Source organism: Pseudomonas sp. Gutcm_11s, assembly GCF_028649395.1.
Taxonomy (GTDB): Bacteria; Pseudomonadota; Gammaproteobacteria; order Pseudomonadales; family Pseudomonadaceae; genus Aquipseudomonas.
Window position 1 is genome coordinate 362,904 of the sequence record NZ_JAQSUW010000017.1, and the last position, 96,765, is coordinate 459,668.

The 96,765-nt window shown below is 66.6% G+C and carries 86 protein-coding genes, 1 other RNA gene and 1 pseudogene; 41 read left to right on the plus strand and 47 right to left on the minus strand.

Features of this window, described 5'->3' with window-relative positions:
* Positions 1-9: 9 nt before the first annotated feature.
* Entirely contained in the window at positions 10-990 is a 981-nt protein-coding gene (locus PTT45_RS20165; RefSeq protein WP_273815766.1) for an NADPH:quinone oxidoreductase family protein, read from the minus strand.
* A gap of 158 nt (positions 991-1,148) precedes the next feature.
* On the opposite strand from PTT45_RS20165, the gene PTT45_RS20170 reads away from it, so the two are divergent.
* Positions 1,149-1,565 (plus strand): flagellar basal body-associated protein FliL, encoded by a 417-nt coding sequence (locus PTT45_RS20170; protein ID WP_273815767.1) that lies wholly within the window; start codon positions 1,149-1,151, stop codon positions 1,563-1,565.
* A 1-nt stretch (position 1,566) separates the two neighbouring features.
* Here the strand turns inward: PTT45_RS20170 and PTT45_RS20175 are convergent, their stop codons facing one another.
* A complete protein-coding gene (locus PTT45_RS20175) occupies positions 1,567-3,441 on the minus strand; it encodes a sensor domain-containing diguanylate cyclase (protein WP_273815768.1) in 1,875 nt (624 codons plus the stop codon).
* A 50-nt stretch (positions 3,442-3,491) separates the two neighbouring features.
* The gene (locus tag PTT45_RS20180; RefSeq protein ID WP_273815769.1) at positions 3,492-3,941 is read right to left on the minus strand and encodes an EVE domain-containing protein; all 450 of its coding nucleotides are present in this window, start codon (positions 3,939-3,941) and stop codon (positions 3,492-3,494) included.
* Between the two features lie 198 nt (positions 3,942-4,139).
* On the opposite strand from PTT45_RS20180, the gene PTT45_RS20185 reads away from it, so the two are divergent.
* Positions 4,140-4,271, plus strand: a complete 132-nt coding sequence (locus PTT45_RS20185; RefSeq protein WP_273815770.1) for a hypothetical protein — start codon at positions 4,140-4,142, stop codon at positions 4,269-4,271.
* Positions 4,272-4,307: 36 nt separating this feature from the next.
* Here PTT45_RS20185 and PTT45_RS20190 read toward each other — a convergent pair whose 3' ends face one another.
* The 4 genes from PTT45_RS20190 to PTT45_RS20205 form a co-directional block, all read right to left on the minus strand.
* Positions 4,308-4,907 (minus strand): 5-formyltetrahydrofolate cyclo-ligase, encoded by a 600-nt coding sequence (locus PTT45_RS20190; protein ID WP_273815771.1) that lies wholly within the window; start codon positions 4,905-4,907, stop codon positions 4,308-4,310.
* An 8-nt stretch (positions 4,908-4,915) separates the two neighbouring features.
* A non-coding RNA gene (gene ssrS, locus PTT45_RS20195) (6S RNA) lies at positions 4,916-5,094 on the minus strand.
* A 33-nt stretch (positions 5,095-5,127) separates the two neighbouring features.
* Positions 5,128-5,442: a cell division protein ZapA gene (locus tag PTT45_RS20200; RefSeq protein WP_273815772.1), complete on the minus strand. Its 315-nt coding sequence runs from the start codon at positions 5,440-5,442 to the stop codon at positions 5,128-5,130.
* Positions 5,439-5,648 (minus strand): TIGR02449 family protein, encoded by a 210-nt coding sequence (locus tag PTT45_RS20205; protein ID WP_043310898.1) that lies wholly within the window; start codon positions 5,646-5,648, stop codon positions 5,439-5,441. Before PTT45_RS20205 ends, PTT45_RS20200 begins: the two co-directional genes overlap by 4 nt.
* Positions 5,649-5,793: 145 nt before the next feature.
* On the opposite strand from PTT45_RS20205, the gene PTT45_RS20210 reads away from it, so the two are divergent.
* From PTT45_RS20210 to gcvP, 10 genes are all read left to right on the plus strand, one after another.
* Positions 5,794-6,354: a YecA/YgfB family protein gene (locus PTT45_RS20210; protein WP_043310899.1), complete on the plus strand. Its 561-nt coding sequence runs from the start codon at positions 5,794-5,796 to the stop codon at positions 6,352-6,354.
* A gap of 10 nt (positions 6,355-6,364) precedes the next feature.
* A complete protein-coding gene (gene pepP, locus PTT45_RS20215) occupies positions 6,365-7,699 on the plus strand; it encodes a Xaa-Pro aminopeptidase (protein WP_273815774.1) in 1,335 nt (444 codons plus the stop codon).
* Positions 7,700-7,786: 87 nt separating this feature from the next.
* A complete protein-coding gene (gene ubiH / locus PTT45_RS20220; protein ID WP_273815775.1) occupies positions 7,787-8,971 on the plus strand; it encodes a 2-octaprenyl-6-methoxyphenyl hydroxylase in 1,185 nt (394 codons plus the stop codon).
* A gap of 9 nt (positions 8,972-8,980) precedes the next feature.
* Positions 8,981-9,466: a DUF4442 domain-containing protein gene (locus PTT45_RS20225; RefSeq protein ID WP_273815776.1), complete on the plus strand. Its 486-nt coding sequence runs from the start codon at positions 8,981-8,983 to the stop codon at positions 9,464-9,466.
* 9 nt (positions 9,467-9,475) lie between these two features.
* Positions 9,476-10,693 (plus strand): 2-octaprenyl-3-methyl-6-methoxy-1,4-benzoquinol hydroxylase, encoded by a 1,218-nt coding sequence (locus tag PTT45_RS20230; protein WP_273815777.1) that lies wholly within the window; start codon positions 9,476-9,478, stop codon positions 10,691-10,693.
* 96 nt (positions 10,694-10,789) lie between these two features.
* Positions 10,790-11,788 carry an extracellular solute-binding protein gene (locus PTT45_RS20235; protein ID WP_273815778.1) on the plus strand — a complete coding sequence of 333 codons (999 nt, stop codon included), beginning with the start codon at positions 10,790-10,792 and terminating at the stop codon, positions 11,786-11,788.
* Positions 11,789-11,852: 64 nt separating this feature from the next.
* On the plus strand, positions 11,853-13,472 hold the full coding sequence (locus PTT45_RS20240) for an ABC transporter permease (protein WP_273815780.1): 1,620 nt from the start codon (positions 11,853-11,855) through the stop codon (positions 13,470-13,472).
* A 165-nt stretch (positions 13,473-13,637) separates the two neighbouring features.
* On the plus strand, positions 13,638-14,720 hold the full coding sequence (gene gcvT, locus PTT45_RS20245; RefSeq protein ID WP_273815782.1) for a glycine cleavage system aminomethyltransferase GcvT: 1,083 nt from the start codon (positions 13,638-13,640) through the stop codon (positions 14,718-14,720).
* An 83-nt stretch (positions 14,721-14,803) separates the two neighbouring features.
* Positions 14,804-15,193: a glycine cleavage system protein GcvH gene (gcvH, locus tag PTT45_RS20250; protein ID WP_273815783.1), complete on the plus strand. Its 390-nt coding sequence runs from the start codon at positions 14,804-14,806 to the stop codon at positions 15,191-15,193.
* Positions 15,194-15,295: 102 nt separating this feature from the next.
* Positions 15,296-18,169 (plus strand): aminomethyl-transferring glycine dehydrogenase, encoded by a 2,874-nt coding sequence (gene gcvP / locus PTT45_RS20255; RefSeq protein WP_273815784.1) that lies wholly within the window; start codon positions 15,296-15,298, stop codon positions 18,167-18,169.
* A 58-nt stretch (positions 18,170-18,227) separates the two neighbouring features.
* Here gcvP and PTT45_RS20260 read toward each other — a convergent pair whose 3' ends face one another.
* Together PTT45_RS20260 and PTT45_RS20265 are read right to left on the minus strand one after the other, a co-directional pair.
* Positions 18,228-19,499 carry an esterase/lipase family protein gene (locus PTT45_RS20260; protein ID WP_273815785.1) on the minus strand — a complete coding sequence of 424 codons (1,272 nt, stop codon included), beginning with the start codon at positions 19,497-19,499 and terminating at the stop codon, positions 18,228-18,230.
* A 45-nt stretch (positions 19,500-19,544) separates the two neighbouring features.
* On the minus strand, positions 19,545-19,859 hold the full coding sequence (locus PTT45_RS20265) for a DUF2388 domain-containing protein (RefSeq protein ID WP_273815786.1): 315 nt from the start codon (positions 19,857-19,859) through the stop codon (positions 19,545-19,547).
* A 170-nt stretch (positions 19,860-20,029) separates the two neighbouring features.
* On the opposite strand from PTT45_RS20265, the gene PTT45_RS20270 reads away from it, so the two are divergent.
* The 6 genes and pseudogenes from PTT45_RS20270 (at position 20,030) to PTT45_RS20295 (ending at position 27,844) form a co-directional block, all read left to right on the plus strand.
* Positions 20,030-20,773, plus strand: a complete 744-nt coding sequence (locus tag PTT45_RS20270; RefSeq protein WP_273815787.1) for a FadR/GntR family transcriptional regulator — start codon at positions 20,030-20,032, stop codon at positions 20,771-20,773.
* A gap of 403 nt (positions 20,774-21,176) precedes the next feature.
* Positions 21,177-22,088 (plus strand): 5-dehydro-4-deoxyglucarate dehydratase, encoded by a 912-nt coding sequence (kdgD, locus tag PTT45_RS20275; RefSeq protein ID WP_273815788.1) that lies wholly within the window; start codon positions 21,177-21,179, stop codon positions 22,086-22,088.
* 25 nt (positions 22,089-22,113) lie between these two features.
* Positions 22,114-23,544: an aldehyde dehydrogenase family protein gene (locus tag PTT45_RS20280; protein WP_273815789.1), complete on the plus strand. Its 1,431-nt coding sequence runs from the start codon at positions 22,114-22,116 to the stop codon at positions 23,542-23,544.
* A 405-nt stretch (positions 23,545-23,949) separates the two neighbouring features.
* Complete coding sequence (locus PTT45_RS20285; RefSeq protein WP_273815790.1) at positions 23,950-25,323, plus strand: MFS transporter; 1,374 nt, start codon at positions 23,950-23,952, stop codon at positions 25,321-25,323.
* Between the two features lie 20 nt (positions 25,324-25,343).
* Entirely contained in the window at positions 25,344-26,900 is a 1,557-nt protein-coding gene (garD, locus tag PTT45_RS20290; RefSeq protein WP_273815792.1) for a galactarate dehydratase, read from the plus strand.
* An 18-nt stretch (positions 26,901-26,918) separates the two neighbouring features.
* Positions 26,919-27,844 (plus strand): annotated as a pseudogene (locus PTT45_RS20295) (2-hydroxyacid dehydrogenase).
* Positions 27,845-27,981: 137 nt separating this feature from the next.
* Here PTT45_RS20295 and PTT45_RS20300 read toward each other — a convergent pair.
* The 6 genes from PTT45_RS20300 to PTT45_RS20325 all read right to left on the minus strand — a co-directional run bounded on the left by PTT45_RS20300 (position 27,982) and on the right by PTT45_RS20325 (position 35,333).
* Complete coding sequence (locus PTT45_RS20300) at positions 27,982-29,049, minus strand: GGDEF domain-containing protein (RefSeq protein ID WP_337961744.1); 1,068 nt, start codon at positions 29,047-29,049, stop codon at positions 27,982-27,984.
* A 128-nt stretch (positions 29,050-29,177) separates the two neighbouring features.
* Positions 29,178-29,624, minus strand: a complete 447-nt coding sequence (locus tag PTT45_RS20305) for an NfeD family protein (RefSeq protein ID WP_273815794.1) — start codon at positions 29,622-29,624, stop codon at positions 29,178-29,180.
* Positions 29,621-30,544, minus strand: a complete 924-nt coding sequence (locus tag PTT45_RS20310) for an SPFH domain-containing protein (RefSeq protein ID WP_273815795.1) — start codon at positions 30,542-30,544, stop codon at positions 29,621-29,623. Before PTT45_RS20310 ends, PTT45_RS20305 begins: the two co-directional genes overlap by 4 nt.
* A gap of 57 nt (positions 30,545-30,601) precedes the next feature.
* Positions 30,602-32,386, minus strand: a complete 1,785-nt coding sequence (locus tag PTT45_RS20315; protein ID WP_273815796.1) for a GspE/PulE family protein — start codon at positions 32,384-32,386, stop codon at positions 30,602-30,604.
* A 36-nt stretch (positions 32,387-32,422) separates the two neighbouring features.
* Entirely contained in the window at positions 32,423-33,787 is a 1,365-nt protein-coding gene (locus PTT45_RS20320; protein WP_273815797.1) for a CYTH domain-containing protein, read from the minus strand.
* A gap of 73 nt (positions 33,788-33,860) precedes the next feature.
* Positions 33,861-35,333 (minus strand): inorganic phosphate transporter, encoded by a 1,473-nt coding sequence (locus tag PTT45_RS20325; protein WP_273815798.1) that lies wholly within the window; start codon positions 35,331-35,333, stop codon positions 33,861-33,863.
* Positions 35,334-35,501: 168 nt separating this feature from the next.
* Here PTT45_RS20325 and argE point away from each other — a divergent pair, with 168 nt between their 5' ends.
* Both argE and argA read left to right on the plus strand, forming a co-directional pair.
* A complete protein-coding gene (gene argE, locus PTT45_RS20330) occupies positions 35,502-36,641 on the plus strand; it encodes an acetylornithine deacetylase (RefSeq protein WP_273815799.1) in 1,140 nt (379 codons plus the stop codon).
* A gap of 112 nt (positions 36,642-36,753) precedes the next feature.
* Positions 36,754-38,052: an amino-acid N-acetyltransferase gene (gene argA, locus PTT45_RS20335; protein WP_273815800.1), complete on the plus strand. Its 1,299-nt coding sequence runs from the start codon at positions 36,754-36,756 to the stop codon at positions 38,050-38,052.
* Between the two features lie 59 nt (positions 38,053-38,111).
* On the opposite strand, the gene rmf is transcribed toward argA, so the two are convergent.
* The 4 genes from rmf to PTT45_RS20355 all read right to left on the minus strand — a co-directional run bounded on the left by rmf (position 38,112) and on the right by PTT45_RS20355 (position 42,901).
* A complete protein-coding gene (gene rmf / locus PTT45_RS20340) occupies positions 38,112-38,309 on the minus strand; it encodes a ribosome modulation factor (protein WP_273815801.1) in 198 nt (65 codons plus the stop codon).
* 131 nt (positions 38,310-38,440) lie between these two features.
* Positions 38,441-40,027, minus strand: a complete 1,587-nt coding sequence (gene gshA, locus PTT45_RS20345; RefSeq protein ID WP_273815802.1) for a glutamate--cysteine ligase — start codon at positions 40,025-40,027, stop codon at positions 38,441-38,443.
* 150 nt (positions 40,028-40,177) lie between these two features.
* Positions 40,178-40,564, minus strand: a complete 387-nt coding sequence (locus PTT45_RS20350) for a PaaI family thioesterase (RefSeq protein WP_052081126.1) — start codon at positions 40,562-40,564, stop codon at positions 40,178-40,180.
* 3 nt (positions 40,565-40,567) lie between these two features.
* On the minus strand, positions 40,568-42,901 hold the full coding sequence (locus tag PTT45_RS20355; RefSeq protein WP_273815803.1) for a Tex family protein: 2,334 nt from the start codon (positions 42,899-42,901) through the stop codon (positions 40,568-40,570).
* 170 nt (positions 42,902-43,071) lie between these two features.
* On the opposite strand from PTT45_RS20355, the gene ompR reads away from it, so the two are divergent.
* The 3 genes from ompR (at position 43,072) to PTT45_RS20370 (ending at position 49,198) form a co-directional block, all read left to right on the plus strand.
* Positions 43,072-43,803, plus strand: coding sequence for an osmolarity response regulator transcription factor OmpR (gene ompR, locus PTT45_RS20360; RefSeq protein WP_273815804.1), 732 nt, complete (start codon positions 43,072-43,074; stop codon positions 43,801-43,803).
* A gap of 109 nt (positions 43,804-43,912) precedes the next feature.
* On the plus strand, positions 43,913-45,226 hold the full coding sequence (locus PTT45_RS20365; RefSeq protein ID WP_273815805.1) for an ATP-binding protein: 1,314 nt from the start codon (positions 43,913-43,915) through the stop codon (positions 45,224-45,226).
* A gap of 213 nt (positions 45,227-45,439) precedes the next feature.
* The gene (locus PTT45_RS20370; RefSeq protein WP_273815807.1) at positions 45,440-49,198 is read left to right on the plus strand and encodes a bifunctional diguanylate cyclase/phosphodiesterase; all 3,759 of its coding nucleotides are present in this window, start codon (positions 45,440-45,442) and stop codon (positions 49,196-49,198) included.
* A gap of 4 nt (positions 49,199-49,202) precedes the next feature.
* Here PTT45_RS20370 and rimK read toward each other — a convergent pair whose 3' ends face one another.
* On the minus strand, positions 49,203-50,108 hold the full coding sequence (gene rimK, locus PTT45_RS20375; protein WP_273815808.1) for a 30S ribosomal protein S6--L-glutamate ligase: 906 nt from the start codon (positions 50,106-50,108) through the stop codon (positions 49,203-49,205).
* On the minus strand, positions 50,105-50,572 hold the full coding sequence (gene rimB, locus PTT45_RS20380; RefSeq protein ID WP_443218217.1) for a retropepsin-like aspartic endopeptidase RimB: 468 nt from the start codon (positions 50,570-50,572) through the stop codon (positions 50,105-50,107). The genes rimK and rimB overlap by 4 nt, the downstream gene beginning before the upstream one ends.
* A gap of 98 nt (positions 50,573-50,670) precedes the next feature.
* On the opposite strand from rimB, the gene PTT45_RS20385 reads away from it, so the two are divergent.
* The 3 genes from PTT45_RS20385 to PTT45_RS20395 all read left to right on the plus strand — a co-directional run bounded on the left by PTT45_RS20385 (position 50,671) and on the right by PTT45_RS20395 (position 53,794).
* Positions 50,671-51,057: an RNA-binding S4 domain-containing protein gene (locus PTT45_RS20385; RefSeq protein WP_273815809.1), complete on the plus strand. Its 387-nt coding sequence runs from the start codon at positions 50,671-50,673 to the stop codon at positions 51,055-51,057.
* Positions 51,058-51,201: 144 nt separating this feature from the next.
* Positions 51,202-52,095: an Hsp33 family molecular chaperone HslO gene (gene hslO / locus PTT45_RS20390; RefSeq protein WP_273815810.1), complete on the plus strand. Its 894-nt coding sequence runs from the start codon at positions 51,202-51,204 to the stop codon at positions 52,093-52,095.
* 157 nt (positions 52,096-52,252) lie between these two features.
* Positions 52,253-53,794, plus strand: coding sequence for a phosphoenolpyruvate carboxykinase (locus PTT45_RS20395; RefSeq protein WP_273815811.1), 1,542 nt, complete (start codon positions 52,253-52,255; stop codon positions 53,792-53,794).
* A 62-nt stretch (positions 53,795-53,856) separates the two neighbouring features.
* On the opposite strand, the gene PTT45_RS20400 is transcribed toward PTT45_RS20395, so the two are convergent.
* From PTT45_RS20400 to PTT45_RS20460, 13 genes are all read right to left on the minus strand, one after another.
* The gene (locus PTT45_RS20400) at positions 53,857-54,258 is read right to left on the minus strand and encodes a hypothetical protein (protein ID WP_273815812.1); all 402 of its coding nucleotides are present in this window, start codon (positions 54,256-54,258) and stop codon (positions 53,857-53,859) included.
* Between the two features lie 126 nt (positions 54,259-54,384).
* On the minus strand, positions 54,385-54,639 hold the full coding sequence (locus tag PTT45_RS20405) for a hypothetical protein (RefSeq protein ID WP_273815813.1): 255 nt from the start codon (positions 54,637-54,639) through the stop codon (positions 54,385-54,387).
* Between the two features lie 31 nt (positions 54,640-54,670).
* Positions 54,671-54,994, minus strand: a complete 324-nt coding sequence (locus tag PTT45_RS20410) for a DUF3392 domain-containing protein (protein ID WP_273815814.1) — start codon at positions 54,992-54,994, stop codon at positions 54,671-54,673.
* 82 nt (positions 54,995-55,076) lie between these two features.
* On the minus strand, positions 55,077-56,237 hold the full coding sequence (gene hemW / locus PTT45_RS20415) for a radical SAM family heme chaperone HemW (protein WP_273815815.1): 1,161 nt from the start codon (positions 56,235-56,237) through the stop codon (positions 55,077-55,079).
* Entirely contained in the window at positions 56,234-56,827 is a 594-nt protein-coding gene (rdgB, locus tag PTT45_RS20420; RefSeq protein ID WP_273815816.1) for an RdgB/HAM1 family non-canonical purine NTP pyrophosphatase, read from the minus strand. Before rdgB ends, hemW begins: the two co-directional genes overlap by 4 nt.
* A 2-nt stretch (positions 56,828-56,829) precedes the next feature.
* Positions 56,830-57,249, minus strand: a complete 420-nt coding sequence (locus tag PTT45_RS20425) for a DUF4426 domain-containing protein (RefSeq protein WP_273815817.1) — start codon at positions 57,247-57,249, stop codon at positions 56,830-56,832.
* A gap of 25 nt (positions 57,250-57,274) precedes the next feature.
* On the minus strand, positions 57,275-57,895 hold the full coding sequence (gene metW, locus PTT45_RS20430) for a methionine biosynthesis protein MetW (protein WP_273815818.1): 621 nt from the start codon (positions 57,893-57,895) through the stop codon (positions 57,275-57,277).
* 3 nt (positions 57,896-57,898) lie between these two features.
* On the minus strand, positions 57,899-59,038 hold the full coding sequence (gene metX / locus PTT45_RS20435) for a homoserine O-succinyltransferase MetX (RefSeq protein WP_273815819.1): 1,140 nt from the start codon (positions 59,036-59,038) through the stop codon (positions 57,899-57,901).
* Between the two features lie 98 nt (positions 59,039-59,136).
* A complete protein-coding gene (locus PTT45_RS20440; RefSeq protein ID WP_273815820.1) occupies positions 59,137-61,125 on the minus strand; it encodes a dynamin-like GTPase family protein in 1,989 nt (662 codons plus the stop codon).
* Positions 61,126-61,264: 139 nt separating this feature from the next.
* Positions 61,265-61,561, minus strand: a complete 297-nt coding sequence (locus PTT45_RS20445) for a DUF167 domain-containing protein (protein WP_273815821.1) — start codon at positions 61,559-61,561, stop codon at positions 61,265-61,267.
* Position 61,562: 1 nt separating this feature from the next.
* The gene (locus PTT45_RS20450) at positions 61,563-62,156 is read right to left on the minus strand and encodes a YggT family protein (protein WP_273815822.1); all 594 of its coding nucleotides are present in this window, start codon (positions 62,154-62,156) and stop codon (positions 61,563-61,565) included.
* A gap of 9 nt (positions 62,157-62,165) precedes the next feature.
* Positions 62,166-62,984: a pyrroline-5-carboxylate reductase gene (proC, locus tag PTT45_RS20455; protein ID WP_273815823.1), complete on the minus strand. Its 819-nt coding sequence runs from the start codon at positions 62,982-62,984 to the stop codon at positions 62,166-62,168.
* A gap of 33 nt (positions 62,985-63,017) precedes the next feature.
* Positions 63,018-63,707, minus strand: a complete 690-nt coding sequence (locus PTT45_RS20460; RefSeq protein WP_273815824.1) for a YggS family pyridoxal phosphate-dependent enzyme — start codon at positions 63,705-63,707, stop codon at positions 63,018-63,020.
* A 72-nt stretch (positions 63,708-63,779) separates the two neighbouring features.
* Here PTT45_RS20460 and PTT45_RS20465 point away from each other — a divergent pair, with 72 nt between their 5' ends.
* The 3 genes from PTT45_RS20465 (at position 63,780) to PTT45_RS20475 (ending at position 66,525) form a co-directional block, all read left to right on the plus strand.
* Positions 63,780-64,814 carry a type IV pilus twitching motility protein PilT gene (locus tag PTT45_RS20465; protein WP_273815825.1) on the plus strand — a complete coding sequence of 345 codons (1,035 nt, stop codon included), beginning with the start codon at positions 63,780-63,782 and terminating at the stop codon, positions 64,812-64,814.
* 57 nt (positions 64,815-64,871) lie between these two features.
* Positions 64,872-66,017 carry a PilT/PilU family type 4a pilus ATPase gene (locus PTT45_RS20470; protein WP_273815826.1) on the plus strand — a complete coding sequence of 382 codons (1,146 nt, stop codon included), beginning with the start codon at positions 64,872-64,874 and terminating at the stop codon, positions 66,015-66,017.
* A 106-nt stretch (positions 66,018-66,123) separates the two neighbouring features.
* Complete coding sequence (locus PTT45_RS20475) at positions 66,124-66,525, plus strand: NINE protein (protein WP_273815827.1); 402 nt, start codon at positions 66,124-66,126, stop codon at positions 66,523-66,525.
* Between the two features lie 56 nt (positions 66,526-66,581).
* Here PTT45_RS20475 and PTT45_RS20480 read toward each other — a convergent pair whose 3' ends face one another.
* The 7 genes from PTT45_RS20480 to gshB all read right to left on the minus strand — a co-directional run bounded on the left by PTT45_RS20480 (position 66,582) and on the right by gshB (position 72,393).
* Entirely contained in the window at positions 66,582-67,853 is a 1,272-nt protein-coding gene (locus PTT45_RS20480; protein WP_273815828.1) for a dihydroorotase, read from the minus strand.
* Entirely contained in the window at positions 67,853-68,854 is a 1,002-nt protein-coding gene (locus PTT45_RS20485; protein WP_273815829.1) for an aspartate carbamoyltransferase catalytic subunit, read from the minus strand. The genes PTT45_RS20480 and PTT45_RS20485 overlap by 1 nt, the downstream gene beginning before the upstream one ends.
* A gap of 9 nt (positions 68,855-68,863) precedes the next feature.
* On the minus strand, positions 68,864-69,370 hold the full coding sequence (gene pyrR, locus PTT45_RS20490) for a bifunctional pyr operon transcriptional regulator/uracil phosphoribosyltransferase PyrR (RefSeq protein ID WP_273815830.1): 507 nt from the start codon (positions 69,368-69,370) through the stop codon (positions 68,864-68,866).
* A gap of 15 nt (positions 69,371-69,385) precedes the next feature.
* Entirely contained in the window at positions 69,386-69,817 is a 432-nt protein-coding gene (gene ruvX, locus PTT45_RS20495; RefSeq protein ID WP_273815831.1) for a Holliday junction resolvase RuvX, read from the minus strand.
* Positions 69,814-70,380 (minus strand): YqgE/AlgH family protein, encoded by a 567-nt coding sequence (locus PTT45_RS20500; protein ID WP_273815832.1) that lies wholly within the window; start codon positions 70,378-70,380, stop codon positions 69,814-69,816. Before PTT45_RS20500 ends, ruvX begins: the two co-directional genes overlap by 4 nt.
* Positions 70,381-70,444: 64 nt before the next feature.
* Positions 70,445-71,347 carry an energy transducer TonB gene (locus PTT45_RS20505; protein ID WP_273815833.1) on the minus strand — a complete coding sequence of 301 codons (903 nt, stop codon included), beginning with the start codon at positions 71,345-71,347 and terminating at the stop codon, positions 70,445-70,447.
* An 86-nt stretch (positions 71,348-71,433) separates the two neighbouring features.
* Positions 71,434-72,393, minus strand: coding sequence for a glutathione synthase (gene gshB, locus PTT45_RS20510; protein ID WP_273815835.1), 960 nt, complete (start codon positions 72,391-72,393; stop codon positions 71,434-71,436).
* 224 nt (positions 72,394-72,617) lie between these two features.
* Between gshB and pilG the strand changes: the two genes are divergently transcribed.
* The 10 genes from pilG (at position 72,618) to PTT45_RS20560 (ending at position 87,799) form a co-directional block, all read left to right on the plus strand.
* Complete coding sequence (gene pilG, locus PTT45_RS20515; protein ID WP_043310982.1) at positions 72,618-73,025, plus strand: twitching motility response regulator PilG; 408 nt, start codon at positions 72,618-72,620, stop codon at positions 73,023-73,025.
* Positions 73,026-73,072: 47 nt separating this feature from the next.
* Positions 73,073-73,438 carry a twitching motility response regulator PilH gene (gene pilH / locus PTT45_RS20520; RefSeq protein ID WP_043310983.1) on the plus strand — a complete coding sequence of 122 codons (366 nt, stop codon included), beginning with the start codon at positions 73,073-73,075 and terminating at the stop codon, positions 73,436-73,438.
* 47 nt (positions 73,439-73,485) lie between these two features.
* Positions 73,486-74,022 carry a chemotaxis protein CheW gene (locus PTT45_RS20525; RefSeq protein WP_273815836.1) on the plus strand — a complete coding sequence of 179 codons (537 nt, stop codon included), beginning with the start codon at positions 73,486-73,488 and terminating at the stop codon, positions 74,020-74,022.
* A gap of 84 nt (positions 74,023-74,106) precedes the next feature.
* Complete coding sequence (locus PTT45_RS20530) at positions 74,107-76,149, plus strand: methyl-accepting chemotaxis protein (RefSeq protein ID WP_273815837.1); 2,043 nt, start codon at positions 74,107-74,109, stop codon at positions 76,147-76,149.
* A 68-nt stretch (positions 76,150-76,217) separates the two neighbouring features.
* Entirely contained in the window at positions 76,218-77,081 is an 864-nt protein-coding gene (locus tag PTT45_RS20535) for a CheR family methyltransferase (protein WP_273816044.1), read from the plus strand.
* 22 nt (positions 77,082-77,103) lie between these two features.
* Positions 77,104-84,810, plus strand: coding sequence for an Hpt domain-containing protein (locus tag PTT45_RS20540; protein ID WP_273815838.1), 7,707 nt, complete (start codon positions 77,104-77,106; stop codon positions 84,808-84,810).
* Positions 84,803-85,822, plus strand: coding sequence for a chemotaxis protein CheB (locus PTT45_RS20545; RefSeq protein ID WP_273815839.1), 1,020 nt, complete (start codon positions 84,803-84,805; stop codon positions 85,820-85,822). Before PTT45_RS20540 ends, PTT45_RS20545 begins: the two co-directional genes overlap by 8 nt.
* Before the next feature lie 29 nt (positions 85,823-85,851).
* Positions 85,852-86,322, plus strand: coding sequence for a chemotaxis protein CheW (locus PTT45_RS20550; protein ID WP_273815840.1), 471 nt, complete (start codon positions 85,852-85,854; stop codon positions 86,320-86,322).
* A 1-nt stretch (position 86,323) separates the two neighbouring features.
* Entirely contained in the window at positions 86,324-87,115 is a 792-nt protein-coding gene (locus PTT45_RS20555) for an AraC family transcriptional regulator (RefSeq protein WP_273815841.1), read from the plus strand.
* Between the two features lie 75 nt (positions 87,116-87,190).
* The gene (locus PTT45_RS20560; protein ID WP_273815842.1) at positions 87,191-87,799 is read left to right on the plus strand and encodes a LysE family translocator; all 609 of its coding nucleotides are present in this window, start codon (positions 87,191-87,193) and stop codon (positions 87,797-87,799) included.
* A gap of 3 nt (positions 87,800-87,802) precedes the next feature.
* Here PTT45_RS20560 and PTT45_RS20565 read toward each other — a convergent pair whose 3' ends face one another.
* Positions 87,803-88,522, minus strand: a complete 720-nt coding sequence (locus PTT45_RS20565; protein ID WP_273815844.1) for a 16S rRNA (uracil(1498)-N(3))-methyltransferase — start codon at positions 88,520-88,522, stop codon at positions 87,803-87,805.
* A 44-nt stretch (positions 88,523-88,566) separates the two neighbouring features.
* Positions 88,567-89,973 carry an adenosylmethionine--8-amino-7-oxononanoate transaminase gene (locus PTT45_RS20570; RefSeq protein ID WP_273815845.1) on the minus strand — a complete coding sequence of 469 codons (1,407 nt, stop codon included), beginning with the start codon at positions 89,971-89,973 and terminating at the stop codon, positions 88,567-88,569.
* Positions 89,974-90,213: 240 nt separating this feature from the next.
* On the opposite strand from PTT45_RS20570, the gene PTT45_RS20575 reads away from it, so the two are divergent.
* Both PTT45_RS20575 and PTT45_RS20580 read left to right on the plus strand, forming a co-directional pair.
* A complete protein-coding gene (locus tag PTT45_RS20575) occupies positions 90,214-90,768 on the plus strand; it encodes a cytochrome b (protein WP_273815846.1) in 555 nt (184 codons plus the stop codon).
* Between the two features lie 18 nt (positions 90,769-90,786).
* A complete protein-coding gene (locus PTT45_RS20580; RefSeq protein ID WP_273815847.1) occupies positions 90,787-91,362 on the plus strand; it encodes a YceI family protein in 576 nt (191 codons plus the stop codon).
* Positions 91,363-91,482: 120 nt separating this feature from the next.
* On the opposite strand, the gene PTT45_RS20585 is transcribed toward PTT45_RS20580, so the two are convergent.
* The 4 genes from PTT45_RS20585 to metF all read right to left on the minus strand — a co-directional run bounded on the left by PTT45_RS20585 (position 91,483) and on the right by metF (position 96,736).
* Positions 91,483-93,372 (minus strand): DEAD/DEAH box helicase, encoded by a 1,890-nt coding sequence (locus tag PTT45_RS20585; RefSeq protein WP_273815848.1) that lies wholly within the window; start codon positions 93,370-93,372, stop codon positions 91,483-91,485.
* A 199-nt stretch (positions 93,373-93,571) separates the two neighbouring features.
* Positions 93,572-94,342 carry a substrate-binding periplasmic protein gene (locus PTT45_RS20590; RefSeq protein ID WP_273815850.1) on the minus strand — a complete coding sequence of 257 codons (771 nt, stop codon included), beginning with the start codon at positions 94,340-94,342 and terminating at the stop codon, positions 93,572-93,574.
* A 63-nt stretch (positions 94,343-94,405) separates the two neighbouring features.
* A complete protein-coding gene (gene ppnN, locus PTT45_RS20595; RefSeq protein ID WP_273815852.1) occupies positions 94,406-95,782 on the minus strand; it encodes a nucleotide 5'-monophosphate nucleosidase PpnN in 1,377 nt (458 codons plus the stop codon).
* A gap of 108 nt (positions 95,783-95,890) precedes the next feature.
* Positions 95,891-96,736: a methylenetetrahydrofolate reductase [NAD(P)H] gene (gene metF, locus PTT45_RS20600; protein ID WP_273815853.1), complete on the minus strand. Its 846-nt coding sequence runs from the start codon at positions 96,734-96,736 to the stop codon at positions 95,891-95,893.
* Between the last annotated feature and the right edge of the window lie 29 nt (positions 96,737-96,765).

The window sequence follows — 96,765 nt, forward strand, 5'->3', positions numbered from 1 at the left end:
CCGGCTCCGTCAGCGTACGGTGACTACGACCTTGCCCACCGCCTTGCGCTGGCCCAGGGCGTCGATCGCCTCGCCGCCGCGTGCCAGCGGGAAGGTCTGCGACACCAGCGGCTTGAGCTTGCCCTCGGCGTGCCAGGCGAACAGCTGCTGGAAGTTGGCGGCGTTGTCCTGCGGCTGGCGCTGGGCGAACGAGCCCCAGAACACGCCGACCAGGGCTGCGCCCTTGAGCAGTGGCAGGTTTGCCGGCAGGGCCGGGATGCCGCCGCCGGCGGCGAAGCCGACGACCAGGAAGCGGCCGTTCCAGGCGATGGAGCGGAAGGCCTCCTCGAACAGCTCGCCACCGACCGGATCGTAGATCACGTCCACGCCCTGGCCGCCGGTGAGCTTCTTCACTTCTTCCTTCAGGCTCTGCTCGCTGTAGTTGATCAGATGGTCGGCGCCGGCATTGCGCGCCACTTCCAGCTTCTCGGCGGTGCTCGCTGCGGCGATCACCTTGGCGCCCATGGCCTTGCCGATCTCCACGGCCGCCAGGCCGACGCCGCCGGAAGCGCCGAGCACCAGCAGGGTCTCGCCCGGCTGCAGGTTGGCGCGCTGTTTCAGCGCGTGCATCGAGGTGCCGTAGGTCATGCCGAAGGCGGCAGCGGTGGTCAGCTCCATGGTCTTGGGCACGGGCAGCACGTTGTAGCCCGGTACCGCGACTTCCTCGGCGAAGCCGCCCCAGCCGGTCAGCGCCATGACCCGGTCACCGGCACGCAGGTGGCTGATCTTCTCGCCGACTGCCTTGACCACTCCTGCCGCCTCGCCACCCGGGGCGAAGGGGAAGGGCGGCTTGAACTGGTACTTGCCCTCGATGATCAGGGTGTCGGGGAAGTTGACCCCGGCGGCATGCACCTCGATCAGCACCTCGTTCTTCTTCGGCTCGGGGCTGGGCAGGTCTTCCAGGACCAGGCTGGACGCCGGGCCGAAGGCTTTGCAGAGCAGGGCTTTCATCGCACATTCCTCGGGTTCGTGACTGTCCGGCAGTGTAGGAGGCACGCCCGCAGGGTCAACGAGCATGCCCGCATCTGATGGCGCACCATAAGCGTCGGGCTTGGGCGCGCGGGCCGCTATGGCTATGCTAGGCGGCATCCGTCGCCGAGGAATTCCCCGTGAAGAACTGCATTGCACTGCTGCTGACCCTGATCCTGCCTCTCACCGCGCTGGCCAACAGCAGCGAGGGCGAAGGCGAGGGCGAGAACGCCGCGCCCAAGGTCGCCTACGTCAGCCTGGTGCCGGCGCTGGTGGGTAACTTCGGGGCCGGGCCCAAGCTGAAGTTCTACAAGGCCGATATCGCCCTGCGGGTCACGGGCAGCGAAGCGGAAGAGAAGGTCGAGCACCACGAGCCGCTGATCCGCAATCAGCTGGTGATGCTGTTCTCCCAGCAGACCGACGCCAGCATGGCCGACGAGGCCGCCAAGGAGAAGCTGCGCCAGGACGCGCTCAAGCAGGTGCAGGACGTGCTGACCCAGGAAGAGGGCAAGCCGATCGTCGAAGACCTGCTGTTCAACAACCTGATCGTCCAGTGACTCAGGCGGGCGGGCGCTGCTGCTCCTGCCCGGCACCAGCCAGCGCCTCGCTCCACACGCAGGTGCGATTGCGCCCCTCGTGCTTGGCCCGGTACAGCGCCTGGTCGCTGCGCGCCACCAGGCCACCGGGACTCTCCTCGCTCACCGGCTCGACCACGGCTAGGCCGATGCTCAGGGTCAGGCGCCCGTGTGGGCTGCCGGGGTGGGCGATGGCCAGCGCGGTGATCAGGTCGTGCACTCGCGCCGCCACGTGCTCGCCGCCCTCCAGCCCGGTGTTGGCCAGGATGATGGCGAACTCCTCGCCACCATAGCGGCAGGCCACATCGCCCTCGCGTTGCAGGCTGTCCTGCAGCGCCTTGCCGACCTGGCGCAGGGCATCGTCGCCGGCCAGGTGGCCGAGTCCGTCGTTGAATGCTTTGAAGTGGTCGATATCCAGCATCAGCAGGGCCAGCGGTGCGCCGATGCGGCGCAGGCGGCGCCATTCGCTGTGCAGCTGCTGGTCGAAGAAGCGTCGGTTGTACAGGCCGGTCAGGCCGTCCTGCTGCGACAGGCGTTGCAGACGCGCCTCCAGCTGCAGACGCTCGCTGTTGTCGCGCGACACGGCGATCAGGTATTCGCGCTCGCCCTGCTGCACCAGCTGGGTGTTGATCTCCGCCGGCCGGCGGCTGCCGTCGCGGCGGCACATCTCGCGCTGGAAGATGCGCGACTGGTTGTCGCTCTGCGCCTCGCGGGCCTGCTCCAGCCAGGCGTGGAAGCCCGGCAGGAGCTGTTCCGGGGCGTCGCGCAGAAGCTGGGCGAACTGCTCGGGGCGATAGCCCAGGCTGGCGTAGGTGGCCTGGTTCATGTGCAGCAGCTCGCGGCTGCGGGTATCGAAGATGAACAGGCTGTCGTGGCTGGAGTCGGTGAGGTCGAGCACCAGCTGCAGGCGTTCGCGGCTGTCGCGCAGGTGCCGTTCGGTCTCCTCGCGGCGGGTCGCCTCCACCTGCAGGCGCCGATTGGTGCGCTGCATGCTGCCGGCGCGGCGGGCGTTCTCCAGAGCCAGGGCCAGGGCCGCCACCAGCAAAAGGCTGATCGCCAGGCCGGCGCCCAGTACAACCTGCGGCAAGGGTGTGCTGAGGCTCTGCAGCAGGCCGGCGGTGGGGCTCAGCTGCAGGCTGAAGGCGCGGTTGTTGAGCAGGCGCAGCGGCACGTCGATCGAGGTGTCCGCCAGGGTGCCCGGGCGCTCGCGGCTGTACAGGCGCTGGCCGTTTTCCAGCAGGCGCACGCTGAAGTTGTCGCTGTCGAGCTGGGCGAGCAGCTCGTCCATCAGTGGCTCGACGCGAAACACGCCCTGCAGGAAGCCGTCGAACTGGCGCTGGCCCTGGGCGTCTTGTAGGTACAGCGGGGTGTAGAGCACGAAGCCGCGCCCGCCCTGGACCAGCTGGAAGCTGTTGGAGAAGCGCTGCTGGCCGCTGTCCCTGGCCTGCATGGCCAGCGGGTAGTTGGGGTGCTCGGGCGTCAGGCGGAAGTTGGCGGCGGCCTCGTTGCCGCGCAGGGGCAGCAGCCAGCGCATCTGCAGGTCGGCGCCGACCCACTGCACCGACTGGTAGGCGGGAAAGTCGGCCAGGGCCAGTTCGGCCTCCTGTTCCCAGTCGTCACGCGCCAGGCGCCCCAGGTTGTTCCACAGGCGGGCGATGCGGTCGAGGCTCTCGACCTCAGTGTGCAGGGTGCTTTCCAGCTGACGCGCCAGGCTGCGTGCCTGATAGCCGATGCGCTCCTCCAGGCGCTGCTGCTGGTCGAGCTCCAGCTGGCGCCAGAGCGCCACGCTGGCCAGGCACAGCATCAGGAAGAGGAACGCCAGCGCCAGACGCGCCGGCCAGACGGGAGGTGCGCGCATCATCGGCTCCGCAGGCTATGGCGTGGTGATAGCACAGTGCCGCCGGCGACTCAACGCAGGGCGAGGATGGCCTCCCATTCGGCGTCGCTGACTGGCATGACCGAGAGGCGGCTGCCCTTCTGCACCAGGGCCAGGTCGGCCAGCGCCGGCTCGCCGCGCAGTCGTGCCAGTGGCAGTACGCGGGGGAAGGCCTCGACGAACTCGACGTCCAGGGCACTCCAGGGGTTCTTCTCGTGACTGGCCTTGGCGTCGAAGTAGTGGCTGTTCGGGTCCAGGGCAGTCGGGTCGGGGTAAGTCGGCCCGGCGATCCGCGCGATGCCGGCGATGCCCGGCTCCGGGCAACTGGAGTGATAGAAGAAGAACAGCTCGCCGACCTGCATGCTGCGCATGAAGTTGCGCGCCTGGTAATTGCGCACACCGTCCCAGCGCGCCTGGCCGAGTTTTTTCAGGTGGGTGATGGAGAGTTCGTCGGGTTCCGATTTCATCAGCCAATGAGGCATGAACTTTGCTCCTTTTTGCCGGTCTTTGCGCGGGACTGAAAATCGTTCTGCTGCTGACTGCCGGATGGCGTCAAAAAATGTGTGGGTCTTCACCGCCTCATGGCGGCCGATAGCCCAGGCTAGGCGCCGCCGTAATGGCCAATAAGAAAACCGCCACCGGTAACGAAGAGCAGTATGCCGAAAGGGGGAGGCAACTCGATGAAACGCAAGCCCGATCTATTGTGGGTTCTGGTCATTCTGTTCAGCCTGGGGATGGTTACCACAGGTTACACCCAGGGTCTCTGGGACCGTCAGGGCAATCCGCCTGCGGTCAATCAGAACCAGCAATGACCCACCGTTGATGTCGTCGCAGGGAGCGCGACGGCCTCAGCAATACCAGCGCCGGTCGGTCACCACCGCACCGAGCCGCACGTCCCAGCTGGCCAGGGCCAGTCGATCCACCTGCTGGCATTCATGAGCGACGCCGAGAAGCGTCGGCTTGTGCCATTTTTTGCGCAATTGCCGATAGGCCAGGCTGCGGTCATAGAAACCGCCGCCCATGCCCAGGCGCCCGCCATACAGGTCGAAACCCACTAGCGGCAGCAGGATCAGGTCCAGCGCCCAGGGTTTTCGCTGGCGCGCCGGTCGCGCCGCCGGCTCCTCGATGCAGAAGCGATTGCGCGCCATCTCTTCGTGCATGTGTACACGCTGGAATCTCATCCTGGTGCGTGGCCAGGCGCTGAGCACGGGCAGGTAGGTGGTCTTGCCGCGGCGCTGGGCCTCGCGCAGCAGCGGGCGCGGATCGATCTCGCCGTCGTTGGGCAGGTACAGGGCGATGTGGCGGGCGCGGCGGAACAGCGGATGCTGCGCCAGTTGCCGGTAGAGGTCGCGGGCGGCGCGCTGCTGTTGCTGGGGGGAGAGGTTGCGGCGAGCCTGGCGCAGTTGGCGGCGTAGGGCCGCGCGGGATAGATCACCGGCCAGGATCATGGAATTCGGGACTCCCCGGGCGTGCCGCTGTCGGGTTAGCCCTTGAACCCGAAAGTTCAAGGTGGAGGTTGCAGAGGGCGTTAAGGCTTTCCGTCAGGCGGACATGCACACCGGCCCCACTCGCAACCCCCGTGGTTGTGCGTATCGGCTCAGGGACATCACCGACTGGCCAACACTCCAGGGAGCTGGCCGCAGTATACCCCATCGAACCGCTCTGCAATCAGATCAATTGGCCATCCGGATCGGCGGCCAGGGCGGTATCGACCCGATCCAGCAGGTCGCGCACCTTCTCGCGGGTGGTGTTGGCTTCCTGATCCAGGCGCTGCTGCTTGTGCAGCAGATCGTGGGTGATATTCAGGGCGGCCATCACGGCGATGCGGTCGGCGCCGATGACTTTGCCGCCCGAACGGATCTCGCGCATCTTGCCGTCCAGGTAGCGCGCGGCGCTCTCCAGGTTGGCGCGTTCGTCCGCCGGGCAGGCGATGCAATATTCCTTGTCGAGGATATGTACGGTGACGGTGTTCGACTGGGTCATGAGTCCTGCTCCAGGGCTTTCAGGCGCGAAATCATCGCTTCGACCTTCTGCCGGGCCATTTCGTTCTTCTCGATCAGATGGGCGCGTTCCTCGCGCCAGGCCTTCTCACTGGCCAGCAGGGCACGGTTCTGCGACTTGAGCTGCTCGACGCGCTGAATCAATTGTTCCAGCTTGCGCGAGAGGGCTTGCAGTTCGGCGTCTTCCATTGGCTCCACCAGGGCTGTGAGTGGCTGCACTATAAAGGATGCGGGGCGCGACGGCGACGGCGGCTTCGATGGCTTGGCCGCGTCCGCCGGTGCTAGGATACGGGGCCTCCATTCTAGAGATTGCGCGGTTCAGCGCCTAGTTGCCATGTCCACTTCGAATTCTCCCTATACCGCCTTCGCCGCCCTTCTGGCGAGCACCGGCAAACCCGTTTCCCCGGCCGAGCTGCATGGTCTGCTGCTGGGTCGCAGTTGCGCCGGCGCCGGCTTCGACGCTGAGCCGTGGATCGCCGACGCCGTCGAGCTGCTCGGTAGCGAGCCGGCCGACAACGTGCGCCAGGCGCTGATCGGCCTGCAGGAGATGGTCAAGGGCGAGCTGTCCGGCAGCGACGTCACCGTGGTCCTGCTGCTGCCCGGCGACGATGCGCCGCTGGCCGAACGTGCTACCGCACTGGGCCAGTGGTGCCAGGGCTTCCTCGATGGTTTCGGCATGGTGGTCGGCAACGCCGCCCTGAGCGCCGAGGCCATGGAGGTGCTGCAGGACCTGTCCGCCATTTCCCAGGTGCAGAGCGCCCTGGACGAGTCCGAGGACGGCGAGAGCGACTATATGGAAGTGATGGAATACCTGCGCGTGGCGCCGCTGCTGCTGTTCGCCGAGTGCGGCAAGGCCGCCGCCGCGCCCGCCACCCCGAAACCTTCCCTGCACTGAGGTCGAGCCCATGGCCAGCATTCCCCGCGCAGAGTACGCCCGTCGGCGCAAGCTGCTGATGGAGCAGATGGAGCCCAACAGCATCGCCATTCTGCCGGCGGCGCCGGTGTATATCCGCAACCGCGACGTCGAGCACGTCTACCGTCAGGACAGTGACTTCCAGTACCTCACCGGCTTCCCCGAGCCGGAAGCGGTGCTGGCACTGATCCCCGGTCGCGAGCACGGCGAGTACGTGCTGTTCTGCCGCGAGCGTGATCCGGAGCGCGAGCTGTGGGACGGCCTGCGTGCCGGCCAGGACGGCGCGGTGCATCAGTACGGCGCCGACGATGCCTTCCCCATCGGCGATATCGACGACATCCTGCCGGGCCTGATCGAGGGTCGCGAGCGCGTCTACTACGCGATTGGCACCAATCAGGAGTTCGATCACCGCCTGATGGACTGGATCAACGTGATCCGTTCCAAGGCGCGCCAGGGCGCCACGCCGCCCAACGAATTCGTCGCCCTCGACCACCTGCTGCACGACATGCGCCTGTACAAGAGCGCGGCCGAGGCCAAGGTGATGAAGGAGGCTGCCGAGATCAGCTCGCGCGCGCACATCCGCGCCATGCAGGCCAGCCGTGCCGGGCTCTACGAGTACCACCTGGAAGCCGAGCTGGACTACGAGTTCCGCAAGGGCGGAGCGAAGATGCCGGCCTACGGCTCCATCGTCGCTGCCGGCAAGAATGCCTGCATCCTGCACTACCGCGAGAACGACGCACCGCTGCGCGACGGCGACCTGGTGCTGATCGACGCCGGCTGCGAGATCGACTGCTACGCCAGCGACATCACCCGCACCTTCCCGGTCAGCGGCAAGTTCTCGCCCGAGCAGAAGGCCATCTACGAGCTGGTGCTCAAGGCCAACGAAGAGGCGTTCAAGCACATCGCGCCGGGCAAGCACTGGAACGAGGCACACGAGGCCACCGTGCAGGTGATCACCGCCGGCCTGGTGGAGCTGGGCCTGCTCGAAGGCAAGGTCGACGAGCTGATCGCCGCCGAGGCCTACAAGCCCTTCTACATGCATCGCGCCGGCCACTGGCTGGGCATGGACGTGCACGATGTCGGCGACTACAAGGTCGGCGGCGAGTGGCGCGTGCTGGAGCCGGGCATGAGCATGACCGTCGAGCCGGGCATCTACATCGCCACCGACAACGACAAGGTGGCGAAGAAGTGGCGCGGCATCGGTGTGCGCATCGAGGACGACGTGCTGGTGACCAAGACCGGTTGCGAAGTCATCACCACCGGCGTGCCCAAGAGCGTGGCCGAGATCGAGGCGCTGATGGCTGCCGCCCGCGAGCAGGCTGCCTGAGTTGAGTCGCGTGCAATTGGCCATCGTTGGTGGTGGGGCTTTGGGTGAGTGGCTCGGTGCGAGCCTGGCCCTGCCAAGGAGTAGGGCATGAGCCGTGTGCAGCTGGCCATCGTCGGTGGTGGCCTGGTGGGCGCGAGCCTGGCCCTGGCCCTGCAGGCTGGGGCGCGGGCGCGTGGCTGGCGCATCGTGCTGGTCGAGCCCTTCGCCCCCGGCAATGCCTGGCAGCCGAGTTACGACGCGCGCTCCAGCGCCATCTCCTACGGCAGCCGGCAGATCTTCGAGCGCCTCGGCCTGTGGTCGGCGTTGGCCGAGCGTGCCGAGGCCATCACCCAGATCCAGGTTTCCGACAAGGGCCGCTTCGGCGCTACCCGCCTGAGCGCTGTCGACGAAGGCGTGCCGGCCCTCGGCTATGTGCTGGAGAACGCTTGGATGGGGCACTGCCTGTGGCGCGCGCTGGACCCGGCGGTGGTCGAGTGGCGCTGCCCGGCGGAAGTGACGCGCATGGAGCCGCTCGGTGACGGCTATCGCCTGCACCTCGGCGACGACTCCAGCCTCGACTGCGACCTGGCCGTACTGGCCGACGGCGGCCGCTCCGGCCTGCGCGAACAGCTCGGCATTGCCGTGCGCCACACGCCCTACGAGCAGTGCGCGCTGATCGCCAATGTCAGCCCGGCCGACCCTCACGGTGGCCAGGCCTTCGAACGTTTCACCGAGCAGGGCCCGCTGGCCCTGCTGCCGTTGCCGGACGAACGCTGTGCGCTGGTCTGGACCCGCCCGCCGGTGGATGCCGAGCGTCTGCAGGCGCTGCCTGATTGCGAGTTTCTCGGCGAGTTGCAGCAGGCCTTCGGCTACCGCTTGGGCAGCCTGCGCCAGGTCGGTGCGCGGCACGTCTATCCGCTGGCGCTGGTCGAGGCCACCGAGCAGGTGCGCCCGCACCTGGTGGTGTTGGGCAACGCCGCGCACAGCCTGCACCCGGTGGCGGGGCAGGGCTTCAACCTGTCGCTGCGTGATGCCCTGGCCCTGGCCGAGAGCCTGCTGCAAGACGCTGCCGGCCCCGGCGACTTCGCCGTGCTGCAGCGCTACCTGCAGCGCCAGCGCCAGGACCAGGCGCTGACCGTCGGCTTCTCCGACGGCGTCACCCGTCTGTTCGGCCGTGGCGAATCGCTGCTGGTGGCCGGGCGCACCCTCGGCCTGCTCGGCCTCGATCTGTTACCGCCGGCCAAGCGCTGGTTCGCCCGCCAGGCCATGGGCCTGGGAACTCGTAGTCTGTGAGTCCGTTTGATGAGTGATTCGAAACTGGCGCGCCGCGCCCGCCTGCTGCGCATCGGTCTGAACTTCTACCCGCCCTACATCGGCGCCGGCATCCGCGTGCAGCAGATCAGCCCGGATTGCCGCCATGCGCGGGTGAAGATGGCGCTGCGCTGGTACAACCGCAACTTCGTCGGCACCCAGTTCGGCGGTTCGCTGTACAGCATGGTCGACCCCTTCTTCATGCTGCTGCTGATGCCGCTGCTGGGCGACGATTACATCGTCTGGGACAAGGCCGCCGCCATCGATTTCGTCAGCCCCGGCAAGGGGCCGGTGTATGCCGATTTCCGTATCGACGACGCGCTGCTGGCCGAGATTCGCGACAAGACCGCCGGCGGCGACAAGTATCTGCCGCAGCTGCACGTGGAGATTCGCGACGGCGAAGGCACGCTGGTCGCCACCGCCCACAAGACCCTCTATATCCGTCTCAAGCCGCGCGCGCGGCCGGCTGCGGCCTAAGGAAGCGAGATGCAAGCGGACCTGATCATCGTTGGCGCCGGCATGGTCGGCAGCGCACTGGCCCTGGCCCTGGAACACAGCGGCCTGGAGATCCTGGTGGTCGATGGCGGCCCGCTCAGCGTCAAACCGTTCGACGCGCAGGGCGCTTTCGAGCCGCGGGTCAGCGCCCTGTCCGCCGCCAGCCAGCGCATCCTCGAGCGCCTCGGCGTGTGGGATGGCATCGCCGCCCGGCGCGCCTCGGCCTACCGTGATATGCAGGTGTGGGATGGTTCAGGCACCGGCAGCGTGCACTTCGCCGCCGCCAGCGTGCATGCCGAGACCCTCGGCCACATTGTCGAAAACCGCGTGGTGCAGGACGCCCTGCTGGAGCGCCTGCACGACAGCCAGGTCGGCCTGCTCGGCAGCGCCCGCCTGGAACAGCTGCGCCGCTCCGGCGACGGCTGGCTGCTGACCCTGGCCGACGGCCGCGAGCTGCGCGCGCCGCTGCTGGTGGCCGCCGACGGCGCCAACTCGGCGGTGCGCCGCCTGGCCGGTTGCGCTACCCGTGAGTGGGATTATCTGCACCACGCCATCGTCACCAGCGTGCGCTGCGAGCGCCCGCACCAGGCCACCGCCTGGCAGCGTTTCACCGACGACGGCCCGCTGGCCTTCCTGCCGCTGAGCCGCCAGGGCGACGAGCACTGGTGCTCGATCGTCTGGTCCACCGTGCCGGCCGAGGCCGAGCGCCTGATGGCGCTGGACGACGAGGCCTTCCGCAGCGAACTGGGCAAGGCCTTCGAGTGGCGCCTGGGGCAGATCACCGATGCCGACCCACGGGTATGCATCCCGCTGCGCCAACGCCACGCGAAGCGCTACGTGGAGAGCGGCCTGGCGCTGATCGGCGACGCCGCCCACAGCATTCACCCGCTGGCCGGGCAGGGCGTCAACCTCGGCTTCCTCGATGCCGCGGTGCTGGCCGAGGTGCTGCTGCACGCGCTGCAGCGTGGCGAGCAACCGAATGATGTGCGCGTGCTGAGCCGCTACGAGCGCCGGCGCATGCCGCACAACCTGGCGATGATGGCGGCTATGGAAGGTTTCGAACGCCTGTTCCAGGCCGACCCGCTGCCGATTCGCCTGCTGCGCAACAGCGGCCTCAACTGGGTCGACGAACTGCCGGACGCCAAGGCCCTGTTCGTTCGCCGCGCGCTTGGCCTGGTTGGCGATCTGCCGCCACTGGCGCAGCCTTGAGCGAGCGCGGAAACACCACGACATAAAGATCGGCAGAGCTCTCGGTTGCGAGTCACTATCATTTGTGGCCCTTCCGTAGTCACGAGAGCATTCGTCATGTCCCTATCCCGCAGCCTGCTCGCCGTCCTGGCGCTGGGCGCCGCCGGCTCTGCCTCGGCCGCCGAGGAAGTGGTGGTGTACTCCTCGCGTATCGACGAGCTGATCAAGCCGGTATTCGATGCCTACACCGCCAAGACCGGGGTGAACATCAAGTTCATCACCGACAAGGAAGCGCCGCTGATGCAGCGCATCAAGGCCGAGGGCGACAACGGCGTGGCCGACCTGCTGATCACGGTGGACGCCGGCAACCTCTGGCAGGCCGAGCAGATGGGCATCCTGCAGCCGTTCACCTCGCCCGTGATCGACGCCAACATCCCGGCCCAGTACCGCGCCAGCAGCCATGCCTGGACCGGCCTGTCGCTGCGTGCGCGGACCATCGTCTACTCCACCGAGCGCGTGCAGCCGGGCGAGTTGGGCACCTACGAGGCGCTGGCCGGTCCCGAGTGGGAAGGCCGCCTGTGCCTGCGCACCAGCAAGAAGGTCTACAACCAGTCGCTGACCGCTACCCTGATCGAGGCCCACGGCGAGCAGAAGGCCGGCGAGATCCTCCAGGGCTGGGTCAACAACCTGGCCACCGATGTGTTCGCCGACGACAACTCGGTGGTGCAGGCGGTGGATGCCGGGCAGTGCGACGTCGGTATCGTCAATACGTATTACTACGGGCGCCTGCACAAGGCCAATCCGCAGCTGCGGGCCAAGCTGTTCTGGCCCAACCAGGCTGACCGTGGCGTGCACGTCAACCTGTCCGGCGTCGGCCTGACCAAGCACGCGCCGAACCCGGAAGCGGCGAAGAAGCTGGTCGAGTGGATGACCACGCCGGAGGCCCAGAGCCTGTTCGCCGAGATCAACCAGGAGTTCCCGGCCAACCCGGCAGTGCCGCTGTCCGCCGAGGTCGCCGCCTGGGGTTCGTTCAAGGCCGACAGCATCCCGGTGGAGATCGCCGGCAAGCGCCAGGCCGAGGCCATCCGCCTGATGGACCGCGTCGGCTGGCACTGATCCGCCGCGTTGCATGACGCCCCGGTCGCCGGGGCGTTTCCTTTTTCGCCCGCCAGGAGTTCGCGTGGCCCATCCCGTTCAGCGTCGCTGGTATCCCATCGCCTTCGCCATCGCCGCCCTGGTGCTGCTGCCGCTGTCGGTGCTGGCGCTGTCCTGGCAGGAGATCGACGGGCAGATCTGGGCGCACCTGTGGGACACGCAGATGCCGCGCCTGCTCGGCAACACCCTGGTGCTGGTGCTCGGCGTCGGCGTGGGCGTGACCCTGCTCGGCGTCAGCCTGGCCTGGCTCACCAGCCTCTGCGAGTTCCCCGGCCGGCGCTGGCTGGACTGGGCGCTGATGCTGCCCTTCGCTATCCCGGCCTACGTGTTGGCCTTCGTCTTCATCGGCCTGTTCGATTTCTCCGGGCCGGTGCAGAGCCTGCTGCGCGAGTGGTTCGGCACGGGCATCCGCTTCCCCCGGGTGCGCTCCACCGGCGGGGTGATCGTCGTGCTGGTGCTGGTGTTCTATCCCTACGTCTACCTGCTCGCGCGCAGCGCATTCCTGGCCCAGGGTCGCGGCCTGATGGAGGCGGCGCGGGTGCTTGGGCAGTCGCCCTGGCAGGCTTTCTGGCGCGTGGCCCTGCCGATGGCCTGGCCGGCCATCGGCGCCGGGCTGGCGCTGGCGATCATGGAAACCCTGGCCGACTTCGGCGCGGTGGCGGTGTTCAACTTCGATACCTTCACCACCGCCATCTACAAGACCTGGTACGGCTTCTACAGCCTGTCCGGCGCCACCCAGCTGGCCAGCCTGCTGTTGCTCGCCGTGCTGCTGGTGCTCTATGGCGAACGCCGCGCCCGTGGCGCCAGCCGCCCGGCCAGCGAGCGACCGCGTGGCCAGGCGCTGTACCGTTTGCGTGGCTGGCAGGCCTGGGCCGCCAGCGCCTGGTGCGGCCTGGTGTTCGCCTGCGCCTTCGTGGTGCCGCTGCTGCAGCTGCTGGCCTGGTTCTGGCAGCGCGGCCGCTTCGATCTGGACGAGCGCTACGCCGGGCTGATCCTGCATACCCTGAGTCTCGGCGCCCTGGCCGCGCTGATCACCGTGGCCGTGGCCCTGCTGCTGGCCTTCGCCCGCCGCCAGGCGCCGACCCAGCCGATTCGCAGTGCGGTGAGCCTGGCCAATCTCGGCTACGCGCTGCCCGGCTCGGTGCTGGCGGTGTCGATCATGCTGGCCTTCAGCTTCCTCGACCGCGAGCTGGTGATCCCGCTGTCCACCTGGCTCGGCGGCGCCGGCAAGCCGCTGCTGCTGGGCAGCCTGGCGGCGCTGCTGCTGGCCTACCTGGTGCGCTTCATGGCGGTAGCCTACGGCCCGCTGGAGAGCGGCCTGGCGCGCATCCGCCCGTCGCTGCCGCAGGCGGCTCGCAGCCTGGGTGTCGGCGGGCCGGCGCTGTTCCTGCGCGTCTATTTGCCGCTGCTGGTGCCTGGTGCGCTGTCCGCCGCGCTGCTGGTATTCGTCGATGTGCTCAAGGAAATGCCGGCCACCCTGCTGATGCGCCCCTTCGGCTGGGACACCCTGGCGGTGCGCATTTTCGAGATGACCAGCGAGGGCGAATGGGCCCGCGCCGCGCTGCCTGCGCTGACCCTGGTGCTGGTCGGCCTGCTGCCGGTGATCGTGCTGATTCGCCGCTCCGCCAGGCTGCCCGGACACTGATTCGACCTGTCCTGGGAGTCAGGAAATACGCGGCCTGCGCGCGATGACCGGTTGGTCGGAGTGCGAGGTGACCAGTCGCATTAGCGGGGCTACAATGCGCGCCTGCTGACGCAGCCGTCCATGTGCTCGTGCCCACCAGGGCAGAGTCAAATCAAGGAGTTATCCATGGGACAGCGTACACCCCTGTATGAACAGCATCTGGCGCTGGGCGCCAAGATGGTCGATTTCGGCGGCTGGGATATGCCGCTGCACTACGGTTCCCAGGTCGAGGAGCACCACCAGGTGCGCCGCGACTGCGGCGTGTTCGATGTTTCCCACATGACCGTGGTCGACATCACCGGTGCCCAGGCCAAGGCCTGGCTGCAGCACCTGCTGGCCAACGACGTCGAACGTCTGAAGACGCCGGGCAAGGCGCTGTACAGCGGCATGCTCAACGAGCGTGGCGGCGTGGTCGACGACCTCATCGTGTATGTCACTGACTACGGCTACCGCATGGTGGTCAACGCCGCCACCCGCGACAAGGACCTGGCCTGGATGCAGGCACAGACCGCCGGCTTCGACGTGACCCTGACCGAGCGTGCCGAGTTGGCCATGCTCGCCGTCCAGGGCCCGAATGCCCGCGCCAAGGTCGCCGACCTGCTCAGCCCGGCGCGCGCCGCGCTGATCCACGAACTCAAGGTGTTCCAGGGCTTGCCGGAAGGCGACTGGTTCATCGCCCGCACCGGCTACACCGGTGAAGACGGCCTGGAAATCATGCTGCCGGCCTCGGAAGCCCCCGGCTTCCTCAGCGATCTGGTCGGCGCCGGTATCTCCCCGATCGGCCTGGGCGCACGCGATACCCTGCGTCTGGAGGCCGGCATGAACCTGTACGGCCAGGACATGGACGAAGACACTTCGCCGCTGGCCGCCAACATGGCCTGGACCATCGCCTGGGAGCCGGCCGAGCGCAGCTTCGTCGGCCGCAGCGCCCTGGAGACCCAGCGTGCCGCCGGCAACCAGCCCAAGCTGGTCGGCCTGGTGCTGGAGGAGCGCGGCGTGCTGCGCGCCCACCAGGTGGTGCGTGTCGAGGGCGTGGGTGAGGGTGAGATCACCAGCGGCAGCTTCTCGCCGACCCTGAACAAGTCCATCGCCCTGGCCCGCGTGCCAGCCGCCACCGGCGACCGCGCCGAGGTGGAGATTCGCGGCAAGTGGTATCCGGTACGGGTCGTGCAAGCGAACTTCGTCCGCAACGGCAAGGCCGTCATCTGATTCGGGCGGCGCGGGCAGTGCCCGTGCCACCTGCTAAATTTTCCGGGCGGACGTTCCGCCCACCGATTCCGAGGATTACAACAATGAGCAATATCCCCGCCGATCTGCGTTACGTCGCCAGCCACGAGTGGATCCGCCTGGAGGCCGATGGCTCGGTCACCGTGGGCATCACCGATCACGCTCAGGAAGCCCTGGGCGACGTGGTCTACGTCGAGCTGCCGGAAGTCGGCAAGCAACTGGCCAACGGCCAGGAAGCCGGCGTGGTCGAGTCGGTGAAGGCCGCCTCGGACATCTACGCGCCGATCGCCGGTGAAGTCCTCGCCGTCAACGAAGCCCTGGCCGACGCTCCCGAGCAGGTCAACGGCGAGCCCTACAGCGCCTGGTTCTTCAAGCTGCAGCCGAGCAACCCGGCCGAGCTGGAAGAGCTGCTCGATGCCGCCGGCTACCAGGCCGTCTGCTCCGCCGATGCCTGAGGCTGACGGCCGCGTCTAGCACGCGGCCCGCCGCCGAGACTCACGAATTCCGCTGTCGAGCCTCGATCCGTCGAGGCTCTGTCATTTTCCGAGAGCCCCGTCATGTCCACGCCCCGTCTCGATCAACTGCAACAGCCCGATGCCTTCCTCCGCCGCCACCTCGGCCCCGATGCCCGCGAGGAGCAGGCCATGCTCGACGCGCTCGGCCTGGCCAGCCGCGAAGAGCTGATCGTGCAGACCGTGCCGCCGGCCATCCGCCTCAACCGTGAGCTGGATCTGCCGGCCGCGCTGGACGAGCAGGGCGCCCTGGCCAAGCTCAAGGGCTATGCCGAGCAGAACCAGCTGTGGACCAGCCTGATCGGCATGGGTTACCACGGCACCATCACCCCGACCGTGATCCTGCGTAACCTGCTGGAGAACCCGGGCTGGTACACCGCCTACACCCCCTACCAGCCGGAAATCGCCCAGGGTCGCCTGGAGTCGCTGCTGAACTTCCAGCAGCTGACCATCGACCTGACCGGCCTCGACCTGGCCAGCGCCTCGCTGCTCGACGAAGCCACCGCCGCCGGCGAAGCCATGGCCCTGGCCAAGCGCGTGGCGAAGTCGAAGAGCAACCTGTTCTTCATCGACGAAAACAGCCACCCGCAGACCATCTCGGTGGTGCAGACCCGTGCCGAAGGCTTCGGCATCGAGGTCAAGGTCGGTGCGCTGGAAGAGCTGGCTGGCCTGGAAGTGTTCGGCGCCCTGCTGCAGTACCCGGACACCCACGGTGAAATTCGTGACATCAAGCCGCTGATCGAACAGCTGCACGCGCAGAACGCCCTGGCCTGCGTGGCCACCGACCTGCTCAGCCTGCTGCTGCTGACTCCGCCGGGCGAACTGGGCGCCGACGTGGTGTTCGGCTCGGCCCAGCGCTTCGGCGTACCGATGGGCTACGGCGGCCCGCACGCGGCCTTCTTCGCTACCCGCGACGCCTTCAAGCGCGCCATGCCTGGCCGCATCATCGGCGTGTCCAAGGATGCCCGCGGCAACACCGCGCTGCGCATGGCCCTGCAGACCCGCGAGCAGCACATCCGCCGCGAGAAGGCCAACTCCAACATCTGCACCTCGCAGGTGCTGCTGGCCAACATGGCCAGCTGCTACGCCGTGTACCACGGCCCGCAGGGCCTCAAGCGCATCGCCCAGCGCGTGCACCGCCTGACCTCCGTGCTGGCCGCCGGCCTGGAGCAGAAAGGCATCCAGCGCGACAACCAGCACTTCTTCGACACCCTGACCCTGGATGTCGGCGGCATGCAGACCGCCATCATCGAGTCGGCCAAGGCCGCGCGCATCAACCTGCGCATCCTCGGTCGCGGCAAGCTGGGCGTCAGCCTGGACGAGACCTGCTCGGCGCAGACCGTCGAGCAACTGCTGAGCATCTTCCTCGGCGCCGATCACGGCCTGTCCATCGCCGAGCTGGATGCCGGCCTGGTCAACGACGGCATCCCGGCCGCGCTGCAGCGCACCAGCGGCTACCTGAACCACCCGGTGTTCAACAGCCACCACAGCGAAACCGACATGCTGCGCTACCTCAAGCGCCTGGAGAACAAGGACCTGGCGCTGAACCAGGCCATGATCCCGCTCGGTTCCTGCACCATGAAGCTCAACGCCACCAGCGAGATGATCCCGGTGACCTGGCCCGAGTTCGGCGCCCTGCACCCCTTCGTGCCGCGTGAGCAGGCCGTCGGCTACAAGCTGATGATCGACGAGCTGGAAGCCTGGCTGCGCGCCATCACCGGCTTCGATGCCATCTGCATGCAGCCCAACTCCGGTGCTCAGGGCGAGTACGCCGGCCTGCTGGCGATCCGCAAGTACCACGAGAGCCGCAACGAAGGCCATCGCGACATCTGCCTGATCCCGGCCTCGGCCCACGGCACCAACCCGGCCACCGCGCAGATGCTGAGCATGCGCGTGGTGGTGGTGGAGTGCGACGCCGCCGGCAACGTCGACATGGACGACCTCAAGGCCAAGGCCGGCGAGGCCGGCGACAAGCTGGCCTGCCTGATGATCACCTACCCGTCGACCCACGGCGTGTACGAGGAAGGCATCCGCGAGATCTGCGAGGTCATCCACGGCTTCGGCGGCCAGGTCTACATGGACGGCGCGAACTTGAATGCCCAGGTCGGCCTGGCACGTCCGGCCGATATCGGTGCCGACGTCTCGCACATGAACCTGCACAAGACCTTCTGCATCCCGCACGGCGGTGGCGGCCCAGGCATGGGGCCGATCGGTGTGCGCGCGCACCTGGCGCCGTTCGTGGCCAACCACCCGGTGGTCGAGCTGCAGGGCCCGCAGCCCGAAAACACCGCGGTCAGCGCCGCGCCGTGGGGCAGCGCGAGCATCCTGCCGATCAGCTGGATGTACATCGCCATGATGGGCCCGCAGCTGGCTGACGCCACCGAGACCGCGATCCTCAACGCCAACTATCTGGCCAGCCAGCTCAAGGGCGCCTTCCCGGTGCTCTACAGCGGCCGCAACGACCGCGTCGCGCACGAGTGCATTCTCGACCTGCGTCCGCTCAAGGCCGAGACCGGCATCAGCGAGGAAGACGTGGCCAAGCGCCTGATGGACTACGGCTTCCACGCCCCGACCATGAGCTTCCCGGTACCGGGCACGCTGATGATCGAGCCGACCGAGAGCGAGTCCAAGGAAGAGCTGGATCGCTTCATCGAGGCGATGCTGAGCATCCGCGCCGAGATCGCCAAGGTCGGCAACGGCGAGTGGCCGGCGGAGAACAACCCGCTGAAGAACGCGCCGCACACCCTGGCCGACGTCACTGGCGTGTGGGAGCGTCCGTACAGCATCGCCGAGGCGGTGACCCCGTCCGCCCACACCCTGGCGCACAAGTACTGGCCGGCGGTGAACCGCGTGGACAACGTCTACGGCGACCGCAACCTGTTCTGCGCCTGCGTGCCGATGGACGACTACCGCGAGTAAGCGTCCCGCACCAACAAAAAGGCCGCCCAATGGGCGGCCTTTTTGTTTTCAGGGGGAGTCATTCCTCCGGCGCGCAGCCCTTTGCCGGCAGCGAATCCAGCGCCCGCTGCAGCAGCAACTGGCTGCGCGCGCTGGCGAGGATGCTGGTGTGGTTCTCCTCCAGCAGATACAGGCGCTCGGCCTCGTCCTGGGCGGCCGGCAGCAGCTCGCTGGCCAGCGGCACGGTGCCGTCGTTGGGTTCGGCGATCATCCGGCTGTTGCCGGCATAGCTGACCAGTTGCCACTGGCGGACATGCTCCGGCAGCGGCTTGGCGAACAGCGCCTGCAGGTAGCTGCTGCCAGGCGACATGTCGCGCCACACCGGCACGTCCACCGGTATCCGCGATACGCCGGTGGCGGCCGAGGGATGGCCGCCCCAGGGCGTGGCCAGGGTCAGGAACAGGCACAGGCGCTCGTCGCCGCCGCCCGGCTCCAGCAACTGCACCGTGCGCCTGGCCACCAGGCCGCCCATGCTGTGGGCGAACATGTGCAGGCGCTCGGGCTTGAGGCGCAGCTGCACATCGCGCAGCGCCTCGCTGAGCAGGTAGGCGCTGTTGTTCAGCGGCAGGCCGCTGGGGTAGTGAAACAGCAGCAGCTGGAAGCGCTCGTGGTCGATGCTGGCGGCCAGCTCGCGCCATACGGTCGGTGAGCTGTTGATGCCATGGACCAGCACGATGGGCTCCTTGTCCTCGTCCCAGGGCTCCAGCAGGTACAGGCCGTAACCGACCTCGCTGAGGAAATCCAGCGGCTGCCAGGCGCCCTGGCTGGTGCGCTGCGCCGAGAAGCGCGGGTCGTCGAAGTCCACCACCTGCAGGTAGTTGTGCCGGGCGCGTGGCAGGTCGCGGTACAGGCGGTCCAGGCTCAGGTCCAGCGCCGGCAGGGGCGTGGCATCGGCCGGCGCCGGGCGTAGTGGGTTCAGTCGACCCAGCGCCTCGCGCTGCTCGGGGCTGGGCTGCACCTGGAATGGCGCGCTGCGCGGATGCGGCAGCCAGTGGCGGGGCTCGTCCGGATCCAGGCGCAGGTTGCCGTTGCGGTCCTCGAAGGCCAGCAGCTGGTAGTCGTCGGCTGCCACGCTGAAGTAGAACAGCCCGCCGGGCTGCACGCTGCGGTAGGCGCGCAGCTCATCACCGGCGAACAGGGCGACCAGCGCCTGCTGCGGCGCCTGCGCATCCAGCTGGCCGGGAATGAGGATCTGGGTGCGCTGCGCCGTCTTCATCTGCCGGTCCAGCGCGAGAAACTGGCAGCCGCCCAGCAACACGACCAGCAGCGCTGGCCACAGCAACCTCGTCATCCCTGTTCTCCAGCCGTGTTCGACGGCTGGAGTCTAGCCGCTCCGCTACTGCTGCGGGCTGGCTTGCAGCAACAGGGCCTGGGCCAGTGCTTCGTCGCTGGCCTGCAGCTGCGGGTTGGCGCTGCGGATCTTCTGCAGCGCGGCCTCAAGGTGCGCGCCACGGATCTGCCCGCCGCTGGCGACGAAGGCGCCGGCGTCGTCACGCATCGCCACCACCTGCTTGTTGTCCTTGAAGGTCACGTAGGTGGAGGCGGTGGTGGCGCCGGAGGACAGCACGTCGCGCCAGAAGTCGGCATCGGCCATGGCGGCGGCGGGCAGGGCGGATACGGCGAGGGCACTCACGAGAATGAAGGGACGCATGGGCATGGCTCCTGTAGCGATGGCCTATGCATGTGGAAAGCCAAGCGCCGCGCCGAGTTCGATCTTTTCCGCAAGGCCGCCCATGACGCCTGTGGCAGAGGCAGGGAAGTGTCATCGTACAACTGCCTGGGATATGATGGCGCGGTTGCCAGCAGAGACCGACTCGACACATGGAACCGATCAATACCCCACCGCGCGCGCGTCGCAAGCAGCGCAGCCTGGCCCAGGAACTGGTCAGCGAGCTGTCGCAGCAGATCAGCGACGGGGTGTTCAAGCGTGGCGAGAAGCTGCCGACCGAGTCGGCGATCATGGAGGCCCAGGGCGTGAGCCGTACCGTGGTGCGCGAGGCCATCTCGCGGCTGCAGGCGGCGGGCCTGGTCGAGACCCGTCACGGCATCGGCACCTTCGTGCTGGATACGCCGACCCCGGGCTTCCGCATCGATCCGGCCACCGTGGTCACCCTGCGCGAGGTGATCGCCCTGCTCGAACTGCGCATCAGCCTCGAGGTGGAGTCCGCCGGCCTGGCTGCGGCACGTCGCACGCCGGAGCACCTGGCGGCCATGCGCACGGCGCTGGACAGCTTCCTGCGCGCGGCCCATCGCAGCGACGCGGTGGCGTCCGACTTCCAGTTCCACCTGCAGATCGCCTTCGCCACCGGCAACCGCTACTTCACCGACATCATGACCCACCTGGGGACCAGCATTATTCCGCGCACCCGCCTGAACTCGGCGCGCCTGGCCCATGACGACGAGAAGCACTACCTGGCCCGCCTCAGCCGCGAGCACGAGGATATCTACGAGGCCATCGCCCGCCAGGATGCCGATGCCGCGCGCGCGGCCATGCGTCTGCACCTGACCAACAGCCGCGAGCGGCTGCGCCAGGCCCACGAGGAAGCGGAGCAGCAGCAAGCCTGAGTGCTCCCGGCCGGGCGCCGAGCCCGGCTGTCGATCGTTCATCTTCACGCTGTTCTGGGGCATCGCCTGCTGTTGGCGAGGCCCTGGGCTTGTCTTCGTCCGCCATTTTGTTGTCGTACAACGTCAGATAGAGGGCGGGCCTGAAGAAAGGCTCCGTCAACCTGAATAAAGTCGTAGTCATCTCCCGTTCGGCGGCCGTTATGATCGTCGCAGGCCCATGATTATGCCTGTTCATGCCCATTCTTGAGCGATTTTTCATGATTGCCGATGGCCTCCGAACGAGCCGTTCGGCGGTCGATGGCGGGGAGGGTGGTTGGCAATCTTGTAAGTTGTACGATAACGTATCTCTCGGATCGCCACAGGCGACTTCTCTCCCCAACGGTTTTATCAGGGTGTTCGAATAATGAATCCACAAGAACTCAAGTCCATCCTCTCGTCCGGCCTGCTGTCCTTCCCGGTCACTGACTTCGATGCTGCCGGCAATTTCCACCAGGCGGGCTATGTGCGCCGCCTGGAGTGGCTGGCTCCGTATGGCGCCTCCGCTCTGTTCGCCGCCGGCGGTACCGGTGAGTTCTTCTCGCTGGACAGCCGCGAGTACAGCCAGGTCATCAAGACTGCCGTGGACACCTGCGAGAAGTCGGTGCCGATCCTCGCAGGCGTCGGCGGCCCGACCCGCCAGGCCATCCAGATGGCGCAGGAAGCCGAGCGCCTGGGCGCCAAGGGCCTGCTGCTGCTGCCGCACTACCTGACCGAAGCCAGCCAGGACGGCGTCGCCGCCCACGTCGAGCAGGTGTGCAAGGCGGTCAACATCGGCGTGGTGGTGTACAACCGCAACGTCTGCCGCCTGACCCCGACTCTGCTGGAACAACTGGCCGAGCGCTGCCCGAACCTGATCGGCTACAAGGACGGTCTGGGCGACATCGAGCTGATGGTCTCCATCCGCCGCCGTCTCGGCGAGCGCTTCACCTACCTCGGCGGCCTGCCGACCGCGGAAGTCTATGCCGCCGCCTACAAGGCCCTGGGCGTACCGGTGTATTCCTCGGCGGTATTCAACTTCGTGCCGAAGACCGCCATGGACTTCTACCGCGCCATCGCCGCCGACGACCACGCCACCGTGGGCAAGCTGATCGACGACTTCTTCCTGCCGTACCTGGACATCCGCAACCGCAAGGCTGGCTACGCCGTGAGCATCGTCAAGGCCGGCGCCAAGATCGCCGGTTACGACGCCGGCCCGGTACGCGCGCCGCTGACCGACCTGCTGCCCGACGAGGTCGAGAAGCTCGCCGCACTGATGGACAAACTCGGCCCGCAATAAGGCTGCGGCCGACAGGAGAACTCCCGTGCGTTACGACAACTACATAGGCGGCGAATGGGTCGCCGGTGCCGGCTACTCGGCCAATATCAACCCGTCCGACCTGAAAGATGCCATCGGCGAATACGCCCGGGCCGATGCCGCCCAGGTGGCCCAGGCTGTCGCCGTGGCTCGCGCCGCGTTCCCGGCCTGGTCGACCTCCGGCATCCAGGCGCGCAGCGATGCGCTGGACAAGGTCGGCAGCGAAATCCTCGCCCGCCGCGAGGAGCTCGGCACCCTGCTGGCGCGCGAGGAGGGCAAGACCCTGCCGGAAGCCATCGGCGAGGTGGCGCGCGCCGGCAACATCTTCAAGTTCTTCGCTGGCGAGTGCCTGCGCCTGGCCGGTGAAGTGCTGCCGTCGGTGCGCCCGGGCGTGTCGGTGGAGGTCACCCGCGAGCCGCTGGGCGTGATCGGCCTGATCACCCCGTGGAACTTCCCCATCGCCATTCCGGCGTGGAAGATCGCCCCGGCCCTGGCCTACGGCAACTGCGTGGTGTTCAAACCGGCCGATCTGGTGCCGGGCTGCGCCTGGGCCCTGGCTGAGATCATTTCCCGCGCCGGCTTCCCGGCCGGGGTGTTCAATCTGGTGATGGGTTCCGGCCGCGTGGTCGGTGAGGCCATGGTGGATAACACCGCGGTCGATGGCATCAGCTTCACCGGCTCGGTCGGTGTCGGCCGCGCCATCGCCGCCAAGTGCGTGTCCCGTGGCGCCAAGGTGCAGCTGGAGATGGGTGGTAAGAACCCGCAGATCATCCTCGACGACGCCGATCTCAAGGTCGCTGTGGAGCTGGCCGTGCAGAGCGCCTTCTACTCCACCGGCCAACGCTGCACCGCGTCGAGCCGCCTGATCGTCACCGCCGGCATCCACGACAAGTTCGTCGAGGCCATGGCCGAACGCATGAAGTCGATCAAGGTCGGCCACGCGCTCAAGTCCGGCATCGACATCGGCCCGGTGGTGTCCCAGGCCCAGCTCGAGCAGGACCTGCGCTACATCGGCATCGGCCAGGACGAGGGCGCGCGCCTGGTCAGCGGTGGCGGTCTGGTGACCTGTGATACCGAGGGCTACTTCCTCGCGCCGACCCTGTTCGCCGACAGCTCGGCGGACATGCGCATCAGTCGCGAGGAAATCTTCGGCCCGGTGGCCAACGTGGTGCGCGTGGCGGACTACGAGGCGGCGCTGGCCATGGCCAACGACACCGAGTTCGGCCTGTCCGCGGGCATCGCCACCACCTCGCTGAAGTACGCCAACCACTTCAAGCGCCACGCCCAGGCCGGCATGGTCATGGTCAACCTGCCCACCGCCGGCGTGGATTACCACGTGCCGTTTGGTGGTCGCAAAGGCTCGTCCTACGGCCCGCGCGAGCAGGGTCGCTACGCCGCCGAGTTCTACACCACGGTGAAGACCACCTACATCGGCTGATCCACCCCGGCTGGCCATGCCTGTGGCCAGCCGGGTTTACCCAAGCATTGATCCACTCCCGCACAACAATAAAAGGGAACGGCAATGAACACAGAATCGCGCGCGGTCACGCCGCGCATCGTCGAACCGCAGACGGCTGTTGGCCATGGCCGCATGCTGCCCCGTCGTCACGCCCGCAGTTCGCCCCTCGCCCGCAAGATATTTCCCCTCGCAGCCGGTGTCCCGCGCACCCGCCACTCCCCCCGTAATCCATGCCTGGTCGCCGCTGCCGCGCGATGTCCGGCTCCCGGAGGCCATTCCGAGTACAACCGCCCCTGCCTGGTGCGCTGATCGCCCCGGCACGCGGCCCAGGCCGCAAGCCGGTAGCCTGTATTAACCCCGACAAGAACAAATGGGGAATCAACCATGCAAGAACTCAAGCAGACCCGCGTGCGTTACCTGATCCTGCTCATGCTGTTCCTGGTGACCACGATCAACTACGCCGACCGCGCGACCATTTCCATCGCCGGCTCCAGCATGCAGAAGGATCTCGGCTTCGACGCCGTGACCCTCGGCTATATCTTCTCCGCCTTCGGTTGGGCCTATGTGATCGGGCAGATCCCGGGCGGCTGGCTGCTCGACCGTTTCGGCTCCAAACGCGTGTATGCGGCGGGCATCTTCATCTGGTCGCTGTTCACCATGTTGCAGGGCTTTGTCGGCGTGATGCCGCTAGCCTGGGCCGTGGTCACCCTGTTCGTCATGCGCTTCCTGGTCGGCTTTGCCGAGGCGCCGTCGTTCCCCGGCAACGCGCGCATCGTCGCGGCCTGGTTCCCCACCGCCGAACGCGGCACCGCCTCGGCCATCTTCAACTCCGCGCAGTACTTCGCCACAGCACTGTTCGCTCCGCTGATGGGCTGGATCGTCCACGCCTTCGGCTGGGAGCACGTGTTCATCGTGATGGGCGCGCTGGGCATCGTCTTCTCCGGCATCTGGATGAAGACCATCTACAACCCCAAGGACCATCCGCGCATCAATGCCGCCGAACTGGCGCACATCGAGAGCAACGGCGGCCTGGTCGACATGGACCAGAAGAAGGCCGGCGGCGGACCCAAGTGGAGCTACATCAAGCAGCTGCTGACCAACCGCATGCTACTCGGCGTGTACCTGGGCCAGTACTGCATCAACGGCATCACCTACTTCTTCCTCACCTGGTTCCCGGTGTACCTGGTGCAGGAGCGCGGCATGACCATCCTCAAGGCTGGTTTCGTCGCCTCCCTGCCGGCGATCTGCGGCTTCATCGGTGGCGTGCTCGGCGGCCTGATCTCCGACTGGCTGCTGCGCCGCGGTCACTCGCTGACCTTCGCCCGCAAGCTGCCGATCGTGGTCGGCCTGCTGATGTCGACCAGCATGGTGTTCTGCAACTACGTCTCGGCGGAGTGGATGGTGATCGGCTTCATGAGCCTGGCCTTCTTCGGCAAGGGCATCGGCGCGCTGGGCTGGGCAGTGGTGGCGGACACGTCGCCGAAGCAGATCGCCGGACTTTCTGGTGGCCTGTTCAACACCTTTGGCAACGTCGCCTCGATCACCACGCCGATCGTCATCGGCTACATCATCGCCGCCACCGGTTCGTTCAAGTGGGCCCTGGTGTACGTCGGCGCCAACGCCTTGGTCGCGGTGTTCAGCTATCTGGTGATCGTCGGCAAGATCCAGCGCGTGGAGCTGGATGACGGCCCCAGCCCGCAGGGCGGGCAGGAGCCCGAGGCGGCGCCCGGCCAGCCGCAGAAACTGGCGTCGGCCTGAGTTCCCGAGGAGTACGTGACATGCAGTTGATTGCCCACCAGGATTCGCCGCGCTACATCCGCCTGCACCCCGCCGACAACGTCGGCGTGGTGGTCAACGAACAGGGGGTGGCCGCCGGCGGTCGTTTCGACGATGGCCTGGAAGCCGTCGAGGGGATTCCGCAGAGCCACAAGGTGGCCCTGCGTGACCTCGCCGAGGGCGCCGAAGTGGTGCGCTACGGCGAGGTGATCGGCTACGCCCTGCGCGCCATCGCCGCCGGCACCTGGGTCACCGAGGCGCACCTGCGCATGCCCGAGCCGCCGGCGCTGGACAACCTGCCCAAGGCGACCCTGCCGGCGCCCGCGGTGGAGCCGCTGGAGGGCTACAGCTTCGAGGGCTTCCGCAATCCGGACGGCACGATGGGCACGCGCAACATCCTCGGCGTGACCACCACCGTGCAGTGCGTGGTCGGTGTGCTCGACCACTGCGTGGATCGTGTGCGCAAGGAGATCCTGCCGCGCTACCCGCACGTCGACGACGTGGTCGCCCTGTCGCACAGCTATGGCTGCGGCGTGGCGATCAACGCGCCGGACGCGGTGGTGCCGATCCGCACCCTGTACAACATCAGCCGCAATCCCAATCTGGGTGGTCAGGCGCTGGTGATCGGCCTCGGCTGCGAGAAGCTGCAGGCTAACCAGCTGATGGATGGCGACGCGCTGACCAATGGCATGGACGAGGAGGAGTGGCTGTTCCGCCTGCAGGATTCCGGCAGCGGCTTCACCGGCATGGTCGAGCAGATCCTGGCGATGATCGAGGAGCGCCTGAAGGTGCTCAACGAGCGCCGCCGCGAGACGGTGCCGGCCAGCGAACTGGTAGTCGGCATGCAGTGCGGCGGCAGCGACGCCTTCTCCGGCATCACCGCCAACCCGGCTCTCGGCGTGGCCGCCGACCTGCTGGTGCGCGCCGGCGCCACCGTGATGTTCTCGGAGAACACCGAGGTGCGTGACGGCATCCATTTGCTCACCCCGCGTGCGGCCTCGGTGGAAGTCGCCGATGCGCTGATCCGCGAGATGGATTGGTACGACTCCTACCTGGCCCGCGGCATGGCCGATCGCAGCGCCAACACCACGCCGGGCAACAAGAAGGGAGGGCTGAACAACATCGTCGAGAAGGCCATGGGCTCGATCGCCAAGTCCGGCTCCAGTGCCATCGCCGGGGTGGTGTCGCCGGGCGAGCGGATTCGCGGCAAGGGCCTGTGGTTCTGCGCCACGCCGGCCAGCGACTTCATCTGCGGCACCCTGCAGATCGCCGCCGGGATGAACCTGCACATCTTCACCACCGGTCGCGGCACGCCCTACGGCCTGTCCATGGTGCCGGTGATCAAGGTCTCGACCCGCACCCAGCTGGCCGAGCGCTGGCCGGACCTGATCGACGTCGACGCCGGGCAGATCACCTCGGGGCGCATGAGCCTGGAGGAGATGGGCTGGCACATCTTCCAGCTGTACCTCGACGTGGCCAGCGGCCGGCAGCAGACCTGGGCCGAACGGCATAAGCTGCACAACGACCTGACCCTGTTCAATCCGGCACCGGTGACCTGAGTCGTCGTGGAGACTGAAATGACCGCACCCCACGTCCTGCATCTGGGCCCGCTCAGCGAGCGCTTCAATCGCACCCTGGTCGAGCGCCACGGCGCCACCGCGTTGTGGCAGCAGGCCGACCCGCAGGCGTTCCTGCGCGAGCACGGTGGCGAGTTCGGGCTGCTGGTGTCGTCGTCGCGCTTCGGCTGCAGCGCCGAGCAACTGGCCTGCCTGCCGAACCTGCGCGCCATCTGCAGCTTCGGCGTCGGCTACGACCCTTACCCGCTGGACCTGCTATCGCCCTCAGCACCACGCCGGACGTGCTCAACGACTGCGTGGCCGACCTGGCTTTGGGCCTGATGATCGACACCGCGCGCCAGCTGGCCGCGGCCGACCGCTTCGTGCGTGCCGGCAGCTGGCTCGGCAGCAGCTTTCCGCTGACGCGCAAGGTCAGCGGCAAGAAGCTCGGCATCGTCGGCTACGGTCGCATCGGCCAGGCCATTGCCCGGCGCGCCGAGGGCTTCGATATGCCGGTGCGTTACCACCAGCGGAGAGAGAATCCGGCCAGCTCGCATGGCTACGAGGCTGACCTGCTGGCGCTGGCGCGCTGGGCGGACTTCCTGGTGCTGGCCTGCCCGGGTGGCGCGGCCACCCATCACCTGATCGGCGCTGAGGTGCTGGCCGCATTGGGCCCGCAGGGCATCCTGGTCAACATCGCCCGCGGCAGCGTGGTCGACCAGGCGGCGCTGGTCGAGGCGCTGCTGGCGGGCACGCTCGGCGGCGCCGGTCTGGATGTGTTCGAGGCCGAGCCACAGGTGCCCGAGGCACTGTTCACCTTGCCCAACGTGGTGCTGTTGCCGCACGTCGGCAGTGGTACCGAGGAGACCCGTTTGCAGATGGAAGAGCTGGTGCTCGCCAACCTGCAGGCCTTCATCGACAAGGGGGAGCTGCTGACGCCGCTCTGACCCCGACGAATATGAGGGTTCGCCCCGGGGCGCACCGTCATATCCGGATCGCCGCCACAAGCGCCGATCCGGCCTCCCACGAAGTTGTACTGAAAATCTTGCAGTAGCGGCGCACCACGAGTGCGCCGTTTTTTTTGCTAGGGCAGGGTGTCGGAGATGCGCATCTCCAGGTTGCCGCTGACCAGGCAGTTGCGACCCTGCTGCTTGCCGGCATACAGGCGGGCGTCGGCGCAGCGATACAGCTCGTCGGTGGTTACGCCATCCTGCGGCCACTGGGCCAGGCCGAAGGTGGCCGAGAGGGCGATGGGCTGCTCGCCATAGTGCAGCGGGTGGCTGCTGATCAGCTCGCGCAGCGCTTCCACCAGCGGCTTGGCGCTGTCGAGGTCGGTGCTGCGCAACAGCAGGCCGAACTCCTCGCCGCCCAGGCGGCCGAGGGTGTCGGTGACGCGCAGGCGCTCCAGCAGCAGGTCGCAGATATGGCGCAGGGCATGGTCACCGGCCTCGTGGCCCCAGCGATCATTGACGGCCTTGAAGTGGTCGATGTCCATCAGCACCAGCACCAGCGGGCTGTCGCTGCGCTGCGCTTCCTGCAGGGCGCGCAGCAGCTCCTGCTTGAAGTGGCCGCGGCTGGCCACGCCGGTCAGCGGGTCGGTCTGCGCCTGGTGCTCGATCTGCGAGAAGGTCACCGCGCGGCGGGTCTCGTAGAGGTGGACGAAGACCAGGATCAGGGCGCCGCAGAGGATGGCGTTGCCCGCGTCGATCATCGCGTGCGGGGTCTGCGGCAGCGGATAGCGCCAGTAGTACAGCAGCAGGGCGGTGCCGAGGAACGGCACGGCCAGGCGCAGGCCGCGCTGTTTGCCGAGCAGCAGGTAGGACAGCAGCGGAATCAGGTAGGTCCAGACGAAGGCGCTGGAGGAGGCCTCCGGCATCAGGGTGATGTAGACCAGGAAGGCGCAGACCGGTACCAGATAGAGGTAGATCCACAGTTCCAGGTGATGGGTCTTGTAGATGCCGCGCGAGGCCCACAGCAGGGCCGCGCAGACCAGCAGCTCGACGCTGGCGAACAGGGCGTTGTCGGCGAGGAACTGGAGAATCGAGAAGCCGCCGATGGTCAGGCCAGTAGCGGCGAAGATCAGGCTCATCAACGAGCGCCTTGCGCTGTCTTCCAGGCCTGTCTGGCGGGGGCCTCTTGGGGGCGGTGGCATGGCGTCTTCCGGCTGACGTCTTGGGCTTTGTCGTGCAGGGTAGCCGATTCGGCCCAGCTGGACAAAAAGTGATCGGTTGGCGAGAGGTCGGGCGACCAGCGCGAAGGCTGGCTGGTCGCCTCGCTCGACTAGAGCGGCTGCACGACCAGCAGCACGCCGTTCTGACCGGTGACCTGTACTTCGCTGCCGGCCGGCAGGTCGGGGCCGCTGACCAGCCAGAGGGTGTCGCCGGCCTTGATCTTGCCGCGGCCGCCGACGATGGCTTCGTGCAGGACGAAGTTGCGGCCGACGAACTCGCTGCCGCGACGATTCAGGCCTGGTGCATCCGAGGGCTTGGCCGCGCTGCGCTGGCGTTGCCACCAGAACACCGCGGTAAGCACCGAGAGCAGGGCGAAGACGAGGAACTGCCAGGCCCAGGGCAGCTCCGGGAACAGGTAGGTGAGCACGCCGACCGCGGCGGCGGCCATGCCGATCCACAGCAGGTAGCCGCCAGCGCCGAACACCTCGAGAATCAGCAGCACGGTGCCGAAGGCCAGCCAGTCCCAGAACGACAGGTGCTGCAGGTACTCGATCACTTCTTGCCGTCCTTGTCGAAGGTGGCGCGGACGATCTCGCCGATGCCGCCGACGGCGCCAATCACCTGAGTGGCTTCCAGCGGTATCAGCACCACCTTGCTGTTGTTGGCCGAGGCCAGCTTGCCCAGAGCCTCGACGTACTTCTGCGCGACGAAGTAGTTGACCGCCTGCACGTTACCGCCGGCGATGGCCTCGGACACCACGCGGGTCGCCTCGGCCTCGGCCTGGGCAGCCCGCTCGCGGGCCTCGGCCTCGAGGAAGGCGGCCTGGCGCTCACCCTCGGCCTCGAGAATCTGCGCCTGTTTCTTGCCCTCGGCGGTGAGGATCTCGGCCTGGCGCTTGCCTTCGGCTTCGAGGATCTGGGCGCGCTTGAGGCGCTCGGCCTTCATCTGGCTGGCCATGGCCTCGACCAGATCGGCGGGCGGGCTGATGTCCTTGATCTCGATACGGGTGACCTTGATGCCCCAGGGCGCGGTCGCCTCGTCGACGGTGCGCAGCAGGCGCTCGTTGATCGCGTCACGCTGGCTGAGCATCTGGTCCAGCTCCATCGAGCCGAGCACGGTGCGGATGTTGGTCATCACCAGGTTGCGGATGGCGTGCTCCAGGTTGTTCACCTCATAGGCCGCCTGGGCCGAGTTGATTACCTGGAAGAAGCACACCGCATCGATGGTGACGATGGCGTTGTCGGCGCTGATCGCCTCCTGCGGCGGGATGTCCAGCACGCTCTCCATGACGTTGAGCTTGCGCCCAATCTTGTCCATCACCGGCACGATGATGTTGAGACCCGGCTTGAGTGTGTTGGTGTAGCGGCCGAAGCGCTCCACCGTCCACTCATAGCCCTGCGGTACTACCTTGAAGCCCATGAACACGACGGCCACGGCCAGGCCGACGAAGAGAAAGATCACACCACCGACTTCCATAAAAACTCCTTTTTCGCGGTTGGGTCATGCGGGCAGCGCAGCGCTGCCCGGTTCAGTTCACTTCTGTTCGCTCTGCGGAGTGACCCGCAGCACTTCCTCGATGGTGGTCAGGCCGGCGGCGACCTTCTGCGCGCCGGACAGGCGCAGGCTGCGCATGCCGTCCTTGAAGGCGCCGCGACGCAGGGCCACGAGATCGGTATCGGCGTTGATCAGCGGCTTGATGCCATCGTTGAGCAGCATGATCTCGTAGACCCCGGCACGGCCACGGTAGCCGGTCTCGCGGCACTCCAGGCAGCCGACGGCGCGATGGGCGCCGGTCGGCAGCGGGGCGCTCCAGGGCCGGGTCAGTTCCTGCCAGTTCTCCTCGTCCAGCTCCACCGGCGCCTTGCAGTGCGTGCACAGGGTGCGCACCAGGCGCTGGGCCATGACGCCGAGGATGGTGGCCTTGAGCAGGTAGTGCGGTACGCCCAGCTCGAGCAGGCGGCTGATGGCGCTGGGCGCGTCGTTGGTGTGCAGCGTGGACAGCACCAGGTGACCGGTCAGCGCCGCCTGGATGGCCATCTCGGCGGTTTCCAGGTCGCGGATCTCGCCGACCATGATGATGTCCGGGTCCTGGCGCATCAGTGCGCGCACGCCTGCGGCGAAGTTCAGGTCGATGTTGTGCTGCACCTGCATCTGGTTGAAGGCGCCCTCGATCATCTCGATCGGGTCCTCGATGGTGCAGACGTTCACCTCCTCGGTCGCCAGCTGTTTGAGCGTGGTGTACAGGGTGGTGGTCTTGCCCGAGCCGGTGGGGCCGGTGACCAGGATGATGCCGTTGGGCTGGCCGGTCATGCTCTCCCAGCGGCGCAAGTCGTCCGGCGAGAAGCCAAGCTGGTCGGGGCTTTTCAGCAGCACCTCGGGGTCGAAGATCCGCATCACCATCTTCTCGCCGAAGGCGGTGGGCAGGGTCGACAGGCGCAGTTCCACTTCACCGCCGTCCGGGGTCTTGGTCTTGATCCGGCCGTCCTGCGGCTTGCGTTTCTCGGCGATGTTCATCCGTCCGAGGTTCTTCAGGCGGCTGACCACCGCCATGGTTACCTGGATCGGGAACTGATAGACGTTGTGCAGCACGCCGTCGATGCGGAAGCGCACGGTGCCGGTCTCGCGACGCGGCTCGATGTGGATGTCACTGGCGCGTTGCTGGTAGGCGTACTGGAACAGCCAGTCGACGATATTGACGATGTGCGCGTCGTTGGCATCCGGCTCCTGGTCCTGGGCACCGAGGTTGAGCAGCTGCTCGAAGTTGCCGGCACCGCTGATCTTCACATCCTGGGCGCTGGCGCTGCTGACCGAGCGAGCCAGGCGATAGAACTCGTTGGTGAAGCGCTGCAGGTCCGCCGGGTTGACCACCACTCGCTTGATCGGGCGCTTGAGCACGTGGATCAGGTTGCTTTCCCAGCCATGCACGAAGGGTTGTGCGCTAGCGATGGTCACCGCTTCGCTGTCCACCGCCACGGCGAGGATCTTGTGACGCTGGGCGAAGGCAAAGGACATCAGCGGGGTCACGGCGGCCACATCGATCTTTAGCGGGTCGATGCGCATGTACGGCTGGCCGGAGTGGTTGGCCAGCCACACGGTGAGACCTTCCAGGTCGTGTTTCTTGCCCGGGCGCTGCAGGTCATCGACCTGCTGGGCGGCGAGGAACTCCAGGGGGTGCAGCTGGGCATTGGCCGAGGAGCGGCGTAGGATCATGCACTGCTCGGCCTGCTCCTGGGCGATCCGCCCCTGGGCCACCAGTTCGCGGAGGATATCGTTGAGGTCGAGCCAGCGGTCCTGGGCGGGTGAGGCGAGGGCGGACATGGAGCTCCCTTTGTTCTGGATGACGGGGCGAGCAGCTTATTTCAGCAGCAGCTTCCAGGGTTTGAGCGTCGCCACAGTATGGGCTTGTGCCACGCGTGCGGCCAGCACCTCGGGATCGTTGGCCGGGGAGAACAGCGCTTGCAGTTTGCCCAGCTCGCCATACAGGCGATCCAGCTCGGGCAGCTCCGGTACCTGACGGGCCAGGCGCAGCCAGGCCTGGATGCGCTCGAGGCGCGGCAACTGCTCGGCCAGCCCCTCGGGGAACTGCTGGTAGTGCTTCAGGCGCAGACCCTCGGCCTCTTCGCTCAGCAGGGTCGGCAGCCAGTTGCCCAGCGCGGCGTTGCCCTGGCGCTGGCCACGGTTGTTGCGCTCGACGGTCCAGGCGCGGGCGAGCAGCCAGCGCGACAGCTGCAGCGACAGCAGGCCCCAGCGGTTGCCCAGCAGCTCGCCGGCGAACATGGCCGGGCAGTTGTGGCGCAGCGCTTCGTCGTCGCGGCCGGCGGCCAGACGCGGGCGCCAGTCGGCCAGCAGGGCGTCGAGGCCTTCACGCAGCTCGCGGCTGGAGGCGCGCGGCGCGGCCTGGCCGAGGCTGCTGAGCAGCGCGCGCAGGTCGATCAGCTGTTGCAGCCATTGCTCCAGCAGCTTCCAGTGGCCGTTCCAGCGGTATTGCTCGGCCAGGCGCTGGCTGCTGCCCAGCAGGTGCCAGGCGAGGGCGGCGAAGGCGTCGTCCAGCGTCATTTCGGCGTTCAGCTCAGGCAGCGGCAGGCTCAGGCTGTAGCTGCCGGCGTCGTAAAGGCGATAGCCGCGCTCGGCCTTGCTGATGTCGCAGGGCATCAGCGGCAGGTCGGCGGCCAGCTCGCAGGCCAGCTCCAGCAGGGCGGCCGGCTCGCCTTCGCGCAGTTCCAGTTCCAGCTCGCAGATTTCTTCCTCGCCCTCGCCGGCGACCACCTTGCCCAGGTCCAGGGCCGCTTCGATCACAGTCTTGGCCTTGCCACGGCCCCAGGCGATCTCCGCCTTCTCGCGGACGAAGTCGGTGGTGAAGATCGGTTGCAGGCTCTTCTTGTCCAGTTCGGCCAGGCTGGCCGGCCAGCAGTCGTCGCCGAGCAGCTTGAGGTCGAGCTTGGCCTTCTTCAGCTGCCAGTCCCACTCGTTACGCTCGGACAGCCCGGCCACGCTCTGGCCGCGACTCTTCAGGGTCTGGATGAACTGCTCGCCATCGCGGCGTAGACGCAGGGCGACCTTGGCCCCGGCCAGGTCGCGCTCGGCGGTGTCGTAGTACTGATTGAACAGCTCGTGGGTCTGCCAGCCGGACTTGTTGCGCTTCTTCAGCAGCGGGTGGTCGCGCAGGGCGGCGAGGGTTTCGCGGCTGGCGCGCAGCTTGATCTCGGTTTCTTTGGCCATTTCGGGACTCTCTGAGCAATTCGAAAAACAACAAGGCCGCCCGTGGGCGGCCTTGTCATGCGGCGGGCGGTGTTCAGACGAACAGCTTCACGCCCAGCCAGAACAGACCTGCGGACAGCAGGATGGTGGCCGGCAGGGTCAGCACCCAGGCCATCAGGATATTGCGCACTGTACCGAATTGCAGGCCGCTCTTGTTGGCGACCATGGTGCCGGCGACGCCGGACGACAATACGTGGGTGGTCGACACCGGCAGGCTGTAGATGTTGGCCATGCCGATGGCGATGGACGCGGTGATCTGCGCGCTCATGCCCTGGGCGTAGGTCATGCCCTGCTTGCCGATCTTCTCGCCGACGGTCAGTACCACGCGCTTCCAGCCGACCATGGTGCCGATGCCCAGCGCCAGGGCCACGGCGAAGATCACCCAGGTCGGGGCGTATTCGGTGGTGGCGGTGAGGTCCTTGCGCAGCTTCTCGAGGTCGGCCTTCTCGCGCTTGGGCAGGCCTTCGAGCTTGCCGACCTTCTTCGCGGTGTCGTCCAAGCACAGCAGGTAGCGGCGTACCTGGGTGCGCTTCTCGTTGTCCATCTGGTTGTAGTCGGTGACGCCGCTCAGGTCCTGCAGCAGGGCGACGATGGTCGGCTCGGTCAGCTTGGCATCGCAGCGGAATTGCTGGGGCATCTCGGCAGTGTTGTTCTTGCCGAGGGCCAGGTACTCGCTCAGCGAGTCGTGGTTGCGGCTGTAGAACTGCTGCAGATGCTGGGCGGCGTCGCGGGTACGCTCGATCTGGTAGGTGGTGCTATTGAGGTCGAGGACGAACTTGGCCGGGACGATGCCGATCAGCACCAGCATGATCAGGCCGATACCCTTCTGGCCGTCGTTGGAGCCGTGCACGAAGCTCACGCCCATGGCGGAGGCGATCAGCACCACGCGGTTCCAGAACGGCGGCTTTTTCTTGCCCTTGATTTCCTTACGGCTCTCCGGCGTCTCGTGCATCTTCGAGTCGGCGAAGGCGCGGCGCAGGCCGATCAGGATCAGCGCGGCGACGGCGAAGCCGGCCAGCGGCGAGAGCAGCAGGGACAGGCCGATGTCGATCGCCTTCTGCCAGTTCACCCCGTCGGCCAGCGGCACGTGGGTGAGCAGGGCGTTGGCCAGGCCGACACCGAGGATCGAGCCGATCAGGGTGTGCGAGCTGGAGGCGGGGATGCCGAAGTACCAGGTGCCCAGGTTCCAGGCGATGGCCGCGCTGAGCAGGGAGAACACCATCACCAGGCCGTGGGCGGTGTTGACGTTGATCAGCAACTCAACCGGCAGCAGGTGGACGATGGCGTAGGCCACGCCGATGCCGCCGAGGACCACGCCGAGGAAGTTGAAGATGCCGGAGGCGATCACCGCCAGGTGCGGCGGCATCGCCTTGGTGTAGATCACCGTGGCCACCGCGTTGGCGGTGTCGTGGAAACCGTTGATGAATTCGAAGGTCAGGACAAAGGCGAGGGCCAGCACCAGACTGATGGCAACCCAGGCATCGAGCCCGCTGAATATCTCGAACATGACGTTTTCGTGACCGGAAAAAGGGGCGCGAAGTATGCCAGATGGCGGGAACTTTCGCTCGGCGGCACGTTTCCGAACGTGTCGGCTCGGACGAAAGGTCGTGCCGGCGCGGCGTAGGCAGGGGCCGCCGGCCTCTCTATGATGGGCGCAGAACGATGGAGACACGCCATGCCGCTTCCCTCTCTCAAGGATCAGTTCGCCGCACTGATCGCCACGCCCTCGGTGAGCTGCACCCAGCCCGGCTGGGATCAGTCCAATCGCGCGGTGATCGAGCTGCTGGCTGGCTGGCTGGGTGATCTCGGCTTCGCCTGCGAGATCCAGGAGGTGGCGCCGGGCAAGGCCAACCTGCTGGCCACCTACGGCAGCGGTCCCGGCGGCCTGGTGCTGGCCGGGCACAGCGATACCGTGCCGTTCGATGCCGCGCTGTGGCAGAACGACCCGCTCAAGCTGACCGAGCAGGGCGATCGCTGGGTCGGCCTCGGCGTGTGCGACATGAAGGGCTTCTTCCCGCTGGTGGTCGAGGCGGTGCGCGGTCTGCTCGATCAGCCGTTCAAGCAGCCGCTGCTGGTGCTGGCTACCTGCGACGAAGAGAGCTCGATGGCCGGTGCCCGCGCTCTGGCCGACGCCGGTCGCCCGCTGGGCCGCGCCGCGGTGATCGGTGAGCCGACCGGCCTCAAGCCGATCCGCCTGCACAAGGGCGTGATGATGGAGCGCATCGATATCCTCGGGCAGAGCGGCCACAGCTCCGACCCCAGCCTCGGCCACAGCGCCCTCGAAGCCATGCAGGATGTGATGGGCGAGCTGCGCGCCCTGCGTGCCCAGTGGCAGCGCGAGTTCAGCAACCCGCAGTTCGGCGTGCCGCAACCGACGTTGAACCTCGGCTGCATCCACGGCGGCGACAACCCCAATCGTATCTGCGGCCAGTGCGCCCTGGAGTTCGACCTGCGACCGCTGCCGGGCATGGACCCGGAGCAGCTGCGTGCGGCTATCCGCGCCAAGCTGCAGCCGCTGGCCGAGCGGCACCAGGTGAAGATCGACTACGCGCCGCTGTTCGCCAACGTGCCGCCCTTCGAGCAGTCCGCCGACAGCGAACTGGTGCGCCTGGCCGAGAAGCTCACCGGGCATGCGGCGCAGGCGGTGGCATTCGGCACCGAAGCCCCGTATCTTCAGCAGCTCGGCTGCGAGACCATCGTGCTCGGCCCGGGCGACATCGCCTGTGCCCACCAGCCGGGTGAATTCCTCGAGCTGGCGCGCATCGAACCTACCGTGGTTCTGCTGCGCCAGCTGATCCAGCACTACTGCCTATGACCCGTTCAGCCATGCGAGGCGTGCCGATGTTGCGACGACGCTAGACCGACCTTTGCTTCTCCTCATGGAGAAGGCACTTCATCGCTCGTCCGTCTTTGCCTACAGGCCGCCCATGCACGACTACGTCAACTGGCTCCGCCACGCTTCGCCCTACATCAACGCCCACCGGGACTGCACCTTCGTGGTCATGCTGCCCGGCGAGGGCGTGGAACACCCGAATTTCGGCAACATCGTCCACGACCTGGTGCTGCTGCACAGCCTCGGCGTGCGCCTGGTGCTGGTGCACGGCTCGCGCCCGCAGATCGAGGCGCGCCTGGCCGAGCGTGGCCTGACGCCGCGCTACCATCGCGACCTGCGCATTACCGACGGCCCGACCCTGGACTGCGTGATCGACGCCGTCGGCCGCCTGCGCATCGCCATCGAGGCGCGCCTGTCGATGGACATGGCCGCCTCGCCGATGCAGGGCTCGCGCCTGCGCGTGTCCGGCGGCAACTTCGTCACCGCGCGGCCGATCGGCGTGGTCGATGGCATCGACTACCACCACACCGGCGAAGTGCGCCGGGTCGACCGCAAGGGCATCGGCCGCCTGCTCGACGAGCGCAGCATTGTGCTGCTCTCGGCGCTCGGCTACTCGCCCACCGGGGAGATCTTCAACCTGGCCTGCGAGGACGTCGCCACCCGCGCCGCCATTGACCTGCAGGCCGACAAGCTGCTGCTGTTCAGCGCCGAGCGTGGCCTGATCGACGAGAGCGGCAAGCTGGTGCGCGAGCTGCGGCCACAGCAGGTACCGGCGCACCTGGTGCGCCTGGGCAGCTGCTACCAGGCCGAGCTGCTCGATGCCGCTGCCCAGGCCTGCCGCGCCGGGGTCAAGCGCAGCCATATCGTCAGCTACATGGAAGACGGCTCGCTGCTCACCGAGCTGTTCACCCGCGACGGTGGCGGCACCCTGGTCGACCAGGAGCAGTTCGAATCGCTGCGCGAGGCGACCATCGAGGACGTCGGCGGCCTGATCGAGCTGATCACTCCGCTGGAGGACCAGGGCATCCTGGTGCGCCGTTCGCGCGAAGTGCTGGAGCGCGAGATCGGCCAGTTCAGCATCGTCGAGCGCGACGGCCTGATCATCGCCTGCGCCGCGCTGTACCCGATCGCCGATTCGGAGACCGGCGAGCTGGCCTGCCTGGCGGTGAATCCCGAGTACCGCCACGGTGGCCGCGGCGACGAGCTGCTCGAGCGCATCGAAGAGCGCGCCAGGGCGCTGGGGCTGAAGACCCTGTTCGTGCTCACCACCCGCACTGCCCACTGGTTCCAGGAGCGCGGCTTCGAGGCCAGCGGCGTGGAGCGCCTGCCGGTGGCACGGGCGTCGCTGTACAACTATCAGCGCAACTCGAAGATCTTCGAGAAGGCGCTCTAGGCGCCACTGAAATAAAAAGGGCCGCGATTGCGGCCCTTTTTTCATTCGGGGTGAAAAAATCAGGCGCTGCGCCGCTGATGCTGGGTGTACTGCTCGTTGCCGTCGTCCCAGCCGGCCTCCCAGGCGGCGGCCAGCACTTCGGCAGGGTAGGGTTGAGCATGCTGCGGCTGGCCGGTGAGTCCGGCCATATAGCCTTGCTGGTAGGCCTTGTTCAGGCTTTCCAGGCTCCAGTCGTGGTTGTCTTCGGCGGGCGTCATGGCGGTGGCCAATGCGGGTTTCCCCACAGGCTAGCCCTTGGCGCGGCCGCCGACGTGCCGCTGGTCAGGGCCGAGCGGTCGGCGTGGCGGTTTTGTGACGGAGTCCCGCTAGACGCGCCAGGTGCCTGATTTCAAACGCCTATGCCGAGGATGCTGGCCTGGTAGGCGGCGACGAAGGTGTCGAAGTCGCCGGTTGGCGCGCTCTCCAGCTCGGCCTGATCTGCCAGCGACTCGCGGGCCATGCGCTCGAAGGTCTGCTCCTCGTCGGCACTCAGCGGCTGGCTGCGGAAGGTCGCGGCGTGGGCCTTGCTCTGACGCAGGGCGAAGTCGCGGAAGCTTTCGCCACGCTCCTGCAGCTCGGCCAGTACCTGCGCCGACGGTGTCAGGCTGACGTCCGCCACCTTGCGTTGTTGCAGCTGCAGGGCCTGGCTGTAGGCCTCGCCACCGTAAGCGCGGTCGAGCAGGGCGGCGATGGGGGCGAAGGCTTCCAGTAGCTCGCCGGCCCAGGTCTTCAGCTCGATCTGCTGGCCGTCGCGCTGCAGGTGCAGGCCGGGGCGGCGGCCTTCCTTGACCGTCTTGAGGAAGTTGTCAGTGCTGGCGCGGCACACGCCGCTGGCCAGCAACGGGCTGTCGGACAGGGCGCAGAACAGGATGAAGGCGTCGAGGAAGCGCGCCTGGTCGAGATCGATGCCCAGCGGCAGGTAGGGGTTGATGTCCAGACAGCGCAGCTCGACGTACTGCACTCCGCGGCTCATCAGCGCCTGGATCGGTCGCTCGCCGGAGTAGGTGACACGCTTGGGGCGGATGCTCGAGTAGTACTCGTTTTCGATCTGGATGATGTTGGTGTTGAGCTGCAGCCATTCGCCATTGGCGTCCTTGGTGCCGACCTCGGCATAGGCCGGGTAGGGCGTGGCCACCGCCGCGCGCAGGCTCTCGGTGTAGCTGGCCAGGTCGTTGTAGCAGGGGGTGAGGCCGGATTGGGCGCTGCTCTGGTAGCCCAGGTCGCTCATGCGCAGGCTGGTGGCGTGCGGCAGGTACAGGGTGTCTTCGTCGAGCTGCAGCAGCTGATGCGGGCGGCCGCGCAGGAAGCTGGCGTCCAGGGCTGGGGAGGCGCCGAACAGGTACATCAGCAGCCAGCTGTAGCGGCGGAAGTTGCGGATCAGCGCGATGTAGCCGGCCGACTGGTAGTCGCGCGCGCTCTGCGTGTCGCCATCCAGGCGCTGCAACAGCGGCCACAGGTCTTCCGCCAGGCTGAAGTTGTAGTGGATGCCGGCGATGCACTGCATGGTGCGGCCGTAGCGCAGGGCCAAGCCCTGGCGGTACACGTACTTGAGGCGGCCGATGTTGGAGCTGCCGTAGCGGGCGATCGGGATTTCCTCTTCCTCCGGCAGCAGGCCGGGCATCGAGGGGCTCCACAGGTACTCGCCGTCCAGACGGCTGGCGGCGAAGCGGTGGATGCGTTCGAGGTCGGCCAGGGTGTCGGCCGGGTCGGGCTCGGCCGGGGTGATGAACTCCAGCAGGGCCTCGGAATAGTCGGTGGTGATCTGCGTGTGGGTCAGCGCCGAACCCAGGGCTGCCGGGTGTGGCGTCTGCGCCAGCTCGCCGGTTGCGTTGACGCGCAGGGTCTCGCGCTCGATGCCGTGCAGGCTGCGGGTGAGCAGGGACAGGTGGGCAGCATCGCCGAGCAGGGCCAGGCGGCGGTTGAGGAGATCGCTCAAGATTCTTGTTCCTTCACTCGACGGTCGCCCCTATATGGGGGTGGAGCCGCCACACTGCAAGTCGGGTACGCGGACGGACGCTGTCGCCTGACCGGAAGGGGAGGATGCGCCGACAGCCAGGGTCGGCGCAATCCCGAGGAGCTGGCTCGGTTATTTGCAGATGAAGGTGGCCTGGGCGCTGGCCACCAGCTTGTCGCCCTGGCTGGCGCGCGCCTCGATCACATGCACCTTGCGCCCGGCGTTGATGACCTTGGCGATGCACACCACCTCGCCATCCTCGACGGCGCGGATGTAGTTGATCTTGCACTCCAGGGTCATGCTGCCGGCCTCGCCACCGAACAGGCTATGGCTGGCCTGGCCGAGGGCGGTATCGAGCAGCGAGAACAGCGCGCCACCGTGCATGCGCCCGTGCAGGTTGAGCATCTGCTCCTGCATGTTCATGCGCAGCTCGGCCTCGCCGTTCTCGGCGCGCAGGATGCGGATACCGAGCAGGCGACTGAAGTTGCTGTCCTTGCCGACGGGCGATGCGTCACTCATGGCTTACTTCCTCAGTTGCTTGGCGTTGGCGAACAGCGAGGCCATGGCCGCGTTGGTCGGGGCCGGCTTGTCCTGGCTGGAGTGGCGCTCGCTGCGCGGCTGGTTGCCGCCACGATTCTGCCCACCATTACCGCGGGCACCGCCGCGCGGGCCGTCGACCTTCTCGCCGGGAGTGTCGCTCATGCGCATGGTCAGGCCGACGCGGTTGCGCGGGATATCCACTTCCATGACTTTCACTTTGACGATGTCGCCGGCCTTCACGACCTCGTAGGGGTCTTTGACGAACTTCTCCGACAGGGCCGAGATGTGTACCAGGCCGTCCTGGTGCACGCCGATGTCGACGAAGGCGCCGAAGTTGGTGACGTTGGTCACCACGCCTTCCAGGATCATGCCCGGCTGCAGGTCCTTGAGGCTCTCGACGCCTTCCTGGAACTCGGCGGTCTTGAACTCCGGGCGCGGGTCGCGGCCCGGCTTGTCCAGTTCCTTGAGGATGTCGGTGACGGTCGGCAGGCCGAAGCTCTCGTCGGTGAAGCGCTTGGGATCGAGACTGCGCAGGAAGCTGGAGTCGCCCAGCAGCGAGCGCACGTCGCGGCCGGTATCAGCGGCAATGCGCTGCACCAGCGGGTAGGTCTCCGGGTGCACGGCGGAGGCGTCCAGCGGGTTGTCGCCGTTCATCACGCGCAAGAAGCCGGCGGCCTGCTCGAAGGTCTTGTCGCCCAGGCGCGGTACTTTCTTCAGCTCGGCGCGGGTCTTGAACGCGCCGTTCTGGTCGCGATGGCTGACGATATTCTGCGCCAGGGTGCTGTTGAGGCCGGAGATGCGTGCCAGCAGGGCGGCGGAGGCGGTGTTCACATCCACGCCGACGGCGTTCACGCAGTCCTCGACTACCGCGTCCAGCGAGCGCGCCAGCTTGAGCTGCGACACGTCATGCTGGTACTGGCCGACGCCGATGGATTTCGGGTCGATCTTCACCAGCTCGGCCAGCGGGTCCTGCAGGCGGCGGGCGATGGAAACGGCGCCGCGCAGCGACACGTCCATGTCCGGGAATTCGCGGGCGGCCAGCTCGGAGGCGGAGTACACCGAGGCGCCGGCCTCGGAGACCATCACCTTGGTCATCTTCAGCGCCGGCATGAGCTTGATCAGGTCGATGGCCAGCTTGTCGGTCTCGCGGCTGGCGGTGCCGTTGCCGATCGAGATCAGGTCCACCGCGTGCTTGGCGCACAGCTTGGCGAGGATGGCCAGGGTGCCGTCCCAGTCGTTGCGCGGGGCGTGCGGGTAGACGGTGGCGGTTTCCAACACCTTGCCGGTGGCGTCGACCACGGCCACCTTGCAGCCGGTGCGCAGGCCCGGGTCCAGCGCCAGGGTAGCGCGCGGGCCGGCCGGGGCGGCCAGCAGCAGGTCGTGCAGGTTGCGGGCGAACACGGTGATCGCCTCGTCCTCGGCCTTCTCGCGCAGCTCGCCGAGCAGGTCGGTTTCCAGGTGGGTGTAGAGCTTGACCTTCCAGGTCCAGCGCACCACTTCGCCCAGCCACTTGTCGGCGGCGCGGCCGCGCTGCTCGATGCCGAAGCGCTCGGCGATCATCAGTTCGCACGGGTGCATGGTGCCCGGGGCTTCATCGCCGACCTTGAGGCTGGCGCCGAGGATGCCCTCGTTGCGACCGCGGAAGATCGCCAGTGCACGGTGCGACGGCACGCCCTTGAGCGCTTCGTCGTGCTCGAAGTAGTCGCTGAACTTGGCGCCTTCGGCTTCTTTGCCAGCGACCACGCGGGCGCTGAGGGTGGATTCGTTCTTCAGGAAGGAGCGCAGCTTGTCGAGCAGGCTGGCGTCCTCGGCGAAGCGCTCCATGAGGATGTACTTGGCGCCTTCCAGCACGGCCTTGACGTCGGCGAAGCCCTTCTCGGCGTCGACGAAACGCTCGGCCTCGGCTTCAGGATTGAGGCTCGGGTCGTTGAACAGGCCGTCGGCCAGCTCGCCGAGGCCTGCCTCCAGGGCGATCTGGCCCTTGGTGCGGCGCTTCTGCTTGTATGGCAGGTAGAGGTCTTCGAGGCGAGTCTTGGTGTCGGCCTCGTCGATCTCGCGTTTGAGTTCGGGCGTCAGCTTGCCCTGCTCCTCGATGCTGGTGAGGATCGAGGCGCGGCGCTCGTCCATCTCGCGCAGGTAGCGCAGGCGTTCTTCCAGGTGGCGCAGCTGGGTGTCGTCCAGGCTGCCGGTCACTTCCTTCCGGTAGCGGGCGATGAAGGGCACGGTGGAGCCTTCATCGAGCAGGGCCACGGCGGCGGCGACCTGTTGCGGGAGGACGCCGAGCTCGGCGGCGATACGCTTGTTGATGCTATCCATGAACCCTACCTGACAGAAAAACCACGCCGGTGCCGACGCGAAAGCGCCGCATTATAAACACCGGGTCGGAAAGCATTGGGAACCGTTCGGGGAAAAATCTGCTAACAATGGACAGGCCGCTGCCGGCAGCCCCTGGGCGATAATGCCGGGCCATCCGTACAGGAGAGAACATGAGCAGTACAGCCGCCGCCGAAGGCGAAAAGATCCTCATAGTCGACGACGACCCCGGCCTGCGCCGCCTGCTGGAGCGCTTCCTCAGCGAGCAGGGCTACCGCGTGCGCGCGGTGGAGAATGTCGAGCAGATGGACCGTCTGCTGGCTCGCGAGCTGTTCCAGCTGCTGGTGCTCGACCTCATGCTGCCGGGCGAGGACGGCCTGTCCGCCTGTCGCCGTCTGCGCGAAGCAAACAACCAGGTGCCGGTGATCATGCTCACCGCCAAAGGCGACGAGGCCAGCCGCATCCAGGGTCTGGAAGGCGGCGCCGACGACTACCTGGCCAAGCCCTTCAATCCGCGCGAGCTGCTGGCGCGGATCAAGGCCGTGCTGCGCCGCCAGGCGCCGGTGGTACCGGGCGCTCCGGCCAGCGAGGACGAGACCGTCAGCTTCGGCGAGTACGAGCTGTCACTGGCTACTCGCGAGCTGAAGAAGGGCGAGGAGCTGCACATGCTCACCACCGGTGAGTTCGCCGTGCTCAAGGCCCTGGTCCAGCATGCCCGCGAGCCGCTGACCCGCGACAAGCTGATGAACCTGGCCCGTGGCCGCGAGTGGGACGCACTGGAACGCTCCATCGACGTGCAGATTTCCCGTCTGCGCCGTTTGATCGAGCCGGACCCGTCCAAGCCGCGCTATATCCAGACCGTGTGGGGTGTGGGCTACGTGTTCGTGCCGGACGGCGCCAAGTAGCAGACCGGGTGGGCAGCGCCGCTGACGGCCTGCCCGCCATCGTTCACCTCTTGCTGGAAAGGGCCGCTGGCCGCTTTCCTGCCCATTCCGAATGGCGTCGCGCCCGCAAATGAAAACCCCGCTCTGGTTCCCGCAAAGCTTCTTCGCCCGCACCCTCTGGCTGGTGCTCATCGTCGTGCTGTTCTCCAAGGCCCTGACCCTGGTGTACCTGATGATGAACGAGGACATGCTGGTCGACCGCCAGTACAGCCACGGCGCGGCGCTGACCCTGCGCGCCTACTGGGCGGCGGAGCCGGAGGATCGCGACCACATCGCCGAGGCGGCGACCCTGACCCGCGTGCCGCAGGACAAGGTGCCGGCCACCGAGCAGCACTGGCCTTATTCCGAGGTGTTCCTGCGGCAGATGCAGTCCGAACTGGGGCCTGACACCGAGGTGCGCGTGCGCGTGCAGAGCCCACCGGCGCTGTGGGTGCGTGCGCCGAGCCTGGGGCCGGACTGGCTCAAGGTGCCGCTGTATCCCTATCCGCTGCGCGGGCAGAAGATCTGGAGCGTGCTCGGCTGGTTCCTCGGCATCGGCCTGCTGTCCACCGCGGCGGCCTGGATCTTCGTGCGTCAGCTCAACGCGCCGCTCAAACGCCTGGTATTCGCCGCCCGGCAGTTCGGCCAGGGGCGCAGCGTGCGCCTGCCGATCAGCGATACGCCGAGCGAGATGACCGAGGTCTATCGCGCCTTCAACCAGATGGCCGAGAACATCGAAGGCGGCGCCCGTGAGCGCGAGCTGATGCTGGCCGGCGTGTCGCATGACCTGCGCACGCCGCTGACCCGCCTGCGCCTGTCGCTGGAGCTGATGAGCAGTGATGCCGAGCTGACCGAGGACATGATTCGCGATGTCGAGGACATGAACGCCATCCTCGACCAGTTCCTCGCCTTTATCCGCGACGGCCGCGACGAGAAACCGGAGATCTTCGACCTCGGCGACCTGGTACGCGAGGTGGTTGCGCCCTACAACCAGCAGGGCGAGCAGGTGCGCCTGTGCCTGGAGCAGCTGCCGCTGTTCCCGCTGCGCCGTGTTTCGATCAAGCGCCTGCTGGTCAACCTGCTGGAGAACGCCCTGCGCTACGGCGGCCAGGGCGTCGAGGTGGTCACCAGCCTGGCCGGCGACGAGAGCGCGCCCTATGTGGTGCTCAGCGTGCTCGACCGCGGCCCGGGCGTGGCGCCGGAAGAGATGGGCGAGATCTTCAATCCCTTCATCCGCGGCGACCGTGCTCGTGGCGGCAAGGGCACAGGCCTGGGCCTGGCCATCGTCAAGCGCATCGCCTCGCTGCACGGCGGTAGCGTGGAGCTGCGCAACCGCTCCGGTGGCGGTCTGGAAGCCCGCATCTGCCTGCCCCTGGGCCTGCTGCTGCCACGCGACGCCAGCTAGCAGGTTGTTGAAAAGCTACCTGCGTTGCCATCGCCGCGTTAAAAACAGGCTCAGAATGCTCATTTACCCTTCGTAAACTGCGCTTCTTCGCCTGTTTTTGCCTTGCGCTGGCTGCCTCGGCAACGCTTTCAACGACCTGCTGGGGCTGGAACATGATCCGGCCGCTCTAGCCGGCCTGATCTATGCTGCTCTGGTGTTTCGCGCGAGGTCAGCATGGTTGTAGATTCCGCCCGACTGCCGAGTTGGACCTGGTGGCTGCCGTTGCCGCTGCTCAATCTGGCCACCTGGTTGTCGCTCTCGACTCAGTTCGCCGCGGGGGCGGCGCTCTGCTACCTGCCGTTCGCCATCGGCCTGTGCCTGGTGCTCTGGTGGGGGCCGCGGGTGCTGCTGGCGCTGTACCTCAACGCCATGCTCTGCGCGCCGCTATGGGGGCTGGATTGGCACTGGGCGCCGCTCTACGCGCTACCGGAGACCCTCGCCATCGGCTTCGCCTGGCTGGCCCTGGGCCGGCGCAGTAATGCCGAACTGCCGGATGTGGCCAACCTGCTGCGCTTCGTCCTGCTCGGTGTGCTGGCGCCGGCGCTGCTCGGCTCCCTGCTGATACAGGCGGGTCTGCTGCTCCGTGGTCAACTGGAGGGCGGGCGGTGGCGCGAGACCATCCTCGAATTCTGGCTGCTGGACAGTCTCACCGCCCTGGCCGTGGCGCTGCCCTTGCTGTGCCTGCTGACTCGTCGCCTGCGCCGGCGCGGCTGGGCCTTGTTGACGGGGCCGGCCCTGGGCGAGGAAGGCGTCGGCGTGCGGGTGCTGCCCTGGTGGCTGTTGCCGGTGCTGCTGGCCGTGCTGCCGTTGTCGCTGTGCTGGCTGCCGTTGCTGCTGATCCTGCCGCTGATCGGCGTTCTATTGCTGACCCTGGCATTGCTCTGGGGCTTCGCCGGGGCGCTCTGGGGTACGGCCCTGACGGCGCTGGCGGTCATGCTGCTGCCGCTGGCCGGGCGCCTCGGTGGCGAGCTGGAGCTGGGCGCACCGCAGCGCCTGGAGATGCATTTCAGCGTGCTGTTGCTGATGCTCGCCGCGCTGCTGGTGGGGCGTGCCCTGGGTGATCTGCGCAATACCCTGCGGCGCAGCGCCGCGATGCAGAAGGAACTGGCCCTGGCCAACCTGGCGCTGCAGGCCTGCCCGTTGGGCGTGTCCATCTCCGACCTGCGCCAGCCCGGCCTGCCCTTCATCTACTGCAACCCGGCGCTGGAGCGCATCAGTGGCTACTCGCGGGACGAGATACTCGGCGCCTCCAGCCGCCTGCTGATCGACCAGGACGAGTCGCAGAGCGGCCTGCTGCGGGTGCGCCAGGCCATGCGCCACGGCGTGCCGCACCAGGAGGTGCTACGTAATTACCGCAAGAACGGCCAGCAGTTCTGGAACGAGGTGACGGTGGCGCCGCTGCTCGACGAGCAGGGCCAGGCGACCCATATCGTCGCGCTCAACTTCGATGTCAGCGAGCGCGAGCGCCTCGGCGCCGAGCTGGCCCAGCGCCGCGAGGAGCTGCTGCGTCAGACTCATCTGCTGAGCCAGACCGAGGAGTTGGCTGACATTGGCGGTTGGGTGCTGGACCTGGCCAGCCAGCGCATGTACTGGACCGACGGCTGCTTCCGCCTCAACGAACTGGACCCGGCCGGCGGTGCGCCGGACATGCAGGGTTCGCTGGACCGTTACGACGCACCCAGCCAGAAACTGATGAACGAGACCCTGCAGCAGATCCTGGTCAGCGGCGATCCGTTCGACCTGGAGGTGCGCCTGATCGGTGCCCGCGGCACCCAGCGCTGGGTACGCCTGAAGGGCTTCGTGGAGTTCGACGACGATCAGCCGGTGCGCCTGTACGGGGCGATCCAGGACATCAGCGAGCGGCGCCGCGCCGAGCGCCAGCTACGCGAGCGCGACGAGTGGCTGCGCCTGTTCTTCGAGGCTCCGCTGATCGGCATGGCCATGGTCAGCCCGCAGCGGCAGTGGCTGGAGGTGAACTTCAAGCTGTGCCAGATCCTCGGCCGCAACCGCGAGGAGCTGCGCGCCAGCCGCTGGCTGGAAATCAGCCACCCGGACGACATCGAGCGCGAGGAGGCGCTGTTTGCCGCCATTCGCAACAGCGAACGCGACGACTACGAGCTGGAGAAACGCTTCCTACGCAAGGACGGCAGTGTCGTCTACACCCGCCTCAGCCTGCGTGCGGTGCGTGACAAGGACGGCAGCCTGGAAGCCTGCCTGACCCTGGTGGAGGACATCACCGCACGCTACGAGGCAGAAGCGCGCTACCACACCCTGGTCGAGCACGCGCCGGAGGCCATCCTGCTGTTCAGTCCCGAGGGCGGCATCATCGACGCCAACGCCAATGCCCTGCGCCTGTTCCACTGCAGTCGCGACGATCTGCTCGGGCGCACGCCCAGCGAACTGAGCCCGGCGCGGCAACCCGACGGGCGTGCCTCGGAAGCGGCGGGGCGGGCCTACGTCGAGCAGGCCATCGCCGGCGCGACGCCGGTGTTCGAGTGGCTGCACCGCGATTTCGCCGGGCGCCAGCTGCCCTGCGAGATCCGCCTGGTGCGCATGCCGGGCGAGCCGTTGCTGCTGCGTGGCAGCGTCATCGACATCTCCGAGCGCCAGCGCTACCAGCGCGAGATCGAGCGCCTGGCCTACAGCGACGAGCTGACCGGCCTGCCCAATCGTCGCCTGCTGCAGGACCGCCTGGAGCACGCCATGGCCCGCGAGCGCCGCGAGGGTAGCTTCGGCGCGCTGCTGTTCATCGATCTGGACCATTTCAAGACGGTCAACGACAGCCTCGGTCATCCGGTCGGCGATGCCCTGCTCAAGGAGGTGACGGTACGTCTGGCCGGTCATCTGCGCGCCGAAGACACCCTGGCGCGGCTCGGTGGTGACGAGTTCGTGGTGCTGCTCGAAACCCTGGCCGACAACCCGGCGCTGGCCGGCGAGATGGCCGCGGAGGTCGGCGAGAAGCTGCTGGCCGGCCTGCAATCCAGTTTCCAGATCTACGGTCACGACCTGGCCGTGACGGCCAGTATCGGCATCACCCTGCACCCGCTGCCCGATCAGGCCGCCGCCGATGCGCTCAAGCAGTCCGATACCGCCATGTATCGGGCCAAGCATTCCGGGCGCAACGCCCTGCATTTCTTCGCCCCGGAGATGCAGGCGGTGATCGACCAGCGCCTGCAGCTGCAGAGCGAGCTGCGCCTGGCCATGAGTCGCGAGCAGTTGTACCTGGTGTTCCAGCCGCAACTGGAGCTGGCCAGCGGTCGTGTCGCCGGGGCCGAGGTGCTGGTGCGCTGGCGTCACCCCGAGCGTGGTGACATCCCGCCGGGGCAGTTCATCCCGCTGGCCGAGGAGACAGGGCTGATCCACGACCTCGGCCATTGGGTGCTGGAGCATGCCTGTGCCAGCCTGGCGCGCTGGCTGGTCGAGTGGCCGCAGCTGGTGCTGGCGGTCAACCTCAGCCCGCGCGAGCTGCGCGAGGCCGATTGCGCGGCGCGCATCGGCGACTGTCTGCGCCGCCATGGCCTGCCGCATGGCGCGCTGGAGCTGGAGATCACCGAGGGCGTGCTGCTGGAGGATGTCGAACGCTGCATCGCCACCATGCATGCGCTCAAGGCGCAGGGCGTGCGCTTCGCCATCGACGATTTCGGTACCGGCTACTCCTCGCTGACCTACCTCAAGCGCCTGCCGCTGGACCGCCTGAAGATCGACCGCAGCTTCGTCCACGACCTGGAGGGCGACGGCAGCGGCGCCATGCTGGTGGAGACCATCCTGGTGATCGCCCGCAACCTGGGCCTGGAGTGCGTGGCCGAGGGCGTGGAGAACGCCGCCCAGCTCGCCTGGCTGGAGCAGCAGCCCTGTGCCCTGGGCCAGGGCTTCCATCTGGGCGTACCGATGGCGGAAGCGGAGTTCCTGCGCTGGCTGGCCGCCAGGGGTTAGCGGCTCAGCCGCGGCCCTTGGTCCGGGTCTGCCCCGGCATGGCGTTCTTCTCCAGGTACTGGACGATGATGCTGGCCACGTCGTGGCCGGTGGTGGTCTCGATGCCTTCCAGGCCCGGCGAGGAGTTCACCTCCATCACCAGCGGCCCGTGGTTGGAGCGCAGGATGTCGACACCGGCCACCGACAGGCCCATGACCTTGGCCGCGCGGATGGCGGTCATGCGTTCTTCCGGGGTGATCTTGATCAGGCTGGCGCTACCGCCGCGGTGCAGGTTGGAGCGGAATTCGCCGGGCTTGGCCTGACGCTTCATCGCCGCGATGACCTTGTCGCCGACCACGAAGCAGCGGATGTCGGCGCCGCCGGCTTCCTTGATGTACTCCTGCACCATGATGTTCTGCTTCAGGCCCATGAAGGCCTCGATCACCGACTCGGCGGCTTTTTCGGTTTCGCAGAGCACCACGCCGATGCCCTGGGTGCCTTCCAGCACCTTGATTACCAGCGGTGCGCCGTTGACCATCTGGATCAGGTCGGGAATGTCGTCCGGCGAGTGGGCGAAGCCGGTCACCGGCAGGCCGATGCCCTTGCGTGACAGCAGCTGCAGCGAGCGCAGCTTGTCGCGCGAGCGGCTGATGGCCACCGATTCGTTGAGCGGGAACACGCCCTGCATCTCGAACTGGCGCAGCACAGCGCAGCCGTAGAAGGTCACCGAGGCGCCGATGCGCGGAATCACCGCATCGAAGCCTTCCAGCGGCTGGCCGCGGTAGTGGATCTGCGGTTTGTGGCTGGCGATGTTCATGTAGGCGCGCAGGGTGTCTATCACCACCATCTCATGACCGCGCTGCGTGCCGGCTTCCACCAGGCGACGGGTCGAGTACAGACGCGGATTGCGTGACAGGATGGCGATCTTCATTGGGCACCGGAGGGAATGGGAAGCTGCGGTTTATCTTGGACGTAGGTGAGCGCCGGGTTGACCACCAACTGGCCGTCGACCAGTGCGTGGGCGCCCAGCAGTACGCGGTAGCGCATGGTCTTGCGGCAGGCCAGGGTGAAGTCCACCGGCCAGCTGTGATCGCCCAGGGTCAGGCGCGTACGGATCACGTAACGGGTCTGCGCCTGGCCGTTGGAACTCTTGATGGTCTTTACCGTGACTACTTTGGCCTCACACGGATGGCGCCGTTGCACCAGGGTGCCGAAGTGCGCGGTGAAGCGGACCCAGCGCTGGCCATCGCGCTCGAACGGCACGATGTCACTGGCATGCAGGGTCGAGGTGCTGGCGCCGGTGTCGATCTTCGCGCGTAGGCCGATCATGCCCAGCTCGGGCAGGTTGATCCATTCGCGCAGGCCGATCACGGAAAGGTGGTCGAAAGTCTTCAATGCAGGCTTCCATGGACGATGCAGGCATTCTAGATGCGCCATGTGACAACTGCATCAGGCAAGATTCACACCGTGAACCACGTTTTTCTGGACGAGCGATGAGCGAAAAAGACGACAAGGTGCGCCTGGACAAGTGGCTGTGGGCGGCGCGCTTCTACAAGACCCGCTCCCTGGCCAAGGAAGCCATCGAGGGCGGCAAGGTGCATTGCCGTGGCGAGCGCTGCAAGCCGGGCAAGGAGCCGAAGCTCGGCGATGAGTACGTCATCCGCGCCGGCTTCGACGAGCGGACCGTGGTGGTGCGCGCGCTGTCCATGGTGCGCCGTGGTGCGCCAGAGGCGCAGCTGCTCTACGAGGAGACCGCCGACAGCATCGCCCGCCGCGAGCAGGCCGCGGCCCTGCGCAAGGCCGGCGCCCTCGGCGTGCAGACCGACGGGCGACCGAACAAGAAGCAGCGCCGCCAGCTGCTCGGGCTGCGCGGCGACTGAGGCGCAGGGCCGGCCATCGCTCCATGGCTTGGATACGCCGGCGTTTGTACTTAAAATCTGCTGCATTCCCTGGGTCAACACTCCGCAGCGCGCTCGTTTGCAGGCGCCGATGGCCCGTCATCCCTTTTCGCCAGGCGGTTTGCGATGCATCAGTTCGACTTCACCCAGCGCTTCATCTTCGATGACAACGACGTCCGCGGTGAGATGGTCAGTCTCGCCGAGAGCTACCATCATGTGCTGGCCAAGCATCCCTACCCGCAGCCGGTAGCCCAGCTGCTCGGCGAGATGCTGGCCGCTGCGGCCCTGCTGGTCGGCACCCTCAAGTTCGATGGCCTGCTGATCCTGCAGGCGCGTTCCTCCGGGCCGGTGCCGCTGGTGATGATCGAGTGCTCTAGCGATCGCGAAGTGCGTGGCATTGCCCGCTACGACGCCGAGGCGGTCGACGCTGGTGCCGGCCTGCGCGAGCTGATGCCCGATGGCGTGCTGGCGCTGACCATCGACCCGGCCAAGGGCCAGCGCTACCAGGGCATTGTCGAGCTGGAGGGCGAGACCCTGGCCGATAGCCTGACCGCCTATTTCGCCACTTCCGAGCAGCTGCCGACGCGCTTCTGGTTGCGAGCCGATGGCCAGCGCGCACGCGGCCTGCTGCTGCAGCAGCTGCCGCCGCAGCACCAGACCGATGCCGACGCGCGCGAGGAGAGCTGGAACCACCTGCTGACCCTGGCCGATACCCTGAGCGCCGAGGAACTGCTGGGCCTGGACAACCAGACCCTGCTGCACCGCCTCTATCACCAGGAAGAACTGCGCTTGTTCGAACCGAGCCTGTTGCAGTTCCGCTGCAGCTGCTCGCGCGAGCGTTCGGCACGGGCGCTGGTCAGCATCGGCCAGGCCGATGCCGAGGCGCTGGTGGAGGAGAGCGGTGGCCAGGTCGAGATCGACTGCCAGTTCTGCAACCAGCGCTACCTGTTCGATGCCAGCGACGTCGCCCAGCTGTTCGCCACCGGCGACAGCCAGGCGCCGTCGGCAACGCGCCACTGAGTTCGATAGCCGCACTCTATTGAAGGCTATAGCGGACAAGAGGCTGCCAAGGAAAAAGCTTTTCTGGCATACTCCCGCGACTTTTTTACTGCTGTAGTGGTCTTCACAGGCCACTACACAATGATCGGAAACTCGGCCACGGCCGACGGGGACCCACATGACGCAAGCCAACACCACCGTTTACACCGACATCAGCGCCGCCCAACTGGTCGAAGAGGCCATCAGCCGTGGCGAGGGTGAACTGGCCGCCAACGGTTCTCTGGTCGTCCGCACCGGCCATCGTACCGGTCGCTCTCCGGCTGACCGCTTCATCGTCCAGGAGCCGAGCACCGATTCCAAGATCGCCTGGGGCAACATCAACCGCCCGTTCCCGGCTGACAAGTTCGATGCCCTGTGGGCCCGCGTCGAGGCCTTCAACGCCGGTCAGGAGCACTTCGTCTCCCACGTGCACGTCGGTTCCGCCGATGCGCACTACCTGCCGGTCAAGATGACCACCCAGACCGCCTGGCAGAACCTGTTCGGCCGTTGCCTGTTCATCAACCCGGAAACCTACAACCCGGGTGCCAAGGCCGAGTGGCAGATCCTCAACGTCGCCAACTTCGAGTGCGTACCCGAGCGCGACGGCACCAACTCCGATGGCTGCGTGATCATCAACTTCGCCGCCAAGAAAGTCCTGCTGGCTGGCATGCGCTACGCCGGTGAAATGAAGAAAGCCATGTTCTCCGTGCAGAACTTCCTGCTGCCGGAAGCCGACGTGCTGCCGATGCACTGCGCCGCCAACATCGGCGAAGAAGGCGACGTGACCCTGTTCTTCGGCCTGTCCGGCACTGGCAAGACCACCCTGTCCGCCGACCCGAGCCGTTACCTGATCGGTGACGACGAGCACGGTTGGGGCGAAGGCGTGGTGTTCAACATCGAGGGTGGTTGCTACGCCAAGTGCATCGACCTGTCCGAGAAGAACGAGCCGGTGATCTGGAAAGCCATCCAGTTCGGCGCCGTACTGGAGAACGTGGTCCTCGACGAGAACCGCGTACCGAACTACGCCGACGACAGCCTGACCCAGAACAGCCGCGCGGCCTACCCGCTGGAGCTGGTCGAGAAGCGCTCCGAGAAGAACCTCGGTGGCGAGCCGAATGCCGTGATCTTCCTGACCTGCGACCTGACCGGCGTACTGCCGCCCGTGTCGATCCTCAGCGAAGAACAGGCTGCCTACCACTTCCTGTCCGGCTACACCGCGCTGGTCGGTTCCACCGAAATGGGTTCGGGCGGCGGCATCAAGTCGACCTTCTCCACCTGCTTCGGCGCGCCGTTCTTCCCGCGTCCGGCTGGCGAGTACGCTGAGCTGCTGATCAAGCGTATCCGCGGCTTCAACTCCAAGGTTTACCTGGTCAACACCGGCTGGACCGGTGGTGGCTACGGCGTCGGCAAGCGCTTCAACATCCCGACCACCCGTGGCGTGATCGCTGCCATCCAGAGCGGTGCTCTGGTCGGTGCCGAGACCGAGCAGCTGCCGATCATCAACCTGAGCGTGCCGAAGGCCGTTCCGGGCGTCGAGACCAACCTGCTCAACCCGCGCAACACCTGGGGCGACCAGAACTCCTACGACGAAGCCGCCAAGGGCCTGGCTCAGCAGTTCGTCGAGAACTTCAAGAAGTTCGACGTCTCCGACGCCATCCGCAACGCCGGTCCGCAGCTGTAAGCTGCAGGCCAATGAAAAAGCCGCCCTAGGGCGGCTTTTTTTATGCCTGTCCGCCTGACGGCTCAGGCATAGGTTGCTGCGTAGGGCTCCGGCCTGGCCGGTTCGGTCTCGGGCCGCTCGGGGCGGCTGGCAATGTCTGCGATGTTCTGGGCCCGGTCGTTCCGCTCTTGCGTCTCGCGCAGTTCCGTCACGGTCTCCAACGGCGTCGGCTGGCTCTCGACTTCGCCTTCGCTGGCCACTGCCAGATAGGTTTCGATCTGCCTTTGCTGCGTGTTGGCGCTGTAGATCTGCGTAGCCGCATCGCGCTTGGCGGCCTGGCTCAGTTCGCGGCTTTCCTGGCGCTCTGCGACTCGGTCGGAAGTAGCGTCCACAACCTTGTTTACCTGTTCTGGGTTGGCTGGGCCGTACTTGTTGATGACCTGGGTCGAGGGCGGCAGATTGCCGCTGTAACCGTTGATTTGCATGGATTACCCATCTCCCTGTAATTGCCTGGATTAACTGTAAACCCAGGCGGGGGAGGGGGATTAGATTGATTGGCAATAGAGGCCGGTGCGCTTGATGGCTGCCTGATTAAGCGCAGCTCTGCAGCATCAGTCGATCACCTCTGCGCCGAGGATGGTCAGCTCCGGCAGGGCGACGGGCATGGGGCATACCTGCAGGTACTTGATGCTTTCGCGCGGGATCAGCAGCAGGTCGCCGTCGACCTCGATGCTCAGGAACGGCGTTTCCAGTTGCTTGCGCAGGGCGCGGGCGACGGCGGCCGGATCGTCGCTCTGCTGGGGCAGGCGCAGGGCCAGGCGCTGGCCGTCCTGGAAATACAGGTAGAGGTGCTTGATCGGCTTCATGGGGCTCCTTGCGGGCGCCCCGTGGGTCGCCCTAGCTGCGATCGGCCAGAACGCCGATCAGGAAGAAGACTAGTAGCAGGACGGGTGACAGGGTGAAGTTGTTGAAGTAGCCCAGCCCCTTGGCCAGCCAGGGCGTGAGGAAGACGATCGCCAGGCCGTAGCCGATGGCGCAGACCAGCACGAAGATCAGGGTGCGCAGGACGAAGTTGAGGCCGCCGATGGAGCGCTGCACCCAGGCGTTGATGCCAGGGCCGAACAGCACGAAGAGGGTGGCCATGATGGCCAGCGAGATGTCGTACAGGTTGCCGCGGCACCAGCGCGAGAGGGTGGCGATCAGGTCGAGTACGAGATCCATCGGTGGTCCTTGTTGTGATTGTTGGGCGCAGGCAGTTTACCGTCTGTCGGCAGGGCTGCCGAGAGCTGGCGCACGGCGTGGCTCAGGGCAGGAAGTGCTGCAGCAGATCGTTGAGGAACAGCTGGCCTTCGCGGGTGGCGACCAGGCGCGATGGGTCGGTCTGCAGCAACTGGCGCGTCTCGGCCTCGCGTCGTGCGGCGTCCAGGCTGGCCAGCGGCAGGCCGGTGCGCTGCTCGAACAGCGCGGCGGGTACGCCCTCGGTCAGGCGCAGCACGTTCATCAGGAACTCGAACGGCAGCTCCTCGGCGTCCAGCACGCGCTCGCCGGCCTGGAAGGCCTTGGTCGCATCCAGGTAGTCCTTGGGCAGGCGGGTCTTCCAGGTGCGCAGGATGCGCCCGTCCGGCGCGCTCAGCTTGGCGTGGGCGCCGGCGCCGATGCCAAGGAAGTCGCCGAAGGTCCAGTAGTTGAGATTGTGCCGCGCCGCCTTGCCGGCCTGGGCGTAGGCGGAAACCTCATATTGTCCGTAGCCCTCGGCGGCTAGCAGCGCCTGGCCGGCTTCCTGGATGTCCCACAGCAGGTCGTCCTCGGGCAGCTCGGGTGGCTGACTCCAGAACACCGTGTTGGGCTCCATGGTCAGCTGGTACCAGGACAGGTGCGTCGGGCCCTGGGCGATGGCGGTGCGCAGGTCGAACAGGGCGTCCTCGATGCTCTGCTCGGGCAGGCCGTGCATCAGGTCGAGGTTGAAGTTGTCGAAGCCGGCGGCGCGCGCCATATCGGCGGCGCGGATCGCCTCGTTGCCGTCGTGGATGCGACCCAGGGCCTTGAGCTTGGCCTCCTGGAAGCTCTGCACGCCGATCGACAGGCGATTGATGCCCAGGCTGCGGTAGTCGCGGAACTTGGCCTGCTCGAAGGTGCCCGGGTTGGCTTCCAGGGTGATCTCGATGTCACCGGCGAACGGCACGCGGCGTTGCACGCCCTCCAGCAGCCGGCCGAGGGCCTTGGCTGAGAACAGGCTGGGCGTGCCGCCGCCGAAGAAGATCGAGGTCAGCTCCCGGCCGTAGATATGCTCGCGGTCGGCATCCAGGTCGGCCAGCAGGGCGTCGACGTACTCCTCTTCCGGCAGGCTCGGGCCGGCGGCGTGGGAGTTGAAGTCGCAGTAGGGGCATTTGCGCACGCACCACGGGATGTGGATGTAGAGCGCGAGTGGCGGCAGCTGGAAGCTGCCACCGGCGGGCGTGTTCATTGCAATCCCAGGCGCTGTTTGAGCAGCGCCATGGCGCGGGCGCGATGGCTGATGCGGTTCTTCTCGTCGCTGGCCAGTTCGGCGCTGGAACACTCGCGCTCCGGCACCCAGAACAGCGGGTCATAGCCGAAGCCCTCGGCGCCGCGGGCCTCGCGCAGGATGCTGCCGTGCCACAGGCCCTCGCAGATGATCGGCAGCGGGTCGTCGGCGTGGCGTACCAGGGCCAGGGCGCAGACAAACTGGGCGCCGCGCTCGGCGTCCGCCACGTCCTTCAGCGCATCGAGCAGCTTGGCGTTGTTGGCCGCATCGCCCTGGCCATCGGCATAGCGCGCCGAGTAGATGCCGGGAGCGCCGCCGAGGAAGTCCACGGCCAGGCCGGAGTCGTCGGCCAGCGCCGGCAGGCCGGACACGCGGGCGGCGTTGCGCGCCTTGAGGATGGCGTTCTCGACGAAGGACAGGCCGGTCTCTTCCGGCTCGATGCTGGAGAACTCACCCACCGAGCGCACGCGCACGTGTTCGCCGAGCATGGCCTGGAGTTCCTTGAGCTTGCCGGCGTTGTGGCTGGCCAGTACGAGTTCTTTGAAGGGCATGGTCATTCGTCCGGGAACACTTCCTGGTTGAAGGTAAGGGTGTGCGGGGCGTCATCGCCGATCTGCACGTTGATGCTGAAGGTCAGCATCTCGCGCTCACGCAGCGGGAACTCGGCCAGGTAGTACACGGCGCCACTCTCCAGCACCTGCTTGAACTGCAGCGCAGTGGTCTGGCCGAGCAGGTTCTTCAGGGTGCCACTGACCTTGGCGGCCTGGCCCTTGCCTTCCTTCAGCGCGGCGACGTTGAGTACGCCAACCGTCTTGCTGCGGGTCAGGCCGGCGGCTGCGGCGATGTTCGGCTGCAGGAAGCTGGAGTTGAACACGCTGTAGTGCACGTCCAGTTCGCCGAAGGTCTGTTTGCGTTCGGCGAACGCGGGCAGGGCGAAGAGCAGGCAGAGCAGCAGGGATGCGAAACGGCGCATGAGAGGTCCTCCGGTGCGTCGCGGGTTAAACGGCTACGCGGTGATCGGCCAGGCCGGACCCGCTGACGCGATAGATGCCGATCTCACCCAACAGGTTAGGCCAAAGACGGCTACCCAGGTTGTGGCGATGTTCGTGGTCCACCGCCAGGCGCTCTTCTACCTTCGCGCCCTGCGCCAGGCACAGGCGCTCGAAGTCTTCGAAGGTGCAGAAGTGGATGTTCGGCGTGTTGTACCAGGTGTAGGGCAGGAAGTCGGATACCGGCATGCGGCCCTTGGTGGTCAGGTACCAGCGGCAGCGCCAGTGGCCGAAGTTGGGGAAGGTGATGATGCAGGTCTTGCCGACCCGCAGCATCTCCGCCAGGACCTTGTCCGGGTACTTCAGGGCCTGCAGCGACTGGGTCATGACCACCACGTCGAAGCTGTTGTCGGCGAAGTTGCCCAGGCCCTCGTCGAGGTTCTGCTCGATCACGTTGACCCCGTGCTCGATGCACTTGGCGATCTTCTCCGGGTCGATCTCCAGGCCGTAGCCGCCGACCTGCTTGTGGTCGCGCAGGTGCGCCAGCAGCTCGCCGTCGCCGCAGCCGAGGTCGAGCACGCGGCTGCCGGCCGGGATCCATTCCTGGATGATTTCCAGATCCGCTCGCATGGCTTACACCTCGATCCGATTCATGTAGGCGCTGAAACCCTGCAGGTAGCGCGGGATCGGCATGAGGAAGGCGTCGTGGCCCTGCGGAGCGTCGATTTCCAGGTAGCAGACGTTCTTCTTGGCGGCGAGCAGGGCGTCGACGATCTCCCGCGAGCGCGCCGGCGAGAAGCGCCAGTCGGTGGTGAAGGACATCAGGCAGAAGTCCGCCTTGGCCGTGCTCAGGGTCCTGGCCAGGTCGCCGTCATGGGCGGCGGCCGGGTCGAAATAGTCCAGTGCCTTGGTCATCAGCAGGTAGGTGTTGGCGTCGAAGCGCCCGGAGAACTCCTCGCCCTGGTAGCGCAGGTAGCTCTCGACCTGGAATTCCACGCTGTGGAAGTCGTAGTTGAGCTTGTCGGTCTTCAGCTCGCGGCCGAATTTCTCGCCCATGGCGTCATCCGACAGGTAGGTGATGTGCCCGACCATGCGCGCCAGCATCAGGCCGCGTTTGGGGATCACGCCCTGGTCCTGGAAGTGCCCGCCGTGGAATTCCGGGTCGGTGAGGATGGCCTGGCGTGCCACCTCGTTGAAGGCGATGTTCTGCGCCGACAGCTTGGGCGCCGAGGCGATGCACACGCAGTGGCGCACGCGCTCGGGATGGCTGATGGTCCATTGCAGGGCCTGCATGCCGCCGAGGCTGCCGCCGATGGTGGCGGCCCACTGGCGGATGCCGAGCTGGTCGGCCAGGCGTGCCTGGCTGTTGACCCAGTCTTCCACCGTCATCACCGGGAAGTCGGCGCCGTACGGCTTGCCATTGGCCGGGTTGAGGCTGGAGGGGCCGGTCGAACCGTTGCAGCCGCCGAGGTTGTTGAGGCTGACGACGAAGAACTTGTCGGTGTCGATCGGCTTGCCGGGGCCGATGCAGCTGTCCCACCAGCCGGGCTTGCGCTCTTCAGCGCTGTGGAAGCCGGCGGCATGGTGGTGGCCGGAGAGGGCGTGGCAGATCAGTACGGCGTTGCTGGCCGTGGCGTTGAGCGTGCCGTAGGTCTCGTAGACCAGCTGGTAGTCGGCCAGGCTGCGGCCACAGACCAGCGCCAGCGGCTCGCTGAAATGGGCGGTCTGGGGGGTGACCAGGCCGACGGAATCTGCGGGGAAAACGGTCGGCATCGAGCCAGCTCTCGCTCCAGGAAAGTGCAGCAGTCTAAAGAGCACGGCCCCCGGCAGCAAGCGCGGGGGCCGTGGCTAAGCGGCTGATCTGGCAGGGCTTAGGCCGGGTCGGCGGCGCTCTGCGAGCGAATCGCGGTGGGCAGGGTGACGACCTTGCCCTGGCGCTGGATCGGCGCCGGGCGGCGCAGCACGCGGAGCATCTCGTTGGCCTGGGCCAGCTGGGTTTCCAGTTGGCTGGTATAGCCGGCCAGCTGCTGGCCACGCTGGCGCGCCTGCTGGGTCTCCTGGGCCAGGGCCTTGAGGCGCAGCATGTGGGTTTCGAGCATCTGCTTGTGTTCGAGGGTGTGTTGCATCAGCGGCATCAGCGCATCGTTGGCCCACTGCTCGGCCTCGCCGCGCAGGCGCTGGTGCAGGCCGAGTACTTCTTGCACCAGGGTGGCGAAGAAGCGTTTGGTCAGGCTGCGCTGTTCGGTGAGCAGGGTCTTCAGTTGCAGGCGGAAGCGGTCGGCCTTGCCACGCAGCTGCTTGAGTTCGCGCTGGTAGCGCTGGCTGTTGAACTGCGGGGCGTCGACGCCGTGCAGCGGGTTGTCTTCGTTGTGCCGGCGGTAGATGGCGGCGACCATCTTGTTGGCCATCTCGGCCTCGTGGGCGAGGTTGCCAAGGTCGTTCTCCACGTTGCGGAAGAACTGCACGATGGCCTGGTTGATGCCCAGGGTGGTCCAGCTGCCGGCCAGGCCCTGGCGCACCTGGGCCAGATGCTCTTCCAGGCGCTCCGGGCGCACCGCAGCACGCAGCAGGTCGCCCTGGCGGCGCAGCAGGCGCTGGTTGGTCTTCAGGCCGAGCAAGCGCTTGTGGTGCTGGCTGTGGTCTTCCTTGGTCTTGGCGGTCAGCTCGAACAGCAGCTGGCCGTTGTCGCTCTGGTGGTTGTTGAGCAGCTCCTGCTGCTCGCGCACCTTGTCCAGACGCAGGCTGAGCACGTGTTGGCTGTTGTTGAGCAGGGCCAGCACCTGGTTGACCACGCGCTCCTCGAGCAGGCGCTCCTTCTGCGCGACGATGCGTTCGCACAGCAACTGCTCCAGGTTGGCCAGCTGGCTGCGCGCGAGCAGCTCCTCGTCCTGGCGCACCTTGGCGATCAGCGCCTGCTTGGCCGACAGCGGCAGCACGTTGCTGGCGGGGATGCCGAGCTGCTTGGCGGTGCTGTTCTGCACCAGGCCGATGGCCTTGTTGACGTATTCGTCGCCGGCCAGGTCGTCCCACAGCACGTCGATCTTGTTCAGCACGGCGAACAGGCTGGCCTGGGTGTCTTCGTCGAGCTGGCGGATGTGCTCCTTCCAGATCGTCATGTCGCTGGCGGTGACGCCGGTGTCGGCGGCCAGCAGGAAGATGATCGCCTGGGCGCTGGGCAGCATCGACAGGGTCAGCTCCGGCTCGCTGCCGAGGGCGTTGAGACCGGGGGTGTCGAGGATGCGCAGGCCCTGGCGCAGCAGCGGGTGGTCGAAGTTGACCATGGCGTGGCGCCAGGCCGGCACCAGCACCTGGCCGGGCTTGCCGGCCGGCTCCAGCATCTCGGGCAGGAAGCCGAGCTGGATCGCCTGCTCCACCGCCATCGGCTTGGTCTTGGCCACCTGGGCGAAGGCCAGGGCCATGTTGTCCGGGTCGGTAGCATCGAGGGGGATGTTCACCCAGTGCCGCGGAATGCGCTTGAACTGCGCCACGCTGGCATCGGCCATGCGTGTCTCGATCGGCAGCAGGCGGATGTAGGAGCGTTCCGAGCGCGGGTCGAAGAACAGTTCGGTGGGGCACATGGTGGTGCGCCCGGCGTGCGACGGCAGCATGCGCTGGCCGTACTCGGAGAAGAACAGGCTGTTGATCAGCTCGGTCTTGCCGCGGGAGAACTCGCCGACGAAGGCCAGGGTGATGTGGTCGGTGCGCAGGATGCGCAGGGCGCGCTCCAGGCGCGCGTCCATGGCGTCCGAGCCGAGGCGGTTGTGCGCCAGCCAGCTGCGATAGCGCGTGATCTCGCGCATCAGCTCGCGTTTCCAGGCGACGTAGGCATCCACCTGCTGGCTGAGACGTTCCATGCTCATCCGATGACTCCTGCTTCGACAAACGGTGTGCGGCGCGCAACGGCAGAATTGCCCGCGGCTTTGCCGGAGATGGCCGCATTATGCGGTGGCCAACGCGCGCGTCAATTGGCCCGCTTCACAACTTCGGCTCGAAGGTCGCTCAGGGCGACCGGGCGGTCATGCCTGGCAGGTCCGGTAACTGGCGCGGCGCGCGGATGCGCACGCGCTTCTGCCGGTTCAGTTCGCCACTCTCCAGGCTGACCTGGCTCTTGGCGACACCGAAGACGCCGGCGAGAAAGGCCATTAGCTGGGCGTTGGCCTTGCCTTCCACCGGCGGCGCGGTGAGGCGGATCTTCAGGCGCTCGCCGTGCAGCCCGGCGAACTCATCCTTGCTCGCCTTGGGCTGCAGGTGACAGTCGAGGATCAGGTCGTCACCGTCCCAGCGGAACCAGCCCACCTCAGATGAAGGGGCTGAGCACGGCCGGCATGCCGCTCATGGCGGCCAGGTTGCCGATCACGAAGCGGTCGATCAGGTGCAGGGCCATGAAAGCGAAGATCGGCGAGATATCCAGGCCACCGAGGTTCGGCAGCAGCTTGCGGAACGGCGCCAGCAGCGGTTCGCAGATCTGGTTGACCAGCTGCGCACCGGGGTTGTAGCTGCCGGGGGCGACCCAGGACAGGATCACGCTGATGATCATGGCGAAGAAGAAGATCTTCAGGAACAGCGAGGTCACCGAGATGATCGCCCACACCAACAGCTGCAGGCCGAAGCCGGCGGGGTTGGCACCGGCGATCAGCACGATCACCACCATCAGTACCAGTTGCACCAGGATCGCCAGAGTCAGCGAGGCCAGGTCGAGTCCGCCGAAGCCGGGGATGATGCGACGCAGTGGCTTGAGCAGCGGCTGGGTGGCCTTGACGGTGAACTGGCTAAGCGGGTTGTAGAAGTCGGCGCGCACCAGTTGCAGGATGAAGCGCAGCAGCACGATCAGCAGGTACAGGCTGCCGAGGGTCTGGATGATATAGATGAGGGCTTCGGCTAATCCGGACATGAAGGTTCCTTATTTACCCAGTTGTTCGGCGAGTTCGGCGGAGCGCTTGGCGGCGGCGTCCAGCGCCTGCTGGACCAGGGCCTCGAAGCCGCCGGCCTGGAAGCTCTTGATCGCCGCCTCGGTGGTGCCGTTGGGCGAGGTGACGCGGCGGCGCAGTTCGGCGGCGTCGACATCGCTCTCGGTGGCCATGCGCGCGGCGCCCAGGGCGGTGTGCAGGGTCAGCTGGGCGGCGGTCTCGCGCGGCAGGCCGAGCTTCTCGCCGGCGGTGGTCATCGCTTCGATCAGCAGGAAGAAATAGGCGGGTCCGCTACCGGACACGGCAGTGACGGCGTCGATCAGTTGCTCTTCATCCAGCCACAGGGCCAGGCCGACGGCGCTCAGCAGTTGCTCGGCCTGCTGGCGCTGGTCAGCGGATACCATGCCATTGGCATAGAGGCCGCTGACGCCCTGGCGCAACAGGGCCGGAGTGTTGGGCATGCAGCGCACGATGGCCAGGTCGCCGAGCCAGGCGCTCAGACTGGCGCAGGGGATGCCGGCGGCGATGGAGACGATCAGCTGGCCCGGCTGCAGGCTGGGCGCCAGAGCCAGGCTCACATTCTTGAGCACCTGCGGCTTGGTCGCCAGCACTACCACGTCGGCACCGGCAACGGCCTCGGCATTGTTCTCGAACAGCTCGATGCCGAACTCGGCGGCGACCTTGGCGCGTTGCTCGGCGCCCGGCTCGCTGGCGCGGATGTGGCTGGCCGGGATGCCCTGGGCGAGCAGGCCGCCGATCAGGCTGGTCGCCATGTTGCCGGCGCCGACGAAGGCGATGCGGGGGTGACTCATCTTGCGTCCTTCCTTAATTAATGTGGCGTGCCGTCAGTGGGCCGAGCCGTAGTCGCGGGCGCCGAACAGTGCGGTACCGATGCGCACCCAGGTGGCGCCTTCGGCAATGGCGGCCTCCAGGTCCTGGCTCATGCCCATGGACAGGGTGTCGAGGTCGAGATTCAGACCATCACGCAGCTGGCGCAGGCGCGCCAGTGGCTCGTGCTGGGCCTGAGCATCGTCGGTCGGTTCGGGGATTGTCATCAATCCGCGCAGGCGCAGCCCGGGCAGTTGTGTAACCGCCTGTGCCAGGGCCGGCAGCTCTTCCGGCGTGCAGCCGGACTTGCTGGCCTCGCCGCTCACATTCACCTGCAGACAGATGTTCAGCGGCGGCAGGTGCGCGGGGCGTTGCTCGGACAGGCGCTGGGCGATCTTCAGGCGGTCCACCGAGTGCACCCAGTGGAAGTGTTCGGCGATCGGCTTGGTCTTGTTCGACTGGATGGGGCCGATGAAGTGCCAGATCAGGTCCAGGTCGGCCAACTCGGCCTGCTTGGCCAAGGCCTCCTGCAGGTAGTTCTCGCCGAAGTCGCGCTGGCCGCATGCGCTGGCCTCGCGTACCGCGGCAGCGGGTTTGGTCTTGCTCACGGCGAGCAGGCCAACCGCCTCGGAATCGCGTTGCGAGGCTTGCGCCGCCTCACGGATACGCTCGCGAACCTTTGCAATATTCTCTGCTATCGTGGACATTACTCGCGCTCTATAGCCCGCCCGTCAGGGGTCTGCGGCATTCTACCCGCTTGCATTGGATTGGGGAGTCCCATGGATATTACCGAGCTGCTTGCCTTCAGTGCCAAGCAAGGCGCGTCGGACCTGCACCTCTCGGCGGGTCTGCCGCCGATGATTCGCGTCGATGGCGATGTACGGCGGATCAACCTGCCGGCAATGGACCACAAGCAGGTCCACGCGCTGATCTACGACATCATGAACGACAAGCAGCGCAAGGATTACGAGGAATTCCTCGAAACCGACTTCTCCTTCGAAGTGCCAGGTGTGGCGCGCTTCCGGGTCAACGCCTTCAACCAGAACCGCGGCGCCGGCGCCGTGTTCCGGACCATTCCCTCCAAGGTCTTGAGCATGGAAGACCTGGGCATGGGCGAGATATTCAAGAAAATTTCTGATGTGCCGCGTGGCCTGGTGCTGGTCACCGGCCCGACCGGCTCGGGCAAGTCGACCACCCTGGCGGCGATGCTCGACTACATCAATAACAACAAGTACCACCACATTCTCACCGTCGAAGACCCGATCGAATTCGTTCACGAGTCGAAGAAGTGCCTGGTCAACCAGCGCGAGGTGCACCGTGACACCCACGGCTTCACCGAGGCCCTGCGTTCGGCCCTGCGGGAAGACCCGGACATCATCCTGGTGGGTGAGATGCGTGACCTGGAGACCATCCGCCTGGCGCTGACCGCCGCGGAAACCGGTCACCTGGTGTTCGGCACCCTGCACACCACCTCCGCCGCCAAGACCATCGACCGGGTGGTCGACGTGTTCCCGGCCGAGGAGAAGTCCATGGTTCGCTCCATGCTTTCCGAGTCGCTGCAGGCGGTGATCTCGCAGACCCTGCTGAAGAAGATCGGCGGCGGTCGGGTTGCGGCCCACGAGATCATGATCGGCACCCCAGCCATCCGTAACCTGATCCGCGAGGACAAGGTGGCGCAGATGTACTCGGCGATCCAGACCGGCGGCGCGCTGGGCATGCAGACCCTCGATGCCTGCCTGAAGAACCTGCTGGCCAAGGGCCTGGTCAACCGCGACGCGGCCCGCGAGAAGGCCAAGCAGCCGGAAAACTTCTAACAATAATGACGTCGCCGCGTCTGCGGCGGCCGTATACGAGAAACACGGGCGGGAAAGATGGAATTTGAAAAGCTGCTGCGTCTGATGGTGGAGAAGGGCGGTTCCGACCTGTTCATCACCGCGGGCGTACCTCCTTCTATGAAGGTCAATGGCAAGATCATGCCGGTGACCAAGAACCCCATGTCGCCGGAGCAGACCCGCGAGACGGTGCACTCGGTGATGAACGAGCAGCAGCGTCGCGAATTCGCCGAGAACCACGAGTGCAACTTCGCCATCAGCGCCCGTGGCGTCGGCCGTTTCCGCGTCAGCGCCTTCTACCAGCGCAACCTGGCCGGCATGGTACTGCGCCGCATCGAGACCAACATCCCGACTCTGGATGACCTCAAGCTGCCCGAGGTGCTGAAGAAGCTGGCGCTGACCAAGCGCGGCCTGGTGCTGTTCGTCGGTGCAACCGGTACCGGTAAGTCCACCTCGCTGGCGGCGATGATCGGCTATCGCAACAAGAACACCAGCGGCCACATCATCTCCATCGAAGACCCGATCGAGTACATCCACCAGCACCAGAACTGCATCGTCACCCAGCGCGAGGTCGGCATCGACACCGAATCCTTCGAAGTGGCGCTGAAGAACACCCTGCGCCAGGCGCCGGACGTGATCCTGATCGGTGAGGTGCGGACCCGCGAGACCATGGACCACGCCGTGGCCTTCGCCGAGACCGGCCACCTGTGCCTGGCCACCCTGCACGCCAACAACGCCAACCAGGCGCTGGACCGGATCATCAACTTCTTCCCGCCGGATCGGCAGAACCAGGTGTGGATGGACCTGTCGCTCAACCTCAAGGCCATCGTCGCCCAGCAGCTGGTGCCGACGCCGGATGGCAAGGGTCGCCGCGCGGTGATCGAGGTACTGATCAACACCCCGCTGGCCGCCGACCTGATCCGCAAGGGCGAGGTGCACGAGCTCAAGGGCCTGATGAAGCGCTCCACCGAGATGGGCATGCAGACCTTCGACCAGGCCCTGTACAACCTCTACACCCAGGGCGAGATCACCTACGAAGATGCGCTGCTCTACGCCGACTCGGCGAACGACCTGCGCCTGATGATCAAGCTCGGTTCGGAGTCCGATGGCGAGCACCTGACCCAGATGACCGAAGGGCTGAGCCTGGAAGTCAGCGAAGAGGACCCGGGCCGGCGCTTCCGCTGAGACCGCCTCTTGCCAAAGCCCGCGCAAGCGGGCTTTTTATTGGCTGCCGGCAACCCCAGCACGGGCCGCCGGTCCAACCCGCGTCTGCCCACAGAAGGAGAATGGCATGGACACGAGACAGGATACCCACAGCAAGGTCATCGGCTATCTGCTATGGATCTTCGGCTTCCTCGGCGCGCACCGCTTCTACTATGGCAAGCCGGTGACCGGGACCATCTGGTTCTTCACCTTCGGCCTGTTGTTCATCGGCTGGATCATCGACCTGTTCCTGATTCCGGCGATGGATCGCGAGGCGGACCAGCGTTTCACTGCCGGCGACACCGACTACAACGTCGCCTGGATTCTGCTGACCTTCCTCGGCGTGTTCGGCGTGCACCGCATGTACCAGGGCAAGTGGATCACTGGGATCATCTATCTGCTCACCGGTGGCCTGTTCCTGCTCGGCGTGCTTTATGACTTCTGGACCCTGAATACCCAGGTGTCGATCAAGAACGCTTCACGCGCCTGAGTCCAAGGCAAAAGAAAAAGCCCGCCGATTGGCGGGCTTTTTCATGGCGCGGTGCTTCAGCTCTGGTAGCTGATGCGACCGTCGACCAGGGTGTAGCGCACCTGGCCCGGCAGGCAGTGACCGATGAACGGGCAGTTGCCGCCCTTCGAGCGCCAGGTCTCGCCGGCCAGGGTCTGGCCTTCGGCATCGAACAGCAGCAGGTCGGCCGGAGCGCCCACGGCCAGGCGGCCGGCGGGCAGGCGCAGGGCCTTGGCCGGGCCGCTGGTGAGGCGGGCGAGCAGGGTCGGCAAGTCGAGCAGGTCGTCCTGCACCAGGGTCAGGGCCAGTGGCAGCAACAGCTCGGCGCTGCTGATGCCCGGTTCGGTGGCGCCGAACGGTGCCAGCTTGGCATCGGCCTCATGCGGCTGGTGGTGGCTGGCGATGCTGCCGATCACGCCGCTCTTCACCGCCTGGCGCAGTCCGTCGCGGTCGAAGGCGGTGCGCAGTGGTGGTTGCACGTGGTACAGGCTGGAGAAGCCCAGCAGGGCTTCGTCGGTGAGGATCAGCTGGTACATCGCCACGTCGGCGGTCACCGGCAGGCCGCGGGCCTGGGCGGCGGCGATCATCTCGGCGCCGCGGGCGCTGGTGATCTGGCTGAAGTGGGCGCGCACGCCGCTCTGCTCGACCAGCAGCAGGTCGCGGGCCAAGGCTACGGTCTCCGCCGTCTCGGGAATCCCGGCCAGGCCGAGGAAGCTGGCGGTGGCACCTTCGTGGGCCAGGCCGCCTTCGGCCAGGTCAGTGTCCTGGGCGTGGAACACCACGGTCAGGTCGAAGGTGGCGGCGTATTCCAGCGCGCGGCGCAGGGTGCGGTTGTTGGCCATCGGTGCCAGGCCGTTGGCGAAGGCCACGCAGCCGGCATCGCGCAGCGCAACCAGCTCGGCCAGCTGCTCGCCGGCCAGACCCTTGGTCAGCGCGCCTATCGGGAACACCTTGGTGTGGCCGGCCTCCTGGGCGCGGTCGAGGATCAGCTCGGCCACGGCCGGGGTGTCCAGTACCGGCTTGGTCAGCGGCGGGCAGCACAGGCTGGTGACACCGCCGGCAGCAGCGGCCAGGGTCTCGCTGGCGATGTTGCCCTTGCGGCTGTAGCCCGGCTCGCGCAGGGCAACGGACAGGTCGACCAGACCTGGACTGGCGATCAGGCCGCGGGCGTCCAGTTCCTGGTCGGCGACGAAGCCGGCCGGCGCCTGGTCGAAGGCGGCGAGCTTGCCGCCGTCCAGATAGAGGTCGCGGACCTGATCCAGGCCGCTGGCCGGGTCGATCACCCGGGCTCCGAGGATTCGCATGCGCATCAGTTGTGCTCCTCGGCATTCAGTTGACGCTGGGCGGCCTGGCCGCTCATGGCCATCGACAGCACGGCCATGCGGATGGCGATGCCGTAGGTGACCTGGTTGAGGATGACCGACTGCGGGCCGTCGGCCACCGCCGATTCGATCTCCACGCCGCGGTTGATCGGACCCGGGTGCATCACCAGGGCGTCCGGCTTGGCCAGCTTGAGGCGCTGCTCGGTCAGGCCATAGAGCTTGTAGAACTCGCCCTCGCTGGGCAGCAGGCCGCCCTGCATGCGCTCGCGCTGCAGGCGCAGCATGATCACCACGTCGACGTCCTTGAGGCCTTCGGCGAGGTCGCTATAGACGTTCACGCCGTACTGCTCAATGCCCACCGGCAGCAGGGTCTTCGGCCCGATCACGCGGATGTCCGGACAGCCCAAGGTCTTCAGCGCCAGCATGTTCGAGCGCGCCACCCGCGAATGCAGGATATCGCCGACGATCGCTACCGATAGGTTCTCGAAGCTGCCCTTGTGCCGGCGGATGGTCAGCATGTCGAGCATGCCCTGGGTCGGGTGCGCGTGGCGGCCATCGCCACCGTTGATGATCGCCAGATTCGGGCACACGTGTTCGGCGATGAAGTGCGCGGCGCCGGAGTCGGCATGGCGCACGACGAAGATGTCGGCGGCCATGGCTTCGAGGTTGCGCAGGGTGTCGAACAGGGTCTCGCCCTTGCTGGTCGAGCTGGTCGACACGTTGAGGCTGATCACGTCGGCCGACAGGCGCTGGGCCGCCAGCTCGAAGGTGGTGCGGGTGCGCGTGGAGTTCTCGAAGAACACGTTGCACACGGTCTTGCCGCGCAGCAGCGGGACCTTCTTCACCGCACGGGCGCCGACTTCGAGGAAGGAGTCGGCGGTGTCGAGGATTTCCGTCAGCAGCTCGCGCGGCAGGCCGTCGAGCGAGAGGAAGTGGCGCAGCTGGCCCTGGTCGTTGAGCTGCAGCGAGCGCTTGGCGTCGATGGGCATGGGGTGGTCCTAGGCGGAGAGGCTTTGCAGCTCGAGGGTGAGCGGCGCGGGGCCGGACAATTTTACCCGTTGCTCGGGTGCCAGGGCGAGGGTAGCGCCGAGCACGTCGGCATGGATCGGCAGCTCGCGGGCGTCCAGGTCGAGCAGGCTGACCAGGGTCACGCTGGCCGGGCGGCCGTAGTCGAACAGTTCATTGAGGGCGGCGCGGATGGTGCGGCCGCTCATCAGCACGTCGTCGATCAGCACCAGGTGCTGGTCTTCGACCTCGAACGGCAGTTCGGACGGCTTGACCTGCGGGTGCAGGCCGCTGCGGGTGAAGTCGTCGCGGTAGAACGACACGTCCAGGGTGCCCAGCGGCTGCTCCAGGCCGAGCTCGCGCAGCAGCGCCTCGGCGACCCAGACGCCGCCGGTGCGGATGCCGATGAAGTGCACCTGCTCGACGCCGCGGCGCGCCAGCAGGGCTTTGAGCTCGCTGGCCATGCGCGGCAGCAGTTGTTGGGGATCGGGCAGCGACATGGGCGTTCCTCGCAATCAGTCGTGAAGATGGTGTTCCAGCCAGCCTTCCAGCAGCAGGGCGGCGGCCAGGGCGTCGACCGGGCGCTCGCGGTAGCCGCCGCGCTGGCCCTGGGCCAGGCGCTGGCCCTTGGCTTCGAAGGTGGTCAGGCGTTCGTCGTGGGTATGCACCGGCAGGTTGAAGCGGCCGTTGAGGCGGCGGGCGAACTTTTCCGCACGCTCGCTCATCTCGCTGCGGGTGCCGTCCATGTTCAGCGGCAGGCCGACGACGATGGCGTCCGGCTGCCATTCCTTGATCAGCGCCTCTACCTTCTGCCAGTCCGGCACGCCGTTCTGTGCCTTCAGTACGCAGAGCTCGCGGGCTTGGCCGGTGATGGCCTGGCCGACGGCGACGCCGATCTGCTTGGTGCCGTAGTCGAAGCCCAGCAATAGACGCGGCGCTGCGCTCATGCGTGGCCCGCCTGGGCGGTGAGCAGGCTGAGGTTGATGCCCAGGCGCGCGGCGGCGGCCGACAGGCGCTGCTCGGCGGGGGTGTCGAAGAGGATGGCGGCGTCTGCCGGGCAGGTCAGCCAGGCGTTGTCGGCCAGTTCGGTCTCCAACTGGCCCGCTTCCCAACCGGCGTAGCCGAGGGTGATCAGGTGCTTGGCCGGGCCGTTGCCCTCGGCGATGGCGAACAGCACGTCCTGGGAGGTGGACAGGGCCAGCTCGCCCAGCTCCAGGGTGGCCTGGAAGCTCTGTCCGCTCGGATGCAGGACGAAGCCGCGATCGGTCTGTACCGGGCCGCCGGCGAAGATCGGCAGGCTCTGGCAGAGGACGGACGGTGCCTCGTCGGGGCGCAGCTGCTCCAGCACGTCGGCCAGGTTGAGGCCATTGGGGCGGTTGATCACCAGGCCCATGGCGCCCTGTTCGTTGTGTTCCACCAGATAGGTGACGGTCTGCGCGAAGTTGGGATCGGCCATGTGCGGCATGGCGATCAGGAAGTGATGCTTGAGGTAGCTGACGGCGGTTTTCATGGTCGCTAGTTTCGACCCTGATGGCGCCGGCTTCAAGCGCCGGGCGGAAATGCCGCAGCGCCGATCAGTTGCTGGACAGGCGGTCGCCGCGCTCGAAGCGCCAGGTGCGGATGATTTCCAGGCGGTCGATGTCGGCCAGGTCGCCGGTGAAGGGGGCGAAGGGCGCAGCCAGACGCACGATGCGCAGGGCGGCCTGGTCCAGGGTTGGCTGGCCGGATGGCTCCAGCACCTGCACTTCATACAGCGTGCCGTCGCGGTTGATCGACACCAGCAGGCGCAGGCTGCCGTAGATGCGCTGGCGCCGCGCTTCTTCTGGGTAGTTCAGGTTGCCGACCCGCTCGACCTTCTTGCGCCACTCGTCCTTGTACCAGGCGCCCTTGTCACGCATGGTCGAGGCGGCGTTGAGGCGGTGGATCTTCGGGCGCTTGGCGTAGAGTTGCTGTTCCTGGGCCAGTTCGGCCTCCAGGCTGGCGATCTCGGCGGACAGCTGGGTGCTGTCGAACACCGGCGCCTGCTGGGCATCCGGCTGCGGCTCCTCTTCCTTCTGTTTGGTCGCGGCTTTCTGCTGTTGCTGCTTGGTGGTCGTCAGGGAGGTCTTGGCGACCGCGGCTTCCTTGCGCTGGGTCGGCTGCGGTGCGGCGGCCGGGGTGACCTTGTTGACCTTGCTGTCCTGGAACGGCGCCTGCTCGGTGGTCTTGGGCGCCGCCTTGTGCTCCAGGGTGCCGCTGCCCTGTTGGTTGTCCTGGGCGAGGAAGTCGGCCTCCTTGGGCTTCTCCTGGCTCTTGAAGGTGGACAGGGTGATTTCCAGGGTCTTGCTGATCTGCCCGGGCTCGGCCAGGGAGAAGCTGACGCCGAGGATCAGGGCCAGGTGCAGCAGGGTGGCGACGAACAGGGTGAAGCCCAGGCGATCCGCGGGGCGGATGCCTGAGCTGGTCAGTTCGGGCGGCGGTTTCAAGGCTGCGTTCATCTGCTTGCGCGGGTTACGAATTGCCGCGCAGTCTGCCGGCTCGGGTCGTCAGGCTGCAAGCCGCAAGCGCCAAGCTGCCACCTGGATCAAGCTTTGCGCGCGGCAAGCTTGCCCTCGATGGCGTCCATCAGGCGCTCGCCGATGCGGGTGTCGTAGGCCTTGTCGATCTCGCGGATGCAGGTCGGGCTGGTCACGTTGATCTCGGTGAGGTGCTCGCCGATCACGTCCAGGCCGACGAACAGCAGGCCCTTTTCGCGCAGTACCGGGCCGACTTCGGCGGCGATCCAGCGGTCGCGCTCGGTCAGTGGGCGGGCTTCGCCACGGCCGCCGGCGGCCAGGTTGCCACGCGTCTCGCCCTGGGCCGGGATGCGTGCCAGGCAGTAGGGCACCGGCTCGCCGTCGATCATCAGGATGCGCTTGTCGCCGTCCTTGATGCCCGGCAGGTAGCCTTGCGCCATGATCTGTTGGGTGCCGTGGGCGGTCAGTGTCTCGAGTATCACCGAGAGGTTGGGGTCGCCGGCGCGGTGGCGGAAGATCGAGGAACCGCCCATGCCATCCAGGGGTTTGAGAATGATGTCACGCTGTGCTTCTGCGAACTCGCGCAGAATGTCGGGTCTGCGGCTGACCAGTGTGGGCGGCATGCAATGGGGGAACTGGGTGGCGAACAGCTTCTCGTTGCAGTCGCGCAGGCTCTGCGGGCGGTTCACCACCAGCACGCCATCGCGCTCGGCCTGCTCCAGTAAGTAAGTGGAGTAGACGAACTCGTTGTCGAAGGGCGGGTCCTTGCGCATCAGGATCACGTCCAGGTCCGCCAGGGGTGAATCCTGTTCCTGGCCCAGTTCGAACCAGCGCTGCGGGTCGTTGAATACCTGCAGCGGGGTCATGCGGGCGCGGACCTGGCCGGCATTCTGATAGAGATCTCGCTGTTCCATATAGAACAGTGTCCAGCCACGAGCCTGGGCGGCGAGAAGCATGGCCAGCGAGCTGTCCTTCTTGAAGTTGATCTGGGCGATGGGATCCATGACGATCCCCAGGCGAATGCTCATGGGGTGAAACCTGCTGCAGGATGGCCGAAAAGGATAAGCAAGGGTGGCGCTGCAAGGCGTCGCTGGTCAAGAAAAACCCCGTGTATTAGGGGCTTATAGATTGCGTCAGGAGAGTGTGCTAAAAAGTCCGGACGATCGGGTCGCAGCCCGTCAGTGTTAGGGCCTTAGCCACACTGTGCTGAATAGATAAAACAATGACTCACCGAGGCGATGGTAGGGCAGACATGGAACAGCATTCCGAGGGTTTGAAGGTCATGGTGATCGACGATTCGAAGACGATTCGTCGCACCGCCGAGACTCTGCTGAAGAAGGTGGGTTGCGAGGTCATCACCGCGGTAGACGGCTTCGACGCCCTGGCCAAGATTGCCGATACGCATCCGAGCATCATCTTTGTCGACATCATGATGCCCCGCCTCGATGGTTATCAGACCTGCGCCCTGATCAAAAACAACAGTGCTTTCAAATCCACCCCGGTGATCATGCTGTCCTCCAAGGACGGTTTGTTCGATAAGGCCAAGGGGCGCATCGTCGGTTCCGACCAGTACCTGACCAAGCCTTTCAGCAAGGAAGAACTGCTCGGCGCTATCAAGACGCATGTGCCCGAATTCGTCCCGGTGGAGCAAGCCTCCTGATTTAGCCGGCCACAAGCCGGCGATGCCTATTCCGAATGGGGAACTTCATGGCTCGTATTCTGATTGTTGATGACTCGCCGACCGAGATGTACAAGCTGACTGCCATGCTCGAGAAGCATGGTCATCAGGTACTCAAGGCGGAGAATGGCGCCGATGGCGTGGCTCTGGCCCGCCAGGAAAAGCCTGATGCCGTGCTGATGGATATCGTCATGCCCGGTCTCAACGGCTTCCAGGCGACCCGTCAACTGACCAAGGACGCCGAAACCAGCCACATCCCGGTGATCATCGTCACCACCAAGGATCAGGAAACCGACAAGGTCTGGGGCAAGCGCCAGGGCGCGCGTGACTACCTGACCAAGCCGGTCGATGAAGACACGCTGATGAAGACCCTCAATTCGGTGCTGGCCGGCTGAAGCCGCGCCAGTCCGTAGCCCCATAAGAAGAAAAGGCCAAGGCCGGCATGTCGGACGCGCAATCCCCCTTCCAGCTTCTCGTTGACCTCGACCAACGCTGTCGTGCGCTGGCAGCTGGTCTGCCGTCGCAACAGCAGACGGTACAGACCTGGAGTGGCATTGGCTTTCGCATGGGTGAGCGCTACTTCGTGGCGCCCATGGGTGAAGTCGGCGAAGTGCTGCACGAACCGCGGCACACGCTGCTGCCAGGCGTGAAGAACTGGGTGAAGGGCGTGGCCAACGTGCGTGGCCGGTTGCTGCCGGTTATGGACCTGTGCGGTTTCTTCGGTAGCGACCTGTCGCCTTTGCGCAAGCAGCGGCGAGTGCTGGTGGTAGATCACAACGAAGTCTTCGCCGGCCTTACGGTCGATGAGGTGTTCGGCATGCAGCATTTCCCGGTAGATACCTTTTCGGAGCAATTGCCTCCACTCGAAGCGGCCATATCGCCCTTCATTCATGGGGTTTTCCAGCGCGAGCGGCCTTGGTTGGTGTTCAGCCCGCACGCGTTGGCGCTGCATCAGGGTTTCCTCGACGTGGCGGTATAAGAATTTTCGGTTGGGTCGGCATTTGCCGGCCCTTTGGCGTTACATGGAAATAGTTGTGCGGTCGGTCCAGGCGGGGGCCAAATAATGAAAAAACTCGATGCAGGCAATCTCTTGGCAGGTGTGCGCAGTAACACGCTGATCGCCGGACTCTTCATAGTCCTGATCATTTCCATCGTGTTGCTGTTCGCCAACTTCGCCTACCTCAACACCCAGTCCAACTACGACAAGGAATACATCAGCCACGCAGGCGAACTGCGCGTGCTGTCCCAGCGTATTGCGAAGAACGCCACCGAAGCGGCGACCGGTAAGGCCGAAGCCTTCCCGCTGCTCAAGGAAGCGCGTCGTGACTTCGAAGAGCGCTGGGGTTTCCTGACCACCGGTAACGAGGCCACCGGCCTGCCGTCCGCGCCGGAGTCGGTGAAGCCGCAGATGGACGAAGTGCAGAAGGACTGGGACGTGCTGCGGCAGAACGCCGACGCCATCCTGCAGAGCGAACAGACCGTACTGTCGCTGCACCAGGTAGCGGCGACCCTCGCCGAAACCATCCCGCAGCTGCAGGTCGAGTACGAAGAGGTGGTCGACATCCTGCTGCAGAGCGGTGCGCCGGCTGCCCAGGTCTCGGTTGCCCAGCGTCAGTCGCTGCTCGCCGAACGTATCCTCGGCTCGGTGAACAAGGTGCTGGCCGGTGACGACGACTCGGTACAGGCCGCCGACATGTTCGGTCGTGATGCCAGCCTGTTCGGTCGCGTACTCAAGGCGATGATCGAAGGCAACACCGCCATGGAAATCTCCAAGGTGACCGATCCGGATGCCCTGGAGCGTCTGGCCGAGATTTCCGAGCTGTTCCAGTTCGTATCCGGTTCCGTGGACGAGATCCTCGAGACCTCGCCGGAACTGTTCCAGGTTCGTGAATCCGCCAACACCATCTTCACCGGTTCGCAGACCCTGCTGGACAAGACCTCCGGTCTGGCCGGCAACTTCGAAGACCTGGCCGACGGTCGTGTGTTCAACACCCTGGCTGGTTACGTGCTGGGCGCCCTGGCCCTGGCCGCGATCATCCTCATCGGTCTGGTGATGGTGCGTGAGACCAACCGCCGACTGGCCTCTACCGCCGAGAAGAACGAACGTAACCAGGCGGCAATTCTGCGACTGCTCGACGAAATCGCCGACCTCGCGGACGGTGACCTGACCGTGGCCGCGACCGTAACCGAGGACTTCACCGGTGCGATCGCGGACTCCATCAACTACTCCATCGACCAGCTGCGCGACCTGGTAGCGACGATCAACTCGACCGCCGTACAGGTGGCCGCCGCCGCCCAGGAAACCCAGGCCACTGCAATGCACCTGGCCGAGGCTTCCGAGCACCAGGCCCAGGAAATCGCCGGTGCATCCGCGGCGATCAACGAAATGGCCGTGTCGATTGACCAGGTATCGGCGAACGCCGCGGAATCCTCCGCGGTAGCGGAACGTTCCGTAGCCATCGCCAACAAGGGTAACGAGGTGGTGCACAACACCATCACCGGCATGGATAACATCCGTGAGCAGATCCAGGACACCTCGAAGCGGATCAAACGCCTCGGTGAATCGTCCCAGGAGATCGGTGACATCGTTAGCCTGATTAACGACATTGCCGACCAGACCAACATCCTCGCACTGAACGCCGCGATCCAGGCCTCCATGGCCGGTGACGCGGGTCGAGGCTTCGCCGTGGTAGCGGACGAGGTACAACGCCTCGCAGAACGTTCCTCTGCTGCAACCAAGCAGATCGAGGCGCTGGTTAAGACGATTCAGACCGACACCAACGAAGCGGTTATCTCCATGGAGCAGACCACTTCCGAAGTAGTGCGCGGTGCCCGCCTGGCGCAGGACGCCGGTGTGGCCCTGGAAGAGATCGAGAAGGTATCCAAGACCCTCGCGGCCCTCATCCAGAACATCTCCAACGCCGCCCGTCAGCAGGCTTCGTCCGCTGGCCACATCTCCAACACCATGAACGTGATTCAGGAGATCACCTCGCAGACCTCCGCAGGTACCACCGCTACCGCCAAGAGCATTGGTAACCTGGCCAAGATGGCCAGTGAGATGCGTCGTTCGGTATCCGGCTTCACCCTGCCGGACGGCCAGGCCTGATCTAGGGAGGTGCAGCGGCCCGCGAGGGTCGCTGCCCGGGGCACTCGGCCATGAGCGAGGGGCACGGCATGCAGCCAAGCGGCGTCTGGGCCCTGAAGCCCATGGCCGATATGTCGCAGACGGAGTTCCGCGACTGGCAGGCCCTGCTGGAAGAGCGTACCGGCGTGGTAATCAACGAGCAGCGCCGGGCCTTCCTGCAGACCAACCTGACCGCGCGCATGCGCGAGGTCGGTGTCGACGACTACGCCAGCTATTTCCGCCAGGTCACCGATGGCCCGCGCGGCGCGGTGGAGTGGTCGACCCTGCTGGACCGCCTCACCGTGCAGGAGACCCGCTTCTTCCGTCACCGCCCGTCCTTCGATGTACTGGAGAGCTACCTGCGCGGCCGTCTGGCCACGGATGAACAGCAAAACCCCCTGGCCCTGTGGAGCGTCGGTTGCTCCAGCGGCGAGGAGCCTTACTCGATGGCGATCTGCGCCGCCGAAGTGTTGCGCGAGCTGGATAGTCCGCGGCAGTTCGGCGTGACCGGTACCGACATCAGTCTGAACGTGTTGAACAAGGCGCGCGAAGCGGCATACGGCGCGCGCAAGCTGGAACAGATGGACAGTGACCTGTGCGAGCGCTACTTCCTCGCCCAGGTCGATGGTCGTTACCAAGTGGTGCCTGACCTGGCGGCGCGTGTCTGCGTCGCCCGGTTGAATGTGCTGGAGCTGGCCAAGGCGCCGCAATCCGGCATGGACGTAATCTTTTGCCAGAACCTGCTGATCTATTTCCGCCGCTGGCGCCGCCGCGAAATCCTCAACCGTCTGGCCGAGCGCCTGGCGCCGGGGGGGATGCTGGTGGTCGGGGTTGGTGAAGTAGTCGGTTGGCAGCATCCGGACCTGGTGCCGGTGGCTGACGAACGGGTCCTGGCTTTCACCCGCAAGGGCTAAGACAAGAATGACTGGAGCAGGTATGGGTGATCGGCACGACTATGTCGCCCTGGAGTGGGTCAAAGGCGAGATCGCGGAGACCCTGAAGCAGGCCCGCCAGGCCCTGGAGGCGTTCGTCGAGAACCCCCAGGACGCCACGCGCATGCGTTTCTGCCAGACCTACGTGCACCAGGTGCAGGGCACCCTGCAGATGGTCGAATTCTACGGCGCGGCTCTGCTCGCCGAGGAAATGGAGCAGCTGACCCAGGCCCTACTGGATGGCCGCGTGGGCAACCAGGCCGAAGCCCTGGAAGTGCTGATGCAGGCGATCCTGCAGCTGCCGGCCTACCTCGACCGCATCCAGAGTGCCCGCCGCGACCTGCCGATGGTCGTGCTGCCGCTGCTCAACGACCTGCGCGCCGCGCGTGGCGAGAACCTGCTGTCGGAAACCAGCCTGTTCTCTCCGGACCTGTCCGGCCGCCTGCCGGCGCTGTCCATCGACTCCCTGGAAAAACTGCGCACCGCCGAACTGCCCGTGCTGCTGCGCAAGCTGCGGCAGATGCTGCAGATGTCCCTGGTCGGCGTTATTCGGAGCCAGGACCTGGCCACCAACCTGGGCTACATGGCTCGCGTTTTCGCGCGCCTGGAAACCCTGTGCAAGGAGGCTCCGCTTGGCCCGCTGTGGCAGATCGCCTCCGGCATGGTCGAAGGCCTAGCCAATGGCAGCGTGATCAACAGCGCCTCGGTGCGTACCTTGCTGCGTCAGGTCGACAAGGAGCTCAAGCGCCTGGTCGAGCAGGGCGCCGACGGCATCAACCAGGGCGCCCCGGACGAGCTGACCAAGAACCTGCTGTTCTACGTGGCCAAGGCGCCGGCCCAGTCGCCGCGCATTCGCAGCCTGAAGGATCAATACCGCCTCGACGACGCGCTGCCCGACAGTGGCGTGGTCGACGAGGAGCGCGCGCGCCTGGCCGGTCCTGACCGCGACGCCATGCGTTCGGTGGTCGGAGCCCTGTGCGAGGAGCTGGTGCGGGTCAAGGACAGCCTCGACCTGTTCGTGCGCAGCGACCGCAAGCAGGTCGCCGAGCTGGATTCCCTGCTGGCGCCGCTCAAGCAAATCGCCGATACCCTGGCCGTGCTCGGCTTCGGCCAGCCGCGCAAGGTGATCCTCGACCAGATTGACGTGGTGCATTCCCTGTCCCTCGGCCAGCGCGAACCGAACGACGCGGTGCTGATGGACGTGGCCGGCGCGCTGCTCTATGTCGAGGCCACCCTGGCCGGCATGGTCGGCCCTGGCGACGATGCGCAGAACGAACAGAGCCACCTGCCGACCACCGACGTGGCGCAGATCCACCAGCTGGTGATCAAGGAGGCGCGTACCGGGCTGGAACAGGCCAAGGACGCGATCATCGAGTTCATCGCCTCGCAGTGGAACCACGAGCACCTGGCCCGCGTACCGGAGCTGTTGACCCAGGTCCGTGGCGGCCTGGCCATGATTCCGCTGGCGCGTGCCGCTGAGCTGCTGAAGGCCTGCACCCGCTATATCGAAGAACAGTTGCTGGTGCGCAAGGCCGTGCCCAACTGGCAGAACCTGGACACCCTGGCTGACGCCATCACCAGCGTCGAGTACTACCTCGAGCGTCTGGCCGAAGACCATGCGACCCAGGGCGACCTGATCCTCGACGTTGCCGAGGAGAGCCTGGAAAGCCTGGGTTACCCGCTCAAGGAAAAGCCGTCGATCCTTGATCGCATCGAGCCGCGCGAGGAAGCCCCGGCGCCGCTGGCCGACCCGCTGCAGGACATCGAAGTGCTGACCGCCGAGGAAGTGGCCTTCGAACCGCTGGCCGAAGAGCCAGCGCTTGAGCTGGAAGAGCTGCCGGCCTTGTCTCTCGATGATGCCGGTGACGAGCTGAGCGCCGAGTTCGCCGAACTGCAGGCTGAAGAGCCCAGCGAGATGCTGGTTTCCGACGACAGCTGGAGCCTGGGTGAGGTTGCTGCGGAAGAGCCCGTCAGCATCGGCCTGAGCCTGGATGCTCCGCTCGAGCTGAACACCCTGGACGATCTGCAACCACTGTCCGGCGAGCTAGAAGAGCTCACGCTCGATAGCTCCTTTATTGCCGCTCCTGGCGATGGCGAGCCTCTGAGCAGCGACGAGCTGCCGGCGCTAGGCGAGGAGCTGACCAAGCTGTCGCTGGACGCCGATGAGCTCAGCCTCGACAGCGCGGCGACCAACTGGGACGAGCTGGAAATCGCCGACCTGGAGCTGCCGGAAGTCGAGCTGCCGAGTGCTCCGCTCGAGCCCGAACCGGCTCAGTCGGCCGCTGCCAAGCCGATGACCATGGCCGAGGTGATGGCCGCCCCGGTGCAGGCGATCAACCCGCCAGCTCAGGATGTGCCGCCGAGCCTGCTGCCGCCGCCCGCCGACGAAGAACCGGTGGACGAGGAGCTGCTGGAAGTCTTCATCGAGGAAGTCGGCGAGGTTCTCGAAACCATCAACGAGTACCTGCCGCAATGGCGTGCGGACACCGACAACAAGGACGCGCTGACCGAAGTGCGGCGCGCCTTCCACACTCTCAAGGGTAGTGGTCGCATGGTCCGCGCCCTGATCATCGGTGAGCTGGGCTGGTCCATCGAGAACATGCTCAACCGCGTGCTGGATCGCAGTATCCAGCCGGATCAGCCGGTGCAGCAGGTGATCGTCGACGTGGTCGAGCTGATGCCGGCGCTGGTCGACGAGTTCGCCGCCAAGGCTCAGCGCCAGCGCGACGACGTTGACCGTCTGGCCGCCACTGCCCACGCCCTGGCCCGTGGTCAGGTACCGAGCTTCGCCGTCGTCGCCGAGTCGCCGAGCGAGCCCGAGCCGGCGCCAGCCGCCGAGATGCTGATCGACGAAGTCGAACTGGAAGCGCCAGAGACCCCGACTTTCGGCGTTTCCGCCGAGGACGAGGGGCTCGACCCGCTGCTGCTGGAGATCTTCCGCAACGAGGCGGAGACGCATCTGGATACCCTGGTCGGCTTCCTCGCCGACTGTGCCCAGGAACTGCCGCAACCGGTGACCGATGACCTGCAGCGCGCCCTGCATACCCTCAAGGGCAGTGCGCACATGGCCGGCATCCTGCCGATCGCCGAGATCGCCACGCCGCTGGAGAAACTGGTCAAGGAGTTCAAGACCAACCTGATCGCCATGGACCTGGCCGAGGCCGAGTTGCTGCGCGATGCCGAGCACCTGTTCCGCGCCGGCCTGGAACAGCTGGAGAGCCACCCGCTGGCGCCGATCCCGGGCGCCGCGGAGTTCCTCGAGCGGGTCCAGAAGCTGCACCAGGATCGCCTGGGCGCCGCCGAGAGTGCGCGCCTGGAGCAGCAGGATCACCGCGACCCGCAGCTGATCTCGATCTTCCTTGCCGAGGGCATGGACATCCTGCTGGATGCCGAGGACCTACTGCGCAAGTGGCGCGAGCATCCCAGCGAGCAACAGGAGCTTTCAGCCCTGTTCGAGGAGCTGACTACCCTCGGTCGCGGTGCCGAGATGGCCGAGCTGCCGCAGATCGATGAGCTGTGTCAGGCCCTGTTGGCCCTTTATCAGGCCGTGCTGGATGGTCGCCTGGCGGTGAGCGAGGACTTCTTCGCCGAGGCCGAGGCTGCCCACGAGGCGCTGATCGGCCAGATGGACCAGGTCGCCGCAGCCTTGCAGGTCAGCCCGCAACCCGAGCGCGTGGCCGCGCTGCGCAATCTGTTGGATCAGGCGTTGAACCCGGCGACCCTGGCCCTGCTGGATACCGCCAACAACGCCGGCCTCGAAGTCGTCGAACTGGATGAGTTGCCGGTAGAAAGCGAGCCGCTGCTCGAGTTCGATGCCGAGCCGATCCTGGTCGCCGACGAAGAGCCGATTGCTGCTATCGAACCGGAGCCGGTCGCACCGCTGACCAGCATGCCGGAGAACCTCGATGCCGAGATGGTCGAGATCTTCCTGGAAGAGGCCGTCGATATCCTCGACAGTGCTGGCCAGGCCCTCGACCGCTGGCTGTCCGACCCCGACAGCACCATGGCGTTGTCCTCCCTGCAGCGCGACCTGCACACGCTCAAGGGCGGTGCGCGCATGGCCGAGATCCGCGCCATCGGTGATCTCGCGCACGAACTGGAATCCCTCTACGAAGGCCTGGTGGATCGCCGCTTCAGCTACTCGCCATTGCTGGCCAGCCTGCTGCAGCAGAGCCACGATCGCCTGGCCGTGGTGCTGGAGCAGTTGCAGCGTAACCAGCCGCTGCTCGACTCGTCGGAACTGATCGAAGCGATCCGCTCCTTTCGCCAGGGCGGCACGCTAGCCGCGCCGAGCGTACTGGCAAGCGACGAAGTCGAGTCGATTCAACTCGATGCCGCTCCGCAACCGGACGAGTCGATGGAGATCGACCTGGGCGAACTGGCCGAGGTGGACTTCGTCGCCCCGCAGCCGGACGAACTGCCCGAACTGAATATCGAGATTCTCGAGCCCGTGGCCGAGGAGCTGCCGGAGGCAATGCCGGCGCTGAGCTCCGACGAGTGGCATCTGGATGACTCCCTGCCGGCGCTGGGTGCCGAGACGGAGGAGGCGCAGCCTGCCGCTGTTCCGGAACCGACCGTAGCTGAAGAGCAGGTCGAGTCGGCGGAAATCGACCTGAACGAACTGTCCGAGGTGGATTTCGTCGCGCCGCAGCCGGACGAACTGTCTGAACTGCACATCGAAGCAAGCGAGCCAGCGAGCGAAGAACTGCCGGAGACGATGCCCGAGCTGAGCGCACAGGAATGGCATCTGGACGAGTCCCTGCCCGCCCTGGGCGCCGAGGATCTGCCGGCGTCTGAAGAGAGCTCTGCCGCTGTCGAGCTCGAGCTTGAGTTCGAGCCCGTGCCCGAACCTGTTGCTCCGGCCCCTGTCGCCGCCTCGCCGGAGCCGGTGATCGACCGCGACCCCGAGCTGGTGGAGATCTTCCTCGAGGAAGGCTTCGACATCATGGACAGCGCCTCCGCTGCCTTGCAGCGCTGGATGACCGATGTCGACAACACCCTCGAGGTCGAGGCCCTGCAGCGCGACCTGCACACCCTCAAGGGTGGTGCGCGCATGGCCGAGATTCGCGAGATCGGCGATCTGGCCCACGAACTGGAATTCCTCTACGAGGGCGTCGGCGACGGCCGTCTGAAGGCCAATGGCGATCTGTTCGGCGTGCTGCAGGCCTGTCACGACCGTCTCTCCGAGATGCTCGAGGCGGTGCGCGGTAACCGTGCGATCCCCGATGGTCTGGCCCTGATCGAAACCATCAAGCGCTTCCGCGCCAACCCCGACGCGCAGCTGAGCGTGCCCACCAGCGTGCACCTGCAGCCGGTGGTGGAAGAAGAGCTTGGCGCCGAAGCCGACGACATCCTCGATATCTTCCTCGAAGAAGCGGATGAACTGCTGGAGGCCATGGAGGCCGCCATCGGGCGCTGGGAAGCCGATCGCAGCAATGGCAGCCCCATCGACGAGCTGCTGCGCATCCTGCACACCCTCAAGGGTGGTGCGCGTCTGGCCGGGCAGAAGCGCCTGGGCGATCTCAGCCACGACTTCGAACAACATCTGACCGAGGCCCAGCAGCAAGGCGCGCCCTGGCCGGAAAGCCTGTTCCTCGACGTGCAGTCCGGTTTCGAAGGCCTGCAGGGCGAGCTCGACCAGCTGCGCAAGCGCCTGGACGACAGCCAGGTGGTCGAGGCCCAGGCCGTTCCGCACGACGAGCCGTCGCCGGTCGAGGCCGCTCCGGCGCCTGTGGCCCTGGCCACGCCGATCGTCGCCGCCAGCAGCCTGCCGCAGGAGCAACAGCAGAACAAGGTACTGCCCTTCGTCGAACGTGCCGCCGAGGCCGCCGCCCGCGCCGCTGCCCAGCGCGCGCCGCAGGAACTGGTCAAGGTACCTGCCGAACTGCTCGAGGGCCTGGTCAACCTGGCCGGTGAGACCTCGATCTTCCGTGGTCGCGTCGAGCAGCAGGTGAGCGACGTCGGCTTCACCCTCGGCGAGATGGAAGCCACCATCGAGCGGGTACGCGACCAGCTGCGCCGTCTCGACACCGAGACCCAGGCACAGATCCTCAGCCGCTACCAGGCCGAGGCCGAGCGCGCCGGCTACGAAGACTTCGACCCGCTGGAGATGGACCGTCACTCGCACCTGCAGCAGCTGTCGCGTGCATTGTTCGAGTCCGCCTCCGACTTGCTCGACCTGAAGGAGACCCTGGCGGCGAAGAACCGCGACGCCGAGACCCTGCTGCTGCAGCAGGCACGGGTCAACACCGAGCTGCAGGAAGGCCTGATGCGCACCCGCATGGTGCCGTTCGACCGCCTGGTGCCGCGCCTGCGCCGTATCGTCCGCCAGGTGGCCGGCGAGCTGGGCAAGCAGGTCGAGTTCCATGTCGGCAACGCCGAAGGCGAGATGGACCGTACCGTGCTGGAGCGCATCGTCGCTCCGCTGGAACACATGCTGCGTAACGCCGTCGACCACGGCATCGAGTCCGCCGACAAGCGGCGTGCCGCCGGCAAGTCCGAGGTCGGCAATATCCGCCTGACCCTGGGCCGCGAGGGTGGCGACATCCTCCTGGTGCTGGCCGACGACGGTGGCGGCATCCGCCTCGACGCGGTCAAGCGCAAGGCCCTCGAACGCGGGCTGATGGACGAGGGCAGTGACCTGTCGGATCACGAGATCCTGCAGTTCATCCTCGAGGCCGGCTTCTCCACCGCCGAGAAAGTCACCCAGATTTCCGGCCGCGGCGTCGGCATGGACGTGGTGCACTCCGAGGTGAAGCAGCTCGGCGGCTCCATGAGCATCGAGTCGACGGTCGGCGAGGGCACCCGCTTCCTGATCCGCCTGCCGTTCACCGTGTCGGTCAACCGCGCGCTGATGGTGATGTCCGGAGAGGACTTCTACGCCATCCCGCTGAACACCATCGAAGGTATCGTGCGGGTCTCGCCGTACGAGCTGGAGGCCTACTACGGTCCGGACGCGCCGCGCTTCGAATACGCCGGCCAGGCTTACGAACTGAAGTACCTGGGCGACCTGCTGAACAACGGCCAGCAACCCAAGCTGGTCGGCCAGAGCCTGCCGCTGCCGGTGATCCTGGTGCGTTCCAGCGAGCACGCCGTGGCGGTGCAGGTGGACGCCCTGGCGGGCTCCCGCGAGATCGTGGTGAAGAGCCTCGGCCCGCAGTTCGCCGGCGTGCATGGCATCTCCGGTGCGACCATCCTCGGTGACGGTCGCGTGGTGGTGATTCTCGACCTGCTGGCGACCATCCGTGTGCGCCATGCCCACCTGCTCGGTCAGGTCCAGGCCCCACGCCTGGCCAGCCAGGCACCGGTGGCGGCGGAAGTCGACAGCGCGCGGCCGACCCTGGTCATGGTGGTGGACGACTCGGTCACCGTGCGCAAGGTCACCAGCCGCCTGCTCGAGCGTAACGGCATGAACGTGCTGACTGCCAAGGACGGGGTCGATGCCATCGCCCAGCTGCAGGAGCACAAGCCGGACATCATGCTGCTCGACATCGAGATGCCGCGCATGGACGGTTTCGAAGTGGCCACCCTGGTGCGCCACGACTCGCGCCTGAAGGACCTGCCGATCATCATGATCACCTCGCGGACCGGCGAGAAGCACCGCGAGCGGGCCATGACCATCGGCGTCAACGAGTACCTGGGCAAGCCGTACCAGGAGTCGGATCTGCTGGAAAACATCCTGAAGCTGGTCAAGGACAAGGCCAATGACTGACAGAACAGCTGCTCGTATCGCGGTCATCGCCGACACCTCGCTGCAGCGCCATGTGCTGCAGCAAGCCCTGTCCGGCAGCGGCTACCAGGTGGTGCTCAACAGCGACCCGGCGCGCCTCGACGAGGCGGCCCTGGCTGACTGCGAGACCGACCTGTGGCTGGTGGACCTGGCGCAGTCGGAAGACTCCCCGCTGGTCGACAACCTGCTGGAGAAGGCCAGCGCCCCGGTGCTGTTCGGCGAGGGCCATGCCCCCGAGCGCCACTCGGAGAACTACCCGCGTTGGGAGCGCCGCCTGTTCGGCAAGCTCAAGCGCCTGGTCGGCGACCCGGCTCAGGCCGTCGGCCCGAGCCTGGAAGCCCTGTTGGCCGAGGCGCAGCGACCCAGTCGCCTGGAGCTGCCGGCCTCTCTGGCAGAAACTCCCCTGGTGGCTGGCGAACCGGCCCGCCAGGTATGGCTGCTGGCCGCTTCCCTCGGTGGCCCGGCGGCGGTCAAGGAGTTCCTCGACGCCCTGCCCGGTGGCCTGCCGATCGGCTTCATCTATGCCCAGCACATCGATGCCGCCTTCGAGTCCGCGCTGCCCCAGGCCGTCGGCCGCCACAGCCAGTGGCACGTCAACCCGGCGCGCAGTGGCGACGCGGTGCGTTGCGGCGAAGTGGTGGTGGCGCCTATCGGTAACGAACTCGGCTTCAGCGAGGACGGCGCCATGCAGGTGGCCGATCGCGGCTGGCCGGAGCCCTACAGCCCATCCATCGACCAGATGATGCTCAACCTGGCCCAGCAGTTCGGCGCCAACTGCGGCGTGATCGCCTTCAGCGGTATGGGTAGCGACGGCAGTGCCGCCGCCGCCTACGTGCGCCGCCAGGGTGGCGTTATCTGGACCCAGAAGGCCGACAGCTGCGCCAGCCCGAGCATGCCTGACAGCCTGCGTGAAGGTGGCTACAGCGTCTTCAGTGGCGACCCGCGCGAGCTGGCCTCCGCCCTGGTCAATCACCTGGCCGAACAGTGCCAGTAACGGCGCCAGCAGTCTTTCAAGGAGCCGCCATGAGCCAAGCCATTGCCAGCCAGAACAGCGTCAGCAGCCTCACCGGCCTGCTGGTGCCGCTGGCCGACCGCACGCTGCTGCTGCCCAACGTGGCGGTGGCCGAGCTGATTCCCTACCGCCCGCCGCATGTCACGCCGGGCCTGCCGTCCTGGTTCCTCGGCCAGATAGCCTGGCGCGACCTGCAGCTGCCGCTGCTGTCATTCGAGGCAGCCTCCGACGGCCAGCCGCAGATCGGTCCTGGTGTGCGCGTGGCCGTGCTCAACGCCATGGGCGGCCGTGACAAGGTCAAGTTCGTCGCCCTGCTGGTGCAGGGCATCCCGCGCTCGATGAAGGTCGACGGCAACCTGCAACGCGCCAGCGCCGAGCTGGCCCCGCTGGAGCTGGACGCCGTGCAGCTCGGCGAAGCCGTGGTGAAGATCCCCGACCTGATCGGTCTGGAGCAGAAGCTGGCGGACGCCGGCCTGATCTGACATGAGCTCGGTCCGCCTGGCACGCCTCGGCGATCTGGAAGTCGCCAGCAGCTGCGTCGCCGGCCAGCAGTTCGAGAAACACAGCCACGACGAATTCGTCATCGGCGCCAACCTGCTCGGCGACGAGCACATCTGGCTCGACGGCCGCCAGTTCAGCGCCGGTGTCGGCGCCATCACCACCTACAATCCCGGCGAAATCCAGGGCGGAGGTGCGGCCGACGGCCAGCCCTGGCGTTACGTCAGCCTCTATGTGCCGGCCGCACAGCTGGCCGCCAGCCTGGGGCGCAGCGAGTTGCAGTTCGAGCGGCCGCTGCAGCAGGCGCCGGCCCTGGCCCATGAGCTGGCCTGTGCGGTCGAGGCCTGCCTGAGCGATGATCCCTTGCTGCGCGAGCGTGGCGAGGAGGGCGTGACCCTGCTGCTCGGCAGCATCGCCAGTGGTGCCGGTGTGCGCCTTTCCGCAGAGCGCCGCATGGGCCATGCCATGGTGACGCGGCTGCAGGAGCTGCTGGCGCACAACCTCGAGAGCACGCCCAGCCTGGAGCAGATGGCGGCCGAGCTCGGCCTTTCCAAGTTCCACCTGTTGCGCAGCTTCCAGAAACACACCGGGCTGAGTCCACGGCAGTGGGCCATGCAGCTGCGTACTCGCCGCGCCCAGGGCCTGCTGCGCCTCGGCCTGCCGGCCGGCGAAGTGGCGCATAGCCTGGGCTTCGCCGATCAGAGCCACCTCAATCGCCACTTCCGCGCCGCCTATGGCATCAGCCCGGGGCGCTACCAGGCCTGCGTGCGCGGCTGAGCAGAGCAATCCGGTTCAAGTCGGGACCCGGTCGTTCGGCGATAATTCGCGCATTCGTGATCGAGAGCCTGTCCCATGTTGACCATCTTCTTCGCCGCCATGCTGTTCGGCCTGGCCTTCTGTGCGTCCCCTGGCGCCGTTTTCAGTGAGACCCTGCGCCGCGGCCTGACCGGCGGTTTCCGCCCGGCGCTGCTGGTGCAGCTCGGCTCGCTGATTGGCGACGCGGTGTGGGCGGTGATCGGCCTGACCAGCCTGATTCTGCTGCTTGCCCAGGACAGTGTGCGGGTGCCGCTGACCATCGCCTGTGCGGCCTACCTGGCCTGGCTCGGTATCCAGGGCCTGCGCGACGCCTGGCAACCGCCGGCACAGGAGGAAGGTGGTCAGCAGGGACGCAATGCCTTCGGTGCCGGCGCCCTGCTGTCGCTGTCGAATCCGAAGAACATCGTGTTCTGGGGCGCGCTGGGCAGTGCGCTGGCGGGCATCGTCGAGGGCACGCCGAGCCACATGGAGATGGCGGTGTTCTTCGCCGGTTTCATGCTCGCCTCAGTGCTCTGGTGCTTCATCTGCGCGGCACTGGTGGACTGGCTGCGGCGCTATACCTCGCAGCTCTGGCATCGCATCAGCTATGCCGGCTGCGGCCTGCTGTTGCTGGCGCTGGCCGGCCTGACCCTGCGCGGTCTGTAACGGCTAGAAATCGCCCCACAGCTGCTGAGCCACGGCCAGCGCCACCACCGGCGCGGTCTCGGTACGCAGTACCCGCGGGCCGAGGCGCGCGGCATGGAAACCTGCAGCCTTGGCCTGCTCCACCTCGGCGTCGGTCAGGCCGCCTTCCGGGCCGATCAGGAAGGCCAGGGTCTGCGGCTTGGCGTGGCTCTCCAGTGGTGCCGCCACCGGGTGCAGGACCAGCTTGAGCTCGGCCTGCACGCCGGCCTGCCATTCGGCCAGGGGCTGTGGTGCGTGGATGACCGGCAGCACCGAGCGGCCGCACTGCTCGCAGGCGCTGATCGCCACCTGGCGCCAGTGGGCCAGGCGCTTGTCGGCGCGTTCGTCCTTCAGGCGCACTTCGCAGCGCTCGGAAACGATCGGGGTGATCTCGCTGGCGCCCAGTTCGGTGGCCTTCTGGATCGCCCAGTCCATGCGTTCGCCGCGCGACAGGCCCTGGCCCAGGTGCACCTGCAGGCTCGACTCGGTCTGCCCGGCGAACTGTTCACGCAACTCCACCCGTACTGCCTTCTTGCCCACCTCGATCAGCTCGCCGAGGAACTCCTGGCCGCTGCCGTCGAACAGCTGCACGGCATCGCCAGCCGCATGCCGCAGCACGCGGCCGATGTAATGGGCCTGGGCCTCGGGCAGTTCGTGCTGGCCAAGGGAGAGCGGGGCGTCGATGAAGAAGCGGGACAGGCGCATGGTGGTATTCGTGCTGAGTAACAGGCGCGCAGTTTACCCGCTGATCAGCCGGGGTCGCGATGGTTGGGGTACAGATCGGCCTGCACGGACACGCTGAGCGACTCGCGGGTGGCGATATCGATGCCTTCGCTGGCCACGTCGGCGAGGAAGTCGATCTGTTCGGGCGTGATCACATAGGGCGGCAGGAAGTACACCACGCTGCCCAGTGGGCGCAGCAGGGCGCCGCGGGTCAGCGCGTGCTGGTACACCGCCAGGCCGCGGCGTTCCTGCCAGGGGTAGGCGGTCTTGCTCGGCTTGTCCTTGACCATCTCGATGGCCAGAGCCATGCCGGTCTGGCGGACCTCGGCCACGTGCGGATGGTCGGCCAGGTGCGCGGTGGCGCTGGCCATGCGCGCGGACAGTGCTTGGTTGTTCTCGATGACGTTGTCGTCACGGAAGATGTCGAGGGTCGCCAGGGCCGCGGCACAGGCCAGCGGGTTGCCGGTGTAGGTGTGCGAGTGGAGGAAGGCGCGCAGGGTCGCGTAGTCGTCGTAGAAGGCGCCGTACACCTCGTCCGTGGTGAGCACCGCGGCCATCGGCAGGTAGCCGCCGGTCAGCGCCTTGGATAGCACCAGGAAGTCCGGAGTAATGCCGGCTTGCTCACAGGCGAACATGGTCCCGGTGCGGCCGAAGCCGACAGCGATCTCGTCGTGGATCAGGTGCACGCCATGGCGGTCGCAGGCCTCGCGCAGCAGCTTGAGGTAGATCGGGTGGTACATGCGCATGCCGCCGGCGCCCTGGATCAGCGGCTCGACGATGACTGCCGCCACTTCGTGGGCGTGCTGCTCCAGCGTCTGCTCCATGGCGGCGAACATGGTGCGCGAGTGTTCTTCCCAGCCCATGCCCTCGGGACGCAGGTAGCAGTCCGGGCTCGGCACCTTGATCGTGTCGAGCAGCAGCGCCTTGTAGGTGTCGGTGAACAGCGCCACGTCGCCCACCGACATCGCCGCCACCGTCTCGCCGTGGTAGCTGTTGGTCAGGGTGATGAAGCGCTTCTTCGCAGGCGCACCGGTGTTGATCCAGTAGTGGTGGCTCATTTTCAGCGCCACCTCGATACCCGAGGAGCCGTTGTCGGCGTAGAACACCTTGTTCAGCCCGGCCGGGGTGATCTGCACCAGGCGCTCGGACAGCTCGACCACCGGCGCGTGGGTGAAGCCGGCCAGCATCACGTGTTCCAGGCTCTCCAGCTGATCCTTGATGCGCTGGTTGATGCGCGGGTTGCCATGGCCGAACACGTTGACCCACCAGGAGCTGACCGCATCGAGGTAGCGCTTGCCGTCGAAGTCCTCGAGCCAGACGCCATCACCACGCCTGATCGGAATCAGCGGCAGGCGTTCGTGGTCTTTCATCTGGGTGCAGGGGTGCCACAGCACGGCGAGGTCGCGCTGCATCCACTGGGTGTTCTGGCTCATGGTTCATCTCCGCTACGACAGTGGCTGAGACTAACAGATGGCCTGCCGCGGCACGTGATCACCGTTGGTGCCGGGAAAAGCGCCATTCAGAGCCATCGCGCGAACCCGAGCCGGTGCCGGTGGACTAACTGCCTGGTCGGTAATCATCTGGTTACTCGATATTTCGCAGCGAAAAATTCCGCTTTTAATCGATGCGTTTGCCGCTAGGCTTTCCCCATTCAGTCATTCGGACGCTTTCTTATGCAGTGGCGCAATTCGCAATCCACCTACGGCCTGGTCAGCATCGCGCTGCACTGGCTGGTGGCCCTGGCGGTGTTCGGCCTGTTCGGCCTGGGCCTGTGGATGGTCGGCCTGGACTACTACAGCAGCTGGTATCGCACCGCGCCGGACCTGCACAAGAGCATCGGCATCACCCTGTTCGCTGTCATGCTGGGTCGCCTGGCCTGGCGTTTCCTCAGCCCGCCCCCGCCGGCACCGAGCAACCACGGTGCGGCGACGCGCCTGGCCTCCAAGGCCGGTCATGCCTTCCTCTATTTCGCCCTGTTCGCCCTGATGCTCAGCGGCTACCTGATTTCCACCGCCGATGACCGCGGCATCGCCGTGTTCGGCCTGTTCGAGGTGCCGGCCACACTGACCAGCATCCCGGACCAGGCCGATGTCGCCGGCCTGATCCACGAATACCTCGCCTGGGCCCTGGTGATCTTCGCCGGTCTGCATGCTCTGGCAGCCCTCAAACACCATTTCATTGACCGTGACGCCACCCTGGTGCGCATGTTCGGTCGCACCGGCAAGTAACCCACAAGGAGACTGTTAATGTTCAAGAAATCCATCGCCGCCCTGACCCTGGGTGCTGCACTGTTCGCCGGCCAGGCCATGGCCGCCGACTACGCCATCGACAAGCAGGGCCAGCACGCCTTCATCAACTTCAAGATCAGCCACCTGGGCTACAGCTGGCTGTACGGCACCTTCAAGGACTTCGACGGCAGCTTCAGCTTCGACGCCAAGGCGCCGGAAGCGAGCAAGGTAAAGGTGACCATCAACACCGCCAGCGTCGACTCCAACCACGCCGAGCGTGACAAGCACCTGCGCAGCGGCGACTTCCTCAACGTCGACAAGAACCCGACCGCGACCTTCGAGTCCACCTCGGTCAAGAGCACCGGCGAAGGCACTGCCGACATCACCGGCAACCTGACCCTGAACGGCGTGACCAAGCCGGTAGTGATCGCCGCCAAGTTCATCGGTGAAGGCAGCGACCCGTGGGGCGGCTACCGCGCCGGCTTCGAGGGCAGCACCAAGCTGAAGCTGAAGGACTTCGACATCCAGAAGGACCTCGGCCCGGCTTCCCAGGAAGTGGAGCTGACCCTCTCCGTCGAGGGCGTTCGCCAGTAATCGGCTTTGCTGGGTGGCAGACGGGCAGCCTGCTGCTCGTCTGCTCCCGCTGAAGTCAGCTGCTTTCGTAGTGGCATAAAAAAGCCGGCCCTGGGGCCGGCTTTTTTATTGCGCGGAAGATTACTCCGCGGAGTCGCTCTTGCGCGTCAGCAGTGCCGGCTTCTCGCTGCGCGGACGGCTGTCCTGCAGGCTTTCCAGCTGCTCCATGGTCGGCAGGCGCTCACCCTTGCGGATGATCAGCGGCTGCTTGGTGGCGCGGCTGTCCTGCACGGCTGGCTCCTGGCGCTCGTAGCGCGCTTCGTCGCGACGACCGCCGCCCTGGGCGCGCTGGCCACCCTGACGCTGGCCGCGGTTCTGACCCTGGCCTTGGCCCTGGCGCTGACCTGCAGGCTTGCCCTGACGCTGGCCGCCCTGACCACCACCACCGCCCTGGCGCTGGCCCTGCTGGCCGCCCTGGCTGCGCTGGCCCTGACCTTGTCCGCCGCCCTGGCCACCGCGGCGCGGGTTGCGACCCTGGGGTTTCGGCTGGGTAGGGACGTAGTCGGCGCGGTTGCCGAAGTTGTCGAAGTCGTCGTCGAGGAACTCTTCCGGGTCACGGTTGGGCTGCGCCGCCGGGGCCTGGGATTGTTGCGGCTTGGGCTGACGCGGCTGGCGCGCCTGCTGCTGGCCCTGGGCCGGCTGCTGCTCGCCTTCACCGGCGCCCTTGCCTTTGCCGCGACGACGCTTGCGCTTCTTGCCCTGGCCTTCGCCGGCTTCGCCGTTGGCCTTGGGCTCGTGCTTGGCTTCGTGCTTGGGCTTGTCGGCACGCGGCTGGCGCTCTGGGCGCGGGCCGCGCACTTCCGGTTTTTCCGCCTCGACGGTGGCCGGGTCGAAGCCCTGAGTGTCGCCATCCGGGATGCGCTGCTTGGTCAGGCGCTCGATGGCCTTGAGCAGTTTCTCCTCGTCCGGCGCCACCAGCGAGATGGCCTCGCCACTGCGACCGGCACGGCCGGTACGGCCGATACGGTGGACGTAGTCTTCCTCGACGTTGGGCAGCTCGAAGTTGACCACGTGGGGCAGCTGGTCGATGTCCAGGCCGCGGGCGGCGATGTCGGTGGCAACCAGGATGCGTACCTGGTTGGCCTTGAAGTCGGCCAGGGCCTTGGTGCGGGCGTTCTGGCTCTTGTTGCCGTGGATCGCGGCGGCCGGCAGGCCGTGCTTGTCCAGGTACTCGGCCAGGCGGTTGGCGCCGTGCTTGGTACGGGTGAAGACCAGCACCTGCTCCCAGGCACCGATGGTCACCAGGTGCGCCAGCAGCGCGCGCTTGTGGCTGGCCGGCAGACGGAACACGCGCTGCTCGATGCGCTCGACCGTGGTGTTCGGCGGCGTTACTTCGATGCGCTCCGGATCGTGCAGCAGCTTGCTGGCGAGGTCGGTGATGTCCTTGGAGAAGGTCGCCGAGAACAGCAGGTTCTGACGTTGGGCCGGCAGCTTGGCCAGCACCTTCTTCACGTCGTGGATGAAGCCCATGTCGAGCATGCGGTCGGCTTCGTCGAGAACCAGGATCTCCACGTGCGACAGGTCGATGGCCTTCTGGTTGGCCAGGTCGAGCAGTCGGCCGGGGCAGGCGACCAGAACGTCGACGCCCTTGGCCAGGGCCTGTACCTGCGGATTCATGCCGACGCCGCCGAAGATGCAGGCGCTGACGAATTTCAGGTCGCGGGCATACACCTTGAAGCTGTCATGCACCTGGGCGGCCAGCTCGCGGGTCGGGGTCAGTACCAGTACGCGCGGCTGCTTCGGGCCGTGGCGGTGTTCGCGGTCCGGATGGCCGCCCGGGAACAGGCGCTCCAGGATCGGCAGGGCGAAGCCCGCGGTTTTACCAGTACCGGTCTGGGCGGCAACCATCAGGTCGCGGCCTTGCAACACGGCGGGAATGGCCCGCTGCTGCACCGGAGTGGGTTGGGTGTAGCCGGCAGCTTCTACCGCATTGGCTAAAGCCTCGGAGAGACCGAGGGAAACAAAGGACATGAGTCATCCTGTCATATTGGGGCGAAGGCCCATTGGGGAAGTTGCCTGGCTTGAATCGCTCTTGCTGAACGATCCCGTCCGGTACTGCTGGGCGATGGGTTGCCGAGCATCCGGGCGCAAGCCTGGCGGGTGCCCGGAGTATAACAGACCAATATGGTCGCGCCGCTAGCTGCCCGTCGCCTGATTTGCGTGACCTGGATCAGTCCTTGGCGGCGATCGGCGCGTCCGGTGGCTCGGCGTAGCGCGCCTGCAGGCGTGCATGGGCGTCCTCCTGCTTGAAGCGGCGCAGCTCGATGGCGAAGCGTTTGGCCAGCTCCTCCAGCTGCGGAGTGCGGCGCAGCGCCAGGTACAGGCGGTCGGTGCCGAGGGCCTTGGGGTTGTAGCCGAGCTGGCGGCCGAGGTTCATCTGGCTGGCCAGGTACAGGCCGGCGCGACGGTCGTTGACCACCAGGTCGACGCGCTGGCGCACCAGCTTGCCGAGGTTGGCCTCGTGGCTCGGCGCTTCCTCGCGGCTGAACAGGCGCGAGTCGCGGAACGCCTTGTCGTTGTACCAGTAGCCTGGCGAGGTGCCGATCAGCAGGTCGCGCAGGTCGTCCAGCTTGCGATAGGGGTAGGGACGCTGGCGTGCATAGAACAGCACGAACTCCACTTCCGACAGCGGCTCCTCGATGAACAGCATCTTCGGCTCGCGCTCGGGCAGGCGGAAGATGTCGAGAATGCCGTCGGCATGGCCTTGCTCGAAGGCCAGCAGGCAGCGCTTCCAGGGCAGGAACTGCCACTCCACCTCGACGCCCAGGCGGCGCAGCACTTCGGCGCTGATCTCGTAGTCGAGCCCGACCGGGCGGCCGTTCTCTTCGTAGACGTAGGGGGCCCAGGCCTCGGTGACGATGCGCAGCGGCTCCGCCCTCGCCGTCAGGGCGAGGGAGCAGAGCATCAAGGCGGCAATTAGCTGGCGCTGGAATAATGGCATAAGGCCAGAGTAATGAGTTTCACCCTGGCTGAAAAGTAAGCAATAGGTCGAAGCCGCTTCGACTCAGTCGACTACCCGATAGCAGGGCACATAGGCGCTGCCGCCTGGCAGTTTCATGCGGTGCTGCTCGACGAAGGCCTGCAGCAGCCGGTCCAGCGGGCGCATGATGCTCGGCTCTCCCTTGATCTCGTAGGGGCCGTGCTCCTCGATCATGCGGATGCCATGCGCCTTGACGTTGCCGGCGACGATGCCGGAGAAGGCACGGCGCAGGTTGGCGGCCAGTTCGTGCAGCGGCTGCTCGCGGGTCAGGTTGAGCGCGGCCATGCTGGCGTGGGTCGGTTCGAACGGGTGCTGGAAGCCCTCGTCGATCTTCAGCAGCCAGTTGAAGTGGAAGGCGTCGTTGCGCTCGCGGCGGAACTGCTCCACTTCCTTGATGCCGGCGGCCATCTGTCGCGCTACTTCGGCCGGGTCGTTGACGATCACCTGGTAGCGTTGCTGGGCGGCCCTGCCCAGGGTCGCGCCGATGAAGTCGTGCAGCTGCTGCAGGTAGAGCTCGGCGCTCCTCGGTCCGGTGAGGATCACCGGGAAGGGCAGCTCGGCATTGTCCGGATGGGTGAGGATGCCCAGCAGGTAGAGGAATTCCTCGGCCGTGCCGACCCCGCCGGGGAAGATGATGATGCCGTGGCCGACGCGGACGAAGGCCTCCAGGCGCTTCTCGATGTCCGGCAGGATCACCAGCTCGTTGACGATCGGGTTGGGCGCCTCGGCGGCGATGATGCCCGGCTCGGTCAGGCCCAGGTAACGCGCGCCGACGATGCGCTGCTTGGCGTGGGCGATGGTGGCGCCCTTCATCGGTCCCTTCATCACGCCCGGGCCGCAACCGGTGCAGACGTCCAGGCGGCGCAGGCCGAGCTCGTGGCCGACCTTCTTGGTGTACTTGTATTCCTCGGTGCTGATCGAGTGGCCGCCCCAGCACACCACCATCCGCGGCTCGACGCCGGCGCGCAGGGTGCGGGCGTTGCGCAGCAGGTGGAAGACGTAGTCGGTGATGCCCTGCGAGCTGTCGAAGTCGATGCGCTGGTTCTCCAGCTCGCTCTGCGTGTAGACGATGTCGCGCAGGGCGCTGAACAGCATCTCGCGGGTACTGGCGATCATCTCGCCATCGACGAAGGCGTCGGCCGGCGCGTTGCGCAGCTCCAGGCGGATGCCGCGGTCCTGCTGGTGGATCAGCACCTCGAAGTCCGGGTAGGCCTCGAGAATGGTCTTGGCGTTGTCGCTGTGCGAACCGGTGTTGAGGATCGCCAGGGCGCACTGGCGGAACAGGGCGTAGATGCTGCCGGAGCCGGTCTCGCGCAGCTGCTGCACTTCACGCTGGGAAAGGGTTTCCAGGCTGCCCTTGGGGCTTACCGAGGCATTGATCTTGTTGCGTACCAGATTCATCGAGGCTTCCGTGTCGGACGCGCGCCCGCGTCGGAATCGCGGCGCGCAGGGTGTGTCTGGTATGAGATCGCGCCGCCGCCGCGAAGTTGCCGCGGCGGCGCGCTCGCCTCAGCGTGGCAGCTTGAGGTTGTTCCAGATGGCCAGGCTGGCATCGGCCTGGTTGAGAGTATAGAAGTGCAGGCCCGGGGCGCCGCCTTGCAGCAGACGCTCGCACATCTCGCTCACCACCTGCTCGCCGAAGGCCTGGATGCTTTCCAGGTCGTCGCCATAGGCTTCCAGCTGCTTGCGTACCCAGCGCGGGATCTCGGCGCCACAGGCGTCGGAGAAACGCGCCAGCTTGCTGTAGTTGGTGATCGGCATGATGCCCGGCACGATCGGCAGGTCCACGCCCAGCTTGCGTACGCGCTCGACGAAGTAGAAGTAGCAGTCGGCGCTGAAGAAGTACTGGGTGATGGCGCTGTTGGCGCCGGCCTGGCACTTGCGCACGAAGTTCTGCAGGTCGTCCTCGTAGCTGCGCGCTTGCGGGTGCACTTCCGGGTAGGCCGCCACTTCGATGTGGAAGTGGTCGCCGGTCTCGCTGCGGATGAACTCCACCAGCTCGTTGGCGTAGCGCAGCTCGCCGCTGGCCATGCCCATGCCGGACGGCAGGTCGCCGCGCAGTGCGACGATGCGCTTGATGCCGGAGTTCTTGTACTGGTTGAGCAGGCTGCGCAGCTCGTCCTTGCTGTCACCGACGCAGGACAGGTGCGGCGCGGTCGGCACGCCGACATCGCCATCGAGCTGCAGCACGGTATTGAGGGTGCGGTCGCGAGTGGAGCCACCGGCACCGTAGGTGCAGGAGAAGAAGTCCGGGTTGTAACCGGCCAGCTGGCGGGCCACGCCCATCAGCTTCTCGTGACCGGCCTCGGTCTTGGTGGGGAAGAACTCGAAACTGTAACGACGTTCTTGCGACATAAATCTGGTCCTTGCAGACGCGAAGAAGG

Bases quoted from the DNA above. Each gene is read 5' to 3' on its own strand.
- PTT45_RS20165 (WP_273815766.1), bottom strand. From the start codon at position 990: ATGAAAGCCCTGCTCTGCAAAGCCTTCGGCCCGGCGTCCAGCCTGGTC.
- PTT45_RS20175 (WP_273815768.1), bottom strand. From the start codon at position 3,441: ATGCGCGCACCTCCCGTCTGGCCGGCGCGTCTGGCGCTGGCGTTCCTC.
- PTT45_RS20180 (WP_273815769.1), bottom strand. From the start codon at position 3,941: ATGCCTCATTGGCTGATGAAATCGGAACCCGACGAACTCTCCATCACC.
- PTT45_RS20185 (WP_273815770.1), top strand. From the start codon at position 4,140: ATGAAACGCAAGCCCGATCTATTGTGGGTTCTGGTCATTCTGTTCAGC.
- PTT45_RS20190 (WP_273815771.1), bottom strand. From the start codon at position 4,907: ATGATCCTGGCCGGTGATCTATCCCGCGCGGCCCTACGCCGCCAACTG.
- PTT45_RS20200 (WP_273815772.1), bottom strand. From the start codon at position 5,442: ATGACCCAGTCGAACACCGTCACCGTACATATCCTCGACAAGGAATAT.
- PTT45_RS20205 (WP_043310898.1), bottom strand. From the start codon at position 5,648: ATGGAAGACGCCGAACTGCAAGCCCTCTCGCGCAAGCTGGAACAATTG.
- PTT45_RS20210 (WP_043310899.1), top strand. From the start codon at position 5,794: ATGTCCACTTCGAATTCTCCCTATACCGCCTTCGCCGCCCTTCTGGCG.
- pepP (WP_273815774.1), top strand. From the start codon at position 6,365: ATGGCCAGCATTCCCCGCGCAGAGTACGCCCGTCGGCGCAAGCTGCTG.
- ubiH (WP_273815775.1), top strand. From the start codon at position 7,787: ATGAGCCGTGTGCAGCTGGCCATCGTCGGTGGTGGCCTGGTGGGCGCG.
- PTT45_RS20225 (WP_273815776.1), top strand. From the start codon at position 8,981: ATGAGTGATTCGAAACTGGCGCGCCGCGCCCGCCTGCTGCGCATCGGT.
- PTT45_RS20230 (WP_273815777.1), top strand. From the start codon at position 9,476: ATGCAAGCGGACCTGATCATCGTTGGCGCCGGCATGGTCGGCAGCGCA.
- PTT45_RS20235 (WP_273815778.1), top strand. From the start codon at position 10,790: ATGTCCCTATCCCGCAGCCTGCTCGCCGTCCTGGCGCTGGGCGCCGCC.
- gcvT (WP_273815782.1), top strand. From the start codon at position 13,638: ATGGGACAGCGTACACCCCTGTATGAACAGCATCTGGCGCTGGGCGCC.
- gcvH (WP_273815783.1), top strand. From the start codon at position 14,804: ATGAGCAATATCCCCGCCGATCTGCGTTACGTCGCCAGCCACGAGTGG.
- gcvP (WP_273815784.1), top strand. From the start codon at position 15,296: ATGTCCACGCCCCGTCTCGATCAACTGCAACAGCCCGATGCCTTCCTC.
- PTT45_RS20260 (WP_273815785.1), bottom strand. From the start codon at position 19,499: ATGACGAGGTTGCTGTGGCCAGCGCTGCTGGTCGTGTTGCTGGGCGGC.
- PTT45_RS20265 (WP_273815786.1), bottom strand. From the start codon at position 19,859: ATGCGTCCCTTCATTCTCGTGAGTGCCCTCGCCGTATCCGCCCTGCCC.
- PTT45_RS20270 (WP_273815787.1), top strand. From the start codon at position 20,030: ATGGAACCGATCAATACCCCACCGCGCGCGCGTCGCAAGCAGCGCAGC.
- kdgD (WP_273815788.1), top strand. From the start codon at position 21,177: ATGAATCCACAAGAACTCAAGTCCATCCTCTCGTCCGGCCTGCTGTCC.
- PTT45_RS20285 (WP_273815790.1), top strand. From the start codon at position 23,950: ATGCAAGAACTCAAGCAGACCCGCGTGCGTTACCTGATCCTGCTCATG.
- garD (WP_273815792.1), top strand. From the start codon at position 25,344: ATGCAGTTGATTGCCCACCAGGATTCGCCGCGCTACATCCGCCTGCAC.
- PTT45_RS20300 (WP_337961744.1), bottom strand. From the start codon at position 29,049: ATGCCACCGCCCCCAAGAGGCCCCCGCCAGACAGGCCTGGAAGACAGC.
- PTT45_RS20310 (WP_273815795.1), bottom strand. From the start codon at position 30,544: ATGGAAGTCGGTGGTGTGATCTTTCTCTTCGTCGGCCTGGCCGTGGCC.
- PTT45_RS20315 (WP_273815796.1), bottom strand. From the start codon at position 32,386: ATGTCCGCCCTCGCCTCACCCGCCCAGGACCGCTGGCTCGACCTCAAC.
- PTT45_RS20320 (WP_273815797.1), bottom strand. From the start codon at position 33,787: ATGGCCAAAGAAACCGAGATCAAGCTGCGCGCCAGCCGCGAAACCCTC.
- PTT45_RS20325 (WP_273815798.1), bottom strand. From the start codon at position 35,333: ATGTTCGAGATATTCAGCGGGCTCGATGCCTGGGTTGCCATCAGTCTG.
- argE (WP_273815799.1), top strand. From the start codon at position 35,502: ATGCCGCTTCCCTCTCTCAAGGATCAGTTCGCCGCACTGATCGCCACG.
- argA (WP_273815800.1), top strand. From the start codon at position 36,754: ATGCACGACTACGTCAACTGGCTCCGCCACGCTTCGCCCTACATCAAC.
- rmf (WP_273815801.1), bottom strand. From the start codon at position 38,309: ATGACGCCCGCCGAAGACAACCACGACTGGAGCCTGGAAAGCCTGAAC.
- PTT45_RS20350 (WP_052081126.1), bottom strand. From the start codon at position 40,564: ATGAGTGACGCATCGCCCGTCGGCAAGGACAGCAACTTCAGTCGCCTG.
- PTT45_RS20355 (WP_273815803.1), bottom strand. From the start codon at position 42,901: ATGGATAGCATCAACAAGCGTATCGCCGCCGAGCTCGGCGTCCTCCCG.
- ompR (WP_273815804.1), top strand. From the start codon at position 43,072: ATGAGCAGTACAGCCGCCGCCGAAGGCGAAAAGATCCTCATAGTCGAC.
- PTT45_RS20365 (WP_273815805.1), top strand. From the start codon at position 43,913: ATGAAAACCCCGCTCTGGTTCCCGCAAAGCTTCTTCGCCCGCACCCTC.
- PTT45_RS20370 (WP_273815807.1), top strand. From the start codon at position 45,440: ATGGTTGTAGATTCCGCCCGACTGCCGAGTTGGACCTGGTGGCTGCCG.
- rimK (WP_273815808.1), bottom strand. From the start codon at position 50,108: ATGAAGATCGCCATCCTGTCACGCAATCCGCGTCTGTACTCGACCCGT.
- PTT45_RS20385 (WP_273815809.1), top strand. From the start codon at position 50,671: ATGAGCGAAAAAGACGACAAGGTGCGCCTGGACAAGTGGCTGTGGGCG.
- hslO (WP_273815810.1), top strand. From the start codon at position 51,202: ATGCATCAGTTCGACTTCACCCAGCGCTTCATCTTCGATGACAACGAC.
- PTT45_RS20395 (WP_273815811.1), top strand. From the start codon at position 52,253: ATGACGCAAGCCAACACCACCGTTTACACCGACATCAGCGCCGCCCAA.
- PTT45_RS20400 (WP_273815812.1), bottom strand. From the start codon at position 54,258: ATGCAAATCAACGGTTACAGCGGCAATCTGCCGCCCTCGACCCAGGTC.
- PTT45_RS20405 (WP_273815813.1), bottom strand. From the start codon at position 54,639: ATGAAGCCGATCAAGCACCTCTACCTGTATTTCCAGGACGGCCAGCGC.
- PTT45_RS20410 (WP_273815814.1), bottom strand. From the start codon at position 54,994: ATGGATCTCGTACTCGACCTGATCGCCACCCTCTCGCGCTGGTGCCGC.
- hemW (WP_273815815.1), bottom strand. From the start codon at position 56,237: ATGAACACGCCCGCCGGTGGCAGCTTCCAGCTGCCGCCACTCGCGCTC.
- rdgB (WP_273815816.1), bottom strand. From the start codon at position 56,827: ATGCCCTTCAAAGAACTCGTACTGGCCAGCCACAACGCCGGCAAGCTC.
- PTT45_RS20425 (WP_273815817.1), bottom strand. From the start codon at position 57,249: ATGCGCCGTTTCGCATCCCTGCTGCTCTGCCTGCTCTTCGCCCTGCCC.
- metW (WP_273815818.1), bottom strand. From the start codon at position 57,895: ATGCGAGCGGATCTGGAAATCATCCAGGAATGGATCCCGGCCGGCAGC.
- metX (WP_273815819.1), bottom strand. From the start codon at position 59,038: ATGCCGACCGTTTTCCCCGCAGATTCCGTCGGCCTGGTCACCCCCCAG.
- PTT45_RS20440 (WP_273815820.1), bottom strand. From the start codon at position 61,125: ATGAGCATGGAACGTCTCAGCCAGCAGGTGGATGCCTACGTCGCCTGG.
- PTT45_RS20450 (WP_273815822.1), bottom strand. From the start codon at position 62,156: ATGTCCGGATTAGCCGAAGCCCTCATCTATATCATCCAGACCCTCGGC.
- proC (WP_273815823.1), bottom strand. From the start codon at position 62,984: ATGAGTCACCCCCGCATCGCCTTCGTCGGCGCCGGCAACATGGCGACC.
- PTT45_RS20460 (WP_273815824.1), bottom strand. From the start codon at position 63,707: ATGTCCACGATAGCAGAGAATATTGCAAAGGTTCGCGAGCGTATCCGT.
- PTT45_RS20465 (WP_273815825.1), top strand. From the start codon at position 63,780: ATGGATATTACCGAGCTGCTTGCCTTCAGTGCCAAGCAAGGCGCGTCG.
- PTT45_RS20470 (WP_273815826.1), top strand. From the start codon at position 64,872: ATGGAATTTGAAAAGCTGCTGCGTCTGATGGTGGAGAAGGGCGGTTCC.
- PTT45_RS20475 (WP_273815827.1), top strand. From the start codon at position 66,124: ATGGACACGAGACAGGATACCCACAGCAAGGTCATCGGCTATCTGCTA.
- PTT45_RS20480 (WP_273815828.1), bottom strand. From the start codon at position 67,853: ATGCGCATGCGAATCCTCGGAGCCCGGGTGATCGACCCGGCCAGCGGC.
- PTT45_RS20485 (WP_273815829.1), bottom strand. From the start codon at position 68,854: ATGCCCATCGACGCCAAGCGCTCGCTGCAGCTCAACGACCAGGGCCAG.
- pyrR (WP_273815830.1), bottom strand. From the start codon at position 69,370: ATGTCGCTGCCCGATCCCCAACAACTGCTGCCGCGCATGGCCAGCGAG.
- ruvX (WP_273815831.1), bottom strand. From the start codon at position 69,817: ATGAGCGCAGCGCCGCGTCTATTGCTGGGCTTCGACTACGGCACCAAG.
- PTT45_RS20500 (WP_273815832.1), bottom strand. From the start codon at position 70,380: ATGAAAACCGCCGTCAGCTACCTCAAGCATCACTTCCTGATCGCCATG.
- PTT45_RS20505 (WP_273815833.1), bottom strand. From the start codon at position 71,347: ATGAACGCAGCCTTGAAACCGCCGCCCGAACTGACCAGCTCAGGCATC.
- gshB (WP_273815835.1), bottom strand. From the start codon at position 72,393: ATGAGCATTCGCCTGGGGATCGTCATGGATCCCATCGCCCAGATCAAC.
- pilG (WP_043310982.1), top strand. From the start codon at position 72,618: ATGGAACAGCATTCCGAGGGTTTGAAGGTCATGGTGATCGACGATTCG.
- pilH (WP_043310983.1), top strand. From the start codon at position 73,073: ATGGCTCGTATTCTGATTGTTGATGACTCGCCGACCGAGATGTACAAG.
- PTT45_RS20525 (WP_273815836.1), top strand. From the start codon at position 73,486: ATGTCGGACGCGCAATCCCCCTTCCAGCTTCTCGTTGACCTCGACCAA.
- PTT45_RS20530 (WP_273815837.1), top strand. From the start codon at position 74,107: ATGAAAAAACTCGATGCAGGCAATCTCTTGGCAGGTGTGCGCAGTAAC.
- PTT45_RS20535 (WP_273816044.1), top strand. From the start codon at position 76,218: ATGCAGCCAAGCGGCGTCTGGGCCCTGAAGCCCATGGCCGATATGTCG.
- PTT45_RS20540 (WP_273815838.1), top strand. From the start codon at position 77,104: ATGGGTGATCGGCACGACTATGTCGCCCTGGAGTGGGTCAAAGGCGAG.
- PTT45_RS20545 (WP_273815839.1), top strand. From the start codon at position 84,803: ATGACTGACAGAACAGCTGCTCGTATCGCGGTCATCGCCGACACCTCG.
- PTT45_RS20550 (WP_273815840.1), top strand. From the start codon at position 85,852: ATGAGCCAAGCCATTGCCAGCCAGAACAGCGTCAGCAGCCTCACCGGC.
- PTT45_RS20555 (WP_273815841.1), top strand. From the start codon at position 86,324: ATGAGCTCGGTCCGCCTGGCACGCCTCGGCGATCTGGAAGTCGCCAGC.
- PTT45_RS20560 (WP_273815842.1), top strand. From the start codon at position 87,191: ATGTTGACCATCTTCTTCGCCGCCATGCTGTTCGGCCTGGCCTTCTGT.
- PTT45_RS20565 (WP_273815844.1), bottom strand. From the start codon at position 88,522: ATGCGCCTGTCCCGCTTCTTCATCGACGCCCCGCTCTCCCTTGGCCAG.
- PTT45_RS20570 (WP_273815845.1), bottom strand. From the start codon at position 89,973: ATGAGCCAGAACACCCAGTGGATGCAGCGCGACCTCGCCGTGCTGTGG.
- PTT45_RS20575 (WP_273815846.1), top strand. From the start codon at position 90,214: ATGCAGTGGCGCAATTCGCAATCCACCTACGGCCTGGTCAGCATCGCG.
- PTT45_RS20580 (WP_273815847.1), top strand. From the start codon at position 90,787: ATGTTCAAGAAATCCATCGCCGCCCTGACCCTGGGTGCTGCACTGTTC.
- PTT45_RS20585 (WP_273815848.1), bottom strand. From the start codon at position 93,372: ATGTCCTTTGTTTCCCTCGGTCTCTCCGAGGCTTTAGCCAATGCGGTA.
- PTT45_RS20590 (WP_273815850.1), bottom strand. From the start codon at position 94,342: ATGCCATTATTCCAGCGCCAGCTAATTGCCGCCTTGATGCTCTGCTCC.
- ppnN (WP_273815852.1), bottom strand. From the start codon at position 95,782: ATGAATCTGGTACGCAACAAGATCAATGCCTCGGTAAGCCCCAAGGGC.
- metF (WP_273815853.1), bottom strand. From the start codon at position 96,736: ATGTCGCAAGAACGTCGTTACAGTTTCGAGTTCTTCCCCACCAAGACC.